104 protein-coding genes, 2 pseudogenes and 2 other annotated features (1 of these 108 cut by a window edge) are annotated in these 115343 nt (G+C 56.2%); of the genes and pseudogenes, 27 read left to right on the forward strand and 79 right to left on the reverse strand.

Annotated features, from left to right (window positions below):
• Window positions 1-552 carry the 3' end of a urate hydroxylase PuuD gene (locus RSQ48_RS10555; RefSeq protein WP_240208593.1) on the forward strand. 681 nt of this gene lie to the left of the window's left edge, so the window shows 552 of its 1233 coding nt (coding positions 682-1233); the start codon falls outside the window, past its left edge; the stop codon is at window positions 550-552.
• Window positions 553-677: 125 nt separating this feature from the next.
• Here the strand turns inward: RSQ48_RS10555 and RSQ48_RS10560 are convergent, their stop codons facing one another.
• From RSQ48_RS10560 to RSQ48_RS10595, 8 genes are all read right to left on the reverse strand, one after another.
• A complete protein-coding gene (locus tag RSQ48_RS10560; protein WP_415301772.1) occupies window positions 678-1166 on the reverse strand; it encodes a hypothetical protein in 489 nt (162 codons plus the stop codon).
• A gap of 1235 nt (window positions 1167-2401) precedes the next feature.
• On the reverse strand, window positions 2402-3244 hold the full coding sequence (locus tag RSQ48_RS10565) for a hypothetical protein (RefSeq protein WP_240208592.1): 843 nt from the start codon (window positions 3242-3244) through the stop codon (window positions 2402-2404).
• Window positions 3241-4344: a TcpQ domain-containing protein gene (locus RSQ48_RS10570; RefSeq protein WP_415301773.1), complete on the reverse strand. Its 1104-nt coding sequence runs from the start codon at window positions 4342-4344 to the stop codon at window positions 3241-3243. Before RSQ48_RS10570 ends, RSQ48_RS10565 begins: the two co-directional genes overlap by 4 nt.
• Before the next feature lie 103 nt (window positions 4345-4447).
• Complete coding sequence (locus RSQ48_RS10575; protein ID WP_003799285.1) at window positions 4448-5761, reverse strand: extracellular solute-binding protein; 1314 nt, start codon at window positions 5759-5761, stop codon at window positions 4448-4450.
• 7 nt (window positions 5762-5768) lie between these two features.
• Window positions 5769-7022: a D-amino acid dehydrogenase gene (locus RSQ48_RS10580; protein ID WP_003799284.1), complete on the reverse strand. Its 1254-nt coding sequence runs from the start codon at window positions 7020-7022 to the stop codon at window positions 5769-5771.
• Between the two features lie 37 nt (window positions 7023-7059).
• A complete protein-coding gene (locus RSQ48_RS10585; RefSeq protein WP_131070674.1) occupies window positions 7060-8094 on the reverse strand; it encodes a CDP-6-deoxy-delta-3,4-glucoseen reductase in 1035 nt (344 codons plus the stop codon).
• Between the two features lie 61 nt (window positions 8095-8155).
• Complete coding sequence (parC, locus tag RSQ48_RS10590) at window positions 8156-10465, reverse strand: DNA topoisomerase IV subunit A (RefSeq protein WP_240208590.1); 2310 nt, start codon at window positions 10463-10465, stop codon at window positions 8156-8158.
• A 20-nt stretch (window positions 10466-10485) separates the two neighbouring features.
• Window positions 10486-12453, reverse strand: coding sequence for a DNA topoisomerase IV subunit B (locus tag RSQ48_RS10595; RefSeq protein ID WP_407927748.1), 1968 nt, complete (start codon window positions 12451-12453; stop codon window positions 10486-10488).
• 226 nt (window positions 12454-12679) lie between these two features.
• Between RSQ48_RS10595 and trxA the strand changes: the two genes are divergently transcribed.
• From trxA to gdhA, 3 genes are all read left to right on the forward strand, one after another.
• Entirely contained in the window at window positions 12680-13006 is a 327-nt protein-coding gene (gene trxA, locus RSQ48_RS10600) for a thioredoxin TrxA (protein ID WP_003799275.1), read from the forward strand.
• Window positions 13007-13075: 69 nt separating this feature from the next.
• Window positions 13076-14332, forward strand: a complete 1257-nt coding sequence (rho, locus tag RSQ48_RS10605) for a transcription termination factor Rho (RefSeq protein WP_003799272.1) — start codon at window positions 13076-13078, stop codon at window positions 14330-14332.
• A 141-nt stretch (window positions 14333-14473) separates the two neighbouring features.
• Entirely contained in the window at window positions 14474-15814 is a 1341-nt protein-coding gene (gene gdhA / locus RSQ48_RS10610; RefSeq protein WP_003799268.1) for an NADP-specific glutamate dehydrogenase, read from the forward strand.
• A 189-nt stretch (window positions 15815-16003) separates the two neighbouring features.
• On the opposite strand, the gene RSQ48_RS10615 is transcribed toward gdhA, so the two are convergent.
• The 7 genes from RSQ48_RS10615 to RSQ48_RS10645 form a co-directional block, all read right to left on the reverse strand.
• Complete coding sequence (locus RSQ48_RS10615) at window positions 16004-16618, reverse strand: flavin reductase family protein (protein WP_415301774.1); 615 nt, start codon at window positions 16616-16618, stop codon at window positions 16004-16006.
• A gap of 13 nt (window positions 16619-16631) precedes the next feature.
• Window positions 16632-17237 carry an aromatic-ring-hydroxylating dioxygenase subunit beta gene (locus RSQ48_RS10620; RefSeq protein WP_131070677.1) on the reverse strand — a complete coding sequence of 202 codons (606 nt, stop codon included), beginning with the start codon at window positions 17235-17237 and terminating at the stop codon, window positions 16632-16634.
• Window positions 17234-18547: an aromatic ring-hydroxylating dioxygenase subunit alpha gene (locus RSQ48_RS10625; RefSeq protein ID WP_003799263.1), complete on the reverse strand. Its 1314-nt coding sequence runs from the start codon at window positions 18545-18547 to the stop codon at window positions 17234-17236. Before RSQ48_RS10625 ends, RSQ48_RS10620 begins: the two co-directional genes overlap by 4 nt.
• Before the next feature lie 32 nt (window positions 18548-18579).
• Window positions 18580-20466: a dipeptide ABC transporter ATP-binding protein gene (locus RSQ48_RS10630; protein ID WP_059318841.1), complete on the reverse strand. Its 1887-nt coding sequence runs from the start codon at window positions 20464-20466 to the stop codon at window positions 18580-18582.
• Window positions 20466-21350, reverse strand: a complete 885-nt coding sequence (locus tag RSQ48_RS10635) for an ABC transporter permease (protein ID WP_003799258.1) — start codon at window positions 21348-21350, stop codon at window positions 20466-20468. The genes RSQ48_RS10630 and RSQ48_RS10635 overlap by 1 nt, the downstream gene beginning before the upstream one ends.
• Window positions 21347-22360 (reverse strand): ABC transporter permease, encoded by a 1014-nt coding sequence (locus tag RSQ48_RS10640; RefSeq protein ID WP_003799256.1) that lies wholly within the window; start codon window positions 22358-22360, stop codon window positions 21347-21349. The genes RSQ48_RS10635 and RSQ48_RS10640 overlap by 4 nt, the downstream gene beginning before the upstream one ends.
• An 83-nt stretch (window positions 22361-22443) precedes the next feature.
• Window positions 22444-23967, reverse strand: coding sequence for an ABC transporter substrate-binding protein (locus RSQ48_RS10645; RefSeq protein ID WP_415301775.1), 1524 nt, complete (start codon window positions 23965-23967; stop codon window positions 22444-22446).
• 158 nt (window positions 23968-24125) lie between these two features.
• Here RSQ48_RS10645 and RSQ48_RS10650 point away from each other — a divergent pair, with 158 nt between their 5' ends.
• Entirely contained in the window at window positions 24126-24635 is a 510-nt protein-coding gene (locus RSQ48_RS10650; RefSeq protein WP_240208577.1) for a 4-vinyl reductase, read from the forward strand.
• Window positions 24628-25308, forward strand: coding sequence for a GntR family transcriptional regulator (locus RSQ48_RS10655; protein WP_003799251.1), 681 nt, complete (start codon window positions 24628-24630; stop codon window positions 25306-25308). The genes RSQ48_RS10650 and RSQ48_RS10655 overlap by 8 nt, the downstream gene beginning before the upstream one ends.
• Window positions 25309-25337: 29 nt before the next feature.
• On the opposite strand, the gene bla is transcribed toward RSQ48_RS10655, so the two are convergent.
• Entirely contained in the window at window positions 25338-26108 is a 771-nt protein-coding gene (gene bla / locus RSQ48_RS10660) for a class A beta-lactamase (RefSeq protein WP_240208576.1), read from the reverse strand.
• A 210-nt stretch (window positions 26109-26318) separates the two neighbouring features.
• Complete coding sequence (locus tag RSQ48_RS10665) at window positions 26319-29924, reverse strand: YhdP family protein (RefSeq protein WP_415301776.1); 3606 nt, start codon at window positions 29922-29924, stop codon at window positions 26319-26321.
• Window positions 29925-30024: 100 nt separating this feature from the next.
• Between RSQ48_RS10665 and glnE the strand changes: the two genes are divergently transcribed.
• Together glnE and RSQ48_RS10675 are read left to right on the forward strand one after the other, a co-directional pair.
• Window positions 30025-32778 (forward strand): bifunctional [glutamate--ammonia ligase]-adenylyl-L-tyrosine phosphorylase/[glutamate--ammonia-ligase] adenylyltransferase, encoded by a 2754-nt coding sequence (gene glnE, locus RSQ48_RS10670; protein WP_415301777.1) that lies wholly within the window; start codon window positions 30025-30027, stop codon window positions 32776-32778.
• Window positions 32779-32880: 102 nt separating this feature from the next.
• Window positions 32881-33579 (forward strand): epoxyqueuosine reductase QueH, encoded by a 699-nt coding sequence (locus RSQ48_RS10675; RefSeq protein WP_003799242.1) that lies wholly within the window; start codon window positions 32881-32883, stop codon window positions 33577-33579.
• A gap of 291 nt (window positions 33580-33870) precedes the next feature.
• Here RSQ48_RS10675 and clpB read toward each other — a convergent pair whose 3' ends face one another.
• On the reverse strand, window positions 33871-36462 hold the full coding sequence (gene clpB, locus RSQ48_RS10680; protein ID WP_003799240.1) for an ATP-dependent chaperone ClpB: 2592 nt from the start codon (window positions 36460-36462) through the stop codon (window positions 33871-33873).
• A gap of 324 nt (window positions 36463-36786) precedes the next feature.
• Here clpB and RSQ48_RS10685 point away from each other — a divergent pair, with 324 nt between their 5' ends.
• Window positions 36787-37515: a helix-turn-helix domain-containing protein gene (locus RSQ48_RS10685; protein WP_003799238.1), complete on the forward strand. Its 729-nt coding sequence runs from the start codon at window positions 36787-36789 to the stop codon at window positions 37513-37515.
• A 139-nt stretch (window positions 37516-37654) separates the two neighbouring features.
• On the opposite strand, the gene RSQ48_RS10690 is transcribed toward RSQ48_RS10685, so the two are convergent.
• The 10 genes from RSQ48_RS10690 to aceA form a co-directional block, all read right to left on the reverse strand.
• Window positions 37655-37909, reverse strand: coding sequence for a hypothetical protein (locus RSQ48_RS10690; RefSeq protein WP_003799236.1), 255 nt, complete (start codon window positions 37907-37909; stop codon window positions 37655-37657).
• Window positions 37910-37975: 66 nt separating this feature from the next.
• Window positions 37976-38179 (reverse strand): FixH family protein, encoded by a 204-nt coding sequence (locus tag RSQ48_RS10695; RefSeq protein ID WP_003799234.1) that lies wholly within the window; start codon window positions 38177-38179, stop codon window positions 37976-37978.
• Between the two features lie 18 nt (window positions 38180-38197).
• A complete protein-coding gene (gene ccoG, locus RSQ48_RS10700) occupies window positions 38198-39697 on the reverse strand; it encodes a cytochrome c oxidase accessory protein CcoG (RefSeq protein WP_003799232.1) in 1500 nt (499 codons plus the stop codon).
• A gap of 37 nt (window positions 39698-39734) precedes the next feature.
• Window positions 39735-40652 carry a cytochrome-c oxidase, cbb3-type subunit III gene (gene ccoP / locus RSQ48_RS10705; RefSeq protein ID WP_059318834.1) on the reverse strand — a complete coding sequence of 306 codons (918 nt, stop codon included), beginning with the start codon at window positions 40650-40652 and terminating at the stop codon, window positions 39735-39737.
• Window positions 40649-40822, reverse strand: coding sequence for a CcoQ/FixQ family Cbb3-type cytochrome c oxidase assembly chaperone (locus RSQ48_RS10710; RefSeq protein WP_003799228.1), 174 nt, complete (start codon window positions 40820-40822; stop codon window positions 40649-40651). The genes ccoP and RSQ48_RS10710 overlap by 4 nt, the downstream gene beginning before the upstream one ends.
• On the reverse strand, window positions 40823-41482 hold the full coding sequence (gene ccoO / locus RSQ48_RS10715) for a cytochrome-c oxidase, cbb3-type subunit II (protein WP_003799225.1): 660 nt from the start codon (window positions 41480-41482) through the stop codon (window positions 40823-40825).
• A 10-nt stretch (window positions 41483-41492) separates the two neighbouring features.
• On the reverse strand, window positions 41493-42980 hold the full coding sequence (ccoN, locus tag RSQ48_RS10720; protein WP_003799224.1) for a cytochrome-c oxidase, cbb3-type subunit I: 1488 nt from the start codon (window positions 42978-42980) through the stop codon (window positions 41493-41495).
• 174 nt (window positions 42981-43154) lie between these two features.
• Window positions 43155-43340, reverse strand: a complete 186-nt coding sequence (gene ccoS, locus RSQ48_RS10725) for a cbb3-type cytochrome oxidase assembly protein CcoS (protein WP_003799221.1) — start codon at window positions 43338-43340, stop codon at window positions 43155-43157.
• 1 nt (window position 43341) lies between these two features.
• Window positions 43342-44310, reverse strand: coding sequence for a hypothetical protein (locus RSQ48_RS10730; protein WP_051010383.1), 969 nt, complete (start codon window positions 44308-44310; stop codon window positions 43342-43344).
• 572 nt (window positions 44311-44882) lie between these two features.
• Complete coding sequence (aceA, locus tag RSQ48_RS10735; RefSeq protein ID WP_003799217.1) at window positions 44883-46190, reverse strand: isocitrate lyase; 1308 nt, start codon at window positions 46188-46190, stop codon at window positions 44883-44885.
• A 318-nt stretch (window positions 46191-46508) separates the two neighbouring features.
• Between aceA and queF the strand changes: the two genes are divergently transcribed.
• Window positions 46509-47336, forward strand: a complete 828-nt coding sequence (gene queF / locus RSQ48_RS10740) for an NADPH-dependent 7-cyano-7-deazaguanine reductase QueF (protein WP_003799215.1) — start codon at window positions 46509-46511, stop codon at window positions 47334-47336.
• Window positions 47337-47483: 147 nt separating this feature from the next.
• Here the strand turns inward: queF and RSQ48_RS10745 are convergent, their stop codons facing one another.
• The 15 genes from RSQ48_RS10745 to orn all read right to left on the reverse strand — a co-directional run bounded on the left by RSQ48_RS10745 (window position 47484) and on the right by orn (window position 61742).
• Window positions 47484-48740: an MFS transporter gene (locus RSQ48_RS10745; RefSeq protein WP_131070680.1), complete on the reverse strand. Its 1257-nt coding sequence runs from the start codon at window positions 48738-48740 to the stop codon at window positions 47484-47486.
• 5 nt (window positions 48741-48745) lie between these two features.
• Entirely contained in the window at window positions 48746-49318 is a 573-nt protein-coding gene (gene pgsA, locus RSQ48_RS10750; protein ID WP_003799212.1) for a CDP-diacylglycerol--glycerol-3-phosphate 3-phosphatidyltransferase, read from the reverse strand.
• Between the two features lie 42 nt (window positions 49319-49360).
• Window positions 49361-51184 (reverse strand): excinuclease ABC subunit UvrC, encoded by a 1824-nt coding sequence (gene uvrC, locus RSQ48_RS10755; protein WP_003799209.1) that lies wholly within the window; start codon window positions 51182-51184, stop codon window positions 49361-49363.
• A complete protein-coding gene (gene nagZ / locus RSQ48_RS10760) occupies window positions 51147-52202 on the reverse strand; it encodes a beta-N-acetylhexosaminidase (protein ID WP_301605855.1) in 1056 nt (351 codons plus the stop codon). The genes uvrC and nagZ overlap by 38 nt, the downstream gene beginning before the upstream one ends.
• Window positions 52199-52657, reverse strand: coding sequence for a holo-ACP synthase (acpS, locus tag RSQ48_RS10765; protein ID WP_415301778.1), 459 nt, complete (start codon window positions 52655-52657; stop codon window positions 52199-52201). The genes nagZ and acpS overlap by 4 nt, the downstream gene beginning before the upstream one ends.
• Window positions 52658-52787: 130 nt before the next feature.
• The gene (gene paaK, locus RSQ48_RS10770; protein WP_003799203.1) at window positions 52788-54101 is read right to left on the reverse strand and encodes a phenylacetate--CoA ligase PaaK; all 1314 of its coding nucleotides are present in this window, start codon (window positions 54099-54101) and stop codon (window positions 52788-52790) included.
• 73 nt (window positions 54102-54174) lie between these two features.
• The gene (paaI, locus tag RSQ48_RS10775) at window positions 54175-54636 is read right to left on the reverse strand and encodes a hydroxyphenylacetyl-CoA thioesterase PaaI (RefSeq protein ID WP_003799201.1); all 462 of its coding nucleotides are present in this window, start codon (window positions 54634-54636) and stop codon (window positions 54175-54177) included.
• The gene (gene paaG / locus RSQ48_RS10780; protein WP_003799200.1) at window positions 54636-55427 is read right to left on the reverse strand and encodes a 2-(1,2-epoxy-1,2-dihydrophenyl)acetyl-CoA isomerase PaaG; all 792 of its coding nucleotides are present in this window, start codon (window positions 55425-55427) and stop codon (window positions 54636-54638) included. Before paaG ends, paaI begins: the two co-directional genes overlap by 1 nt.
• A 14-nt stretch (window positions 55428-55441) precedes the next feature.
• Window positions 55442-57106 carry a phenylacetic acid degradation protein PaaN gene (paaN, locus tag RSQ48_RS10785; RefSeq protein ID WP_415301779.1) on the reverse strand — a complete coding sequence of 555 codons (1665 nt, stop codon included), beginning with the start codon at window positions 57104-57106 and terminating at the stop codon, window positions 55442-55444.
• A gap of 82 nt (window positions 57107-57188) precedes the next feature.
• The gene (paaE, locus tag RSQ48_RS10790; protein ID WP_131070683.1) at window positions 57189-58271 is read right to left on the reverse strand and encodes a 1,2-phenylacetyl-CoA epoxidase subunit PaaE; all 1083 of its coding nucleotides are present in this window, start codon (window positions 58269-58271) and stop codon (window positions 57189-57191) included.
• 4 nt (window positions 58272-58275) lie between these two features.
• Window positions 58276-58776, reverse strand: coding sequence for a 1,2-phenylacetyl-CoA epoxidase subunit PaaD (gene paaD, locus RSQ48_RS10795; RefSeq protein WP_003799195.1), 501 nt, complete (start codon window positions 58774-58776; stop codon window positions 58276-58278).
• A gap of 5 nt (window positions 58777-58781) precedes the next feature.
• Entirely contained in the window at window positions 58782-59546 is a 765-nt protein-coding gene (paaC, locus tag RSQ48_RS10800; RefSeq protein WP_003799193.1) for a 1,2-phenylacetyl-CoA epoxidase subunit PaaC, read from the reverse strand.
• Window positions 59547-59554: 8 nt separating this feature from the next.
• Window positions 59555-59839, reverse strand: a complete 285-nt coding sequence (gene paaB, locus RSQ48_RS10805) for a 1,2-phenylacetyl-CoA epoxidase subunit PaaB (RefSeq protein WP_003799192.1) — start codon at window positions 59837-59839, stop codon at window positions 59555-59557.
• Window positions 59840-59933: 94 nt separating this feature from the next.
• A complete protein-coding gene (gene paaA, locus RSQ48_RS10810; protein ID WP_003799190.1) occupies window positions 59934-60926 on the reverse strand; it encodes a 1,2-phenylacetyl-CoA epoxidase subunit PaaA in 993 nt (330 codons plus the stop codon).
• A 270-nt stretch (window positions 60927-61196) separates the two neighbouring features.
• Window positions 61197-61742: an oligoribonuclease gene (gene orn / locus RSQ48_RS10815; RefSeq protein WP_003799188.1), complete on the reverse strand. Its 546-nt coding sequence runs from the start codon at window positions 61740-61742 to the stop codon at window positions 61197-61199.
• Window positions 61743-61785: 43 nt separating this feature from the next.
• On the opposite strand from orn, the gene RSQ48_RS10820 reads away from it, so the two are divergent.
• Both RSQ48_RS10820 and rsgA read left to right on the forward strand, forming a co-directional pair.
• Entirely contained in the window at window positions 61786-63033 is a 1248-nt protein-coding gene (locus tag RSQ48_RS10820) for a M48 family metallopeptidase (protein ID WP_415301780.1), read from the forward strand.
• Window positions 63030-63929: a ribosome small subunit-dependent GTPase A gene (gene rsgA, locus RSQ48_RS10825; protein WP_301605858.1), complete on the forward strand. Its 900-nt coding sequence runs from the start codon at window positions 63030-63032 to the stop codon at window positions 63927-63929. The genes RSQ48_RS10820 and rsgA overlap by 4 nt, the downstream gene beginning before the upstream one ends.
• Before the next feature lie 79 nt (window positions 63930-64008).
• Here rsgA and RSQ48_RS10830 read toward each other — a convergent pair whose 3' ends face one another.
• A complete protein-coding gene (locus RSQ48_RS10830; protein ID WP_003799183.1) occupies window positions 64009-64680 on the reverse strand; it encodes an NUDIX hydrolase in 672 nt (223 codons plus the stop codon).
• A gap of 153 nt (window positions 64681-64833) precedes the next feature.
• Window positions 64834-65208 (reverse strand): 50S ribosomal protein L19, encoded by a 375-nt coding sequence (gene rplS / locus RSQ48_RS10835; RefSeq protein ID WP_003799181.1) that lies wholly within the window; start codon window positions 65206-65208, stop codon window positions 64834-64836.
• A gap of 274 nt (window positions 65209-65482) precedes the next feature.
• Between rplS and RSQ48_RS10840 the strand changes: the two genes are divergently transcribed.
• Complete coding sequence (locus tag RSQ48_RS10840) at window positions 65483-65758, forward strand: lipoate protein ligase C-terminal domain-containing protein (protein WP_003799175.1); 276 nt, start codon at window positions 65483-65485, stop codon at window positions 65756-65758.
• Window positions 65755-66525 carry a biotin/lipoate A/B protein ligase family protein gene (locus tag RSQ48_RS10845; protein ID WP_131070684.1) on the forward strand — a complete coding sequence of 257 codons (771 nt, stop codon included), beginning with the start codon at window positions 65755-65757 and terminating at the stop codon, window positions 66523-66525. The genes RSQ48_RS10840 and RSQ48_RS10845 overlap by 4 nt, the downstream gene beginning before the upstream one ends.
• A 31-nt stretch (window positions 66526-66556) precedes the next feature.
• Here the strand turns inward: RSQ48_RS10845 and RSQ48_RS10850 are convergent, their stop codons facing one another.
• From RSQ48_RS10850 to RSQ48_RS10875, 6 genes are all read right to left on the reverse strand, one after another.
• Complete coding sequence (locus RSQ48_RS10850; protein ID WP_003799172.1) at window positions 66557-66751, reverse strand: hypothetical protein; 195 nt, start codon at window positions 66749-66751, stop codon at window positions 66557-66559.
• Between the two features lie 305 nt (window positions 66752-67056).
• Window positions 67057-67698 carry a peroxiredoxin gene (locus RSQ48_RS10855; RefSeq protein WP_003799170.1) on the reverse strand — a complete coding sequence of 214 codons (642 nt, stop codon included), beginning with the start codon at window positions 67696-67698 and terminating at the stop codon, window positions 67057-67059.
• Window positions 67699-67882: 184 nt separating this feature from the next.
• Window positions 67883-69700 (reverse strand): acyl-CoA dehydrogenase, encoded by a 1818-nt coding sequence (locus tag RSQ48_RS10860; protein WP_131070685.1) that lies wholly within the window; start codon window positions 69698-69700, stop codon window positions 67883-67885.
• A 108-nt stretch (window positions 69701-69808) separates the two neighbouring features.
• A complete protein-coding gene (locus RSQ48_RS10865) occupies window positions 69809-70738 on the reverse strand; it encodes an electron transfer flavoprotein subunit alpha/FixB family protein (RefSeq protein WP_003799166.1) in 930 nt (309 codons plus the stop codon).
• Entirely contained in the window at window positions 70739-71488 is a 750-nt protein-coding gene (locus RSQ48_RS10870; protein ID WP_003799165.1) for an electron transfer flavoprotein subunit beta/FixA family protein, read from the reverse strand.
• 86 nt (window positions 71489-71574) lie between these two features.
• Entirely contained in the window at window positions 71575-72498 is a 924-nt protein-coding gene (locus RSQ48_RS10875) for a histone deacetylase family protein (protein WP_301605859.1), read from the reverse strand.
• Between the two features lie 11 nt (window positions 72499-72509).
• Here RSQ48_RS10875 and mltB point away from each other — a divergent pair, with 11 nt between their 5' ends.
• Window positions 72510-73703: a lytic murein transglycosylase B gene (mltB, locus tag RSQ48_RS10880; RefSeq protein ID WP_003799159.1), complete on the forward strand. Its 1194-nt coding sequence runs from the start codon at window positions 72510-72512 to the stop codon at window positions 73701-73703.
• Here the strand turns inward: mltB and cysM are convergent.
• The 14 genes from cysM to gyrA all read right to left on the reverse strand — a co-directional run bounded on the left by cysM (window position 73700) and on the right by gyrA (window position 89069).
• On the reverse strand, window positions 73700-74605 hold the full coding sequence (gene cysM / locus RSQ48_RS10885) for a cysteine synthase CysM (RefSeq protein WP_240208564.1): 906 nt from the start codon (window positions 74603-74605) through the stop codon (window positions 73700-73702). The two genes, mltB and cysM, sit on opposite strands and share 4 nt — an antisense overlap.
• Before the next feature lie 99 nt (window positions 74606-74704).
• Window positions 74705-75091 carry a ComEA family DNA-binding protein gene (locus tag RSQ48_RS10890; RefSeq protein ID WP_003799156.1) on the reverse strand — a complete coding sequence of 129 codons (387 nt, stop codon included), beginning with the start codon at window positions 75089-75091 and terminating at the stop codon, window positions 74705-74707.
• A 118-nt stretch (window positions 75092-75209) separates the two neighbouring features.
• Window positions 75210-76208 (reverse strand): ADP-glyceromanno-heptose 6-epimerase, encoded by a 999-nt coding sequence (rfaD, locus tag RSQ48_RS10895; protein ID WP_003799154.1) that lies wholly within the window; start codon window positions 76206-76208, stop codon window positions 75210-75212.
• Complete coding sequence (gene rfaE1 / locus RSQ48_RS10900; RefSeq protein ID WP_100214761.1) at window positions 76205-77134, reverse strand: D-glycero-beta-D-manno-heptose-7-phosphate kinase; 930 nt, start codon at window positions 77132-77134, stop codon at window positions 76205-76207. Before rfaE1 ends, rfaD begins: the two co-directional genes overlap by 4 nt.
• Window positions 77131-78378 carry a lipopolysaccharide assembly protein LapB gene (lapB, locus tag RSQ48_RS10905; protein WP_003799150.1) on the reverse strand — a complete coding sequence of 416 codons (1248 nt, stop codon included), beginning with the start codon at window positions 78376-78378 and terminating at the stop codon, window positions 77131-77133. Before lapB ends, rfaE1 begins: the two co-directional genes overlap by 4 nt.
• 16 nt (window positions 78379-78394) lie before the next feature.
• A complete protein-coding gene (locus RSQ48_RS10910) occupies window positions 78395-78730 on the reverse strand; it encodes a lipopolysaccharide assembly LapA domain-containing protein (RefSeq protein WP_003799149.1) in 336 nt (111 codons plus the stop codon).
• 114 nt (window positions 78731-78844) lie between these two features.
• A complete protein-coding gene (locus RSQ48_RS10915) occupies window positions 78845-79204 on the reverse strand; it encodes an integration host factor subunit beta (protein ID WP_003799146.1) in 360 nt (119 codons plus the stop codon).
• Between the two features lie 5 nt (window positions 79205-79209).
• Window positions 79210-80928, reverse strand: coding sequence for a 30S ribosomal protein S1 (rpsA, locus tag RSQ48_RS10920; protein ID WP_003799144.1), 1719 nt, complete (start codon window positions 80926-80928; stop codon window positions 79210-79212).
• Between the two features lie 86 nt (window positions 80929-81014).
• Entirely contained in the window at window positions 81015-81692 is a 678-nt protein-coding gene (cmk, locus tag RSQ48_RS10925; RefSeq protein WP_003799142.1) for a (d)CMP kinase, read from the reverse strand.
• The gene (gene aroA / locus RSQ48_RS10930; protein WP_131070689.1) at window positions 81689-83011 is read right to left on the reverse strand and encodes a 3-phosphoshikimate 1-carboxyvinyltransferase; all 1323 of its coding nucleotides are present in this window, start codon (window positions 83009-83011) and stop codon (window positions 81689-81691) included. Before aroA ends, cmk begins: the two co-directional genes overlap by 4 nt.
• Window positions 83008-83892 carry a prephenate dehydrogenase gene (locus RSQ48_RS10935; protein ID WP_003799138.1) on the reverse strand — a complete coding sequence of 295 codons (885 nt, stop codon included), beginning with the start codon at window positions 83890-83892 and terminating at the stop codon, window positions 83008-83010. Before RSQ48_RS10935 ends, aroA begins: the two co-directional genes overlap by 4 nt.
• Window positions 83893-84182: 290 nt before the next feature.
• Window positions 84183-85274, reverse strand: a complete 1092-nt coding sequence (gene pheA / locus RSQ48_RS10940; protein WP_003799136.1) for a prephenate dehydratase — start codon at window positions 85272-85274, stop codon at window positions 84183-84185.
• Window positions 85267-86376, reverse strand: a complete 1110-nt coding sequence (gene serC / locus RSQ48_RS10945) for a 3-phosphoserine/phosphohydroxythreonine transaminase (RefSeq protein WP_003799135.1) — start codon at window positions 86374-86376, stop codon at window positions 85267-85269. Before serC ends, pheA begins: the two co-directional genes overlap by 8 nt.
• Window positions 86376-89069: a DNA gyrase subunit A gene (gyrA, locus tag RSQ48_RS10950; RefSeq protein ID WP_415301781.1), complete on the reverse strand. Its 2694-nt coding sequence runs from the start codon at window positions 89067-89069 to the stop codon at window positions 86376-86378. Before gyrA ends, serC begins: the two co-directional genes overlap by 1 nt.
• Before the next feature lie 440 nt (window positions 89070-89509).
• Here gyrA and ompA point away from each other — a divergent pair, with 440 nt between their 5' ends.
• The 3 genes from ompA to gph all read left to right on the forward strand — a co-directional run bounded on the left by ompA (window position 89510) and on the right by gph (window position 91617).
• Window positions 89510-90106, forward strand: a complete 597-nt coding sequence (gene ompA / locus RSQ48_RS10955; RefSeq protein WP_003799131.1) for an outer membrane protein OmpA — start codon at window positions 89510-89512, stop codon at window positions 90104-90106.
• Between the two features lie 83 nt (window positions 90107-90189).
• Window positions 90190-90912 (forward strand): bifunctional 2-polyprenyl-6-hydroxyphenol methylase/3-demethylubiquinol 3-O-methyltransferase UbiG, encoded by a 723-nt coding sequence (gene ubiG / locus RSQ48_RS10960; RefSeq protein ID WP_003799127.1) that lies wholly within the window; start codon window positions 90190-90192, stop codon window positions 90910-90912.
• A gap of 6 nt (window positions 90913-90918) precedes the next feature.
• Entirely contained in the window at window positions 90919-91617 is a 699-nt protein-coding gene (gene gph, locus RSQ48_RS10965) for a phosphoglycolate phosphatase (protein WP_219234927.1), read from the forward strand.
• 6 nt (window positions 91618-91623) lie between these two features.
• Here gph and RSQ48_RS10970 read toward each other — a convergent pair whose 3' ends face one another.
• Window positions 91624-92490 (reverse strand): LysR family transcriptional regulator, encoded by an 867-nt coding sequence (locus tag RSQ48_RS10970; RefSeq protein WP_131070693.1) that lies wholly within the window; start codon window positions 92488-92490, stop codon window positions 91624-91626.
• Between the two features lie 84 nt (window positions 92491-92574).
• Here RSQ48_RS10970 and RSQ48_RS10975 point away from each other — a divergent pair, with 84 nt between their 5' ends.
• Window positions 92575-94110, forward strand: coding sequence for an MFS transporter (locus RSQ48_RS10975; RefSeq protein ID WP_131070694.1), 1536 nt, complete (start codon window positions 92575-92577; stop codon window positions 94108-94110).
• Here RSQ48_RS10975 and fdxA read toward each other — a convergent pair.
• From fdxA to RSQ48_RS10990, 3 genes are all read right to left on the reverse strand, one after another.
• Window positions 94107-94439 (reverse strand): ferredoxin FdxA, encoded by a 333-nt coding sequence (gene fdxA / locus RSQ48_RS10980; RefSeq protein WP_219234928.1) that lies wholly within the window; start codon window positions 94437-94439, stop codon window positions 94107-94109. The genes RSQ48_RS10975 and fdxA overlap by 4 nt on opposite strands.
• 137 nt (window positions 94440-94576) lie before the next feature.
• The gene (locus RSQ48_RS10985; RefSeq protein WP_415301782.1) at window positions 94577-95650 is read right to left on the reverse strand and encodes a linear amide C-N hydrolase; all 1074 of its coding nucleotides are present in this window, start codon (window positions 95648-95650) and stop codon (window positions 94577-94579) included.
• Between the two features lie 251 nt (window positions 95651-95901).
• The gene (locus RSQ48_RS10990) at window positions 95902-96231 is read right to left on the reverse strand and encodes a hypothetical protein (protein ID WP_003799117.1); all 330 of its coding nucleotides are present in this window, start codon (window positions 96229-96231) and stop codon (window positions 95902-95904) included.
• A 106-nt stretch (window positions 96232-96337) separates the two neighbouring features.
• Here RSQ48_RS10990 and RSQ48_RS10995 point away from each other — a divergent pair, with 106 nt between their 5' ends.
• Window positions 96338-97141, forward strand: a complete 804-nt coding sequence (locus tag RSQ48_RS10995; protein WP_415301783.1) for a hypothetical protein — start codon at window positions 96338-96340, stop codon at window positions 97139-97141.
• Between the two features lie 45 nt (window positions 97142-97186).
• On the opposite strand, the gene RSQ48_RS11000 is transcribed toward RSQ48_RS10995, so the two are convergent.
• The gene (locus RSQ48_RS11000; RefSeq protein ID WP_003799113.1) at window positions 97187-99262 is read right to left on the reverse strand and encodes a catalase; all 2076 of its coding nucleotides are present in this window, start codon (window positions 99260-99262) and stop codon (window positions 97187-97189) included.
• A 386-nt stretch (window positions 99263-99648) separates the two neighbouring features.
• On the opposite strand from RSQ48_RS11000, the gene RSQ48_RS11005 reads away from it, so the two are divergent.
• Window positions 99649-100773, forward strand: coding sequence for a metallophosphoesterase (locus RSQ48_RS11005; RefSeq protein WP_415301784.1), 1125 nt, complete (start codon window positions 99649-99651; stop codon window positions 100771-100773).
• Window positions 100774-100797: 24 nt separating this feature from the next.
• On the opposite strand, the gene RSQ48_RS11010 is transcribed toward RSQ48_RS11005, so the two are convergent.
• Both RSQ48_RS11010 and RSQ48_RS11015 read right to left on the reverse strand, forming a co-directional pair.
• Window positions 100798-101574, reverse strand: a complete 777-nt coding sequence (locus RSQ48_RS11010) for a DNA alkylation repair protein (protein ID WP_003799110.1) — start codon at window positions 101572-101574, stop codon at window positions 100798-100800.
• The gene (locus RSQ48_RS11015; protein WP_003799107.1) at window positions 101571-102059 is read right to left on the reverse strand and encodes a MarR family winged helix-turn-helix transcriptional regulator; all 489 of its coding nucleotides are present in this window, start codon (window positions 102057-102059) and stop codon (window positions 101571-101573) included. Before RSQ48_RS11015 ends, RSQ48_RS11010 begins: the two co-directional genes overlap by 4 nt.
• Window positions 102060-102476: 417 nt before the next feature.
• Here RSQ48_RS11015 and RSQ48_RS11020 point away from each other — a divergent pair, with 417 nt between their 5' ends.
• The gene (locus tag RSQ48_RS11020; protein ID WP_003799106.1) at window positions 102477-103760 is read left to right on the forward strand and encodes a pyridoxal phosphate-dependent aminotransferase; all 1284 of its coding nucleotides are present in this window, start codon (window positions 102477-102479) and stop codon (window positions 103758-103760) included.
• A gap of 151 nt (window positions 103761-103911) precedes the next feature.
• On the opposite strand, the gene RSQ48_RS11025 is transcribed toward RSQ48_RS11020, so the two are convergent.
• The gene (locus tag RSQ48_RS11025) at window positions 103912-104814 is read right to left on the reverse strand and encodes a LysR family transcriptional regulator (RefSeq protein ID WP_131070698.1); all 903 of its coding nucleotides are present in this window, start codon (window positions 104812-104814) and stop codon (window positions 103912-103914) included.
• Between the two features lie 143 nt (window positions 104815-104957).
• Between RSQ48_RS11025 and RSQ48_RS11030 the strand changes: the two genes are divergently transcribed.
• Window positions 104958-105359: a RidA family protein gene (locus RSQ48_RS11030; RefSeq protein WP_003799101.1), complete on the forward strand. Its 402-nt coding sequence runs from the start codon at window positions 104958-104960 to the stop codon at window positions 105357-105359.
• Window positions 105360-105611: 252 nt separating this feature from the next.
• On the opposite strand, the gene RSQ48_RS11035 is transcribed toward RSQ48_RS11030, so the two are convergent.
• Window positions 105612-106226: a LysE/ArgO family amino acid transporter gene (locus RSQ48_RS11035; RefSeq protein WP_131070699.1), complete on the reverse strand. Its 615-nt coding sequence runs from the start codon at window positions 106224-106226 to the stop codon at window positions 105612-105614.
• Between the two features lie 112 nt (window positions 106227-106338).
• On the opposite strand from RSQ48_RS11035, the gene RSQ48_RS11040 reads away from it, so the two are divergent.
• Window positions 106339-107238 carry a LysR family transcriptional regulator ArgP gene (locus tag RSQ48_RS11040; RefSeq protein WP_003799096.1) on the forward strand — a complete coding sequence of 300 codons (900 nt, stop codon included), beginning with the start codon at window positions 106339-106341 and terminating at the stop codon, window positions 107236-107238.
• An 85-nt stretch (window positions 107239-107323) separates the two neighbouring features.
• On the opposite strand, the gene RSQ48_RS11045 is transcribed toward RSQ48_RS11040, so the two are convergent.
• Window positions 107324-107947 carry a glutathione S-transferase family protein gene (locus tag RSQ48_RS11045; protein WP_059318817.1) on the reverse strand — a complete coding sequence of 208 codons (624 nt, stop codon included), beginning with the start codon at window positions 107945-107947 and terminating at the stop codon, window positions 107324-107326.
• 163 nt (window positions 107948-108110) lie between these two features.
• On the opposite strand from RSQ48_RS11045, the pseudogene RSQ48_RS11050 reads away from it, so the two are divergent.
• A pseudogene (locus tag RSQ48_RS11050) lies at window positions 108111-108473 on the forward strand (IS3 family transposase); the annotation flags it as partial.
• Window positions 108387-108513 (forward strand) — a sequence feature (AL1L pseudoknot). (Overlaps the previous pseudogene by 87 nt.)
• Before the next feature lie 99 nt (window positions 108514-108612).
• Here RSQ48_RS11050 and RSQ48_RS11055 read toward each other — a convergent pair.
• Genes RSQ48_RS11055 through RSQ48_RS11070 form a run of 4 tightly spaced genes read right to left on the reverse strand, consistent with a single transcriptional unit; the run spans window position 108613 to window position 111770 of the window.
• The gene (locus RSQ48_RS11055) at window positions 108613-109350 is read right to left on the reverse strand and encodes an alanyl-tRNA editing protein (RefSeq protein ID WP_415301785.1); all 738 of its coding nucleotides are present in this window, start codon (window positions 109348-109350) and stop codon (window positions 108613-108615) included.
• A 20-nt stretch (window positions 109351-109370) separates the two neighbouring features.
• The gene (locus RSQ48_RS11060; RefSeq protein WP_415301786.1) at window positions 109371-110219 is read right to left on the reverse strand and encodes a DMT family transporter; all 849 of its coding nucleotides are present in this window, start codon (window positions 110217-110219) and stop codon (window positions 109371-109373) included.
• Entirely contained in the window at window positions 110219-110878 is a 660-nt protein-coding gene (locus tag RSQ48_RS11065) for a serine O-acetyltransferase (RefSeq protein ID WP_415301787.1), read from the reverse strand. The genes RSQ48_RS11060 and RSQ48_RS11065 overlap by 1 nt, the downstream gene beginning before the upstream one ends.
• Window positions 110871-111770: a PLP-dependent cysteine synthase family protein gene (locus RSQ48_RS11070; RefSeq protein WP_415301788.1), complete on the reverse strand. Its 900-nt coding sequence runs from the start codon at window positions 111768-111770 to the stop codon at window positions 110871-110873. Before RSQ48_RS11070 ends, RSQ48_RS11065 begins: the two co-directional genes overlap by 8 nt.
• A 233-nt stretch (window positions 111771-112003) precedes the next feature.
• Between RSQ48_RS11070 and RSQ48_RS11075 the strand changes: the two genes are divergently transcribed.
• Complete coding sequence (locus RSQ48_RS11075) at window positions 112004-113467, forward strand: PLP-dependent aminotransferase family protein (RefSeq protein WP_240208550.1); 1464 nt, start codon at window positions 112004-112006, stop codon at window positions 113465-113467.
• Between the two features lie 412 nt (window positions 113468-113879).
• A pseudogene (locus tag RSQ48_RS11080) lies at window positions 113880-114242 on the forward strand (IS3 family transposase); the annotation flags it as partial.
• Window positions 114156-114266, forward strand: a sequence feature (AL1L pseudoknot). (Overlaps the previous pseudogene by 87 nt.)
• Window positions 114267-115343 lie beyond the last annotated feature (1077 nt).

A 115343-nucleotide genomic window follows, 5' to 3' on the forward strand; every position in this document is an offset into this window, starting at 1 on the left:
CGCGGCAAACAGCGTTCGGTACACAATACCTACTTCACGCTGCCTGTCCTGTTGCTGATGCTGAGCAACCACTACTCGTTCACGTATAACAACCCCAATGCGTGGATCATCATGGTGCTGTTCATCTTTGCCGGCGCCCTGATCCGTCAGTACTTTGTGCTGATGCATGCCGGCATCAAAAAGCCAGCCTACCCGGCTGCCGGTGTGGTTCTCCTGCTGATCGTGGGCTACCTGGCTGCCCCTGCCAATCTCAAAGGTGAGGTTGCCAGCGCTCCAGCAGCCGGTGAGGCCGCCGAAACGATCACGGTCGCTCGCGTCCAGGAAATCATGGATGCCCGATGTGTACAGTGTCACGCGGTCAAGCCCAATGCAGACTTTGGCTTTACCGCCGCCCCTGCCGGCATGCTGCTCGATACCATCGACAACACCGTGTTGCACGCAGAACAGGTGAAAACCGTGGTGCACTCCAAGTACATGCCTTTGGGCAATATGACTCAAATGACTGACGAAGAGCGTGCCGCGATTGCCGCCTGGAGCGGTACACGCGACTAGGAGTGCCCCAGGCCAAGCCCTGACAGGGCCATCAGCCCGCTCCCTCCAGCCCCGATGTGACACATGTCACGTCGGGGTTTTTTCTTATGGCGCCACGCACCTGGTAGCGAAGACTGCTGCGGGCTTTACCCACTCCCTGCCGCCAGACATAGCTTGCCAGATCGGAATGACTGCATCGCCTGCCGGGGCTGACTGTGTGTATTGGCTTGCGCATTGCGACAATTTCCAGCTTGATGCCGTAAGGGAGCGTGGCCTGCCCCCCGTGCCTGAGTTTGCTCCTGTGCTTGGGTTTGACCGTGCTCCCGAACCTGGGTTTGGCTCTGGTCTACCGCGTGTGGCTGGGTGTGAGCGTTTGATGGAGTCTGGCCTTGTACCCGGCTTTGGGCCTGTGCTGGAGGAGGGACAGGGGCTGGCGTTGAGGTTGGAGACAAACTCTGTCCTGCTTCAGGCTCGAATTCAAGCTCGATACAACGACTGTCCAGTGACAACAAGCGGATTTGCCGATCACGCTCTCGTCCCACGGGCCATACCTGCCCCTGCTGAAACAACAGCACACGCTGACCGATCTGCACCTCGGCCAGCAAGCGCGTATCGCGACCGTAGATCGCTTTCAAACTTGCCCAGGACTCAGGCCTGAATGATTGAGGCGCGCTTTCTGCGACCCTGGAAGGGCGAGCATGGCCCACTTTCTTTTCTGTTTCCTGTCGCAGACAGGCCCACACACTGTGACACTCCCAGGCATCGAACGACGCACGACGGTCTATGTGCCGCAATTGCCAGCCTCGCCCTTGGTGAGACGTGTCCCTTATCGACAAATTCGCTGCAGACCGCTCCTCGGGTTGGGCCGCCTGCTGAAGAAGGGCGAAGGCACGGCCCGCATCCTGCCCTGAAGTGAGTTCCAAACCTGCAGTCGCACTTTGCCGGGAGGGAGCCCGTAAGGCTGAAGTGGGAGCTGGCAAAGGAGCTGAAACCGTGAGCAAGCCAGGGGAGGTAACGGAAGCCAAGACCCCAGTCGAGGCAGCGGCCGGGTCCGGCTCCTGATCTGACTCTACACTGGAGCTTGAGTCTGAACCTGAGTTTAAATTTGGATTTGGATTTGGATCATCGTCTAAGTCTGGGCCAGAAGCGGACACCAGGCTCTTGGCTGGGTCAAGACGAGGGGTGAACTGAAGGTGGAGACTTGGCTCAATGCTTATCTCAAAACCCGGGCTGTCAGGGGACCCTCCTCTGCTGTTCTGGTCCCGTAAACCCACCGACAGCACGCTAGCCACTCCCATCATCAAGAACAGAGACAGCGTGAACAGGCGGATAAACGTTTTTTTTGTATCTCCGATCCTGGTGATAGATTGACGCAGCATGCGTGTATGGGTACGACTGCCCTGCTCCAGGCATATCCATACATCATCAGGTTGCCGCAATTCACGCAGCCTGGGATACCGTGTCCGCATCGCTTGCCGCAAGGCATGCACTTGCCCGAGCTGAGACAGCACGCAGTCACTGCCCTCCACCACCTTACCTTGTTCCAGCACCAGGAACCACAGCAGTCCAGGGGCTACGGCCCATAACAGGAGCACCGTTTCCTGAGGGTGATGAACCGCCAGGCAGGCGGCCGCAGAGTGGGCTTGGATGCCTCTCAATCCCGAGCGCGTCGGCCCCGTCCGCGCCAGGCGGAGTACCGAGCCACGACGCCGGTGACGCAGTTGTTTGCCCCACACCCAGCCCAGTGCGGGCCGTTCCGCTCCCATACGACATATCCATCGAGAGCGACCCGGCGGGCCACCAAACGGCCTCTGCTCAGTCTCAGTCCATTGCAAGCCAAACCAGTATTCGCGCGGCAAGGTGACGGAGATCATCGCCCCCCCTTGAGCTGTGTTTTACCGGGCAACATTCCATCCCGGTGCCATAACTCGGGCTGTTGCTTCAGGGCCAAGCCCAAGGCACTCAGACGGGCCGGCGTGTCTGTCACCAGCAAGGCATGAGGAGGATGCCCCAGAACTCTGACCTTTCCGGCCCGGGACAAGAACATTTCCGTCATGTCCTGCAGATACGCGGCAGCCGAACGGCCTCTTCCCTCATCCTGACCTCGGTCAAGCACCGTATCACCCAAGCCGCCCCTATCAGCGGCTTGAGCGGAACGGACATGCTGCTCTGTGGCGGCGACAGGCAGATCAAAACGACGGGTTTCTATACGATACAGTTCGATGCGACCGGCATGGAGCCGCCAGCTCAGACTGTAGACTGCGGCGATTTGATCCAGTAAATCAGACAAGCGCAATTGCTCAAAGACCAAACCCCCACGCGGCGCTGGCTCAAGAGCTTCCTCGTTCACGTTCAGGCGCGGTAAAAAGTGTGCCAGGGGCAAACGGGCTTCAGGACTGATCGTGACCGATAGATCAGACAGGGCTGAAAGGCGGCGGGCTAGCTCATCCAGGCTGGGTAAAGGTTCCTCCAAGGAAAAGCTGAAAGTCTGTCCGGGACGCAGGACAGCCGGCATAACAGGCTTTTTTCTCAAGGGAACTGCGTCTCCCAACAGCCAAGGTTTGTCGACAGACTGTGTGACACTTTCCGACCGTTGCTCTGCTGAATCAAGCACAAACGCCTCATCAAACCAGGCCTGCTCAGCCTGGCGTGCGCCTGTTTGCAAGACGCAGCCTGCCATGAGCAACACCAGTGGCAAAACGACGCACTTCATGATTGCCCCTCCCCCCGTCGCTGAGGTTTGCAGGTTTGGGGCCAGCTCAGCACCCGCAAGACCCGATTGGAGTAAAAGCAGGCCTGTAAAGGATGCGCATTCAGCTTAGCCGCATCCAGCAACTGGGCCACCGCCGTCTCAAAACCTCCTTCAAATCGGGCGGCCGTCTTGATAGGAAAATCCACCTCCAAGGCCCAATGCTCAGGCGTAAACACCCATTTGGCCTGCCTGGCCCAACGAATCAGCGCTTGTCGTAGCGTTTTATCGTTCAGGCGCAGCTCAAAAACAGACTGTGTTTTTTCCTCCCATGGCCCCTCCACAGCCTGCTGGTTCTGTCCTTTCACGCGAGGAGTCGCTGCCTGCCCCTCCCCCTCTATCCGCGCCCACTTTCCCCCATCAAGATCAGAGGGCGGGGTTGCCGGGGATGTTTCCCCCTCTGCAGCAGATGCTGCTACAAGACTGTCTGCCGGGCGCTCTGGCGGCATTGGGCGCTTCAGTGGAGCCTCTGGCAGCGTCTCCAGGCGCGCAGATGACTCAGATCGCAAGGACGTCCCAGACCTGCTCTCGGACTGAGCACGTCCATCCATGACGGAAGGAGCCGCTACTCCCAGAGACGTATCACCAGACAGGCCGGGCTTCCCCAGGGCAGCGTTCTGCCGTGACTGCCTGTCCGAAGGGGCCGGCGACGACAAAGCAGCAGCTCCATCATGCTGACGATGCGAGGCGTCGTCTGTTGTCTGCGACGGTCTCAGACTTGCCCTGGCTTGCGCCCGCCCAGCGCGAAACACCAGTTCCGTCCACAATGCATCAATGACGTGAAATTGACCGGACACGTTCAATGTCAGCAAAGTCTCCTGACCGTCATGCCATCCAAACACAGCAGGCAATCTCTGGCCCGGCGCAAAATGCAGCCAGATACGCGTGCCATTATCAAAAACCTGCATGGGGCCGGCTTGCGGGTCGCCTGACAAACGCCAGTCGAAATTGAACACACGCGTAGCCGGGTCGGCCAAGCGGCCATCGCTCCCCCGTCCAGTCTGACAGGCAGACATCCCAAGGCAACATAGCAACAACACGATAAAACGGGCAAAGACGCGCATCACAGACATCCATAGAAAAAACCCCATGTCCCGTCAGGGGCATGGGGTTTATCTTCGGTGATGCTCGCTCAAGCCACCAGATCGGCTTGTACGGACAGATAAATCAGCGTCCTTTCTGAGCCACCAGACGGTTGGCTTCGGTAGCAGCCGTACGCAAGGCCGTCAAGGCCGGCTGATGACCATCCAGCGCGCTATCCAGACTTTGATTGAACACGGCGCGGATCTGGCGGTAATTACGGAAATTGCCTTTGGCCGTACCCGAGGTGCCGCTGCTGTACGCGCCAACCAGGTGCATCCAGTCGCCCTTGTCCTTGTAGTAGTCACTGCCCGTCGCGTTAAACGCTTCGCGGCTCACAGGCAGAAAGCCTGTGTTCTGATACCAGCGTGCCGCATTCTCGGGCTGAGCCAGCCAGTTGATGAAACGGGCCGAGGCCTGATTCTGTTCAGCATTATGACCTTTAACAGCCCACAAGGCCGAGCCCGTTACGAAGGGTTTACCGGGCGTTTGAGTCACTTCGGGGTAGTACGGCAAACCCGTCACGGCATATTTTAGTCCGCGAGTATTGCTGTACTCGCCAATATGACCAGAGTTGGACAGCATGACTGCACATTCGCCTTTTGCAAAACGCTGGGGCGACTCTGGCAGGGTGCCCGGCTTAACCAGCAATTCGGACTTGACCCAGCTGATCATCATGGACAGGTGACGGATATACATCAGATCAAAATCAAAGCCGACCTTGCCTTTGACTTTGGGGCCGGGAGCCAGACCGTAGATCTGATTGTTGACCGCAGCCAGATTCTCAAGATTGATAGACACCGACTGATCCGAGGTCAGCGGGCAACGGCGCGAACCATTATTGGCCAACTGCACCAACTGGCCTTGCAAGTCCAGCCAGACCCGGCTGGGAACCGCGGGCTCGACCTTGGCCTTATCAAAGGCATTGATGTTGTAGTACATGACGGGGATTTCGGCCATGTAAGGGAACCCCTGCAATTGACCACGGCCATTGCGTACAAATGAGTTCGAGGCCAGGAACCAGGACACGTTGTCCATCTTTTCCCGTGCCAGCAAGGTGTGCATGGGCAGGATGTAGGGGCGATCGGCCACCTCATCCAGACCGGACATCTCGCCAAGCTGCACCAGATTGGGCAGATCCTTGCCAGCGCTCATGAGCTGCTCGAGCGCCGCTTCGGTTTCATGCGCCTTGACCGTCACTTTGACGTCTTTCTGGCTGCGATTGAAATCCCGAACCAAACTTTCAAACTCGCCCTGATTGTGCGCGTTCAAAGCGGTCCAGACCTGAATGTCAACGGCTGCCAGGGCATTGGACCCAAACAGCAAAGCGGCTGAGCCACCCGCTGCCATCGCCAAAGCCATAACACCACGTTTCAACAGTAATCCGCGTAGATTTTTCATACATCCTTCATGATAAAAAAGGAAATTCAGGTTCGGGTTTGTGCCCCATGATAAGGTCAGCCAGGGCTCGACCAGAGCCTATGCCCATCGTCCATCCCAAGGTGCCATGCCCCGTATTCAGGTACAGGTTGGGGATGGAGGAGCGGCCTATCAGCGGAACATTTGAGGCTGTGGCAGGACGCAGTCCCGACCAGAAAGAAACATTATCAAAATCCAATGCACTTGGGAACAGATCAGCCACGTGCATTAACAAAGCCTGACAACGTGCCGGGTTCAAGCTGCGCGAATAGCCCGACAGCTCGGCGGTTCCGGCAACTCGCAGGCGGTCACCCAAACGGGAAAATACCAGCTTGTTGTCCTTATCGGTCAGGCTCACGGTGGGCGCTCCCTGCGGAACCAGCACCGGAAAGGTGGCCGAATAGCCTTTGGCCGGGTAGACGGGGCAGGCAATGCCCAAGGGCTGCAAGACCGATGGACTGAAACTGCCCATGGCCACCACAAAGGCATCGGCCTGGATAGACTCATAGCCGCCATCCGTCCCGATGACCTCCACCCCAAGCACTCGCCCTTTGGCGGTCAACAAACGGGTGATCTGGGTGGAAAAGCGAAATTCCACTCCGGCGCGCCCGGCCATGGCGGCCAAACCGCAGGCAAACTGGTTGGCATCGCCGGACTCATCGTCCTTGGTGTAGTCGCCCCCCACAATCTGACCACGGGCCGATGCCAGTGCGGGCTCAAGCTGCACCAGCTCGTCCACGCTCATGATACGGCGATCTACGCCCATATCGCGCATGACATCGGCCATTTGCTGGGAATCGTCCAGACTTTGGGCATCCCGGTAAAACGTGATGATGCCTTTTTCCTGATGGCGATAATCAAAATCCAGATCAGGGCGCAACTGCTTGAGCGTGCTGCGGCTATATTCTGCCATGGCCACCAAGGCGCGCACATTGGGCGCAACCCGTCCGGGCAAGCACTCGCGCAAGAAAGACAGGCACCAGCGCCATTGGCGCAGGTCCAAACGCGGACGGAATAGCAAAGGTGCGTCATCCTGCAGCAACCATTTCAGCAGTTTGAGCGGCATTTTCGGGTTGGCCCACGGCTCGGCGTACGAGACCGAGATCTGCCCGCCATTGGCTCGCGAGGTTTCCTGTGCCGGGCCCGTTCCCCGGTCCACAACCACCACCTCGCAACCGTGCTGGCTGAGCCACCAGGCAGTTGATACCCCAATAATGCCGCTGCCCAGAACTGCTACTTTCATGTGTACTGTCCGCTTGTTGAGCTAGTGTTCAAGACGCTTACTTGACGTCTGCCAAGGATGTAAAGGCATCTGCAAAATAATTATCCGGATTCAGGCGAGCCTGCTCCACGAAGTCCTTGCGGGCCGCTTCAACCATGCCCGGCGCGCCACAGGCGTACACCTGCCAGGCCGACAGATCCGGCAAATCAGCCAATACCGCCTGATGCACAAAGCCCGTGCGGCCTGTCCAGCCATCTTCTGGCTGGGCGTCGGAGATCACCGGAATGAAACGCAAATTGGGCAATTCGCTGGCCCATTTCTCGGCCAATTCGGACTGGTACAGATCCTTGGGCCGACGACCGCCCCAATACAGAGCCACCTCACGCTGGCTCCCGGTTTGAATCAGGCGTTCGATCAACGCCTTGATAGGAGCAAAACCCGTGCCGCTGGCCAGGAAAACCATCGGTGCTGCACTGTCTTCTCGTAGGAAGAAAGAACCCAAAGGTGCTTCCACACGCAGAATCTCGCGCTCTTTCATGGCGGTGGCGCCGGCACCAAAGACGTGATCGGTAAACACGCCACCGGGCATGTGACGGATATGCAGTTCGACCTGATTATCTTCCCGAGGCGGCGTCGCCATCGAGTAACTGCGACGGCTGCCGTCTTTCAGAATGAACTCCAGATACTGGCCCGGATAGTAGCGAAATGGTTCGGAGGACGGCATTTGCAGACGGACGATCATGACATCATCCCGCACTTTTTCCAGGCCCACTACGCGCGAGGGCATCTTCCGGATCTGGATATCGCTCGCCATGCGAATCTCATGAGACTCGATCAACAGGTCACTGCTGGGCTTGGCCTGACAAAACAGAGTATAGCCAGCAGCAAGATCCTCCTGGCTGAGCAATTGCTCGGGCGCCCGACCGGCATCGTACTGCCCGTCAATAACCTTGCCGCGGCAAGATGAACATGTGCCGTTGCGGCAGCTATAGGGCAGGACAATCCCTGCATTCAGCGCGCCATCCAGCACCGACTGGCCAGGCTGTACATCAAAACTGTGCCCGCTGGGCTGAACCGTGACTTTGAAACTCATATCCAACACTCTACAAAGAAATCCATCAGGCGGAGGACCAGCCTCCGGCGGCAATATACACTCAGGCCAGGTCGGGCCGATGCAGCACGGGCTCGTTCAATTTGAGCGACAGGGTCTTGCCCTTGCCGGCGCGCTTGCCCAGATACATGGCCAGCATATCCAGGTCCATCACAACGGTGGACGCACGCTTGCGATGCACTCCACTGACCGCCAGACCGGTTTCCCCAAAGGCTACCCATTGACTCAGCGTGTCTCCCTCGTTCAGCTTGATCAGCACCGTGCCACGCCCCCCCTTGGACAGGACTTTCAGCTCCTTGATGTCCACGACCAGGAAACGTCCCTGTTCGCTAAGCAGCCCCACATAGAGATCGTCGGGGCGCAAGGCCAGGGGTTTGAGCAGTTTTTTACCCTCTTCAAGCGTAACAAACTGCTTGCCCGCCCGCTGTCGGGTGTTCATATCGCCCTGTGAGGCAACAAAGCCGTAGCCATCGCAGGCTGCCAGCACATAGTTCTGCTCCGGCGCGGCCCCCAAAATGTGCTCGATCGGCGCACTGGGGCTCACATCAATCATGGAGGTAATGGGCTGCCCATCGCCTCGAGCCGAAGGCAGGCTGGAAACGGGCACAGTATAGACCCGTCCATCCGTGCCGATGGCAACCAGATCCGTGGTGCTGCGGCATTCCAGTGCATCGCGCAAGCCATCCCCGGTCTTGAAACTGAACTGCGTGGCATCATGGCCGTGTCCCTGACGCGAACGCAACCACCCTTTGCGCGACACGATGACCGTCACCGGTTCATCAACCACTTTGGTCTCAAGCACGGCGCGCTCGGCCGCTTCAATCAAGGTACGACGATCATCGCCGTAGGTTTTGACGTCCGCCTCGATTTCACGAATCATCAAGCGCTTCAAGGCCTTGGGATCATCCAGAAGCTTTTGCAAGGACTGCTGTTCATCCAGACGCTCTTGCAACTCTTTTTCGATCTTGAAGCCTTCCAGACGCGCCAGCTGACGCAAGCGCATTTCCAGAATGTCGTCCGCCTGACGCTCGCTCAGATCAAAGCGCTCCATCAGCGCAACGCGTGGTTCATCAGACTCACGAATGGTTTGAATGACCTCATCGACATTCAGATAGACCACCATGCGCCCTTGCAGGACATGAATCCGGTCAGTGACTTTGTCCAGACGGTAGCGGGTACGACGCTCCATCGTATGACGACGAAACTCCAGCCAGTTAAGCAGGATCTGACGCAAAGAGCGCTGGCCGGGGCGGCCATCCGTATCAATGCAGACCAGATTGATGGAGACGTTGCGCTCCAGGCTGGTTTGCGCCAGCAAGGTGGTCACGAACTCGTCCCGGTCAATGGTGCGGGATTTGGGCTCGAACACAAGACGCACCGCCGCCTGCTTGCCCGACTCGTCGCGCACGGCATCGAGCATGTTCAGCATCAAGGCCTTGGTTTGCTGCTGCTCGGTGCTCAGCGATTTCTTGCCGGCCTTGACCTTGGGGTTGGTGCGCTCCTCAATCTCCTCGAGAATCTGCTGAGAAGAGCTGCCGGGTGGCAATTCCGTGACAACCAGCTGCCATTGCCCCCGAGCCAGTTCCTCAAACACCCAGCGGGCTCGGGCCTTGATCGAGCCACGACCTTGTGCATACACCGCGGCAATATCAGCAGCGGCAGAAATGATCTGACCACCACCGGCAAAGTCCGGGCCGGGGACGATCTCGTGGATTTCCTGATCGCTCAAATTCGGATTGCGCAACAGGCTGACGCAGGCTTGCGCAACTTCACGCAGATTGTGAGACGGAATCTCCGTAGCCATCCCCACGGCAATGCCCGATGCACCGTTAAGCAGCATGATGGGCAAGCGTGCCGGCAAGGTCACCGGCTCTTTCTGACTGCCGTCATAGTTGGGAATGAAGTCCACCGTCCCTTCGTCCAGCTCATCCAGCAGCAGACGGGAAAACGGGGTCAAGCGTGCTTCCGTATAACGCATGGCCGCAGCATTGTCACCGTCGCGCGAGCCAAAGTTGCCTTGCCCATCCACCAGGGGATAACGCAGCACAAAATCCTGCGCCATACGCACCATGGCGTCATAGGCGGCCTGGTCACCGTGCGGGTGATACTTACCCAGCACATCCCCCACCACACGGGCCGATTTCACGGGCTTGGCCGTTGGGCCCAGGCCCATGGCATCCATCGCGTACAGAATGCGGCGTTGTACCGGCTTCTGGCCATCGGTCAGGTCGGGCAACGCACGTCCGCGTACCACTGAAACGGCGTAATCCAGGTAAGCCTGTTCCGCGTAAGTTGCCAGCGTGATGCCATCGTCCGATCCCGCCGGTTCAAAATCCAATTGATTGCTGTCCATAAATAACTCTTAAGTCGGGCTCAGACGTCCAGATCGGCCAAATTGCCTTTTTCTTCCAACCATGCACGGCGGGCAGAGGCCTCGCCCTTGCCCATCAGCATGGTGAACATGGCTTGCGTGCCGCTCAAGCCGTCTTCTCCCCAATGCACGGGCAACAAACGACGGGTATCGGGATTCATGGTGGTATCCCACAATTGCTCCGCGCTCATTTCACCCAGCCCTTTAAAGCGGCTGATGCTCCAGGACTCGTTACGTATGCCCTCGTTACGCAGCTTTTCCAAAACCGCATCCAGCTCGCCCTGATCCAGACAGTAAATCTTGCGGGCCGCACGCTTGCCGGCGGCAGGCACGTCGACGCGAAACAGGGGCGGACGCGCCACATAAACGTGACCAGCCTCGATCAGCTTGGGGAAGTGGCGAAAGAACAAAGTCAGCAAGAGCACCTGAATGTGCGAGCCGTCCACGTCCGCATCAGACAGAATGCAGATGCGACCATAGCGCAAACCGGACAAATCCGGCTCGGACTGGGCATCGTGCGGGTCCACGCCGATGGCCACGGAAATATCGTGAATTTCCTGATTGGCAAACAGCCGGTCCCGGTCCACTTCCCAGGCATTGAGCACTTTGCCGCGCAGCGGCAAAATGGCTTGAAACTCCTTGTCGCGGCCCATTTTGGCGGAACCGCCGGCCGAATCACCCTCGACCAGAAACAGCTCCGAATTGTCCAGATCGTGGGACTCGCAATCCGTCAGCTTGCCCGGCAAGACCGCCACGCCCGAACTTTTGCGTTTTTCCACTTTCTGAGCCGAGCGGGTACGGGCCTGGGCCTGACGCACCGCCACTTCAGCCAATTTGCGACCCTGGTCCACATTCGCATGCAAATGCAGTTCCAGTGCGTTGCGCACATAACCACTGACCAGACGCACGGCGTCACGACTATTGAGCTTTTCCTTGATTTGCCCCTGAAATTGCGGGTCCAGCACCTTGGCCGAGAGCACAAAGCTGGCCCGGGCAAACACGTCCTCGGCCTGCAGCTTGACGCCCTTGGGAATCAGACTGTGCAGTTCGGCAAAACTACGCACCGCCTGGTAGAGGCCATCACGCAAGCCCGATTCGTGCGTGCCTCCCGCCGGGGTGGGGATCAGATTGACATAAGACTCACGCACAATCTGGGACTCCAGCGTCCAGGCCACCACCCAGTGGGCTCCTTCACCCGGGGAGAAATTATCGTCATCCTGCGGCGCATACTGGCGGCCCTCGAACAAGGGCACCAACAGCTCCACGCCCTGCATTTCTTCCTGAAGATAGCCGCGCAATCCGTCCTCGTAGCGCCACTGCTGACGCTGGCCGGTCTTTTGCTGCACCAGCTCTACCGTCACCCCCTCCAGCAACACTGCTTTACTGTGCAGGATATGAGTCAGCTGGGCCAGGGGTATCTGAGCGGAGTCGAAGTATTTGGGATCGGGCCAGACGCGCACCCGGGTTCCGGTCTTGCGCTTGCCCACCGTCCCCGTCTGGGTCAGGGGCTGCTGCAGCTCGCCATCGGCAAACACAATCTCATTGGCTTGACCATCCCGCCAGACGAGCACCTCCAGACGGCGCGACAAGGCGTTGGTCACCGATACGCCCACCCCATGCAATCCCCCGGAGAACGCGTAGGCGCCCCCGTTCAGCTTGTCGAACTTGCCCCCCGCATGCAGCCGGGTAAACACCAGCTCCACCACCGGCGCGTTCTCTTCAGGATGCAGACCAACGGGAATCCCCCGCCCGTCATCCTCGACCTGTATGCCGCCATCCTCCAGCAAGGTAACCGTCAAGGTGCGTGCAAAACCGGCCAGCGCTTCATCGGCCGCGTTATCGATGACCTCCTGCACAATGTGCAGGGGATTGTCCGTGCGGGTATACATGGCCGGGCGCTGGCGGACCGGTTCCAGCCCTTTGAGCACCCGTATAGAAGATTCGTCGTAACGTGTAGTAGACAACTTGATTCCCGGTAGATCGTACAGAAAAACGCTATTTTACGAGTGCTTAGGCGCCAATGGGCAAACGCTTTATTGACGCGCACTGCGCGGCGAATGCACATTATCAGGCAGACGCAGTGGTATCCTGTCAAAAATTGGCAACAAGACCGTGGCAAATGGCCGTAGAATACATTGTGCTCAGGTCACGCCACCCGTATAGTTTTTCGTTATCTCTCTTTTTTTGTATCTAGCCATGAGCGACTCCATCAAACACATTACGGACGCCTCTTTTGAGTCTGACGTCCTCAAAGCCGACCTTCCCGTTCTGGTCGATTACTGGGCTGCATGGTGCGGTCCTTGTAAAATGATTGCTCCTTTGCTCGATGAGGCGGCCGAACTGTACAAAGGTCGTGTTATCATCGCTAAGCTCAACGTCGATGAAAATCCCGACACCCCCGCTCAATACGGTGTTCGCGGTATTCCAACGCTCATGCTGTTTAAAGACGGCAAAGTGGCCGAGACAAAAGTCGGCGCACTTTCCAAGTCCCAACTTAGCGCGTTTCTCGACAGCTCCCTGTAATCTCTGATTAACCGCACGCAGGCCCTATGCTGGCCTGCGGTCTGCTGCTGAAAGCCCTTCCCCACACCCATGCACCTGAACGAATTAAAAGCTCTGCACGTCTCGCAGCTGCTAGAAATGGCTGCCACTCTGGAAATCGACAACGCGAACCGCTTGCGCAAGCAAGAGCTGATGTTTGCCATCATGAAAAAGCACGCCAAAAAAGGCGAGCAGATTTTCGGTGACGGGGTGCTTGAAGTCCTGCCTGATGGTTTCGGTTTCCTGCGTTCGCCCGAGACCTCTTATCTGGCCAGCACAGACGATATCTACATTTCTCCCTCGCAGATTCGCCGTTTCAATCTGCACACGGGTGACTCCATCGAAGGCGAAGTGCGTACCCCCAAAGATGGCGAGCGCTACTTTGCCCTGGTCAAGGTGGACAAAGTCAACGGCATGCAGCCCGAGGCCATCAAACACCGCATCATGTTTGAAAACCTGACGCCGCTGCATCCGGACCAGCCCATGCGGCTGGAGCGCGACATCAAAAGCGAGGAAAACATCACAGGTCGTATCCTGGATATCTTCTCGCCTATCGGCAAAGGCCAGCGCGCCCTGATCGTGGCCAGTCCCAAGTCGGGTAAAACCGTGATGATGCAGCACATCGCTCATGCCATCACCACCAATTACCCCGAGGCCACCATGATTGTCCTGCTGGTGGACGAGCGCCCGGAAGAAGTGACCGAAATGCAGCGCACCGTGCGCGGCGAAGTCGTGGCCTCGACCTTTGATGAGCCGGCCACGCGTCACGTGCAAGTGGCCGAGATGGTCATTGAAAAGGCCAAGCGCCTGGTTGAATTGAAAAAAGACGTGGTGATCCTGCTCGATTCCATTACCCGTCTGGCGCGCGCCTACAACACCGTGGTTCCTGCTTCCGGCAAGGTATTGACCGGTGGTGTGGACGCCAATGCCCTGCAGCGCCCCAAACGCTTTTTTGGCGCTGCCCGTAATCTGGAAGAAGGTGGCTCCCTGACCATTATCGGTACTGCCCTGATCGAGACCGGCAGCCGTATGGACGAAGTCATCTATGAAGAATTTAAAGGTACCGGCAACTCCGAAATCCATCTGGAGCGCCGTCTGGCCGAGAAACGCATTTACCCTGCCATCAACCTGAACAAATCAGGCACACGTCGTGAAGAATTGCTGATCAAGCCCGACCTTCTACAAAAGGTCTGGGTTCTGCGCAAATTCATCCATGGGATGGATGAAATTGAAGCCATGGAGTTTATCCTGGACAAAATCCGGGCTACCAAGACCAACTCCGAATTCTTCGACATGATGAAGAAGTAAATCGAACATCCTGCGCAAGCCTCTCTATACGAGAGGCTTGCTTGCGATGGGCGTATGATCGGGTGCATTCCCGTGCATCCATTCTTTCAATCTGCTGAGTTCCACTCGAAATCTCAGTATTGCAAACAGAGTTCGCTTGCAATGAAATCTATCTCTCTAGAACAGTTCCTAGCCAGAGTACAGTCCCGCGACCCTCATCAGCCTGAATTCATGCAGGCCGTACGGGAAGTGATGACCAGCTTGTGGCCCTTCATCGAGAAAAACCCCCAGTACGCCGATCATGGTCTGCTCGAGCGTCTGGTCGAACCCGAGCGCGCTATCCAGTTCCGTATTTCCTGGGTAGATGATCGTGGCCAGGTTCAGGTCAATCGCGGTTTCCGTATTCAGCACAACAATGCCATCGGTCCTTTCAAGGGCGGCATGCGCTTTCACCCTTCGGTGAACTTGTCCATTCTGAAGTTCCTGGCTTTTGAACAAACATTCAAAAACGCGTTGACCACCTTGCCCATGGGCGGCGGCAAAGGCGGCTCGGACTTCGACCCCAAGGGCAAATCAGACGGCGAAGTGATGCGCTTTTGCCAGGCCCTGATCGTTGAGTTGTACCGTCACCTGGGTCCGGACACCGACGTTCCAGCCGGTGATATCGGTGTAGGCGCGCGTGAAGTGGGTTTTATGGCCGGCATGATGAAAAAACTGTCCAACAGCGCGGCCAGTGTGTTCACCGGCAAGGATTTGTGCTTTGGCGGCAGCTTGATTCGTCCCGAGGCTACCGGTTATGGCACCGTCTACTTCGCACAGGAAATGTTGGCTCGCAAAGGCTTGTCCTTTGACGGCATGACCGTGTCAGTGTCCGGTTCGGGCAATGTGGCTCAGTACGCCATTGAAAAATGTCTGGATCTGGGCGCGAAAGTGGTTACCGTTTCCGACTCGCAAGGCTGCGTGGTGGACATGGACGGCTTTACCCGCGAAAAACTGGCTGCCCTGATGCACGTCAAGAACGTTCAGCGTGGTCGTCTGGTGGATTACGCCAAAGAACATGGCCTGCTTTTTGAAGAAGGCAAACGCCCCTGGCATGTGCCGGTCGACATCGCCCTGCCTTGCGCGACTCAAAACGAGCTCGACGGCAAAGATGCTGAAATCCTGATCAAAAATGGTGTGCGTTGCGTGGCAGAAGGTGCCAATATGCCCAGCACGCTGGATGCGGTCGATGCCTTTATTCACGCCAAGATTCTGTACGCTCCCGGCAAAGCCAGCAATGCCGGCGGGGTTGCCGTCTCTGGTCTGGAAATGAGTCAAAACGCCCAGCGCCTGAACTGGACACGTGAACAAGTTGACGCAAAGCTGCACTCCATCATGCGTGACATCCACGAAAATTGTGTGAACTATGGTCAAGAAAATGACTTCATCAACTACGTTAACGGCGCCAATATTGCCGGCTTTGTCAAAGTCGCCAGTGCCATGCGTCATCAAGGCGTTTATTAAGTTTTGCGCCTTGCTCAGTAGTCAAAAAAACCGCCCACAAGGCGGTTTTTTTTATGGCTATCCCAAAGGGGTAGGGTCCGTCGCACATTTGGTAAAGGCCTCAGCCCCGCAACGTACGCTGCTGTGGACCGGCTCTGGTTGTCCACCAAAAACGAACCGCAGAAGGCTCACAACGGCCCATCATTGAAGTCAAGGCTGAAAAATCCCTCCCCGCTCGCAATAATACGGCCCAGCCCACCGAGCCAAAGGCCGATACACCTCCAGATCCACTTTCCCCTTTTCGTCCATCAAGGATGAATCCACATGGAAAGCCAGCACTTCCAGAATATGCAGCTGGTTCACACCTCGCCCCAAATCCACCACCTGATCCAGCTTGCACTCCATCTGCACGGCTGCCCCATCCAGACGGGGCACACACACATGCTGGCTGGGCACGAGATTCATGCCCAACTCCTTTACCTCGCTCTGACCGGGGGGCAAGGCTGCCGCACTGGCATGAACCGCAGCCAGATCAGACTGGCGGCATAACTGCACCACACATTCCTTATTCGCCTGCAAATTACGGGCCGTATCCTTCAGGCTGCCGTCCTCATTGCGGTTGATATTGATCGCCAGCATCGGCGGGCTGTGCGCCACGTAGTTAAAGGAGCTGAAGGGGGCCAGATTCACACTGCCCGACTCCTCCAAACTACAAACCCAGGCAATCGGGCGCGGCACGATCAGGGACGTCAGCAGGCGGTAAGCCATGCTGTCGTCCATGTCCTCACAAGACAGGCTGCGATAGCCTGGTGATGGGTCATTCATGTGCATAAGCCGCCTAAATGAAGAGCTGAATGGTGGGCAAATAACCATCCACACTCAACAAGTCCACTCGCTTCTCCACGATCTCCCAGTCCTGATCGACGGCGCGCAAACGGTAGGAGGCAGTAGCCGGCAGAATCTCGGTTTTTTGCTTCTGATACTCCGAATAAATCAGATTGGTGCGCACGCAATAGCAGCCATCCTCGTCAGGATGTTCAGATTGAACACGCGGGTTTTGAATCACGCGCAGACCACGCACGCCGGGCTGCAAGGAAAAGGCACGATGATGCGACAGGCGGTCGATACGCAAGCGCATCAACATGCGGTTTTCCAAAGCAATGCACATGCGTCCGTCGGGGCTTTCCTGGCCGGATTCACCCGGAATCCAGTACAAGCCATCTTGCGCAAACAGCTCGTACCATTCATCAAAACGTCCTTCATCCAGCAAGGCGTTCTCTTGCCATACAAAGTTCTGCAGGCTTTGTTGCAGGTTCGTCGTTTGGTCCAGACGCCGACCTTGCTCCTGGCTTTGCTGCGGATGCACTTGTTGCTGTTGCTGACCTTGCTGGGCAGCCTGCACTTGGCCAATCCGTGGGCCCTGCTCATGCGCTATCCCCATCATTCCTGCTCCTGCTGCTTCATGCCTTGTTTCCAGGCACGGTATTGGTTACGTATGACCCATTCGTTATTGGCATCGTCGAAACTGCCCTTGTCCTGCTCGCGTTCCTGCGCATCGTATTGACGCAGCAGATTCACCCACGGATTGCCTTGGGCTTTCAGGCTGGCTTGCTGGCTCTCGAACAAATGCACATCATCGTGCGCCACCACACTCATGGGCGAATAGACCAGACGGCTATAGCTCAGACCACGATCCAGCATTTCACGCGGTGCCCCTTTGGGTTGAAACACCCACACTTCCAGCAAGGTCCGGTCCACTGCTAAAGGCCGCAACACACGGATGATCTGCGGCGACCCCTTGGCCGCCATGCTGGGATAAAACACCACATTCTGCGGATTGAAGCCCAGCACCCGACCTGCTTTTTCCTCGCCCCAGGCCTTTTTCATCATGGCCTCATAGCCCGGAATGCCCGAGTAATCGGTATGAATGCTGAACTTGGTGCCCAGAATGCTGTGCCCATTCGGATACGTTTCCACACCCATACGGGAATAGAAGTCATAGCCCGAGCCAAAGGGCAGCAATTGCTCCAGCGCGGTAGGGTCTTCCTCCTTGAAGACTTCACCCACCTTGGCTGCCGAGCTGGAGGCGGACTCATGGGTAGAGATGGGATGCACCGTGTCGTTGATGTTCTCCATGTACATCTTCCAGTTGCAGTTGATGACGGTTCGAATCGAACCGCCCGCCACCTGCAACTCCCCTTCCGGAGAACGATCCGCCATATTGTCCAAGGCCTGCAGCACATCACCGAAATACTCTTGCAGGCTGAACCCTTCCTTGCTGAGACGGGCAAACACAAAGCCGCGATAGCTTTCCACCGCCCCCGGCGTGGACAGGCCGCCAGCGGCCGGACACTGTGAAAACTCCGTGTTTTCATAGGCATTTTTCAGCGGTACGGCCAGCAACGAGCCATCCAGCTTATAGGTCCAGGCGTGATAGGGACAACGCAGCATCTTGCCCACATTGCCGCTGGATTCGCTGACCAGTCTGGCGCCTTTGTGGGCGCAACGATTCATCACCACCCGCACCGAGCCATCGCTATGACGCAGCATGATGACAGGGCTTTGCGCCAGGGTCACCGAAACATAGTCGCCCGTCTTGGGCACCTGACTTTCATGGCCCACATAGAGCCAGGCACGGCTGAACAGCCGTTCCATTTCAAGTTGAAAAACGTCCTCGTCCAGATAGGCATCCCGATGGACTTGATGATCCTGGGTCAGGCCCGACAAGGCGGCCTCGTTATTGGCATAACTCATAGTGCTTCCTGTAAATACGAGTAAAACGGGATTCAGACCGCCATGGCGGGTACGAGGGCGGGCGCGACCTCACCAGGCATCTGGCGCGGGCCGTCCAGGGGCGCGGGCCAGATCTGGCTGGAGTCGTCTGGCGGCACGCTGCCCAGTAAAACGCGGGTATAGGGGTGCTGCGGATCGGCAAATACCTCTGCGGTATTGCCCTGCTCCACCACTTCGCCGTTTTTCATTACCAGCACCCGTGTACACAGATAGCGGATCACGGACAGATCGTGAGAAATGAACACCACCGCCACGCCCAGTTCTTTATTCAGACGCAACAGAAGATTCAGAATCAAAGCCTGCACCGATACATCGAGTCCCGACACAATCTCATCGGCCACCAGCAAACGCGGCTGCACACACAAGGCGCGGGCGATGTTCACCCGTTGCTTTTGTCCGCCGGACAGCTCCGCGGGGAAACGCAGACCGGCATCCTGGGCAAGGCCGACCTGCTTCATCAACTCGTCCGCTTTCAGGCGGCGCTGCTCCGGTGTCATGCCCGGCTGCAACTCCAGAACCTGCGTAACCAGCTGCTGAACGCTGCGACGTGGATTGAGAGCCGAATCAGGGTCCTGAAACACCATCTGAATCGTCTGCGACAAGGACGCGCCCTGGCCTTTGGCAAACTGCTCCCGGGACTGGCCCTGCACCAGCACTTGCCCACCGCTGGGCTGCAGCAAACCCACCATCAAACGGGCGACGGTACTCTTGCCACTGCCACTTTCGCCCACCACACCGACCATCTCGCCGGGACGTACGCTCAAGGACAGGGGCCGCAAGGCATACATCAGGCTGCGGCGACCATTGCGCGTCACTCGGTAGCTGCGCTCCACATTCTGAAACTCCACCAATGGGGCCAACTCTTCAGACGGCGCTTGCGGCAAGACATGCAACTGGCCTTGCGCCGCCACATCACCCGTCATGCAGGGACCGGCGCAACTTACCCAGTGGCCTGGCTTGACCGCTGCCAACGCGGGCGCACGTTGTTCACAGCTTGCATTTCGAGTAGGACAACGCCGCGCAAAACGACAGCCGGGCAAATCCCGCATGTCTTTCAAACCCGGCATGATGTCAGCCAAAGAAGGCAAGGCATACAAGGGGCCATTCAAGGCCGGCGTCGCATTTTTCAAGGCCCAGGAATACGGATGCAAGGGCATGTCCAGAACATCGGCGGCAGGACCTTGCTCAACCACATCTCCGGCGTACAACACGGCGACCTCGTCACAGACATGGGCGGCCATGCGCAAGTCATGCGTAATCAAAATTACGGCAGTTTGGTGACGCTGCTGAACCTCACGCAAAATCCGGATAATTTGCGCTTGGGTAATCACATCCAGGGCTGTAGTGGGTTCGTCGGCCACAATCAGTTCGGGGTCGCCGGAAAAGGCCATGGCAATCAAGATACGCTGACACTGCCCTCCTGAAAGCTCATGGGCATAGCGTCCCAGCATGGACGGCGGATCAGGCAGCCCCACTTCATGCAGACGCTCCAGGCAGTATTGTTCACGCGATGCACGAGGAATACCCAGTCGAGCCAGGTGCTCGAACATTTGCTGACGTATGGTCAGCACCGGATTTAACGAGGACAAGGGTTCCTGCGGGACAAAGGCCACTTTGCGACCCAGCAGGCGGCGCATTTGTGCGCCCGTCACCACCGAGCCCTGAAAACAGACCTGCCCCGAGGACAAACGCAGATTGCTGGGCAACATGCCCGAGATCACCCGCCCTATCATGCTCTTGCCTGCACCAGACTCCCCGACCAGCCCCAAGGTACGACCTGCCTGCACCGCAAACGACACCTTGCGCAACAGCTCTACCGACTGCCCCTGTACCGGCACCGAGACACTGACTTGCTTGAATTCAATCACCGGCACGCTCATCAGTGTGCTCCCCGTTGCTTGAGCCGAGGATCGAGCGTGGTACGCAAGCCATCACTCAGCAAATTAAAACCCAGCACTGCAAACACAATGCCGATCACAGGCGCCATCAGTCCCCAGCCCGCCTGATAAATCTGGTCACGGCCATCGGCCAGCATCACTCCCCAGGCCACCACATCCGAAGGAACAGAGAGCCCGACAAAGCTCAGAATAGCTTCGACCACAATGGCCACCCCCATCTGCAGACTGAACAGGGTCACGATCAAGGGCGCCACGCTGGGCAGCACTTCGCGCAGCATGATACGCAGGTGCGAAAAACCCAGCAGATGTGCCGCATACACATAGTCACGCTGGCGCACCACCAGAACCTCGGCCCGGACCACGCGATAAAAACGGGTCCAGTCCACCAGCACCACAGCCAGAATCACATTGAACAAACCGGTTCCCAGACCGACCATCAGCATCATGGAAAACACCACGGGCGGAAAAGCCATCCACAACACGACCAGGGAACTGACACCCCGATCGAACCAGCCGCCCAGGTAGCCGGCCAAGATCGCCAGCACCGTACCCAGAATCATCGTGCCCGCTGCTGCCGTCACGGCAACCTGAAAGGCCACGCGACTGCCATAAATCAGCCGGGACAAAATGCAACGCCCCAGGCCATCCGTGCCCAAGGGGTACTGAGCCAACCCGCCTTCCTGCCAGGCCGGGGGCAAGAGTGTGGCCAGCAGATCCTGGGCATTGGGATCATTAGGCGCCAACAGAGGGGCAAACAAGGCCACCAGCGAGAAGATCAGAACCAGGACGCCGCCAATCAGCACCTTGGGATGGGCCAGCACCGGCCGCAGCCGCGCCTGCCAGAAAGAAGGTGAATGCGTGCTCATGCAGACCTCAAACGTGGATTCATAACGCTGTACAAACCATCGACACAGAAGTTGACGACCAGCACCATCAGACAGAACACCAGGGCCACCCCCTGAATCAGGGGAAGGTCATGGTTCTTGATGGCTTGCACCATCAGATTGCCGATGCCGGGGAAAGAGAAAATGACTTCGATCAGCAAGGTGCCGCCAAACAGAAAACCAAACTGCACCCCAATCAAGGTCAAAGTGGGCAGCGCCGCATTCTTGAGCATATGCCCCAGCAACACCCGCCACTCCGGTACACCGCGCAAACGCGCAACGTTCACGTACTGGCTGGTAGCCGTCTCGATCAGGCTGGAGCGCAGCACGCGAATCACAATGGGGCTAAATGCCAGCGCCAACGCCAAGGCCGGCAAGAGCAGATGGGAAAAGGCATCCCACCAGGCTTGCCATTGCCCCCGCAACAGCAGATCAAGCAAAAGAAAACCCGTGCCGCCGTCCACCACGGGCGTGCCTTCCATGCGCCCCATAAAAGGCAGCACCGGAAACAGCACGCCAAACACCACGATCAAAATGATGCCCCACAGAAAAGAGGGGACGGACAAGAGCAAGACCAGCACAAAATCGGCCACGAACTCGATCTTCTTCTTATCCAGCAGATACAACACAATGCCGCCGGGAATCGAGATCAACAAGGCCATCAGCAAGCTGACACCGACCAGCTCCAAAGTGGGTGGCAAAGCCTGGGCCAGCAAGCCAGTCACCGGCTGATGAAAGAAGATGGAGTTACCCAGATTGCCGCGAAACACACCGCTCAACCAAACCTGGTACTGGTGCAAGGCCGAGCCATCCATGCCCAGCTCGACACGCAGCGCCTGCGCATCGGCCTCGGTCGCCGAAGGCGGCAGCATCATGCCCAGCGAATCTGCTGGAATGACGCGCAGCATGAAGAACACAATCATGGACAGCACAAACGCCGTCACCAGCACGAAGGCGAGCTTGCGCGCCATCAGGAAGCAAACGTTTTTCATGAAAAGAACCGCAGGAGAAAATACGTCCGGGGGGAGCCCGGTAGGTCACCCCACCGCCTGAGGCTGCGGGGTGCATGAACGGTTTACTGCCAGGAATACTCTTGCGGCAGAATGTAGCCGGTCTGATAGGTATTGAGCTTCAGGCCCTTCTTGTAGGCAATGGTGGAAATGGACTGCAGGACCGGTAGGCTCCATGCTTGTTGGGCCGCTTCGCGGTTCAAGGCCTGATAGCCCGCTACGCGTTTTTCCTCGTCCATCTGGCGATTCAGCTCATCAAGCGTGCCTGCCAGACGCTCCTCCTTCCAGGTGGAAAACCGCAGACGCGGGTCCAGAATACGGCCGGTAAAAATTTCCGGATCACCGGTGGCATTGGCCCAGCTATAGAGCATCACCCCCGTCAATTTGGACGAATGGCTCAGCTCCAGATACTTGGCCACGGTAATTTCCTCCACGGTGGTCTGCACGCCAATCTGGCTCCACATCTGCGCCACCGCACGGGCAAGGTCATAATCCGAGGGGAAGGTGTTATTGGTGGAATACAAGGTAATGGTCAACGGGTTTTGCGTGCTGTAGCCCGCTTTGGCCAGTTCCTCAACCGCCGCTTTCTTGTCGAAAGGAATGTTCAGATCAGGTACATCTCCGGGCGAGCCCTTGGTGGCCAGAACCGACAAGGGCTGGGCGACATTTTTGTAGAAGGCACGGGACAGGCCGGCCTTGTCGATTGCCATGTTCATGGCACGACGCACATGCACATCCTTGAAGCTGTCTACATAGCTGGGCATTTGCAAAATGTAGATCTCGCTATAGGGGTAGACCTTGGCTTCCAGCTTGGGATTCTTTTCCAGACGGCTGATTTCGCGCACCGGAATCTGAACCGAGACATCTGCCCGACCCGACTCAACCGCTGCGACGCGCGCTGAAGAGTCCGGCACAATTTCAAACACGACCTGCTTCAAGTCGGGCGCGCCTTGCCAGTAGTCCTCAAAGGCTTCCAGCGTGATGCGGGAACCCCGCTGATAATCGCTCAGCTTGTACGGGCCTGCGCCAATCGGACGCTTCAGGAATTGCTCCTCCCCGACCTTTTCGAAATAGGCTTTGGGCAGGATATAGGCCGACAAAAAGGCCAAACCTTTGGGAGCCGTTGGGGTGGGCGAGCTGAAATGGATAATCGCTTCCAGCGGGCCGGTCACCTCCACCGACTTCAAGGTGGGCAGCATGCCATTCAGTGCCAGGGTTTTCTTGTTGATCGCACGATCAAAGGTGAACTTCAAATCTTCGGCCGTCATGTCGCTGCCGTCATGAAATTTCACCTTGTCGCGCAGCTTCACCTTCAAGGCCTGGCCTTGCTCATCCACCCATTCCCAGGACTCAATCAGGCGGGGTGCCACCTGCAAGTCGTCACCCACAAACAGGGGGGAGTCAAACACGGCCTTGTAAATCGACTGACCAGCAGGAAAAGTGACCGAAGTCGGATCCCAGGAGGGAATATCCACGGGGAACGCAATTTTCAACTCGCTTCCCGCTGCCTGGCTGGCCGCTCCCCACCCCATCATCAAGGCCGCTCCCAAGGCCAGGCCCATCACGCTTTTTCGCAACGCTTTCACCATTTGTCCCCTTTTGTTATGACTTCATTCCAGCGTCAATCCGCCTCGCAAAAAGTATATAGTTTATTCTTAAATTAAATGGATAATGGTTTTCCCTATAATTTATTTTCTTTAATATCAATCTATTATCAGAAAACAAAACAATATACTTTTTATGAAAAATGACTAAATTTAGAGACAGATTGAACTGGGATACGGCTCAGGGCCAGATTTTGGATGCCGATCGGCGCTACGTGATGCTGCGTGCCGACGTGTTGATGGGGCTGTTTCGCCGGCTGGATGAGCCCGCTCGCACACAGGCGCTGGACGCCTTGGGACAGGCTGTCAGGGAGCAAGGCGGTTTGTCCGCCAAGGCCTACTGGGAAGCTATCCATCACGACCCGCAGGCTTTGCTCGACAGCATTGCCCACATCTCGGCACAACTGGGCTGGGGAAACTGGGATATTCAAACGCAGCGCGCAGGCGGTTTACAGGTCCGCGTGACAAACAGCCCCTTTGCCAAAGGATTTGGCGCCCATGATCGGCCCCTGTGCCGGCCTATCGTTGGTATGCTTACAGCCGTCGGCCAACTGATTTACGATCAGCACGTCCAGGTGCAGGAGAAACACTGCTGTGCACAGGGACGGCACGTCGACTGCCTGTTCACCGTCTTGCCCAAATCCAATGAGTAAAAACCAGCCTGCCGCCCCCAAACTGAACATACGCCAGCAGGTCTACAAACACCTGCGCAGCCGCATGCGCAGTGGTGACATCCGCTATGACGATCGCCTGGTCGACCACGAAATTGCAGCTGAGCTGCAGGTCTCACGCATGCCTGTGCGCGAAGCCTTGCTGCAACTGACCAACGAAGGGCTGTTGGAAGGCACCTCGCGCGGCTTCATGCTGCGGCGCTTCACCCCGGCTGATATTGCGCAGATTTTTGAAATACGGATGTTGCTGGAGCCTGAAGCGGCTGCCGCCGCCTGCCTGCAAGCCAGTCTGGAAGGACTGGCCCTGATGAACAAGGCCGCCAATGCAGCCGAAAAAGCCCATGCCGCGGCAGACCCCATGCAATACATGATTGCCAACGATGCGTTTCGGGAAGGCTGGATCACCCTGTGCCCCAACCCGCACTTGAGCACCATGATTCTGCGTCTGAGCGATCACGTGGAAGCCGTGCGTCTGGCCACCTTGCGCGATACACGCTATCGGGAGCTATCCATGCAGGCAACCCGTGGCATCCTGCAATCCTTTCTGGACAAGAACCCGGAACAGGCGCGCGAGCATGTACGCACGAACCTGCGCCATGCGTCCATGAGCTATTACGCAACATTGGATGAAATGCTGGAGCGTCAGGCGGGTTAGGCATCCCGCCGCCGGTGCCTGCCCGGTGATCAGGGCTGCGCTTTCTGTTCCACCGCCGCTGCAATAGCCTTGCCAATCGTGGCGATGGCCGCGTTGCGCTCATCCATAGAAGCCTGGGTTTCCGTAATGTAGACGGCAGCCACCAGCGGCGCGCGTTCAGGGGGCCACATCACCGCCACGACACCGCGTGTGCCGTAAGCCGCTGCCCCGGTTCGGTCCGCCACCGCCCAGCGTTCAGGGACGCCAGCCCGCAACAAGGGTCCACCCACTTCGTTACGACGTAGCCAGCCAATCAGCTGATCGCGGTCCGCTGCTTTCAGTGCATCGCCCAGGGCCAGACGATGCAAGGTCTGCACCATGGCATAAGGGCTGGTCGTGTCACGCGGGTCGCCGGGCGCGGCTTCATTCAAGCTGGGCTCATTGCGATCCAGACGCGTCACCGTATCGCCCACGCTACGCAGGAAAGAAGTGACGGCCGCGGGCCCGCCAAGAATCTCCAGGACCCCATTGGCAGCCGTGTTGTCGCTGTTGCGCATCGTGATCGCACATAATTGATCCGCCGATATCTGCTCACCCACCCGATCTTTGGTAGTGGGGGCATAAGACTGGACAGCCTCCTGCCTGACCCGCCAGGCCGCCTTCATGGCGCCTGGCCCTCGGGCCAGCAAAGCCGCACAGATCACCAGCTTGCTGGTGCTGGCCATGGGAAATCGTTCATTGGCCCGGTACTGCCATACATGCCCGTCCGCCGTATCGAGCACCGCCAAACCGACACGAGCGCCTAAGGATTGTTCGAGCATTTGCGCAGTCTGCACGACAGAGTGAGGACTGGCTGCCGCCCCCTTGAAAACCCATCCTGCCAAAAACAGCAAGGCTCCACATTGCTTCAGTCTTCTCACGCGCATCGGCCTGCCCTACAAAAACCAGCTCACACGAGGGAAACGGCCCCAAAAACCATCGCCAGGCTTACCGGGCACCGTGCCGGGCACCTGGAAAGCCGATCGTGGCAATCAAGGCTCAATCCGGGGCTGCTTGTCTTTTCCAGCCGTATTCACAGCCGGGGCGTCCAGCTCTTTGAGCTGGGGATCATCTACCTTGCCGCTCACTGCATAAGTGACGGACAAGTGACTGCTCATCGGCACCTGCATCAACCACTGGGTCAGCATGGCCCCTACCCCCACCATCGGATTGACAGCAAAGTACGCCGCAATTGCTGCCCCGCTCATGTCCAGATTCGGGCTGACCACCGCAATCAGATCCAGGGTTTCATCCTTGATGTCGATCCAGCCTTTCAGCTTGATCTCCCCGGCTGGCCCCTTAATCTGGTAATTGTCCAACTCCAGCTTGCCCTGAGACAGATTCATGCGTCCGGTGAGACTATCAAAAGCAAAACCGTCTTTCACCGCCCCGAACAAATCCAGGTCAAGCCGGCTCAGGCGCGAGATGGACTGCAAGCTGAGCAACTCCAACAGTTTTGCCGAGCGTGAGTTCAAACTGATAAAGCGCCCTTTTTTCAGGTCCACGTTAAACTGGCCGCTGATATTGCGCTTGTCGCGCGACCAGGGGAAATCGCTCCAGAACAAGGCGGCCTGTATGGTCCCGTCCCCATTCTTGATCGACTCGGTCAGCAAGCCACTCACATCCACAAACTCACCCAGATTAGCCACCTGACTATTGGCAATCAGCTCCAGACCGCGCTGGGGCCCGCGCAAGGCCAGGGAACCCGAGCCCTGCAAATGCATGCCCTGAGCGCTAAGCGAAAAAGTCTCCAGCCGCCACGTCGCCCCGGCGCCCGCCGGCTTACCCATGGCTTGCAAGGTGCCAAACCGTATGCCCTGAATCTGCAGGTCATCCACCTTTAGCGAGATAGCCGGCAGGCTCAAATCATCATCCGTCGGCACATCGGCATCGGGCCACGCCCAATCGGGCCGCTGACCATCAATATGCAAATGGGAAAAATGGGCGTTAAACAAACCGGTATAACGACCATCACGATGCTGCGCCTGCACCTGCCCCTGGGCCTGCCGGGCCTTCAAGCGCAGGGACACCCTGCCTGCAGCATCCTCGGTGCTTTGCAGCTCCAGCTGATCCAGCCTCTGTCCCCGTAACCATGCCTGGTCTGCATTCAGCTGCACCCGTTCCAGCAAGGGCAGCAAAGGACGAGCGGAAGGGGCCACGGGACTGCCATCCAGATTCTGGCCAAACTCCTGAACCACCTGTTCCCACGCATCCAGATCCATACGATCGTAGCGACTACGCAGTTCCAGACCACGTCGAGGCCATGTCACCCATTCTGGCGTTCCCATGCTGCCACTGTGGAAGTAGCTGCCCTGGCGCGAGCCTTGAGCGTGGAGCAAATTGAGCAAAAAGGTCTGCCTATCTCTCAGACTGATCTGCAAGCGATCCATTTTGGCGGCAGAATCACTGCTCCAGTCCGCTTTCAATTGGGCTGCCCGTTCAGCCGGCTTCTGAAAAGGTTCGGGCAAATTCAATGCCAGCCCCTTCAGGTCGGACTCTGCCCCCAAGGAAAACGCTCCCTTGGCATCCAGTTTCATCAGCACGTTATAGGCTGTCTGACCCTGCAGACGCTGCAAGCCTTTCAACCCCAGATACTGCTCCAGGCCTTGCGAGGTCAGGGTGCCGCTCAGGCGCAGGCCAGGCCTACCTGGCTCCAGTATTCCCTGGATCTGCGCATCTCCTCCCAGCAGCCTGCCCGTCAAGGTCTGGGCGCTGACCCCCTTCTCATTAAAGGCCAGCTCCCCTTTCAATGCCGTCAAAGGGGGAGCCTCGGGCATGAACTGAAACTTGCCATCCTTCATCTGGATCAGGCCCTGGACCTGCGCATCGTCGGCATTGTCCAAAGGAATCTGCAATGTGATGGGCACCGTCCAGTCTCCCATCACCCGGCTGTCAGCCAGCAACCCATCTAACAGATCATTCAAGGGAGACTGATGCACCAAGGCCAGATAACTGCCGGCCGGCGCCTGCGACACCCCTTCCAGGGTCAAGACACTGTCTTGCTCCAGGGAGCGAATGTGGGTCTGAATATCACGCATGACGATATCCTGCTGCTGGGCAATAGGCATGCGAGCCTGCTGCGCCAGAATATCCAGATTGTCGTTATGCATGCGAATGCTGCCCTGCACGCCTTCCAGCCGAGGCCAGGCCAGACGCTGGGGGCGGGCCGGCTGATAATCCACAATCCCCTTATCCAGCGCACCGGCCACTTCAAACTGACCATCCTCCGGATTCAGACCGTAGGGAAAGGTATCCAGCCCGCCCCGTAGCCGAATCGTGCCCTGGGTGACAGCGCCTTGCACCAGCCCCGCCTGCATCCATTCACGCGCCAGAGGATTCACCGTCAAGGGCAGATAGTTCACTAAAGCGGCCAGATTCAGGTACTGGAATTGCCCTGTCCAATCCGCCACACCGGCCTCAAACTGGCCGTCCTCACGCCAGTTGCCGGTCAGTTGCGCATCCAGATCCGCATTGCGCACATTTACCATCATCGTATTCAGGCCCAGTCTGGCCAGCTCATCGCGATGTGCTGTGCCCTGCGCTTTTAGCTGATCCACACCCACATGCTGAGCAAACAGGTCTGGTATCCGCAAGCCCAAGCCATCCATCGTCACCGCCCACTGCACATCGTCACTGGCTTTGCCCTGGACCAAGGCCTGCATATCGCTCAGGCTGCCTTCCAGCTCCACAACGGCATGCTCCAGCTGGACCCGCTCCTCATGCTCGGTGCGCACGGCAAGATCACGCAGTTGAGCCAACAGTTGCATCTGAATGGACGGGGCCGCGTCGGCTTGGCTGGCTTGGGCATGCAGATCCACCCAAGCCCTGTCCAGAGCCGCAGGGATGTCCAACCAGGGACGCAAGGCCGGCGTATCCACTGCCTTGGCCTGCACCGTCATTTCCCAGGGCAAGCCCATCACGTCCACATGCTCGGGCAAACGACGCTGGCCTTGCACCCGCAAGGCCAGGGCGACGGACTCGCCCAGATTGGTCGGCAAGGCAGTGGCCAGACTGACCTCATGCCAGCCCTGGCGATAGCCGATCTGCAGTTCAATGGACGGCAGATTCAAGGCCGGTGCGCCCCGCAAATCATCCTGCCATTGCAAGGAAGTACCCTGGATACGAACGCCCCGCTGTTGCAGCAGCCAACGAACCGGACCTTGCCAGGCCTGGGGGCTGGTATCGACGCTATCGTCGTTCATATCCAGCCTTTGTCCCATCACCAGAATCTGGCCCTGGGAATCGCGCCGTATGGGTATGGTCAAACCCTGCACATCGAGCTGGCGCAGCTGCAGCGAGCCGCTAAAGAGCGACTTCCAGCTGATGACGGCCTGCAAGCTGGGCAACTGCAACATAGGCGCCTGGCCCGGTTCGGCCACGGACAGCTGGGTTATGGACAGATGCGGGTTCCAGCCCTGCCAGCTGCCTTTTAACTCTTGCATCTGGACGTGCAGGCCGGTTTGCTCGGTGATTTTCTGCTCCAGATACGGACGCAGATTATCCAGTTGGGGAACGAGCAGGTAGCGCACGCCAACCAGGCCCAGCATCAGCGCAAAATAGAGCAATAGCGCCAGTCGCACAAGCCCTCGAACTACCATGCATTCAATTCCCGAGTATAGTTAAATGCGGCCATTTCCGGCCCAGTCAGACAAGTGATCCCACTTGCCGTCTTCCCTTCTCCGAAAAGCCTCTTATCGTATGAGCCAGTCCATTATATTGAAGCCCGTGATGCAATGGTCCGGCCCCTTGCGTCGAAAAGTAAACGCTCAGCCACAATTTGGCACCTGGCTACAAGAGCAGGCCCAGCACCCTGTCACCCCCACTCTCATTGCTCAATGGTATCGGACTTTACTGCCAGAGCCCGACAATGACCGCCTGGCACAAGTGCGCCAGGCCTTGCGTCAACTGCGGGAACGCGTCTTTCTGGTGCTGATGATCCGGGATATCAATGGCCTGGCTCCGCTTGAAGAAGTCATGCTGGCCATGAGCAGCCTGGCCGATCTGGCAGTGGCGCAGGCCTATGAAACCGTGGCAAGGCAACTGGCCGAGATGCATGGCACCCCAAAAAACCCGCACACTGGCCTGCCCCAGGAAATGATTATTCTGGGTATGGGCAAGCTGGGCGGGGGGGAATTAAACGTCTCCTCGGATATTGATCTGATCATGCTCTACGACGAAGACGGCGAAACCGAGGGTCGCCGCCCGCTGAGTCATCATGAGTTCTACGGCAAGGTCACCCAGCGCATGATGCCCGTGCTGTCCGATACCGATGCTTTTGGACAGGTGTTTCGCACCGACCTGCGTCTGCGACCGGATGGCGACTCCGGACCACTGGCCTGGAGTATGCAGGCGCTGGAGAATTATCTGGTCAACCAGGGACGGGAATGGGAACGCTACGCCTGGATCAAAGCACGGCCCATCAAGGCACAGGCGTTTGAAGGCAGCCGCTGTGCGGCCGATATCCATCACTTCGAGGCCTTGCGTACGCCCTTTGTTTACCGCAAATACTTCGATTTTGATGCCTTGTCTGCCCTGCGCGGCTTGCGGGAACGCATTCGCCAAGACTGGACACGCCGGGCCCTGAATCGCAATGGCGTGGAAACCTGGCACAACATCAAGCTGGGCGATGGCGGTATTCGGGAGATCGAATTCGTGGTCCAGCTCAATCAGCTGATACGTGGTGGCCGACAGCCTTCCTTGCAAACACCCAGTCTGCACAAGGCCTTGGAAGGCCAATGCGCGGCTGGCCTGCTCGATCAGGAAGTCTGCGACCAACTGCTGGCGGCCTACACCTTCTTGCGACGGGTCGAACACCGCTTGCAGTATCGGGAGGACGAGCAGACTCATTTGCTGCCGCAGGACGATGCGTTGCGCAGCGAGCTGGCTGCCACGCTGGGGCTGAGCCTGGCCGAGTTTGATGCGCAGCTGGGCCAGCACAGAAAATTTGTCTCGCATACCTTCCGCAACGCTTTTCGCCTGGCAGGCATGGGCGAAGAAGCAAGCGCCGAGCCCGCTGCGGCCGCCCCCCCGGTCGCGGAAATCAGCGCCCAGCAAGATCAGGCCTTGCAGCAGCGCATTGAACAGTTGCGTCAGGCGCTGCTGAACAGCCACCGTCTGCGCAGCCTGCCCAATGCCAGCCTGGACCGCGTGCAGCGTCTGATTCCCTTGGCCGAGGACTACGCCTACCGCTCGGAACACCCGGAAGTGACCGCCACCCGGCTATTTAATCTCATCGAGCTGATTGCCCAGCGCAGTGCCTATCTGGCCCTGCTGGCCGAGTACCCCGACACCCTGGCCCGTGTCGCCCGGATCGTCTCTGCCAGTCCGTGGGCCGCCCAATATCTGGCGCAATACCCCCTGCTGCTCGATAGCCTGATCGAATGGCATTCACTGATGGAAATTCCCGACTTTCCCGCGCTGTCCGAGCAAATGCGTCGGGACCTGGACGCCTGCCGACTGCCCGACGGGCAGGCCGATGTGGAACAGCAAATGAACATGATGCGGGACTGGCAGCATCAGATCACCTTCCAGTTGCTGGCCCAGGATCTGGAGGGCGTGCTGACGGTTGAGGCGCTGGCTGACCAGCTCTCAGCCCTGGCCGATATGATGCTGGCGGAGACATTGGAACGCACCTGGCCCCTGACGCGCCCCCGCAGCCTGGGCCCTGAACACGACACCCCGCCACGTTTCGCGGTTATTGCCTATGGCAAGCTGGGCGGCAAGGAAATCGGCTACGCCTCGGACCTGGATCTGGTGTTTTTGTACGACGACCCCAGCCAGGACAATGTAGAGCGCTACATCAAGCTGGCGCGCCGCATGACCAGTTGGTTGTCAGCGATGACCTCCTCCGGTCGGCTCTATGATATTGACCTGCGATTGCGCCCGGATGGCGATGCTGGTTTGCTGGCCGTCAGCGTGGATGCCTTTGAACAATACCAAACCCGCAGCGCCTGGTCGTGGGAGCATCAAGCCATCACTCGCGCCCGCTTTGTCACGGGCGATACGCAGATCAAACAACGGTTTGACGAAATCCGCCGCTCCATCTTGCTGATGGAGCGCGACCGTCGTAAATTGCGCGCGGACATTCTGGATATGCGTGACAAGATCAGTGCCGGGCACCCTAATCGCAGCGAACTATTTGACCTCAAGCACGACCGTGGTGGCATGGTGGACGTGGAGTTCATCACCCAGTATCTGGTGCTGTGCTATAGCCGTGAACACCCCAGGCTGCTGGAAAATCTGGGCAATATCGCCTTGCTGGGCATAGCTGCGCAAGCTGGTCTGATTGCCGTGGACCACGCCCAGGACGTGGCCGATGCCTATCGCGCGTTGCGCCGCCGCCAGCACGCCCTGCGCCTGGAGGGAGCGGAAAAAGCGCGTGTCCCCCTCACCGAGCTGACTCGGGAGCGACAAGCGGTCACCCGACTCTGGGACGAAGTACTGGGGTACTAAGGCAACAGATTGATTTCACTAAATATTGCCAAGAATCTACAATAGGCACATCGATTTATTGTGCGGCCGACTCGGCACGCCGTTTTTCCCGGATTCAGATTCATGTCCACTCAGCTCAATCGCCCCGTTTTAACCCTGCCGGAAAAACGCGAGAAACTGCTGTTGCATTCTTGCTGTGCCCCCTGTTCAGGCGAGGTCATGGAGGCACTGCACGCCTCAGGGATCGAATACACCGTTTTCTTCTACAACCCCAATATTCACCCCGTGCGCGAGTACGAGTTGCGCAAACAGGAAAATATCCGCTTTGCCCAGCAGCACGGCATCGAGTTCATTGACGCCGACTACGACGTGGACAACTGGTTTGAACGCGTACGTGGCCTGGAACACGCGCCTGAGCGTGGCGAGCGCTGCACGGTCTGCTTTGACATGCGTTTTGAGCGCACGGCCCTGTACGCCCATGAGCATGGCTACGACGTTATTTCCAGCGTCTTGGGCATTTCGCGCTGGAAAGACATGAACCAGATCAACGATTGCGGCGAACGGGCCGCAGCCCGTTACCCGGAGATGAAGTACTGGACTTATAACTGGCGCAAAGGCGGCGGCTCGCAACGCATGCTGGAAATCAGCAAGCGCGAGAACTTCTATCAACAGGAATACTGCGGCTGTGTGTATTCGCTGCGGGACACCAACCGCCACCGTCGATCCCAGGGCCGCCCGCGCATCGAGATCGGCGTGAAGTTCTATGGCAAGGATGAACTGGACCTGACGCCTCCCCCGGCGGCTGCTCCAAAGTCCGCTTGATCGAACAAGTCCCTCCGGACACGCGCACAGTAAAGAAGTTGGCACCCAAACAGCTTCCCCGAGCTTGAACAGCGATTGTGCAAGTGTCCGTTCGTCGGTTCGGCCCCCAGAGCCGATACGAGGATGGCGACCGAACCGCTCTGTCAGGGATCCGCTCAATCTGTTCTCACCAGTGTATCTGCGAACGGGGCACCCAAGGAAAAAGCGCCTTAGTTACCTAAGGCGCTTTTCTTTTGCACTCTGGCTGGCGGTGTTACAACCTGATTCCTACCAGCACAGCCACATGCTGCTTTACTGGATGCTGCGCGTAAATGTGAACTCGCCATCCTTCCAGTCCACAGGCACCACATCTTTAGGACCAAATCGGCCTTCCAGAATCAGGCGTGCCACCGGATTTTCAATGTGCTGTTGAATAGCACGCTTCAACGGACGTGCGCCAAACACGGGGTCAAATCCGGCCTTGGCCAATTGCGCCAAGGCAGCATCACTGACTTCCAGATGCATGTCACGCTGAGCCAAACGCTGATCCAAACGCTCGAGCTGGATGCGCGCAATAGACTCAATGTGCTCTGCCTCCAGACCGTGGAACACGACCACCTCGTCAATGCGGTTCAGGAATTCAGGACGGAAATGCTGTTTCACTTCCTCCCACACCACTTCCTTGATCACATCGTACGGCTCACCCGACAAACGCTGAATATGCTGCGAACCCAGGTTCGAAGTCATGATGATCACCGTGTTGCGGAAGTCCACCGTACGGCCCTGGCCATCGGTCAAACGTCCATCGTCCAGCACCTGCAAGAGCACGTTAAAGACGTCGGGGTGTGCTTTCTCTACCTCGTCCAGCAAAATCACCGAATAAGGTTTGCGACGCACGGCCTCGGTCAGGTAACCGCCCTCCTCATAGCCCACGTAGCCAGGAGGCGCACCGATCAAGCGGGCCACCGAGTGTTTCTCCATGAATTCGCTCATATCGATACGAATCATGTGATCCTCGGAGTCAAAGAGGAAGTTGGCCAATGCCTTGGTCAACTCGGTCTTGCCCACACCAGTTGGCCCCAGGAACAGGAAGGAACCATATGGGCGGGACGGATCAGACAGACCCGCACGCGAGCGACGGATGGCATCCGACACCAACCGTACTGCTTCACCCTGACCGACCACACGCTTATGCAGGTAGTCTTCCATCTGCAAGAGCTTTTCACGCTCGCCCTGCATCATCTTGGACACAGGAATACCGGTTGCACGCGAAACCACTTCCGCGATTTCCTCGGCACCGACCTGCGTACGCAACAGGCGCGGCTTGTCCTGATCGGCCTTGTCCATATTGGCTTCGGCCGCTTTCAAGCGCTCTTCCAGCTCGGGCAGCTTGCCATATTGCAGCTCGGCCAATTTGTCGAACTGACCCTTGCGTTGCAGCTCGGCCATTTCGGCACGCACCTTCTCGATTTCCTCTTTAACGACTTGCGAGCCCTGGACCGCTGCTTTTTCAGCTTTCCAGACCTCCTCGTAGTCGTTGTACTCGCGCTGCAGCTTTTCCATCTCATCGTTGATGGCCTGCAAGCGACGTTGCGACGCCTCGTCTGTATCCTTGATAACTGCTTCGCGTTCGATCTTCAACTGAATGATGCGGCGATCCAGCTTGTCCATGACCTCGGGTTTGGAGTCGATCTCCATACGAATGCGGGCTGCCGCCTCGTCAATCAGGTCGATAGCCTTATCGGGCAGGAAGCGATCCGTAATGTAACGCTGCGACAGCTCGGCCGCCGCCACAATGGCCGGGTCAGTAATCGCCACACCGTGGTGCAGTTCGTAGCGCTCCTGCAAACCGCGCAGGATCGCAATGGTGGACTCCATATCGGGTTCGTTGACCAGCACTTTCTGGAAGCGACGCTCCAGGGCGGCGTCTTTCTCGATGTACTGGCGGTACTCGTTCAAGGTCGTGGCGCCAATGCAATGCAGCTCGCCCCGTGACAGAGCAGGCTTGAGCATATTGCCCGCGTCCATGGCGCCTTCCGCCTTGCCCGCGCCCACCATGGTGTGCAGCTCGTCAATGAAGACAATGGTTTTGCCATCATCCTTGGACAGCTCTTTCAAGACCGCTTTCAGGCGTTCCTCAAACTCACCACGATATTTGGCACCAGCCAGCAAGGCAGCCAGGTCCAGCACCAGAACACGCTTGCCCTTCAAGGTCTCGGGCACTTCATTGTTCACGATACGCTGGGCCAGACCTTCCACAATCGCCGTCTTGCCCACCCCGGGCTCACCAATCAGTACCGGATTGTTCTTGGTACGACGCTGCAGAATCTGGATGGTGCGACGAATTTCGTCGTCACGACCAATCACCGGGTCCAGCTTGCCCAGGCGGGCCCGCTCGGTCAGGTCAGTCGTATACTTTTCCAGCGCTTCCCGGTTGCTGTCCCCTTCAGCGTCATTCACATTGCTGCCACCGCGCACGGCCTCGATGGCCGCTTCAAGCGCACGGCGCTGCAGACCGGCATCGCGCAGGGCGCGACCGGTCTCGCCTTTATCATCGGCCAGGGCCAACAAGAACAGCTCGCTGGCGATATAGGTATCGCCCCGCTGCGCGGCTTCCTTGTCGGTTTTGGCCAAGGCAGCCTGCAAGGCGGAACTGAGCTGCTGCTGCCCCTCCGCCCCTTGCACCTTGGGCAAGTTGGAAATCAGACGATTGAGTTCATTTTCCAGACGGGGAATGGCCACCCCCGCACGGGCCAGCAAGCTGCCCGTGCCCGAGTCCGCATCCGCCAACAAGGCAACCAGCACGTGAGCCGGTTCGAGGTAAGGGTTATCTTCGCGAACAGCCAGGCTCTGCGCATCGGCCAGAGCCTGTTGAAACTTCGTTGTCAATTTATCGATTCGCATAGAATTTTCACTTGAGAAAATATGCGATAAGCTAAAGCAAACAGTTACTCAATACTGTTTGCCCAGATCTCGCAACAAATAACAGGATGAATTGAAGATAAGGACAAAAACCAAGTATTCAAGTGTTTGGATCGCTTTTAAACAACAACCCGGCAAAGGCAGACTGAGTGCGCCATACACGGCGTCCCTAGCGGCTTACTGCGCACCGCGAGCCTTAAGAACTAAACATATTAAGGATTAACGGGAATAACAACCAATAAAAAGCTACAATTACACTTGATTTGACTCAAAGATTTAGCGTTTCGCCATCTGACATTATTCCTTATGCAAAAACGTATCTCGGTTACTGCTGACTCCATACGCTGCTCCAGCTGTATGCTCAATGAGGTATGTCTACCTCTTGGGATGCCTAAGCACGAAATGGAGCGGCTGGACGAACTGGTCAAGGAGCGCATCCGCATCCCGAAAGGCGGCGTGCTGTTCCGGCTGGCCGACTCGGTCGAAGGAATCTATGGGTTGCGCTCTGGCTCAATCAAGATGCAATTGGAAGATTCCACCGGCCACATCCAGATTACGGGCTTTTTGTTACCAGGGGAAATCCTGGGCATGGACAGCCTGGTTGAAAATCGCCATGTGTCCCATGCCATCGCTTTGGAAGACAGCGAAGTCTGCGTCATTCGTCTGGATGATCTGGACCGCCTCTCTGCCCAGTTGCCCATCTTGCAGCAACAATTCCGTCGCCTGATGAGCAAGGAAATCAACCGCGCCCATCAGTTGATGTTGACGCTCGCCGGACTGCGTTCCGAGCAGCGTCTGGCTGCTTTCTTGCTGAACCTGTCCCAGCGCTTGTCGCTGCTTGGCTACTCCCCCTACGAATTCATTTTGCGCATGAGCCGCGAAGAAATTGGCAATTTCCTGGGCTTGACACTGGAAACGGTCAGCCGCCTGTTCTCACGCTTTGCGCGTGAAGGCCTGCTGAAAATTTCCCAACGTGAAGTTCACCTGCTCGATCTGGCTGCCCTGCGCACGCTGGCCGGCACCGAATGCGATTAAGCCGGACGGCTCCACTGCAAAGCAGGTAAGCCGCCCCTGACAGGCTTGCGCGACCTGCACGCGTTCCCAGACAACAAGCCCAAAAAAAAGCACATGCTGTTTAGCATGTGCTTTTTTTATGGCCAGACCAGAGCTTGGGTCAGTCCAGACTATCTGCCGGTTCAGCCAATGCCGCAGGCGAACCGGAGGACATGTACAAACTAAGCGCACAGGCCACTGCGGCAGCCAGCCAGAACAGGAAAAACGCCACCGTATAAAAGGCCAGTCGATCTACTTGCATATGTCCAAGCACAACGATGTCCAACGGGTCCACCAAAGCAAACACGATTGCACTGAGCACCCCGGCAACCAGGAATGAAGGCCACAGTATCCACATCAACGATCGGATGGTCATTCGTACCCCCTTCTTGAACGGAAACATACTTCTCTCAACCCTAGCGTAACGGTGAAACGACTACATTTAGTGCTGCTCGGGGGCAGACTCTACCTTGCTGACAACCAGACCCTGCTTGACCCCGCCATCGGTAATGCCTTGATTACTGAAATTCTGGAAGGCCAGCACAATCGTAATGACGCAGCCCACGATAGCCAGAGCCGGCCCCGCCATCAACAACCAGGGCCACGGCTCACGCCACCAGGGTCCACTGTCCTTTGATTCGTCCATGTTTTGCTCTTTATAAAATTACTGAGGAATGTAAAAACTACTGCGTTCGGTCACGTACGTCTTGCGGCCATCCTCGTGCTCGCCCACCGCCTGAATGGAAATATCATACAGGCCCGGCTTGGCACTACTAATTGGGACTTGCACCACGACAGGCAGCAGTCTATTGCCAGCAGGCGCCACCCGGATATGATCCTGGCCATTCTCGGTCAAGTGAATGCGCGCCCCTTCCAGCCCGGTAACGGATAACTGCAGCTCCATAGCCTCTTCCGAGGTATTGATCACCTGCAGACGGAACACGTTCTCAATCATGCCCCCCGGCACTTCACGGCCCAGGGCACCGCGATCACGAATGACGTCAACCCGCATCGGCGTGCGCGTGGCCAGGGTATAGACAAAGGCGCCACAGATTACGGCCAGAATCAGAATGTACGACACCACACGCGGGCGCAGCATCCGACGGCGTACCTGAGACTGGGTCATGCGCTCTTTGATGGCCCGCTCGGAGGTATAGCGGATCAGGCCCTTCTCGTACCCCATCTTGTCCATCACCTGATCACAGACGTCCACACAGGCACCACAGCCAATGCACATGTATTGCAGCCCGTCCCGGATATCAATGCCGGTCGGACAGACCTGGACACAAAGGCTGCAGTCCACACAGTCACCCATGCCGGCTTCTTTGTGGTCAATCTTGCGAGATCGTCCGCCGCGGGTTTCACCCCGCACGAAGTCGTAGGTCACCACAAAGGTATCGCTGTCCACCATGGCGCTTTGAAAGCGTGCATAGGGGCACATGTACTTGCAGACCGCCTCACGCATGAAACCCGCGTTACCCCAGGTGGCAAAGGCGTAGAACAACAGCCAGAACCACTGCCAGGGTCCCAGAGACAGATTGATCAGCTCGCCACCGAGCTCGCGGATAGGCGCAAAATAGCCGATGAAGGTAAAGCCGGTCCACAAAGCAATCACAATCCACAAAAAGTGCTTGGTTGCTTTGAGACGTAATTTTCTGGCATTCCAGGCTTGCTCATCCAAGCGGATACGTGCCAGGCGATCCCCTTCCACCTTGCGCTCGACCCACATGAAAATTTCAGTGTAGACCGTTTGCGGACAGGCGTAGCCACAGAACAGGCGGCCTGCCATGGCGGTGAAAAGAAACAGGGAAAAGGCCGATATCAGGAGCAGCACCGTCAGGTAGATCACATCCTGAGGCCACAGAATCATGCCAAAAATGTAGAACTTGCGCTCCAGCAGGTCAAACAGCACAGCCTGACGCCCATGCCATTCCAACCAGGGCAGACCATAGAAAATGATCTGCGTGAAATACACCATCCAGATCCGCCAGCGGGCGAAAACGCCCTTGACGGATCGTGGATAGATTTTACTGCGTACATCGACCAGCGCCTTCTCGACTTGCGGAGAGGTTCCACCCGCTCCCTTGGTGTTACGTGGAGGTTGCCACTTGGGCACATTTCCCTGCGCGTTATCAGCGCCGGGTTGGGAAGAATCGCTACTCATTGCAAGTCCTGAAGGCGTCAGATCAATTTAAAACACATTAGTTGGCCTGGGCAGGCTCGGCATTATTGGACAAACCCCAGACCCAACCGGCCAACAAACGAATCTGCTCGGGAGTCAGTGTGCCCTTTTGTGCCGGCATCTGGTTGGTGCGGCCCTGCAAGACTGTCTGCACAATCGTGGCTTCGGAACTGCCATACAGCCAGTAGTCATCAGTCAGGTCAGGGGCGCCCAACAAGGTGTTGCCCTTGCCATCAGCGCCGTGACAGGCAAAACATGCACTGTCATACACGCGTTTGCCAGCGACCAGCCGCAAAGGATCTGCTGCCAGGCCAGACAAGGAGCGCACGTACTGGGCCACATCCGAGGCTTCAGCAGGAGTGAACTGGGCTTGTGGCGGCATCATGCCGGTACGGCCTTCCGTAATGGTGTGCAGAATCTGCTCGGGTTCACCGCCCCACAACCAGGCTTTGTTGGCCAGGTTGGGAAAGCTGGGGGAACCTTGGGCATCCGATCCGTGGCATTGAGCACAGTTGTTCAGAAACAGGCGCTGGCCGATTTCCCGGGCTTCCTGATCGCGAGCGATCTCTTCGATGGGCATGTCACGGTAACGGGCATAAACCGGCTCCAGGCGAGCATTGATCTCGGCCTGTTGCTGTTTGACCTGCTGACCCGCGGTAAAGCCCAGCGTGCCCTTGAAACTGCCCAGGCCGGGATACAGCACCAGATAACCCAGAGCAAACACACACAGACCGATGTACATCACGGTCCACCAGCGAGGCACCGGTGTATTGAGCTCCGTCAGATCACCGTCCCAGACGTGACCGGTCTCTTCTACATCGACTGTTTTGCCCAGAAATGCACGCTGGGTAAACAGCAACCACAAACAAAATATGATGCCAAGCAAGGCAATGCCGGAAATCCAGAGGCTCCAGCCATTATTAAAAAAGTCACTCATTCGGAACCCCCAGGGTTTTTATCGTTGCTTCCCTCGTCGGGCAAGGCGAAAGGCAGAAGCGCGGCTTCTTCGTTGGCCTGGCGGCGTCCCCGAGAGAACGCCCACCAGCAAATTCCAAGGAAGGTCGCCATCGCCAAAACAGTCATGACACCGTTGATGATGGCTACCATTTAGAAGCTCCCCTGCTCCACAGCCTTGGCAGCTGCGTCGCGACTGGCCACGCCCAGGCCCTGCAGATAGGCGACAACCGCGTCTTCTTCGGTCTTGCCTACCAGCTGCTCGGGAGCGGCATCAATTTGTTCTTGCGTGTAGGGCACGCCCAAGGTGCGCAGCACCTTCATGCGGTCCTGGATATTTGCACCTTCCACCGAGTTTTTCTGCAGCCATGGGTAGGCAGGCATATTGGACTCTTTAACTACATTGCGTGGATTGCGCAGGTGGATGCGGTGCCACTCATCGCTGTAGCGCTGACCGACGCGAGCCAGATCAGGACCGGTACGTTTGGAACCCCACAGGAAGGGGTGGTCGTAGACGGACTCCCCTGCCAGCGAATAGGGGCCGTAACGCTGCACTTCGGATTGCAGCATGCGGATTTGCTGCGAGTGACAGCCCACACACCCTTCACGGATGTAGATGTCACGCCCCATCAGTCGCAAAGGCTCGTAGGGCTCAATCCCTTCAGTGGGCTGCGTCGTCGAGTGTTGAAAGAACAAAGGAACGATCTGCACCAGACCCGCGAAGGAAATCACCAAAATACTCAGGATGATCAGCAGCCCGGTATTTCTCTCGATCGTGGCGTGCGAAAAGCGCTTATTAGTGTCATTAGCCATGATTTACTCCTTAGGCCAGCAAGGTGGTTGGGCCCACCAGCGCTGGGTCACGGGCATCCGGATTTTTCAGAGGCACAACGGGATTGATATTTTTCTGACCTGCACGAACGGTCAGGAACACGTTCCAGGACATCAGCAAGATACCAGCCACAAAGAAGGCGCCGCCCAAGGCCCGGATCGCGTAGAAGGGGTAGGTTGCCTTCACCACTTCCACAAAGCTGTAGGTCAAGGTGCCGTCCACCCCGGTTGCACGCCACATCAGGCCCTGCATCACGCCAGCAATCCACATGGCGGCGATATACAGCACCACGCCCAGAGTCGCCAGCCAGAAGTGCAGGTCGATCAAACGAGGACGAGCCATTTCAGTGCGACCGTACAGGCGCGGAATCAGGTAATACAGAGAGCCGAAGGTAATCATGGCAACCCAGCCCAGCGCGCCGGAGTGCACGTGGCCCACGGTCCAGTCGGTGTAATGCGACAGCGCGTTCACCGTACGGATTGCCATCATGGAACCTTCAAACGTGGACATGCCGTAGAAGGACAAAGCCACCACCATGAATTTCAGAATCGCGTCGGTACGCAGCTTGTGCCAGGCGCCCGACAAGGTCATGATGCCGTTGATCATGCCGCCCCAGGAGGGAGCCAGCAAAATCAGGGAAAACGCCATGCCCAGGGACTGTGTCCAATCTGGCAGGGAGGTATACAGCAGGTGGTGAGGACCGGCCCACATGTAGGTAAAGCCCAGCGCCCAGAAGTGAACGATAGACAGACGGTAAGAATAAATGGGACGGTTAGCCTGTTTGGGGATGAAGTAGTACATCATGCCCAGAAAGGACGTGGTCAGGAAAAAGCCCACGGCATTATGGCCGTACCACCACTGAACCATGGCATCCTGCACACCGGCGTAAGCCGAGTAGGACTTCATGAAGCTGACGGGCAACTCCAGGTTGTTGAAAATGTGCAGAACAGCGATCGTGACGATGTAAGAACCGAAAAACCAGTTGGCCACATAAATGTGACGCACCCGGCGCTTGACGATCGTGCCAAAGAACACAATGGCATACGCCACCCAGACCAGCGTGATCAGGATGTCGATGGGCCACTCCAGTTCGGCGTACTCTTTGGAGCTGGTGTACCCCATAGGCAGGGTGATGACCGCTGCCACCAGCACGGCTTGCCAACCCCAGAAGGTAAAGGCAGCCAGCTTGTCGCAAAACAAACGGGCCTGACAGGTACGCTGTACCACATAGTAGGAAGTGGCAAACAAGCCCGTCCCACCAAAGGCGAAAATCACAGCGTTCGTATGCAATGGGCGCAGACGCCCAAAACTAAGCCACGGTGTGTCGAAATTGAGTTCTGGCCAAATCAACTGCAAGGCAATAAAAAGACCTATTGCCATGCCGATGACGCCCCAAAATACGGTCATGATGGCGAATTGCCTGACAATCCCGTAATTGAAGACTTCGGCGTTATTTCCGACTGCATCGGAAGTGCCCATTTGCTTCCCCTAAACAAACATTGTTAATACAAGCGACAACAAGATACATGATCCAGCAAGTCGGTAATCCGCTACTTGATGCTTATCAAAAAACTTCGGAAAGCACGCACTCACACGTGTTTCCGCCCCGCAGACTGTGTGTCGCCGACCATTTGCAGGACTAAAACCGGGAGGTCAGGTATCTGGTGGGCGCTCTGTCCCTGCAGGACTCGCTGTGGAGTCATCATCGAGCAAGATGGAGTCCGCCGCATTGCCGGTATCCTCAAACTGACCGGCAAAAATAGCCCACCAGAATGAAATACCAATGACAACGACCAGAAAGATGGAGATGGGGATCAGGACCAGCAAAGAGCCAAACATATCAGCCCTGCCTTGCCGCCGGGCCTGTCCACTGGGCAGGCACCATGCGGGTGCGGCTGCGGTAGATACGCCAGGAGTTGGCCGCTACGGCCAACGACGATACCAGCATGCTGACAGCCGCCAGCCAGGGAGCCACAATGCCCATGGCAGCCAGCGGTGTCATCAGCAAATGCCAGGCAATGGAACCATAGAGATTTTGACGGGCGATGCGACCGGTTTGCTGGGTCAACTGCACAACTTCAAATTCATTCTGAGCGGGTCGGGCCAGCAAACTGGCATGTGCCGAGGCGACGGCCGACGGCACGGACATGGACATGGCACAGGGACAGCTCATGACCAACATGGCGACCACCACAGGCACAACGTGCGAGGGGTCTATCCAGTACCAGACCAGACCGAATGCAGCAGCCAACACCAGTTGAATACTGACAAACCAGAATGCCAAGGTATTCGCATGCCCTGTCACTGTCTGGCGAAAACGTTCTATCAGATCGTGGGACGCGGACTGGGTCACCGACTGGCGTGCGCAAAGCTCCAGATAGCGGGCCGTCAACAAAAAGGCCACGAACATCGTGACCGAGTCGTAATACACCTCGCCTTGCTGCATCCAGGTGTTGTACACACTGGGCAGGAACGCGCCCACAATCCCCAGCGCCACGGGTACATCCATACCGACGCGACCCTCAGACAGGCTTTTGAACGCGCCTTTTAGAATCGGCCAGGAACAGTACAGCACCACCGGCATGGTCAGACACAGCCCGGCCCAGTTCATGAGCACAATGACCTGCGACAGGGATTCAATATCCTCAGCTCGGGTGCTGAAGGAACGCATGTAGCCCGGAAACGCAAACATCATCACCTGCATGGCTGCCAGCCACGACAGGCCTAGACGGGCCAATGTATGACGCCGATGTGATCGCTGCTCGTCAGTGAGCGGCTTGGGGAGAGAAAAAATCGAATATGCGCGCATGGATGGACTATAAGCCACTGATATTTCTTCATTCTTGATTTAAATCAATACGACTTTGCTTCGATCCTTTATCGTTGTCCCTATGCATCTTGTTCAGGCCGTTACCCCCCCAACGCGGCGCTAACTGTTCAATGCTTTCAAGGCTGCTCATTGGCAGCCTTTTTTTTATGCGCGCCTGGACGCAAAGCTCACTTTTCAGGTCCCTTCATAAATCGCTTGCGCGGCCAAAGTCTACCATGTCTTGCACTAGGAAAACGCCTTGATTATCAAGACTTTCATGACAAAAGTAGCGTACCTTGAGAATACCAATCAATTCACTGACTATTGAGTCTTCAATCTTAAACGGCCAATCGCTCTGCAAGCCTTTTCAGACCGGCTTCCCCGCACAGTCCCTGACAGACAATGAGCCATCCAATCCTCCACTTTCTTAAGCGCACCGCCCACAAATTTTATATTTGAAATATGTAGCTTTTAAGCAAAATGACATGGGCAAAAAAAGCAGCCCACCGACTGGAGCGTGCGGTGGGCTGCCTGCTATCGGAAAAGGGGCTATCTACCCTTTCCCGTCCTGCTTATGCCTCGGAAGCGGCAAACTGTTCGGCTTCGGTAGAGCCGGCCAGAGCCGTAGTCGAGGACTTACCGGCTTCCACTGTCTGAGTGACAGCATCAAAGTAACCCGTCCCCACTTCACGCTGGTGCTTCACAGCGGTAAAGCCCAATGGTGCAGCCGCGAACTCTTTTTCCTGCAGTTGAACGAAAGCGCTCATCTGGTTGCGGGCGTAGCCGTGGGCCAGTTCGAACATGCCGTAGTTCAGTGCGTGGAAACCAGCCAGCGTGATGAACTGGAACTTGTAACCCATGGCACCCAGCTCGCGCTGGAATTTGGCGATCGTGGCATCGTCCAGGTTCTTTTTCCAGTTGAACGATGGCGAGCAGTTGTAGGACAGCAGCTTGCCAGGGAACTGACGGTGGATAGCTTCCGCAAAGCGACGAGCGTATTCCAGATCCGGCGTAGAAGTTTCGCACCAGACCAGGTCTGCGTAAGGAGCGTAAGCCAGACCACGGGCAATAGCTTGATCCAGACCGGCACGAGTACGGTAGAAGCCTTCCACTGTGCGTTCTTCCAGAATGAAGGGGCGATCGTATTCATCCACATCGCTGGTGATCAGGTCTGCTGCGTCCGCATCGGTACGAGCAACCAGAATGGTGGGAACGTCCAGGACGTCTGCCGCCAGACGGGCCGCGACCAGCTTGGACACCGCTTCACGCGTAGGCACCAATACCTTGCCACCCAAGTGGCCGCATTTCTTGGCTGATGCCAGTTGGTCCTCAAAGTGAACACCTGCCGCACCCGCCACAATCATGGCCTTCATCAGCTCAAAGGCATTGAGCACGCCGCCAAAACCCGCTTCAGCGTCGGCCACAATAGGAGCGAAGTAATCGATGTAACCCTCATCGCCCGGGTTCACACCCTCCATCCACTGAATCTGATCGCAACGGGCCAGAGAGTTATTGATGCGACGCACCACCGAGGGCACCGAATTCACGGGGTACAGCGATTGGTCGGGGTACATTTCACCAGCGCTGTTGGCGTCGCCCGCCACCTGCCAGCCCGACAAGTAAATCGCTTTCAAGCCGGCCTTGACCTGTTGCATGGCCTGGTTACCCGTCAGTGCACCCAATGCGTTCACAAAGGGTTCCTGATTAATGGACTGCCACAGACGCTCTGCGCCACGCCGTGCCAAAGTGTGCTCCTCAACCAGAGAGCCACGCAAACGAATCACTTCCTCAGCGGTGTAACCACGCTTGATACCTTGCCAGCGCGGGTCTTCAGCCCAGCGTTTTTGCAAATTACGGATCTCAGTTTCTCGTGCATTCATGGTGAACTCCTAAGATGGATTTAACAGTGAACTAGATTGAACAGGATGACTACAGTCTACCCAAATGTTGCACCGCAACCATGTTTTCTGTCTTATATAAGAGTAATTATTTTTTTGTTTTAAATCATATACATAAATAATTAATTTCGAGATATGAAATGCATTATCTGCTTATGAAATAAAAAACTGTGCACCGCGACAGTCGTTTTTTGCATACTGAGACAAGGATTTCACAATGTGGGATAATCGCCTGTATGCCTTCCGGTGAATGCGTGTTCGCTGCACCGGTTTCCTGTTTTATTTCTGCAGCACCTGCCCATGAGCAACACCTCCCCACTTAAAGATTCGCCGCTCGGACACGATGTGGTTTATCCCACACGTTACGATCCCAACGTCCTGTTTGGTATCGAGCGCTCGCTTAATCGTCAGGCCCTTGAGCTACCTGAACAATGGTATGGCGCTGATATCTGGAACGGTTACGAGGTCTCCTGGCTCAACCCCAAGGGCAAACCCGTGGTCGCCCTGGCCCGCTTTGTCATCCCCTGGAACAGCCCGCGCATTATCGAGTCCAAATCCTTCAAGCTCTATCTGAACTCATTTAATGATGAAGTCGTGCAGGACAGCGACAGTCTCGCTGGACGCATGGAGCAGGATCTGAGCGCCATAGCCGGCGCCCCTGTCCAGGTGACACTATGGCCCTTGAGCGCTCTGAGCGGTCAGACCATCGCCCAACTGGAAGGTCGGAGCATTGATGAGCTCGATATCAGCATCCAGGACTACACGCCACAAAGCGGTTTATTGGCCTGCTTGCCTGACGCCCCGCTCGTGACCGAGTCGCTGGTTTCGGATTTACTCAAATCCAACTGTCCCGTTACGGGCCAGCCGGACTGGGGCAGCGTCCAAGTGCGTTATACGGGCCCTCAAATCGACCCCGCCTCTCTTTTACGCTATATCGTTTCGCTACGCCGCCACACGGAATTTCATGAGCATTGTGTGGAGCGTCTTTACAGCGATATCTGGCAAAGCTGCCAACCCGAACGTTTGCTGGTGTATGCCCGTTACACGCGGCGTGGGGGGCTCGACATCAATCCCTGGCGCAGCAGCCATGCAGATAGCGTGCAAGAGCCACGGCTGGCACGTCAGTAAGGTTGCAACTGGCAGGCGCACCTCCCGCTGACCTGTGCACCTTCCAGGGGGCGCCCCCTGCTTTCTGACAAAAAAGAAACCCCAAAATGCGATACGCTTTTGGGGTTTGTTATCAAGCGGTCTCGAGCCAAGCGGCAAAGGATACCGTCAGGCTTTCGCTTTAGTCGATCGGGTGACGGTGGACGCCACATAGACGGCCAGGCCCGCCGCAGTCCAGTATCCGATGGCCGCCCCATACCAAGGGGCCTGCGTCAGACCCACATCCAGCATCAATCCAAAACCCACCGGCGCCAAGGACGAGCCCACGTCCATGCCCGAATACACCAGGCCGTATACAGCCCCAGTCGCCCCCTTGGGCGTAACGCGCCGTATCAGCATATCGCGCGAAGGCGAAGCAATACCCGAGCAAAACCCGGCTGCCCCCACAAAAAACAGAGCCATCGATGGCATCACCCAGCCTGCGCCCAGCACCAAAAGCAGCCCACCCGACACGCACAGGGACACAAATACAATCAGCTCAGAGCGTGGCGTGGTAGAAGCAATAAAACCGCCCACAAACATGCCTGCGGCAGACGCCAGCATAAAACCGGACAAGGCCGTACCCGCCACGACCTTATCGATACCGTAGGTGGTGTGCAGCATGGGGATGGTGTAATTCTGCACGACTGCCATGGCCGCCGTGGCAAAGGCAAAGAACAGGAACGCGCCCCATAAAGAGGAACGGGACAACAACGTAGACAGCGTGGTCCAGACCGACTCCTTGCTTGGTGGACGCGCCGGCATCGACCCGGAGGCGGTGCGTCCAGCCAGTGCATCCCGGTTTACCAGAACAAGCACCAAAACAGCCGCGATCAGAGCGGCCGCCGACAGCACGGCAACACGCCAGTTGAAGTAAATGGTCAGCGTGGTGATAAAGACCGGCGTCAAGGCCCAGCCCAGGTTACCTGTCAAACCGTGAGCACTGAAGGCATGGCCCAAACGCGCCGGGCTGACACGGTGATTGAGAATGGAGTAATCCACCGGGTGAAAGACCGCATTGCCCACCCCGCCAATCAGGGCAGCCGCCAACAGCATGCCATAGCCATTGGCCGTTCCGATCAACAAGGCGGCCGCTACAAAGCAGGACAGGCCTACTTTCAGCACCGGCAAGGCCCCGATCCGGTCAACCAGAAAACCCGAAGAGGCCTGCCCAAAGCAGGACACCAGATAAAAAGCGGTGACCAAACCTCCCAACTTCAGAAAGTCATAACCGAACTCTTGCCCCAGGGAAATGTACAGCGTGGGCAAGATAAGTTGAAAAAAGTGCGAACTGGCGTGCGCGATACCGATCACGCCAATGACCTGCCAGTCCTGCGACCCGTCCGGTCCCGCCCCGGCCAGCGTCCTTGTCGATGAGTTAGTCATTTGTCTCAAAGCTGCTTTTTCTTGATCTCAGGCCAGGCTTTTTGCAGGTAGTAGCACATGGACCAGACCGTCAGGACCGCTGCAACGATAATAAGAGCTTGCCCGATGATCCGTGTAGGCAGCCCCATGACAGGCGACCAGTACAACAGGCAGGGAATGGCAACCATTTGCGCGGCGGTTTTGAATTTACCCAAGCGATGAACCGCTACACTGCCGCTGGCGCCAATCTTGGCCATCCACTCCCGCAAGGCAGAAATGGTAATTTCACGACCGATAATAATCAGCGCGATAAAGGCGTCCACTCGCCCCAGATCCAGTAACACCAGCAAGGCGGCGCTGACCATCAGTTTGTCGGCAACCGGGTCCAGAAAGGCGCCAAACGAGGACGTCTGGTTCCAGCGTCGCGCCAGCCAGCCGTCGAACCAGTCGGTCGCAGCGGCAACGACAAAGACAGCCGCTGCCCACAGATCGCGCGTTTCGATGCTCAGCCAGTGTTCCGGCAAATAAAACAGGGCAACGATCAGGGGAATCAGGACGATACGAAGCCACGTCAGGGCAATGGGCAGATTTAAAGGCATAGCTTGGGTACCAACCTAATTTAAAACAACAAAGGCTCTCGCCTATCGTAAAGCATGATAAATACGTTCGGCCAGCTCCGTGGATATTCCATCAACCGCACTAAGCTCATCGATACTGGCATCGGCAACGCCACTAAAGCCCCCAAAGCGAGCCAGCAGACGCTGGCGACGCTTGGCGCCAATCCCATCAATATCCTCCAGACGCGACACGTTGCGCGTTTTGGCACGCTGAGCGCGCATGCCCGTAATCGCAAAGCGGTGGGCCTCGTCACGCACCTGGGCAACCAGCATCAAGGCAGCTGACTCCACGCCTAGGGCCACAGGCGGTCGATCATCGGCAAACACCAGGGTCTCCAGACCTACTTTACGCTTTTCTCCCTTGGCCACACCAACCAGAACATGAATATCCAGGCCCAATTCGACAAAGACCTGCCGAGCGATTTCTACCTGCCCTTTGCCACCGTCGATCAGGACAATGTCGGGCAAAGGCGCCAGACCTTCGGCAACCCGCGAGAACCGTCGGTTCAGTACTTGGCGCATGGCTGCGTAATCATCACCGGGGGTGATGCCGGCAATGTTGTAGCGACGATAAAGGGAGTTCTGCATTTCGTGGTGCTTATAAACCACACACGAGGCCTGCGTGGCCTCCCCAGCCGTATGGCTGATGTCAAAGCATTCGATGTGCAACGCATCGAGCTGGGCCTCATCCAGGTCCAGTTGCAATACTTCAGCCAGAGCCCGGGTACGATCCGCACGGGCCGTCGATTCGCTCAAGACCCGGGCAAGCGCCAGGCCGGCATTCTTCGTTGCCTGTTCCAGCCAGATCTTGCGCACGCCTTGAGGGCGCACCACAATGCGCGCCTTCACACCGGTTTGCTCCGCCAGCAAAGGCATCAGATCAGGATCAGGCAGGGCGTGCGAGCAAACCAGCACGGGTGGCATGCGACGTTCCAGGTAGTGCTGGGCGATAAAGGCCGCAAGCACCTCGCTTGGGGTGTCATCGTTGATCTGGGTAGGGAAAAAGGCACGATCTCCCAGATGACGGCCCCCGCGCACCATGGCCAGGTTCACACAGAACTTGCCCCCGGCATTGAGGACCACAATAACGTCGACATCTTCCTTGCCCACCTGCTCCATGCTTTGCTGCTGCAACACGGCTGACAAGGCTTTCATCTGGTCGCGCAAAATCGCGGCCTGCTCAAAATCCAGCGAGTCCGAGGCCTGCATCATGCGCTCTTGCAACTCACTCAGGATTTGCGTGGTGTGACCATCCAGAAAGCTGATGGCGCGCTGCACATCCCGCTGATACTGCTCAGGCGAGATCAGATTGACGCACGGCGCCGAACAGCGCCCGATCTGATGCAGCAGACAGGGGCGACTGCGATTGGCGTAGACGCTGTCCTCACAGGTGCGCAACCGAAACACCTTTTGCAGGATCTGAATGGTTTCACGCACCGCCCAGGAGTTGGGATAAGGGCCAAAGAAATGGCCCTTCCCGCTGGTACTGCCCCGGTAATAGGCAATACGAGGCGCCTGGTGCGCGCTGATCATCAGGTAGGGGTAGGACTTGTCATCCCGGAAAAGAATGTTGTAGCGTGGCCGCAGACGCTTGATGAGGTTGTTTTCCAGCAGCAAGGCCTCGGCCTCGCTGCGGGTAACAGTCACCTCGATGCGCGCGACACGCGCCACCATATGGGCAATGCGGGGACTGCTCAGCGTTTTTTGAAAGTACGAGCTGACACGACGCTTGAGATCCCGCGCCTTGCCCACATACAGTACCTCGCCCTGTTCATCGAGATGCCGGTATACGCCCGGCAAATTCGGTAAATCAGACAGATAGGATTTTAGATTGAAGTCCGCGGGCATATTGATAGTGTTCATCCGCTTGCAAGGCGTCCCAATCCAAAGCGGGCGTGCTAGGCATGAGACGACGAATGCGGTTTTGCGATTCCTCGGAAATCGTGAAATCCAGGCGCGAGAGCAAGTCGTCGGCCAGATCAGGACGATTGCAGACCAGCACCATGTCGCAGCCCGCCCCCAAGGCCGCTTGAGCGCGTGCCAGGATGTCGCCCACAACGGTGGCGCCTTCCATGGTCAGGTCGTCGGAAAAAATGACGCCGTCATAGGCCAGGGCCTTGCGCAGCACACGCTGAATCCAGTATGGCGAGAAGCCGGCTGGCAGCGGGTCTACTTTGGAATAGATCACGTGTGCAGGCATTACGGAGGGCAACTGCAAGGTGCCAAGCCAACCGTAAGGGGCAGCATCCTCGTCCAGAATCTCTTCCAGTGTACGGTCGTCCACGGGAATCTCGTGGTGCGAATCCGCCTCTACGCCGCCATGACCGGGAAAGTGCTTGCCGCAGGCAGCCATACCGGCCTTGTTCAAACCACGGATCAAGCCAGCGGCCAACATGGATACTGCCCGCGGATTGCGATGGAAAGACCGATCGCCAATAACCTTGCTGACTCCCCAGTCCAGATCCAGCACCGGCGTAAAGCTCATATCCACACCACAGGCGCGCAGCTCGGCAGCCAGCACATAGCCCGTATCGGCAGCAACTGCCGCCGCCTTGACGGCATCACGCGTCCAGAGCTGGCCCAACTGGCTCATGGCGGGCAGCGTGGTAAAGCCATCCTCGCGGAAACGCTGCACCCGCCCCCCCTCGTGATCCACCGCAATCAGCAAGGGCTCGTTACGCGCCTCGTGAATCGACTGGCACAGGGCGGTCAGTTGCGCACGGTTTTCAAAGTTGCGGCTAAACAGAATCACGCCACCGACCAGCGGATGGCGCAGGCGTTCGCGCTCGTGGTCCGTCAGAACCGTGCCCTGCACATCGACCATGACCGGGCCCGGTGGCAGTACTGCTTGTGGGGAAGAACTCATTTAGTATAAGACTCAGCTAAGGATAAGGAAGAAATGGCCGGCGCTTTGACTTCCAGCACCACAAAGGCCATGGCCATATCGGATTCATCAGTCAGGGAAATATGAACCGCCCCGAAACGGGCGTCAAACCAGCTTTGCAGGTCCGCAGACAAGCGCACCATCGGACGCCCACCGGGCGCATTCAGGGTTTGCATGCGCGACCACGCCATGGGCATGCGCATGCCCAACCCGACCGCTTTGGAAAAAGCTTCTTTAGCCGCAAAGCGGGTTGCCAGATAGCGCAGTCCCCTTACCGGGTCGCGCGCCTGACGGCGGGCATAGACCTGCTGCTCCTGCTCGCCCAGGATGCGTTTTACAAAACGATCGCCGTGACGAGCCAGGGCGCGCTCGATCCGTTCCACACGAATCAGGTCGGTGCCAATGCCGGCAATCAAACCTGGCTGTATTGGGGGCATGATGTGATCAGAAAAAAAATACGAAAACGGCGTGAGTCGCCTACTAGCTTGCAATGATACCGTGAGAGCGCCGAATACAAAAACGGCCCTGCCAGAGCAGAGCCGTTGTGGAGTCCGGACGCAATCGTGCCTAAAACGCGCGCTTGTCGATCACGCGCTTGGCTTTACCCGTTACCGTACGCTCGACCATACCCGAGGACTGCACGCGAATACGTGCACTCACACCAATAAAGGTCTTGATGGAGTGGCTCAGGCGGCGGGCCATTTGCTCACGCTCGGCATCATTTAAGTGATTGAACTCCGGGCGAACCTCCACCAGAATTTCCAGCTCGTCCATATTGCCATTACGACTCAAGACCAGTTGGTACTGGGCAGCCAGCTCGGGCATCTTCAGAACCAGCTCCTCGACCTGCGTCGGGAACAGGTTCACACCACGCACAATCACCATATCGTCGCTGCGGCCCGTGATCTTGCCGATCCGGCGCATGCTGCGCGAGGTAGGTGGCAGCAACTGGGTCAGGTCACGAGTACGGTAGCGAATGACCGGCATGGCTTCCTTGCTCAGCGAAGTAAAGACCAGTTCTCCGCTCTCACCCTCGGCCACGGGCTCGCCGGTTTCAGGGTTGATGATTTCCGGGTAGAAATGGTCTTCCCAGACCACTGGGCCGTCCTTGCTTTCCACACATTCCATGGCCACGCCAGGCCCCATTACCTCGGACAGACCATAAATATCCACAGCATCGATACCGGCACGCTGCTCAATATCCAGACGCATCTGCCCTGTCCAGGGTTCAGCGCCAAAAATACCGATGCGCAAGGAAGTATCGCGTGGGTCCATGCCCTGACGCTCGATCTCTTCCACGATATTGCAGAAGTAGGAAGGCGTGACCAGAATCACGTCGGGACGGAAGTCCTGAATCAGTTGAACCTGCTTTTCAGTCTGACCACCGGACATGGGAACCACCGTGCATCCCAGACGCTCAGCACCGTAGTGGGCACCCAGGCCGCCTGTGAACAGACCATAGCCGTAGGCCACATGGGCAATGTCGCCAGGACGGGCGCCAGCTGCCCACATGGAACGGGCAAACAGGTCTGCCCAGGTGGAGATGTCCTTGGCCGTGTAGCCAACCACGGTGGGCTTGCCCGTTGTGCCACTGGACGCGTGCACGCGTGCTACCTGTTCGCGAGGAACCGCAAACATTTTGAAGGGGTAGTTGTCACGCAGATCCTGCTTGGTCGTGAAGGGAAACTTGGAAATATCCGACAACTGCTTCAAATCGTCGGGGTGCACGCCCGCTTCATCAAATTTCTGCCGATAGTGCGGCACATTCTCGTAAGCATGCCGCAACGTCCACTTCAGACGTTCCAGCTGCAAGTTGCGGATCTCGTCAACACTTGCATGCTCGATGGCATCGCGGCCAACCTGTTCTTTAATTGCTGTCATGGTGTACTCCTGCCCTGCCGCTGGTGTGGTACTTCCGACCCCCCCGGGTCCACAGGGTATGTATCGTCAAAGATTATTTTTTTTCAATTCCGCCCAATACCGTGCCATTGAGCCGGTACGAGCGTCCACGGAACAAGGCAATGCGCTTGTTGTTCTGGTTGACCACCTCGATGTCATACACACCGGTGCGGCCTGCCAGGGAAGCCTCAACCGCACGAGCAGTCAGGACATCCCCTTCAAAGGCAGGCGCCAGGTAATCGATGGTGCAACCCGACGCAACGGTCGGTGCATTGCGGGAATTGCAGGCAAACGCAAAGGTGCTGTCGGCCAACGCAAAAATGAAACCACCGTGACAGGTCTTGTGGCCGTTGAGCATGTCGGCACGTACCGTCATGCTCATGTCCGCCCTGCCCGGTGCGACGCTATCCAGGCTCAGGCCCAAAGCCTGAGATGCCTGGTCATTGCCAAACATATGGTCACTGACCTGCTGAGCCAGTGCCTGGGGGTCTTCAACAGCCATTGCGTTGCTTTGCATTACTTTCCTTTAAATTGGGGGGCACGTTTGCCCAGGAATGCATTAACACCCTCACGATAATCTTCGGAGGCACCCAGTTCACGCATCAAATCGCGTTCCAGATCCAACTGTTGATCAAGCGAATGGGCATCACTGGCATAAATCGCTTTCTTGGCGTAAGCCAGACCTTTGGTCGGCGCCTGGGCAAAATGAGCGGCCAGCTCGTTCAGACGAGCCTGGAAAGCCTCATCGTCCACGCATTCCCAGATCAGCCCCCACTGTGCAGCCTGTTCGGCCGAGAGCTTGTCGCCCAGCAAAGACAGACCCATGGCGCGGGCGGTGCCCACCAGACGCGGCAAGAAGAATGTACCGCCGGTGTCCGGCAACAAGCCAAGACGGCAGAAAGGCTGGATGAAGCTGGCCGAACGGGCGGCAATCACAATATCGCCCGCCAGAGCCAGGTTCGCTCCAGCACCCGCAGCCACGCCGTTGACCCCCACTACCACCGGCGCAGCCAATGCGCGCAGACGACGCACCAGCGGTGCGTAGAATTTCTCAATGGTTGCACCCAGATCGACGGGGGCATCGCCAGCACTCATCTGACGCTCGGACAGGTCCTGGCCGGCGCAAAAGCCGCGTCCATTACCGGTCAGAATCAGCACACGCAAATCGGCGCACTGTTCCACCTTGTCCAGAGCCTGAGCCAGCTCACCGTGCATGTCGGCCGTGAAGCTGTTGAGCTTGTCGGGACGATTCAAGGTAATGCGTGCTACGCCGTTTTCCAGTTGAAATTGAATACTTTGGTCAGTCACCTGGCCATCCTCCTTTAGAAATGCCAGCGGGTCTGAACGACACGGAAACGGTTAGCCACATAGGCCGAGTCCGACAGAGAGGCGTTAGCAGCCGGGTTGGCGCCCGTACCATGGAAGTCGCTGTAGGCTGCGGTCTGATTAATGAACACGGCGCCGGTCAGGTTCAGGGACAGGGACACACCGGAACGCTCGGCCATGCGCTGGATCTGGGCAGTCACGGCATCATCGGTGCTGTACGCCGACAAGGTCAGTGCGCCGTGCTCGATCACGTTGCGTCCTGCCACTTCAATGCTTTGCTCGGTCGAATCGGTTTGCACCACAAATACGATGGGGCCAAACCATTCTTGCTGAATCTCGGGCTGGTCCACACGGGCCTGCAAGATCAGAGGTGTGCGTACGCGGGCACCGGGAAATGCAGGGTGCTCCAGTGTCTGGCTGTCAGCCAGGATAGGCATGCCCAGCTGGCGCGCCTGATCGATACGCTGTGCGCAGGCTTCGTTTTGCACGGCACCGGTAATTTCAACGGCGCGGGCCGGATCGGACACCAGTTTTTGTACGGCCTGGGCCAGACCTTGAGCCACTTCGTCAAAACTCATCACACCATCAGCCGTGCGGATACCGTCACGAGGCACGTAGATGTTTTGAGGAGCAGTACACATCTGGCCGGAATACAGGGCAAAGGAGAAAGCCAGATTGCGGGCAACCGCCTTGAAATCGTCAACCGAATCAATAATGACCTGATTCACACCGGCTTTTTCGGTGTAGACCAACGCGTGGCGCGCATTTGCTTCCAGCCAGTTGCCGTTTTGGCTACTGCCGGTAAAGTCGATCAGCTTGACGGCCTTGTTCATGGCCAATTGCTGTGCCGTATCTTCCGAAGGCTCGTGAGCCGCCAGCAAGACCACGTTGGGATTGAAACCGGCCTCGGCCAGCACTTCGCGCGCGACAGCCACGGTAATGGCCAGAGGCAGGATCGCGCCAGGATGCGGCTTCACAATCACGGTGTTGCCGGTGGCCAAGGAAGCAAACAGGCCAGGGTAACCATTCCAGGTCGGGAAGGTGGAGCAACCAATGACCAGACCAATGCCACGGGGCACAACTTTGAACTGTTTCTTCATCTGGATGGGATCATGCTTGCCCTGGGGCTTGATCCAGTCAACCAGACCGGGGATGCGGGACATTTCCTGCCAGGCGTAGGCCACGGCTTCCAGCGCACGTTCCTGAGCGTGAGGGCCACCGGCCTGGAAGGCCATCATGAAACCCTGGCCCGTTGTGTGCTGCACGGCATGAGCAATCTCGAAGCTGCGCTGGTTCAAGCGATGCAGAATTTCCAGACAAATGCCCACCCAGGCCTGCGGGCCCGCATCGCGCCAGCTGTCCAGCGCCAGTTGCGACTGGGCCACCAACTGATCCACGGGGACTTTGGGGTAACGGATGCCCAGATCAGAACCAAAAGGCGAGCGCTCATTACCCACTTCTCCTTGGGCGCCTTCCAGCGTCAAGGGAAAGGCTTTGTCGCGGTAGGCTTCAAATGCAGCCTGACCTTCCTGAGCCGCGGTTTCACCGTAAGCGCGCGGGCTGGGATTTTCAGGATAAGCGCTCCAGAAATTGCGCGCTAGGATGCTGCTCAAAGCCTGATCCAGCGTCGCCTGATGCGTTTTGAAAAAATCTGCTGCCATACAATGTGCTCCTGAAACTAGTAGGACGCCAAGCTGGGAAGCTGGCGTCCAGATTCTTGGAAAACCGCTATTTTTGGCGGTCTTAGGTTTCCTGATCGAAGTCAATCACTACCCGGTCGGTTACCGGAAAGCTTTGGCAACTGAGCACGAAACCGCGGGCTACTTCGTAATCTTCCAGCGCAAAGTTGGCATCCATGTCCACTTCGCCCTCTACCACCTTGCAACGGCAGGTGGAGCAAACACCACCTTTACAGGAATACGGCAATTCCAGACCTTGCTCGAGCGCTGCATCCAAAATGCTGCTGTTGCTCTTGCTGATGGTCAGGTTGCGTGTGATGCCATCCTGAATCACGGTCAGCTCGCACTCTTCCTTGCCGGGTGCCTTGCGCGACTCCTCACCCGTACGCAGCGCACGTGGCCCTTTAGGGGCGCCAAACAGCTCGAACTTGATCTGGGATTTTTGCAGACCGTTTTCCTGCAAGGCGGCCACCACCTGCTCGCTCATGTCCTGGGGACCGCACACAAAGGCCACATCCACACTGGCCGGATCGAACCATTGCTGCATCAGCTGGCGGACTTTCTCACCGTCCAGGCGACCGTTGAACAGATCAATATCCTGCGTTTCCCGGCTCATGATATACACGATGGAGAAACGTTCCATATAGGTGTTTTTCAGGTCCTCGATCTCTTCGCGAAACATGATGGCCGAAGAAGCGCGGTTACCGAAAAACAGCGTGAAGGTGGAATTGGGCTCGGTATCCAACGCGGTCTTGACCAGCGACAGAATGGGGGTGATACCGCTCCCCACCGCAAAGGCAACATAACGGTGCGCGTTGCTGGGGTCAAAATCTACGGTGAAGTTGCCATCAGGAGGCATGACCTCCAGCGAAGCACCTGCCTGCAGATGGCTGTTGGCCCAGGTAGAGAAAGCACCATCATTGACGCGCTTGATCGCCACCCGCAGCAAGCGGTCGTGCGGAGCGGCACAGATCGAGTAGGAGCGGCGCAGTTCCTGGCCGTCCAGATGGGTGCGCAGGGTCAGATACTGACCGGGGCGAAACTGAAACACATCCTGCAAATTGTCGGGCACATCAAAAGCTACCACCACAGCATCGCGGGTGCTGCGCGAGACCGATGCCACAGGAAGAGAATAAAACTGACTCATAGGACTAATGCGCCTTAAAGTAATCGAATGGTTCGCCACAGCTGATGCAGCGGTACAGCGCCTTGCACGGCGTCGAGCCAAACTGGCTGATGACCCGTGTATGCGTGGAGCCACACTGAGGACAGGCCACCACGGGCGCCTCGGGCTGGCGCAGCAAACCAGAAATATCAACTGCACTTTGGGCCGGGGGAGCGATACCGTAATCACGCAAGGCCAGCTTGCCTTGCTCACTCATCCAATCGGTCGTCCAGGCCGGCGACAACTTCGTATCGACTCGAACCTGCTCGATGCCGGCCTGCTGCAAGGCTTGCTCAATCGAGTGGCTCATCTCGTACATCGCCGGACAACCAGAGTACGTCGGTGTGATGGTGACCACGCACACGCCCTCCTCCCAGTTCACGTCACGCACAATGCCCAGGTCCAGCAAGGAGATCACGGGGATCTCCGGATCTGGAACCGTGGCCAGTATCTGCATGACTTGCTCGGTGCTCCAGGTCTGTGTCATGACGATCACCAGGTGGCGTCGGGGTACATACGTGGCAGATGCTGCATTTCCGCCAGCAGATACCCTAATGCTTCCGTATGACGGCCTTGCGGACCGCCACGGTATGCCTTGTGCTGGGCATCCTGTTCGGCTGGACAACGCAAGGTAGCGCGCTCCAGGGCGGTCCGGATGTACTCCAGGCAGGGCTGCCACAGGCTGGCCATCAAGGGCACGGCCTGACGCTGAGCCAGCTCCTGGGTGACCTCATCATCCAGGAACAGTTCACCCAGATAGAACCAGGCATCGTCTATCGCTTTTTGCATGCGCTTGTGGCTCTCGGCAGTACCATCACCCAGACGCACGATCAGATCGGTCGAGCGGCGCAAGTGGTACAGCACTTCCTTGTGCGCTTTCTGGGCGATGGCCCGAATCTGCTCATCGGTGGATTGCAGCAACTGCTCCAGCAAGAAACAGTGCCAGGCATCAAAGAGAAACTGACGCGCCAAGGTATCGCCATAGTGACCGTTCTCACGTTCGACCAACAGATAGTTGGTGTACTCGTGAGCGTCACGATGATAGGCCAGACGATCTTCGTCGCGGCCTTGGCCTTCGGTCTCGCCGGCCAGCGTCAGCCACATGCGGGCCTGACCCAACAGGTCCAGGGCGGTATTGGCACAGGCCAGCTCTTCTTCCAGAGCCGGGCCATGTCCAGTCCACTCACCCAGACGCTGAGCCAGCACCAGGGTGGAATCGCCCATGCGTAGGGCGTAGGAAAACAGGGCTTTGTCCATACCGATTCCTACATATTGATGCCGTCAGGCATGGGGAAAAAGGTAGGGTGACGGTAGACCTTGGTGTTGGAGGGCTCAAACAGCGGCCCTTTGTCACCCGGACTGGAGGCCGCGATATCGGCAGCACGCACCACCCAGATGCTCACGCCTTCATTACGGCGGGTATAGACATCACGCGCATTGTTAATGGCCATTTCGGCATCCGGCGCGTGCAGGCTGCCTACATGCTTGTGAGCCAAACCATGCTGGCTGCGAATGAAAACTTCCCACAGGGGCCAATCGTTCTTGCTCATAACTGAAAATTCCTTGCTGTGCAGCCGCGCTCTTACTGCGCGGACTGCGAATCGGATCGGATCAGAAACCGTCACGGTTTCCTGGCCTTAGGGATCAGGCCACCTTGCGGATGGCTTCCTGCTTCTGGGCATGGGCATCCAGTGCCTCACGGAACCACGCGCCGTTTTCGTGGGCGTCCACCCGGGCCTGGAGTCGTTCACGATTACAGGGGCCATTGCCCTTGATCACCGCCCAGAACTCATCCCAGTCAATCTCGCCAAAGTCATAGTGGCCGCGCTCTTCGTTCCAGCGCAGATCAGGATCAGGAATGGTCAGGCCCAGATACTCGGCCTGCGGCACGGTCTGATCCACCATTTTCTGGCGCAACTCATCATTCGAGAACAGCTTGATCTTCCACTGCATGGACTGGGCGCTGTTGGTGGAGTCTGCATCGGAGGGGCCGAACATCATTAGCGCGGGCCACCACCAACGGTTGATGGAGTCCTGCGCCATGGCCTTCTGTTCCGGGGTGCCATGCAGGCACATCTGGATCAAAAGATCGTAACCCTGGCGCTGATGGAAAGACTCTTCCTTGCATACCCGCACCATGGCACGGGCGTAAGGACCGTAAGAGCAGCGGCACAAGGGAATCTGGTTAATGATGGCCGAGCCGTCAACCAGCCAGCCGATCATGCCGATGTCGGCCCAATTCAGGGTGGGGTAATTAAAAATGCTGGAGTACTTGGCTTTGCCCGACAACAGATCATCGACCAGTTTGTCACGGCTGACACCCAGTGTTTCGGCAGCGCTATACAGATACAGACCGTGACCGGCCTCGTCCTGCACCTTGGCCATCAAGATCGCTTTACGCTTGAGCGAAGGAGCGCGGGTAATCCAGTTGCCTTCGGGCAGCATCCCGACAACCTCGGAGTGCGCGTGCTGAGAAATCTGGCGCACCAGGGTTTTGCGATAGGCTTCGGGCATCCAGTCCCTGGCTTCGATGCGGACACCCTCATCGATGCGCTCTTGAAACCGACGCTCTTCGTCGGACATCTGCTCGATATCCCGGACCTGCTTGACGCCTGTCTCTACAAGTTGTGCATACATGACCATCCCCGGTAAGAGTACTGAAAGCGTTCAACAAAATTTTGTTTTGACGCAAACCATATACACTTCATTATTTAATACGAAAAATGTGATGTCAATCGCAAAACCGTATCATATGACCCGGAAACGGATACTTTAAGGGTAAATACTTAGACGTAAAAAAACCGAGGTGCGATAAATCGCTGCCCTCGGTTTTGGTCCCGCCCGCATGCCCTTGCCTGCCCTGGCAGACGCGCTTAACGCGCTTGCGCCTTGACTGGCGCGCTGTGTTTACAGGCGGATGAAATGCTCGCGGTAGTGTTTAAGTTCGTCGATGGACTCATAAATGTCGGCCAAGGCTTCGTGGCGGCTTTGCTTGACGAAACTTTTAACGACGTCGGGTTTCCAACGCAGAGCCAGCTCTTTCAAGGTGCTGACATCCAGATTGCGATAATGGAAGAAGGCCTCCAGGCGGGGCATGTAGCGGTACATGAAACGACGGTCCTGGCTGATGGTGTTGCCACACAGGGGCGACTTGCCCGCTGGTACATGCTCTTTCAGAAACTCCAGCAACTGATCCTCGGCCTGCGCTTCAGTCAGGGTCGACGCTTTGACCTTGTCGATCAGGCCACTGCGGCCATGTGTCCCCTTGTTCCAGGCGTCCATGCCATCGAGCAATGTGTTGCTTTGATGAACCACCAGAACCGGGCCTTCGGCTACCAGGGTCAAGTCTGCTTCTGTTACCACGACCGCAACTTCGATAATGCGCTCTTTGTCCGGGTCCAGTCCTGTCATCTCCATATCGAGCCAGACCAGACGCTGTGTGTGAACCGCCATATAATCATTCCTCAAAACGCCCATTTTACATATAGCCGCCTCCATGCTGACTTTGTTGTTCATTATCTTTCTGCTGGCAGACGTTTTGCTGCGCTTTTATCTCGGTCTGCGGCAGATCCGGCACGTTTATCGACATCAGAACGAGGTGCCTGCCGAGTTTTCCGAACGCATCGGCCTGCATAGTCATCAGCGCGCGGCGCGTTACACCATTGCACGCACACGGCTGGGCTTGAGCGAACGCTTGGTGGAAGCCCTGGTGTTGCTGGGCTTTACCTTGCTGGGTGGCTTGCAATGGCTGGATATCACCCTGGGCCACTGGATCAGCCACGAACTGCTGCGGCAGCTTGCCCTGATTGGCGCCGTGCTGGCGATTATGGGTCTGGTCGGCCTGCCCTTTGCCTGGTATCGCAAGTTCGTACTGGAGGCGCGCTTTGGCTTTAACCGCATGACACCTGCCTTGTTTTTTGCGGATACCGCCAAAACACTGCTCATCATCTTGGTGCTGGGCACACCCCTGTGCGCCGCCCTGCTCAGCCTGATGGATTGGGCCGGACCCTCCTGGCCGTGGTATGGCTGGGGCTTGTGGCTGGCCTTCAATCTACTGGTGCTATGGTTGTACCCGCGTGTTATCGCCCCGCTCTTCAACACGTTTAAACCACTGGAAGATGCCGGCCTGCGGGATCGCATCAACGCTTTGGCGCAACGTTGTGGCTTCCAGACCAGTGGCTTGTACGTAATGGATGGCTCGCGCCGCTCCGCCCACGGCAATGCGTACTTCACCGGGCTAGGGCGCCAAAAACGTATCGTGTTTTTTGACACCTTGCTCAACAAACTCCAGCCCGAAGAAGTCGAGGCCGTGCTGGCGCATGAACTGGGCCACTTCAAGCATCGGCATATACAACGCCGCCTCTTGATCAGTGTGCTGACATCGCTGGTCTTTTTCCTGCTGGCAGGCTGGGCCTGGGGCAAAGTGGGCTTTTACACCGGCCTGGGTGTCATCCCTCAACTAGGCCGCCCCAATGATGCGCTGGCTCTGATCCTGTTCTTTATGGTGGTGCCCACCTTTACCTTCTGGATGGGTCCTTTGAGCGCCCTGCTCTCACGCCGTGACGAATATCAGGCCGACCATTTTGCGGCCCAGCACAGTGGTGCCAAGGACTTGATCAGCGCCTTGCTCAAGCTCTATAACGACAATGCTGCAACGCTGACACCTGATCCGCTACACTCTGCCTTCTACGACAGCCACCCCAACGCGATTGATCGCATTCGACACCTGAAAAGCCTGGCATGACATCCACAACCATTAGCGGTCTGGTGACCGCCGCCCACGGTCGCCACTACTTTGTCGAGCTGCCCGATGGCCAAACCATCAAATGTTTCCCGCGTGGAAAAAAAGCGGGGATTGCGGTGGGCGACCAGGTCGATATCATGATGCAGGCCAAAGGCGAAGGCTCCATTGAGCAGGTACAGGAGCGGCGCAATTTGCTGTATCGCTCTGACGACTTCCGCACCAAGCAATTTGCCGCCAATATCGATCAGCTCCTGATCGTGGTGGCGCCCGAACCCGCCTATTCCGAAGACCTGCTGGGGCGAGCGCTGGTTGCCGCCTGGAGCGTGGATATTGATCCGGTCATTATCTTGAACAAGGCGGACCTGGGCACGCATCTGGAGCGCGCCCGACGCAAACTGGCTCCGATTGCCGCGCTGGGGGTGCCTATTTTAGAAATGGTGGCCTTGGAACCCGAACAGACCCGGGAAGCACTGGCTCCCTGGCTGGCGAACAAACGCACGCTACTGCTCGGTCAGAGTGGCATGGGCAAATCCACATTGCTCAATGCCCTGGTTCCGGATGCAGGCGCACTGACCCAGGAATACTCGCAAGCCTTGGGGGCAGGTCGGCACACGACCACCAGCACCCGTCTCTATCACCTGCCCAATAGCGGCGACCTGATCGACAGCCCCGGCTTCCAGGCCTTTGGCCTGTCGCATATGACGCAAGAAGATATTGCTCACGGCTTCCCCGACTTTCGCAAAGCTGTGGAATCCTGCCGCTTTTATAACTGCACCCACAGGCATGAGCCAGGCTGTGGCGTGCTGGCGGCCATCGAGGCGGGCAGCATTCACCCTGAGCGTCACGCGCTGTACCAGCGCTTGCTGGCCGAACACGAAAACAAACCCCGCTACTAAGAGAACAAGGGGGAGAGGCAAAACGCGCTGTTTTGTGAAAGCGGGATTCGGCGTCGGAGCGATCGACCGTCCAGCCTGACTACAGACCTGTGGCGCGCGTATCCCCGCCGGCAGACAATTGCACCCAGGCGGCGGACAGATGGTGGTAGAGATTGCGAATCAAGACCGCGGTGGCGCCCCAAATAAAATAAGGCCCCCACGGAATCGAAAAGTAATAGCGACCCGCCCCGTCGGGCAAATCCGCATGATGCAATTGATGACGCTGCGGGTCCAGCAGGACTGACAGGGGCACCTCAAAGACTTCGGCGACCTCGGAACTGTCAGGCAGCACCTGAAAGCCCTCTTGCAGCTCACCAATAACAGGACGCATCGCAAACTGGGTGCTGGTGACAAAAATGGGATGCTGGCCTAGATAACGCACAAAGCGCGGCTCAATACCGATCTCTTCCTGGGTTTCACGCAAGGCGGCTTCCACCGGCCCCAGGTCCGAGGCCTCAATACGCCCCCCAGGAAAACTGATCTGCCCGGCATGGTTGTGCAGGTGCATGGCCCGGCGCGTAAAAATGACGGTAGGCCCCTCGGGTCGCTGCATCACGCCAATACAGACGGCGGAGCGCACATTCATGGAACCGGGCAAAAACTCGGGATAAAACGAACTGCGAAATAAAGGCTCGACCTGCCACTGTATGGGCTGGGAAAAAGCGCTACGCAGAAAATCCAATTGCTGGGCTTGCGCAGGCAAATCAGGCAAAGGGTCTAATGCAACCAGGGGTTGGCTGCGAGGGTCGAATCCAGGAACGATAACGGGCCTGATACGAGGCTTATCCATAAGAACTGGTATGTGATCCCACATAAAAACAAAGGCACCCGCCTGGGTGCCTTTGCATCGCTGTTCGCTGGGAAATTAATTGCCCGAACGACGAACGAGTTTTTCTTTGATGCGAGCGGCTTTACCCGAGCGATCGCGCAGATAGTACAGTTTAGCACGACGAACAGCGCCACGACGCTTGACTTCGATGCTGGCGATCTGAGGGGAATACAGCTGGAATGTACGCTCAACGGCTTCGCCAGAAGAAATCTTGCGAACGATGAAGGAAGAATTCAGACCACGGTTGCGACGGCCAATAACCACGCCTTCGTAAGCCTGGACACGCTTGCGTGTACCTTCAACCACGTTTACGTTCACCACAACGGTGTCACCAGGACCAAACTCGGGAGGCAGTTTGCCACCGGTCAGGCGCTGGATTTCTTCTTGCTCAAGAATAGCGATCAAATCCACGATTGACTCCAAAACCATCGTATCAGCCGCACACATTATAAGAATCGCGCTGACAGAGGATGAAAAATGATTAGCCCACGATTCTACCAGTAAATATTGTGAATGACCAAATTTTTTGACAGCGTGCCCATGCGTCCCTGCGCGTTTAACTACGCTAAAATACGACACTTTGGGCATCCTGCCCCTGTATTAAACGCAGCACGAGCGATTGCTTACTCGCTTAGCCCTCCCTTTTGCCCAAAAGGGTCCGCGCCTATCAAAGGACACACCGTCTATGCATGCTGAATACAAAGTTCCTGGCGGCAAGCTGGTCGTGGTCGATCTGGATGTCAAAGACAATATGATCGAACAAGCACGACTGAGCGGCGACTTTTTTCTGGAACCCCCCGAAGCATTGGGTCTGATCAATCAGGCCTTGCAAGGCCTGTCCGTCAACAGCAGTGCCGAAGAAATTGCCGCTTACGTCAGCCGCGCTCTGCCTGCCGAGGTTGAAATGTTCGGTCTGGACCCACAGGCTATTGGCGTAGTCGTGCGGAGGGCCCTGGCATGACAGGTTGGAACGAATTGCCCTGGGAACTGATCCATATGGAGCCGCAGCCTGCTGCTCTGCACATGGCACTGGATGAAATCATTACCCAGGAAGTCAGCGAGGGCACCCGCGCCCCTACCCTGCGCATCTGGGAGTGGCAAGAAGCTGCGGTTGTCATCGGACGATTCCAGTCCCTGCGCAATGAAATTGAGGCTGAGGCTGCAACCCGTCATGGCATTCGAGTCGTACGGCGTATCAGCGGAGGGGGCGCCATGTTCATCGAACCGGGCAACACCATTACCTACTCTTTAAGCGTGCCCAAGCAGTTTGTTGCCGGCATGACGTTTCAAGAATCCTACGAGTTTCTGGATTCCTGGGTGATTGAGGCCCTGCGCGACATTGGCATTGATGCCTGGTACCAGCCCCTAAACGATATCACCAGCGCAGGCGGAAAAATCGGTGGCGCAGCCCAGGCACGCCGTGGCAATGCGGTTTTGCACCATGTGACCATGGCCTACGACATTGATGCCGACAAAATGCTGGAAGTCCTGCGCATCGGCAAGGAAAAACTGTCTGACAAAGGCACCACCAGTGCCAAAAAACGGGTGGACCCTATCCGCAGTCAAACGGGCATGAGCCGTGAAGCGGTGATTGAGGCCATGCTGGATGCTTTTCGTAAAAAAACGGCCCTCAAAACCAGCACACTGGATACATCGACACTGGAACAGGCCGAAAAACTGGCCCGCGACCGCTTCCTGTCAAACGACTGGACACAGCTGGTGCCCTGATCGCCCCTTGGAGCAGCACACGGGCGTGGCCTTAAAACCCACCCATGCTGCCCAACCACAGCAAGCCGGGAATACTGGCACCCCACACGGCAACCAAACACACATCCATCACCTTGGCCTTGAACGACAAAGGCTGGGTGAACGGGCTGGACGAAGCCGCGGAGCGTACTGGGCCCCGGAAACGAGGAGTGGCTTGAGGACGGTAATGACGGCTTGGACGGGACATGGCTAACTCCGTTTACTGTTTTCTTATACAGCACTGTACTTAAAACCAGCATTTAGTGCAATCAGCGCTTGCAGTGATGTTGCGCCTGCCCCACTGAGCAGCTGAAACCTGTGACTGGCGCCAGTCACAGCCCATTCACTACCAATCCTGCCATACCTCTCCCACGAGTTCTCGGGGCTCGCAAGCCACGCTAACCCAGCACTTTACACAGTCGCTCTGTGCGGCAACTCTTCCTGCAAGACCCACAAAAAAGCCCTCGTGCCGCAATGGCACGAGGGCTTTTTGTCAGGACCTAAACGCAATATTTACTTGTTGGGCTGAGGCGTCACACGCAGGTAAGGACGGATCTCGGTGTAGCCCTTGGGGAACTTCTGCTTTAACACTTCGGGGTCTTTCAGGCTTGGAACGATAATGACGTCGTCGCCATCTTCCCAGTTAACCGGAGTGGCCACGCTGTGGCTGTCAGTCAATTGCAGAGAGTCAATTACGCGCAGGATTTCGTTGAAGTTACGGCCCGTGCTGGCAGGGTAAGTAATGATCAGACGGACTTTCTTGGCCGGGTCAATGATGAACACCGAACGAACCGTCACCGTGGTGCTGGCGTTGGGGTGAATCATGTCGTATAGATCCGATACCTTACGGTCAGCATCGGCCAGGATGGGGAAGTTCACCGTGGTGTGTTGAGTCTCGTTGATGTCGTCAATCCACTTGCCGTGGGAATCCACATCATCCACGGAGACAGCAATCACCTTCACGTTGCGCTTGGCAAATTCGTCGGCCAGCTTGGCGGTGTAGCCCAATTCGGTCGTGCAAACCGGCGTGAAGTCAGCTGGGTGGGAGAACAAGACGCCCCAGCTATCACCCAGGAACTCGTGAAACTTGATGGTGCCAACGGAGGATTTTTGTTCAAAATCAGGGGCCAGGTCGCCCAGACGAAGTGTAGCCATTATGTTCCTCTTTCTAAATGCAGTGGCGATCAAGGGATCACCGACTTGAATAATCAGGACTAGTCAGATGATTTTGTCAGTATAAAGACAGCGCTTCAAATAATTAAAAGTCATATCAATATACCTAAAAAAGGCCCGATAGCCAAAGCGACTAAACGGGCCTTGCACTGCACGCCTTGAGAGCTTACAGCAGCTCGGGCGACAGGTAGGGGGTCAACTGCGCCCCATCCGCCACGGAATGCGCCAGAGCCGTCGCGCGCGGCAGCAAGTGGCTGGCAAAAAACACGCTGGTAGACAGCTTGCGGCGCAGGAATGGGTCCTGATTGCCCTCACTCAATGCCTTCTCGGCCGCTAACGCGGCACGGGCCATCTGCCAGCCAGTCAACACATAACCGGACAGCATCAGGAAGGGCACACTGCCCAGGAAAACGGCAGCCAGATCTTTTTGCGCATTCATCAAGGTAAAGGTGGCAGCCTGCTCCACACTTTTCACCCCGGCTTCCAGCCGATCTGCGATCAGTGTCAACGCCGCTTTGTGTTCGCCATCCTGGGCGGCGCGCTCACGCAGCTTGGCCACGGTGGCACCCAGTTCAGGGGCCAGGCCCTGAATAACCGCACCCGCATCACGCAACACCTTGCGACCGATAAAGTCGTTGGCCTGAATGGCGGTCGTCCCCTCGTAGATGGGCAAAATGCGGGAGTCACGGTAATGCTGAGCTGCGCCGGTTTCCTCGATGAAGCCCATACCACCATGCACCTGTACTCCCAGGGAGGTCACCTCAAGAGACATCTCGGTGCTAAACCCCTTGACCACGGGTACCAGGAACTCATAGAGGGCCTGATACCGCTTGCGAGCGTTTTCGTCCGCGCTATGGCGCGCCTTGTCATTGACGCCAGCGGCAAAATAAGCCAACGCGCGCGATCCCTCGGTCAGCGCACGCATTTGCATCAACATGCGCTGGACATCCGGGTGATGGGCAATTGAAACCGCCTTGCCACCGCTCAAGGGGGCACCCTGGACACGATCATTGGCATACCCGATAGCCTGCTGCAGGGCGCGCTCGGCCACGGCAATACCCTGTACACCTACCGCATAACGGGCGGCATTCATCATGATGAACATGTACTTCAGGCCTTCGTTTTCCTTGCCCACCAGGTAGCCGACCGCGCCCTCGCCCACCTCGCCTTTACCGGACCCATACAGCAGCACGGCAGTCGGACTGCCATGGATACCCAGCTTGTGCTCCAGCGAGGCACACCAGACGTCGTTGCGGGCACCCAAAGACCCATCTTCGTTCACCAGGAACTTGGGCACGATAAATAGCGAAATCCCCTTCACACCGGCCGGTGCATCCGGGGTACGAGCCAACACCAGATGAATGATGTTTTCGGCCATATCATGTTCACCGTAGGTGATGAAAATCTTTTGGCCGCTGATGCGGTAGCTACCATCATCCTGAGGAACCGCACGGCTGGCCACCTGGGCCAGATCGGAACCGGCCTGGGGCTCAGTCAAGTTCATGGTCCCGGTCCAGCGGCCTTCAAGCAAGGCGGGCAGGAAGCGGGTTTTTTGCTCGTCCGAGCCCACCATGGACACGGCCTCAATCACCCCATCGGTCAGCAAAGGGCACAAAGAAAAGGCCAGGTTGGCAGCGTTGATATTTTCACACGCCACAGCACCGATCAGCTTGGGCAGACCTTGCCCGCCCAGCTCGGCTTCGTGCTGCAGTCCTTGCCAACCGGCTTTTGCAAATTCCTCAAAGGCTTTCTTAAACCCGGGTGTCGTCGTGACCACACCGTCATTCCACTTGGCGCCATTCTGATCTCCGGCGCGGTTCAACGGCGCTACTTCCTGCTCAACGAAACGGGCGTTCTCATCAATAATGGCATCGATCAACTCGGCCGAGAAATCCTCAAAGCCAGGCAATTCCAGCACACCAGGCAGATCAGCCAGCTCTGTCAGAGCAAAGCGGATGTCTTGGGTGGGTACACGATACGTCATGAACACTCCTACACAGAAACGAAAAGGACCGACACGGCAAGCAGTCCCCTGGGAATATACGCACTGAAAAAAGCCTGCTGGAAAAAAATCCAGCAGGCCGATAGGCGCTTAGAGCGCTTTTTCCAACTCAGGCACCGCTTCGAACAGGTCTGCAACCAGACCGTAGTCGGCCACACCGAAAATCGGCGCCTCAGGGTCTTTATTGATCGCCACAATGACCTTGGAGTCCTTCATGCCAGCCAGGTGCTGGATGGCGCCCGAAATACCGACTGCCACATAAAGCTGAGGGGCGACGATCTTGCCCGTCTGTCCCACTTGCCAGTCATTAGGGGCATAGCCGGCGTCGACGGCGGCACGAGATGCCCCCAATGCCGCACCCAGCTTGTCTGCAAGACCGTCCAGCAATTTGAAGTTCTCGGCACTACCCAAACCGCGGCCACCCGACACCACCACACTGGCACCGGCCAGTTCAGGGCGATCGCTCTTGGCAACTTCACGGCTGACAAATGCAGAACGTCCCGAGTCAGCCACCGCCGTCAATTCCTCGACAGCAGCACTGCCACCTTCAGCGGCCACTGCATCAAAGGCCGTGGTACGCACCGTAATGACTTTGACAGCGTCGCCGGACTGAACGGTTGCCACCGCATTGCCTGCGTAAATGGGGCGGGTGAAGGTATCAGCGGACTCAACGGACAAAATATCCGACAGTTGGCCCACATCCAGCTTGGCCGCCACACGAGGGGCGATATTCTTGCCCGAGGCCGTTGCCGGGAACAGAATATGGCTGTAGTTGGAGGCGATGCCCAACACCTGGGCAGCCACGTTTTCTGCCAGGCCTTCAGCCAGCGCTGGGCCATCGGCCAACAGCACTTTGCTGACCCCCTGGGCTTGGGCAGCCGCCTGAGCAACACCGGCGGCCTGATGACCGGCAACCAGAACATGAATATCGCCACCGATCTTCTGAGCGGCAGCCAGGGCATTGAGTGTTGCAGCCTTGAGCTGCTGATTGTCGTGCTCGGCAATAACAAGGATAGCCATTTAAATCACCTTCGCTTCGTTCTTCAGTTTCTCGACCAGCGTAGCCACATCGGGCACCATGATGCCAGCGGCCCGCGCTGGGGGCTCGGTCACTTTCAGAGTCTTGATCCGGGGCGTCACATCAATACCCAGCTCTTCGGGTGTCAGGGTCTCCAAAGGCTTTTTCTTGGCCTTCATGATGTTGGGAAGTGTCACGTAACGAGGCTCGTTCAAGCGCAGGTCCGTCGTGATCACGGCAGGCAGACTGAGCTTTAGCGTTTCCAGACCACCGTCCACTTCACGCGTGACCAAAACGCTATCGCCCGCCACCTCCACTTTGCTGGCAAAGGTGGCTTGAGGCCAGTCCAGCAAGGCGGCCAGCATCTGGCCGGTCTGGTTGGCATCGTCGTCAATGGCCTGTTTACCCAGGATCACAAGCTGAGGCTGCTCCTTGTCCACGACGGCTTTGATCAACTTGGCCACAGCCAGGGGCTGCAGTTCTGCATCGGTTTGCACCAGAGTGGCCCGATCAGCACCGATAGCCAGGGCCGTACGCAAGGTTTCCTGGCTTTGCGCCACACCGCAAGAGACGGCGATAACCTCAGTGGCAGCACCGCTTTCTTTGAGGCGGGTGGCCTCTTCGACGGCGATTTCATCAAAAGGGTTCATGGACATTTTCACATTGGCAATGTCCACCCCGGTTTGGTCGGATTTCACGCGCACCTTGACGTTATAGTCAACTACGCGTTTCACGGGTACTAACACCTTCATGTAATGTTCTCCAGTGCAGTCTTAATTAAAAAATTGTTCTGTTGAAATAGGGCTTGGGAAGAATCCCAAAGCCCGAGGCCGCTCGCCTAAAGCCCGGCGAGTGCCTTGATATGAGCCACCACGCTGCGTCCCAGGGACGAGGGATCGTACCCCCCTTCCAGCATGCTGACCAGACGATGGCCGGCACTAGGCGCACAAGCCCGGACAACCATCGCGGTCAATTCCGCATAATCGGCCTCAACCAAACTGAGCTGCCCCATCTCATCTTCACGGTGAGCGTCAAAGCCTGCCGAAAAAAAGACGATCTCAGGGGCAAATGCCTCGATGCGGGGCAAGCAAACTTGTTTGAACAGATCGATAATCTGAGCAGACTTGGTGTAGGCCTCAACCGGTATATTTACCATGTTTTGCGCTGCCGGGTCCTGAAAGGAATCAGGAAAAAATGGCGACTGAAAGAAACTGCACATCAGAACGCGCTCATCACCGGCAAAAATCTGCTCGGTGCCATTGCCGTGGTGTACGTCGAAATCCACAATCAACACACGCTTGAGATCATACTTCTCCATCGCATACGCCGCGGCAACAGCGATATTGTTGAAAAAGCAAAACCCCATGGCCCGCGCCCGCTCGGCATGGTGCCCGGGAGGGCGAACGGCACAAAATGCCCCAGTCGCGTCCTCGGTCATGACCCCGTCGACGGCGTCCAGGCCCGCACCAGCGGCTGCATAGGCCGCTTCCAGGGTATGAGGATTCATCAAGGTATCGGGGTCTATATTGAAATAGCCCTGACGCGGCACCTGTTCTTTGAGTTTTTGCAAATAGGCACGGTCATGGACTCGCAAGATATCCTCATCCGTCGCCAGCCGGGCTTGTCGCTGGGCCAGATAAGATGCCAGACCGCTCGAGAGCAGTTGATCGTTTATGGCATCGAGTCGCTGCGGACTTTCCGGATGCCATCTCCCCATCTCATGCAAATGGCATGATGGATGGATAAAATATAGTGTCTCCATGAGGATGGATTATGTTCAGACCCACTCGAATTTTGCAAGCAGTACTGATCGCGCTGAGCACTGCCGGCTGCGCCACCCCCACTTCCCAGCCCCCGTCTTCGGACACCAAACCCAGCAACAACGCGACCTTTCAAGCCCCATCCCCAGCCACAGCTGCCATCACCATTAAGGCTCTGCCCGAACCGAGGTCAATTCAGGCCGGCCAGTCCCGTTCCGGGCGGACGCAGTTTTTTCAATTAAACGGTCAATTAAACGATGATATCGCCGCCTATGCGCAAGAGGTAGCATTCGCACGCAACATCCCCCAGGATTTGGTTATCGATCTGCTGCAGCAGGCTCAATATAACGAAACCGCGGCTAAATTAATGCGCCCCACCAAAGGGCGCATCAAGCGCAGCTGGGTCACCTACCGGCAGCGCAATGTCGATCCGGCACGCATTCAAGGGGGGGTTCAGTTCTGGCAGAAGCATCGTCTGACACTGGACAGAATCGCCCAGGACTACGGTGTACCGCCTTCCATTATTGTCGCTATTTTGGGCGTGGAAACCGTCTACGGAAAAATCATGGGGGACTTCAAGGTACTGGACGCCCTGTTTACACTAGGCTTCGCTTATCCGGACAACAGTCGGCCCGAGCGCGGCCAACTGTTTCGGGATCAACTGGCGGATCTGATCGAACTGCATCATCAAGGTGAACTGGATGCACGGATTGCCCAGGGCTCGTTTGCCGGCGCGATGGGAATGTCCCAATTCATGCCTGGCAGCCTGATACGTTACGCCGTGGACGGAGACGGCGATGGCCGTATAGATTTGCGCAACAATCCGGCCGACGCCATGGCCTCGATCGCCAATTTCCTGCGTGCCCATGGCTGGGAGCCAGGACTGCCAGTTTTTGCCCCGGTGGCGCTGAGCACGGCCAATAAAGAGATGGTCGATGGCGGCATTTACCCCAAGCTGAACTGGGCGCAACTGCACCATGCCGGGGCTAGTGTCAAAGGCCAAGCCCAGAACACGGGCCTGTGGCAGCAGGCCAAACTAGGGGTGGTCAACCTGGTGGACGAGCCCCGCAATACCACTGAATACCGTCTGGGCACGCCCAACTTCTTTGCCATTACCCATTACAACCGCAGCTATTTTTATGCCAGCTCGGTTGCCGACCTGGCGTCCGAACTGGCCTGGCAGATGGGTTACGGCAACCCTAATTAATTGAAGATACCAGTGGACAAATAGCGGTCGCCACGATCGCACACTATAAAAACGATGGTGGCGTTTTGCACGCGCTGGGCCACGCGCATGGCCGCCACCAGCGCGCCGCCAGACGAAATACCGGCACAGATCCCCTCTTCGGCCGCCATACGGCGTGTCATGACTTCGGCCTCCTGCTGGCCGATTTCCTCGAACATATCCACCTTGGAGGGGTCGTAGATCTTGGGCAGATACTGCTCCGGCCACTTACGAATGCCCGCAATTTGCGCTCCCGGCGCAGGCTGCGCCCCCACCACGACAATGCCGCTATTTTGGCTGCGCAAATAATTGCCGACTCCCATGATGGTGCCTGTGGTCCCCATGGCACTAACAAAGTGCGTAACCTGGCCATCTGTCTGCTGCCAGATCTCCGGGCCAGTACTGTGTATGTGCGCGTCCGGATTATCCTTATTGGCAAACTGATCCAGCACCTTGCCCTGCCCCTGGGCCTGCATCTTCAAAGCCAGATCACGAGCGTATTCCATACCGCCTTGATCGGCGGGTGTCAGAATCAGCTGGGCCCCGTAAGCCGTCATGGAGGCACGACGCTCCAGCGACAGATTATCGGGCATGATCAAAATCATCTTGTAGCCACGAACGGCCGCAATCATGGCAAGGGCAATCCCGGTGTTGCCGCTGGTGGCCTCGATCAAGGTGTCCCCCGGCTTGATATCACCGCGGCGCTCGGCCTGCTGAATCATGGAGCGGGCAGCGCGATCTTTCACCGAACCTGCCGGGTTATTGCCCTCCAGCTTGGCCAACAAGACGTTACCGCGCGCCTGTCCGAACTCACCTGGTATGCGTTGCAACCGTACCAGAGGGGTCTGACCGACGGTATCTTCAATGGTGGGATAGTTTTTCATCAATAAATCTCTTACCTTGCGCAAAACAGCAGCCAGCTCACACTGGCTGCCCCTGCAGACTAAACAAACTACTAGCTTAAAACGAGTCTACGCCCAGAGCTACGGCTTTCTTCGTATATCCGCATCGGTCTTATTGGCAAGCGCCTTGCCCGCGGCTTTGCCGGTCTCCACTTTCAGACCTGACTGCTCCATCGTGATAATTTTTTTTGCGCCTATTCCCTTGACCCGATCGGCCAAGTCCTGCAAGGAGTCAAAAGGCCCACCGCGCTGGCGCTCCTCCAGGATCAGTTCAGCCGTGCGGGGACCTATGCCTTTGATTTGTTGCAGCTCCTGGGCATTGGCCGTATTGAGATCCAGCGCGACCGCCAGGCCCCAGGGACCCAACATCCACAGCGCAACTAACACACGCAGCACGCTACTGCGCCAACTGGGCTGCTGGCGCGTACGACCATGGAACACGGGAAATACATTGAGCGGAATACACATAATAAAGGCTCCTTGGAAAGAAGCCTTTATGGTGCTGCCAATGGAAAGGAAAAATCGGCCCGCAAACCGCTTTTAGCCATGCGTGGCAGTCCGCATGGACACCGTCATCCTGGCCTGCTTAGCGCAGCGCACCCGATTGCAATAAACGACGCACGTATTCGGCCACGCCAGTCTGCACATCATGGAAAGGTTTGTCATAGCCAGCCGCGCGCAACTGGGTCAAGTCTGCCTGAGTATGGCTTTGATAGCGCCCCTTCAAATCATCCGGGAAGGGTATGTACTGCAGAAACTGCTGCGATACCAGATCCTCCAGCTCAAGCGCTGGCAAGCCGTCGTGCTCGCGCAAGGTGTTGACGACCGTTTGTGCCACATCATTGAAAGGTTGGGCGCGACCCGAACCACAATTGAAGACACCCGACTGCTTGTCCTGCCCGAGAAAATGCAGATTCACCGACACGACATCGTCAATAAAAACGAAGTCGCGCTGCTGGCCGCCATTCACATACCCGTCCCAGCCGCCAAACAAGAGGACATGACCGTCGCGGCGGTACTGAAGCATATTATGGTAGGCCACCGAGGCCATCCGGCCTTTATGCTGCTCTTGCGGACCATAGACATTAAAGTAACGCAATCCCACCACAGGTGCGCGCAGGCTGTCCAGATGGCGGCGCAACACCTGGTCGAACAGGAACTTGGAGTATCCGTAGACATTCAACGGCGCTTCGTTGCTCAGGTCTTCGGCATACAGCGGACCGGCACCATAAACCGCCGCTGAGGAGGCATATAACAACGGGATGCGCTTGGCCTGACAGTATTCAAAGATCTCCAGGGTTACCCGGTAGTTATTGTCCATCATGAACTGGCCATTGCGCTCGGTAGTGTCCGAGCAGGCTCCCTGATGCAGCACGGCTTCGATATTGGAGAACTCGTCACGCGCCAAGCGGGCACGAAAATCATCCTTATCCATGTAGTCGGCAATCTGACCCTGAACCAGATTGACGAACTTGTCGCCATCGCTCAGGTCATCCACGACCAGAATGTCGCTTATCCCCTGCTGGTTAAGGCCTTTCACCAAATTGCTGCCAATAAAACCAGCGCCACCGGTCACTACAATCATGCCAATTCCTTTGCCGTCACAATCGACGTACCCAATTTTCCGACCACGATACCTCCCGCGCGATTCGCCCAACGCATGGCTTGCAACCAGTCCAGGCCAGCGGCACGCATCACTGCCAAGGTTGCCAATACCGTGTCCCCAGCACCCGAGACATCAAACACCTCTTGGGCCTGTGCCTCTACGTGCTCACGTCCTTGTTCGGTGAACAAGGTCATGCCTTGTTCGGAGCGCGTAATCAGCAAACACTCCAGATTCAGTTTGCGACGCAGGTCCTGAGCGCGTCGCATCAAATCATCCTCATCTTTCCAGGCACCTACCGCTTCTTGCATTTCCGAACGGTTTGGCGTCAGGATTGTGGCCCCTTGATAGCGTTCGTACGTTTTGCCCTTGGGATCAACCAGAACGGGGATATTCTTCGATCGCGCCAGGGCGATCAAGCTTTCCACCTGCGCCAACGCGCCTTTTGCGTAGTCCGACAAGACCAACACCTGATGCTGGTCCAGCAAATCACTCATGGTTTGCTGCAACTGATCCAGCGCAGAGAGGGCGGGACTTTCTTCAAAATCCACCCGCAGCAATTGCTGCTGCCGACCCAGAACGCGTAACTTCAAGGAAGTGGGCATGACCGGGTCCTGCACCCAATGAGCCTGCACGTGGTCCGCTTTGGCCAGTTCCTGCACCGTCCTGCCAGCCTCGTCCTGTCCGATTACACCCAGCAAGCTGGCCTGTGCCCCCAAAGCCGCAATATTGCGGGCAACGTTGGCCGCGCCGCCAAGGCGATCCTCGACCCGTCCCATCTTGACCACAGGAACTGGCGCTTCGGGAGAAATACGGTCCACGTCACCAAACCAATAGCGGTCCAGCATGACATCCCCCACCACCAGCACACGGCTGGCGGCAACAGCTTGCGCTGGGAAGCTCATCATTTCAGCTCCTCAAGACGTCGAGGAGCATAGGTCTCCCAGGAATTACAACCGGGACATTGCCAGTAGAAATGGCGCGCCTCAAAGCCGCAAGAACTGCATGAATAACGGTCCAGGCGCTGAGTATGCCGATGGATCAAAGAGCGCAACAGGCTTAAATCGGCCCCCGCAATGATCTGGTCCACACCAACTGCTTGCCCCCCGTCGCCTCCTTCTTTGTCCTGACCTTGATCCTGAAGCTCGACTTCCAGCATCTTGTCCAGTCCCAGCAAGGATGGATGGGCTCGCAGCGCATCCCGGGCAAAGGCCCATGCCTGCAAGTGGCCTTCCTGCTCACGCAAAACACGGAACAACACATTGAAAATATCCAGGCTGGGATGCTGCTGATAGTGGCTGCGCAGCATGGCAACCCCCTCTTCGGCCCGTCCCAGTTTACGGTAACTGTCCAGTAACTCGGTCGCATACAAGCCCACATACTCCGGGGCGCTGCTCAAAATGGACACCAGATAAGCCCGCTCCTGCTCGTTTTGCCCTTGCATGCGAGCCAGACGCGCACGCAAACCCGCAACCCGCGCCTGGGAAGCATACATGCCTTGCCCCGTTCCCAATTTTCGGATGGCGTTTTCCGCCTCATCCAAGGCTTTTGCAGCCCGGTCAAAGTCCGGCTGCTTGCCCTGCAAAGCGCCTTCAGCCTGCTCACACTGGTAATGCACCAGTTGGGGGACCGGCTCGTCGACCAGCGCCCGCAAACGACGCACGGCCTCAATCGCCCGCGGCCAATCGTGCTCGGACTCGTAAATGCGAATCAGGGCGCGCATGGCAGGAATAGCAAAGCGCGTCTCACGTACTGCCTCAAACGCCGCTTCGGCCCGATCCAGCATACCGGCCTTCAAGAAATCCTGGGCGATCTGAAATTGTGCGTTTTCACGGTCGGCCACCGGCAAGTCAGCGCGCGACAGCAGACTTTGATGCACACGGATGGCGCGCTCCATCTCGCCGCGGCGACGAAACAGACTGCCCAACGCAAAGTGAAGTTCGGTGGTTTCAGGGTCCAGCTTGGCCACTTCCACAAACGCATCAATGGCACGATCCGGCTCTTCATTGAGCAGAAAGTTCAAGCCCTTGAAGTACGAGTCGGGCAAGCTGCGGGTTTCGGACATCATTTGCCGAAAATCCACCCGCGCCGCGACCCAGCCCAAGCCAAAAAGAAGGGGTACAAAAACCAACCACCAGGTTTCAAAATCCACTGTTTACTCCAAGGGCTTACAAAGGCGCCAGAGGGGCGACGGTCTCAGGCGCAACAGCGGCCGCCGTGTTCCCAGGCGAAGGCTGTGCCTGTTCCAGCCTGTCTTGCAGACGATCCATTTCGCGTCGCAGGCGGTTGACCTCGCGACGGCGACGCATCACGGCTCCGACCATCAGCAGCAGCCCCAACACCAAGCCTAAAATAAACGCGGCCAGCATCACGACGATCAAGGGAACGTCTTGAATAATATGCTCGGCAAAAAAGCTGACTTGCACCGGTTCGGTGTTTTTTAGTGCGAACAGCAGCACGATCACAAAAACGAGCAGACGCAATACCCAGACTAGATAGCGCATTTTTAGGGCTCCAACAGTGTTTTTATAATGTCTGATTGTACGTGCAAGCGGAATTTAGCGCACACGCAAAACAGGCCCTGTAAAGGGCCTGTGTCATCAGTGTGCAAGTAGGTCTTAACCGTGACGGACTCTCGCATTGAGCTGCTCGAAGGCAGAGGACTGGTCATCTGCCTCGATGTGCTCTTGCTCAAGAAAGACAGAATCGACTCGCTCACGCAATTCCTTGCCGGCCTTAAAGTGTGGCACCTGTTTACCAGGCACCATCACTTTTTCACCGGATTTGGGATTGCGCCCTACCCGCGGCGAGCGGGTAGAAAGCGAAAAGCTGCCAAACCCTCGGATTTCGATCCGCTGACCACTGGCCAGAGCCTGGGTCATCGAATCCAAAACCGTTTTCACGGCGAAATCCATATCGCGCAGAGCCAGCTGCGGATAGCGGCTGGCCAACAACGCGATCAGCTCAGACTTTGTCACGCTGATTAACCGTCGTCACGTTGCTGCTGGTCCAGCTTGGCACGCAGCAGAGCACCCAGGTTGGTCGTACCGGACGAAGCGCTGGCTTCGGTCAGACGGGCCATGGATTGAGCGGTTTCGGCGGTATCACGTGCCTTGATGGACAACTGAATCGAACGGGTCTTGCGATCCACGCTCAAGATCATGGTTTCGATTTCCTGACCTTCTTTCAGTGCGGTGGTGGCATCTTCCACACGGCCCGAGGAGATCTCGGAGGCACGCAGGTAGCCCTCAACGTCCAGCGACAGCGTTACAACAGCACCCTTAGGCTCGACCGATTTGACAACACCGCTCACCACGGCGCCCTTGTCGTAGGTAGCCACGAAGTTGTTGAACGGATCGCCTTCCAGCTGTTTGATACCCAGGGAGATGCGCTCTTTGTCGGTGTCGATGCCCAGAACCACGGCGTCAACTTCGTCACCCTTCTTGAAGTTGCGAACGGCTTCTTCGCCCGTCTCGGACCAGGACAGGTCGGACAGGTGAACCAGACCATCGATGCCGCCTGGCAAACCAACAAACACGCCGAAATCGGTGATGGACTTGATGCCACCGCGAACCTTGTCGCCGCGCTTGAAGTTGATGGCGAAATCTTCCCATGGGTTGGCACGGCACTGCTTCATGCCCAAGGAGATGCGACGACGATCTTCGTCGATTTCCAGAACCATGACTTCGACTTCTTCACCCAAGGTCACAACCTTGCGTGGGTCAACGTTCTTGTTGGTCCAATCCATTTCGGATACGTGAACCAGACCTTCGATACCGTCTTCCACTTCAACAAATGCACCGTAATCGGTCAGGTTGGTCACCTTGCCGAACAGACGGGTGTTTTGTGGGTAGCGACGTGCCAGACCGATCCAGGGATCTTCGCCCAGTTGCTTGACGCCCAGGGAGACGCGGCTCTTTTCCTGATCGAACTTGAGAACCTTGGCTTCGATTTCCTGACCCACCTGCAGAACTTCGGATGGGTGACGGACACGGCGCCAGGCCATGTCGGTGATGTGCAGCAGACCGTCGATGCCGCCCAGATCCACGAACGCACCGTAATCGGTGATGTTCTTGACGATACCTTTGACGATAGCGCCTTCGGACAGGGTTTCCAGCAGTTTCTGACGCTCTTCGCCCATGGAGGCTTCCAGCACGGCGCGACGCGACAACACAACGTTGTTACGCTTGCGATCGAGCTTGATGACCTTGAATTCCAGGGTCTTGCCTTCGTATGGCGTGGTGTCTTTGACAGGGCGCAGATCAACCAGCGAACCGGGCAAGAATGCACGGATGCCGTTGGTCATGACCGTCAGGCCACCCTTGACCTTACCGGTGATGGTACCGTTGACCAGTTCGCCGGACTCAAGCGCTTGCTCGAGGGACAACCAGGCCGACAGACGCTTGGCGCGGTCGCGGGACAGAATGGTGTCGCCGTAGCCGTTTTCAAAGGCATCGATAGCCACGGAAACGAAGTCACCTGCCTGAACTTCCAGTTCGCCCTGATCGTTCAGGAACTCTTCCAGAGGAATCAGTGCCTCGGACTTCAGGCCAGCATTGACCAGCACGTAGTTGTGGTCAATACGCAGAACCTCGGCGGAGATAACTTCGCCGCTTTTGAGGTCTTGGTTTTTAATGCTTTCTGCAAACAAATCGGCAAAGCTTTCGCCGCCCGTTGCGTCTGTGTGAAGGTTAGTGGACATTAAATCAATCCGTCAGCCAAAATGGCCGTTAAAAAAACACACCAGGCAGAACCCGGTGGAGTGAACAAAGCCCGATCAGCACGGGATTAGGCTGTCGGGACCGCGATGCCCGACCAGAGGTCGAGCACTTTATCTACAACTTCCTGAATGCTGAGCTGGGAAGAATCCACGATGTGGGCACCCGGCGCAGGCACAAGCGGCGCATGAGTTCGGGAACGATCTCGCTCGTCGCGCTCACGCAAGTCCGCCAAAAGACTCGTAAGATTAGCAGAAATACCCTTTTCGCTCAACTGTTTACAGCGTCTTTGGGCACGCACCTGCGCGTCTGCCAGCAAAAATATCTTTAAGGGTGCGTCCGGAAACACCACGGTGCCCATATCGCGTCCATCGCCCACCAGTCCAGGAGCGACGCGAAAATCCCGCTGACGTTGCAAAAGCGCCTCACGCACCAGCGGCAGGGCCGCCACCCGGGAAGCCAGATTACCCACCTCTTCCTGGCGAATGGCGTCCGTGACATCCTCACCGTCCATGTAAATCTGGGGGTAGTCAAAACGGACATTCAGATTCTGGGCGGCCTGCTGGACCTGCGCCTGATCCTGCACATCTACGCCGCGACGCAGGCAAGACAGCGCTGTCAAGCGATACAAGGCACCACTGTCAAGCGTGTGCCAGCCCAAGCGCTGCGCGACCAGGGAAGCAATCGTCCCCTTCCCTGAGGCGGTCGGGCCATCAATGGTAATGACGGGAATGCTCTGCGCTGTCATGCCTGCACCAAGTGTTCAAAAACAGAAAAATAATCGGGAAATGTCTTGCTGACGCAGGCGGGGTCCAGAATGGTGACCGCCACCGGGCCGAAGCTGGCCAGTGAAAAACACATGGCAATGCGGTGATCATCATACGTCGCGATGCGGGCCGAACGCCATTGATCTGCCGCAATGGGATGCACGGTCAACCAGTCTGGGCCTGACTCTACTCGGGCACCGAGCTTGCGCAGCTCGGCCTGCATCGCGTCAATACGGTCCGTTTCCTTCACGCGCCAGCTGGCAATATTGCGCAAGGTACAAGGACCATCCGCAAACATGGCCATGGCCGCGGCCGTCATGGCCGCGTCCGGTATGTGATTGAAATCCAGATCGAACGCCTTGAGCTTGTCGCCGCGCGCCACACACAGACCGGAGACAATCAACTCATTGGCATGACGCTCAATACGGGCGCCCATCGCCTCTGCCACATCGGCAAACTGAATATCGCCTTGAAGACTGTCGCTGCCCGCCCCCTGAATACGTAGCGGGCCACCGCCGATTGTCCCCAGCGCGATGAAGTACGACGCAGATGACGCGTCTCCTTCCACCGAGTACGTGCCGGGGCTGAGATAGGCAGCATCGGCTGGCACAGTAAAGCTGCTCCAGCCCTCCCGCTCGACCTGCACACCAAAACGCGCCATCATGGCCAGCGTTATGTGGATATAAGGCTGGGATATCAGCTCCCCTTCGACCTCGATGCGCAAGGGCTGAGCAGTACGAGCCGTCAACAAAGGCGCAGCCATCAGCAGTGCGGTCAGGAACTGACTGGACACCGAGCCTTTCACCGACACGCGCTGTTGATCCACCTGGGCCAATTCCCCGATTGCCAGGGGTGGATAACCCTCCGCTCCCAGATACTGCACATCTGCACCCAGACTGCGCAGCGCATCGACCAGATCCCCGATAGGACGCTCATGCATACGGGCAATGCCGCTCAGATTGAAGCGCCCTCCCATCAGGCCCAAGGCCGCGGTCAAGGAGCGGAACGCCGTACCGGCATTACCCAAAAACAGATCGGCGTCGCGATGCGCAAACGGCGCTCCGCCGTCGATCACCACCACGCCCTGGCCCAGGTCCTGTACGGTCACGCCCATTTGCTGCAACGCGGCCATCATGACGCGGGTGTCGTCCGAATGCAGCAAGCCTTCCAGTCGCGTTTGCCCCTGAGCCAACGCGGCCAACAACAGGGCCCGATTGGAAATGCTCTTGGACCCCGGCAATTGCAGCTCGCCACACGCACGGCTGACGGGATTCAAAACAAGACTGTCGCTCTGGCTCATTGCAAACCACTCCTACTTGCCCAAAAACGGCGCGCCAAGGCAGCACGCTCTAAAAATTCGTATAAAGCCTGGCCGTCCTGATCCTGCAAAGCCTGTTCAGCCTGATCCAGGGCCTGACGTACTTCTTGCAGTTGGCCCAGAACGGCCTGGCGATTGCTCAGAAAAATATCGCGCCACACTTCGGCCGAGCCCGCAGCGATACGGGTGAAGTCGCGAAAACCCGTCCCGGCCAAGGCAAAGCGTTGGTCCGAGTTGGCGCTGGAGGCAACCTGCCACATAAAAACCGAGGACAGAAAGTGCGGCACATGGCTGACCGAGGCCAGCACCTCATCATGCGTAGCCGGGTCCATCAGCATGACCCGCGCTCCGCAGGCTTCCCAGACAGCGATCAAACGCTCGCGCGCACTGGCTGGGTTCTCTTCCAGAGGTGTCAGAATAACGTTGCGACCATCGTACAGATCGGCACGGGCTGCCTCGGGGCCTACCGTTTCCGCACCGGCAATCGGATGACCAGGAACAAATTGTCCAATACGATCGCCCAGCGCGTCACGCGCCACGCGAACCACATCCGCTTTGGTGCTGCCCGCATCGCTAATCAAGGTGCTGTCACGCAAATGGGGGCGCAGCGTTTTCAACACCGAAGCCATTGCACCGATAGGCGTGGCCAACATGATCAAATCCGCTTGTTGAGCGGCCTGCTCCAGCGTGGCGACCTCATCGATCAAGCCCAGTTCCTGGGCTCGCCGCAGGCTTTTGAGCTGTCGACCGACGCCCAGCACTTTGCCTACCGCTCCGTAGCGTTTGAGTGCCAATGCCAGGGAGCCGCCGATCAAACCGACCCCAACAACTGCCAGCACCGGAACCAAAGGCGCAGACGCCATAGTTTCTGATGACGCTATCATGATTAATTACGTTCCCTCCCAGACCGTCCATGCTTGGCGTATTACGTGCAATGCCGCTGGAAAACCGGGTGTCAATGCAGATACTGCCAGACTATTGCGCGACCATCGACGAAAGAGCGAGGCGACCTGCAAGCTCGGTATTTTGTATCGTTATGCCCTAATGACACAGCCGGTCCCATGCCTTGTTAAAACAAGCCGCCCCCCCTATCAGGGCAAGCTGACCGTGGGCGGGAACGCTTCCCCGCCCAGACCCGTCGTGTCTTGGATGCTTAAAAGTCGTTTACAGGGTATGAGCCCAGAATTTTGAAAAAAGCGACTTGTTTCTTCAGCTCTGCCAGCGCAGCAGCCATGGCAGGCTCGTCGCGATGACCAATGAGATCTACGTAAAAATAATATTCCCACTGGCCTGTCCGGGCAGGACGCGACTCCAGGCGGGTCATGGACACCCCATGCACGGCCAGGGGAGAGAGCATGTCGTAAACGGCGCCTGCACGGTTGGGTACGGCCAGAATGATACTGGTCTTGTCATTGCCGCTGGGCAAGGACTCGATGTTGCCAATTGCCAGGAAACGCGTGCGGTTATGCGGATCGTCCTGAATGCCCGCCTCCACGACACCCAGATTCCAGGCAGTGACGGCGGTATTACCGGCAATCGCGGCCACGGTAGGATCGCTGGACGCAATGCGGGCGGCCTCGGCATTGCTGGAGGCTGCCTCGCGCAAAAGCTGCGGATAGTGCTTTTGCAGCCAGTTCTGACACTGGGCCAAAGCCTGGGGGTGCGCCATGACGCGCGTCACACCTTCCATCGTGCCGCTTTTGGTCAGCAAATTGTGGTGGACGCGAATCGAGCGCTCACCCAAAACACGCAGGGGCGAGTTCAGCAACAGATCCAGCGTGCGATTCACGGCGCCTTCGGTGGAGTTCTCAACCGGCACCATGCCTACCTCCGCCTGACCGACCTCCACACTGCGAAACACCTCATCAAAGGAGTCGCATTGCAGGCCGTCCAGAGCATGACCGAAATGCTCATAGGCAGCCTGTTCCGAAAAAGAGCCTTGGGGCCCCAGATAGGCCACGCGCAATACGCTTTCCAGGCCCCGGCAGGCAGAGATGATCTGTCCCCATACGGCCTCGACCGCAGCGGACGTAAAAGGCCCACCGTTTTCAGACTGCAGACGACGCACAATACGGGCTTCGCGCTCGGGCTTGAGGATGACTTCCTCGGTATTGAAGTCCTGCTTGATCTTGCCCACTTCCAAAGCCGCACGAGCACGCTCGTTAAGCAACTCCAGGATCTGGCGATCCAGCTCATCAATACGATTGCGCCAAGGGAGCAGGCGCTCAGTTAAGGTATTAGCCATTCCGTCGTTCAAAATCAGTCATGAATTCGATAAGTGCCAGCACGCCCTCCAGCGGCATGGCGTTATAGATCGAGGCACGCATGCCGCCCACGCTCTTGTGTCCTTTCAGGGACGTCAAACCCGCGGCCGTGGCCTGTTCCAGAAACAGGGAATCCAAAGACTGATCACGCAACAGGAACGGAACATTCATGCGTGAGCGGTACGCAGGATGCACGGTGTTGGTGTAGAACTCGGAGGCATCCAGAAAACCGTACAGGGCTTGAGCCTTGGCTGCATTACGCGCCTGCATGGCAGCTACGCCGCCCTGGCGCTCCAGCCACTTGAACATCAGGCCCGCCATATAGATCGAGTAGGTGGGCGGCGTGTTGAACATGGACTGCTGCTTTTCAATATTGGCGTAGTTGAACGCCGACGGGCACAGATCCATGGCGTGCCCCAGCAAGTCCTTGCGTATCATCATCAGGGCGATGCCCGACATGCCTGCATTTTTTTGCGCGCCGGCATAGGCGACGGACACACGCGAGAAATCAATCGGGCAGGACAAGATATTGGAGGACACGTCAGCAACAACGGGCACATCCAGCTTGGGAATATCGTTGAACTCCACGCCACCAATGGTTTCATTGGTACAGACGTGCAAGTAAGCGGCATCGGGGCGCACATCCCATTGAGAGGGCTCAGGGAACCAGGTCCAGGGAGCCCACTCTTTGCCTTGATCCTGCCAGGCCTGCCCACTGGTGCCGGCAACATGAATGTCGCCATAGCGCTGGGCCTCCTCGCAGGACTTGACTGACCAGCTGCCCGACAGCACGTAGTCAGCCTTGCCACTGCCATTGCGCTGGATCAGGTTCAAGGGCAGAAGGCCATTCTGGCCCTGCGCCCCGCCCTGAACAAACAGCACCGCAAAGTCATCCGGCACGGACAACAGGGCACGCAAATCGGCTTCCGCCTCGTCGCGCACGCCCATATAGTCCTTGCTGCGGTGACTCATCTCCATGATGGACATGCCCGTGCCATGCCAGTCCGTCATTTCAGCGGCGGCTTGCTCCAGCACTTCCAACGGCAGCATCGAGGGGCCCGCCGAAAAATTCCATACACGCATTACTCGTTTTCCTCGCCGGAAGAGTCCGCCTGGTCTTGGGCGGCATCAGATTGATTATCCTGCTCAAGACTGTCTGGAGCCTGCGCCTGCTCAGCCTGATCGGCCAGTTCGGCGTCCACCTCGTCATCGGTCTCCACCACGCGATACACACCAGAGAGTTCGCTGTCGTCATCCACGCTGATCAAGGTGACACCCTGAGTGGCTCGACCCATCTCGCGAATTTCCGCCACACGAGTACGGACCAGCACACCCGCATTGGTAATCAGCATGATTTCGTCGGTTTCACGGACCAGCACGGCACCCACAACCTTGCCGTTACGAGCCGAGGTCTGGATGGCAATCATGCCCTTGGTGCCACGGCCGTGACGGGTGTATTCGCCAATCGGGGTGCGCTTGCCGAAACCGTTCTGGGTGGCAGTCAGCACGGATTGGGTTTCGTCTTCGGCCACCAGCAAGGCGATCACAGACTGGCCCTCTTCCAGCGTCATGCCGCGCACACCGCGAGCCGCACGGCCCATTGGGCGCACATCGCCTTCATCAAAGCGGACCGCCTTGCCTGCATCGGAGAACAACATGACGTCATGAACACCGTCGGTCAGTTGAGCACCGATCAGGTAGTCGCCCTCGTCTAGGCCCACAGCAATGATGCCGGCCTTGCGAGGGTTGGAGAAGTCGGACAGCGGGGTCTTCTTGACCGTGCCGCGCGAGGTCGCCATGAACACGAACTGATCTTCGCTGAATTCCTTGACGGACAGCACCACGTTGATCTTCTCGCCCTCTTCCAGAGGGAACATATTGACGATGGGACGGCCACGCGAGTTGCGCGAACCTTGAGGCACTTCCCAGACCTTGAGCCAGTACACACGGCCCCGATTGGAAAAGCACAGCAGGTAATCGTGCGTGTTGGCGATGAACAGCTTGTCGATCCAGTCGTCCTCTTTCATGGCGGTAGCTTGCTTGCCACGGCCACCACGACGCTGTGCCCGGTATTCGGACAGCGGCTGGCTCTTGATATAGCCGGTATGCGAGAGCGTCACCACCATATCCATAGGGGTAATCAAGTCTTCGGTATCCAGCTCGGTGGCGTTGTGTTCGATTTGCGAACGACGAACGTCCTTGCCGGTGGCCGAGAACTCGTCACGCACCGCGATCAGCTCGTCGCCAATGATGGCGGACACACGGGTGGGGTTGGACAAAATGTCCAGCAGATCAGAAATCTTGTCCATGACCTCACGGTATTCCTGAACAATCTTGTCCTGCTCCAGGCCCGTCAAGCGCTGCAAGCGCATGTTCAGGATTTCCTGAGCTTGCACGTCACTCAGACGATACAGGCCGTCCGAGCTCATGCCGAACTCGTCGCCCAGATCATCAGGACGATAAGCCTGCCGGCCACCCACAATGGCGCTGGTGTCGGCTCGCGCCAGCATCTCGCGCACCAGACCGGAATCCCAGGAGCGAGCCATCAGTTCGACGCGCGCGACCGGAGGAGTCGGGGCGGCCTTGATGATTGCAATGAACTCATCAATATTGGCCAGGGCCACAGCCAGGCCTTCCAGCACATGGCCGCGCTCGCGTGCCTTACGCAACTGAAATACGGTACGACGTGTGACCACCTCACGGCGGTGGCTCAGGAAGTAATCCACCAACTGCTTCAGGTTGAGCAAACGGGGCTGGCCATCGACCAGGGCCACCATGTTCATCCCGAAGGTTTCTTGCAGCTGCGTATTCTTGTAGAGATTGTTCAGCACCACTTCCGGCACTTCGCCACGCTTGAGCTCGATCACCAGGCGCATCCCGTCCTTGTCAGACTCGTCGCGAATATCGGAGATACCCTCGATGCGCTTTTCATTGACCAGTTCGGCAATGCGTTCCTGCAGCGACTTCTTGTTGACCTGATAAGGAATGGCGTCGACCACGATGGCCTGACGGTTGCCCTTTTCCATGTCTTCAAAGTGCGTGCTGGCGCGCATGATGACGCGGCCACGGCCCGTACGGTAGCCTTCGCGCACGCCGGACATGCCGTAGATGATGGCGCCGGTCGGAAAGTCAGGAGCCGGTATGTATTCAATCAGTTCATCTACTGTGCACTCGGGATGACTCAGGCAGTACAGACAGCCGTTGACCACTTCGGCCAGGTTATGCGGCGGAATATTGGTCGCCATGCCCACGGCAATGCCGGAGCTGCCGTTAACCAGCAGATTGGGCAGGCGGGAAGGCAACAGGGCCGGCTCTTTTTCGCTGCCATCGTAGTTGGGCACGAAATCCACGGTTTCCTGGTCAATATCAGCCAGCAACTCGTGAGCAATCTTGGCCAGGCGGATTTCGGTGTAACGCATGGCCGCGGCGTTATCGCCGTCGATGGAACCGAAGTTGCCCTGCCCATCGACCAGGGTGTAGCGCATGGAAAAGTCCTGCGCCAGACGCACGATAGTGTCATAGACGGCAACGTCACCATGCGGGTGGTACTTACCGATCACGTCACCGACGATACGAGCCGACTTCTTATAGGCACGATTCCAGTCGTTATTGAGTTCATGCATGGCGAACAGAACACGTCGATGCACGGGCTTCAAACCATCTCGCACGTCGGGAAGAGCACGGCCCACAATCACGCTCATGGCGTAATCGAGGTAGCTGCGGCGCATCTCCTCTTCAAGCGAAACGGGAAGCGTCTCCTTGGCAAAGGAATCCATAGGTCAATTCTTTATAGATATGGGTTAAGCAGTAAGCCAGCCGTAAACGGACAAGAGGAAATTCTAGCACTTTCACATAGGGGGACGCAGCGTGGCGCGGCGACAGGCCCGGCGATCAGCGATTGAAAGCGGTGAATCATCAAAAAACCGTCATTCATGAATCGTATCGGCCACCGATCCGCTCATCCGGCCAGCCCTTATCCTGTTGCCTAAAACCAACAATAACAGGAAAGAACAAGCCTAATTCCACGCAAGTTCGCGAATCGTTCCCCGTCCCCCTCACGCATGTGGCCGAAATGTCTTAAGATTCGACCTAACACGCATGAAACCCAGCGCAAGCAAGTCTTTGTTCCGTGCAAAGGATTGCTATACTGGTTCCGTTAATCAGCGGCAGGGGTTCGCTGCGGTCACTTAACAGCATCAGCTCAACGAGGAGAAATATGAACAAACCCTCCAAAATCGCACTTGTACTCGCCATTGCCGCCGCATCGGCTACCGGTGCAGTTTCCGCACAAGAGTCCGGCGAAGTTAACAACTGGCGCAACCCGTTTGGCGACGTTTGGAAAAACGGCACCAACGAACTGTGCTGGCGCAACAACTTCTGGACCCCTGCTACGGGTATTCCAGGTTGTGACGGTGTGCCCGTTGCCCAAGCCCCCGAAGCTCCTGTCGTCGCTCCTACCGTCACTAAAGTGACTCTGAACGCTGACACTTTCTTCGACTTTGATAAATCCACCATCAAGCCAGAAGGTCGCCAGGTTCTGGATCAAGTGGCTGACACTGTTCAGTCCATCGATCTGGAAACCCTGATTGCTACCGGTTACACTGACTCGATCGGCACCGAAGCTTACAACCTGAAGTTGTCCGAGCGTCGTGCCAATGCTGTTAAAGCATACCTGGTCAACAAGGGCGTTCCTGCTGACCGTATCTACACCGAAGGCAAGGGCGAAGCTAACCCCGTGGCGTCCAACAAGACCCGCGAAGGCCGCGCTCAAAACCGTCGCGTAGAAATCGAAATCGTGGGCAACCGCAAGTAATTCTTGCTGCACCACGTATTTCTGTAGCTAAGGCTACAATTAAGGCTCCGCTTTTGCGGGGCCTTAATTTTTTTGGATGAGCCATGACCGCTTCCACCGTCACTAACGTCAATGTCGATCCGGCAGAGATCGATAAATTCAGTGCACTGGCATCTCGCTGGTGGGACCCTGACAGCGAATTCAAACCGCTGCACGCCATCAACCCTTTGCGTCTGGACTGGATTCTGTCCTACACCGGCTCCCTGGCTGGCAAACAGGTATTGGATGTCGGTTGTGGAGGCGGGATTCTGTCCGAAAGCCTGGCCCAGTCGGGCGCCGAAGTCACCGGCATTGATCTGGCTGAGCGTTCCTTGAAAATTGCCCGTCTGCACAGCCTGGAGTCGGGTGTGCCGGTCAAGTACGAGATGATCAGCGCTGAAGACATGGCCGACCAGCATCCTGGCCGCTTTGACGTTGTCACCTGCATGGAAATGCTGGAACACGTCCCAGACCCCGGCTCCATCATTGCGGCCTGCGCCAAGCTGGTCAAACCCGGTGGCTGGGTGTTTTTCTCGACCCTTAACCGCAATCCCAAATCTTTTCTGTTTGCCATCGTGGGGGCCGAATACCTGCTGCGCCTGATCCCCAAAGGCACGCACAGCTACGAAGGTTTCATCAAGCCCAGCGAACTGATTTCCTCGGCCCGTCGCAGCGGCCTGGACGCACTGGCCCTGAAAGGCCTGGAATACAACCCGATTACCGAGCACTATCGTCTGTCGGACGACACCTCCGTCAATTACCTGCTGGCCAGCCGCCGCCAACGCTAAGCCCTTATGAATAAACTGGTTCTATTCGATTTTGACGGCACCCTGGCCGACTCTGCTCCCGATCTGGCGGCTACCGCCAATCGCATGCGCAAGGAACGAGGCCTGCCTGAACTGCCGTACGATGCCCTGCGACCCTACGCCTCGCACGGCGCCCGTGGTCTGCTCAAGGTAGCACTGGATATCAACACCGATCATCCGGACTATGCGCAACTGAGGGCACAGTTTTTGCAGGATTACCACGATCACATGACGGAGCTGACCTATTTGTTCGACGGTGTGGCTCCCATGCTCAGCCAGCTAGAACAAGCTGGCTATACCTGGGGTATTGTCACCAACAAGCTCGAATACCTGGCTCTGCCCCTGATTCGTCATCTGGGCTTGGAAGAGACTTGCGCAGTCACAGTAGGTGGCGACACCACGCAACACACCAAGCCGCACCCGGAGCCCTTGCTGCATGCCGCCAGCAAGGCCGGCTTCGCACCTGCAGACTGTCTGTATGTAGGCGATGATCTACGTGACATTCAGGCAGGCCGGGCTGCCGGCATGGCAACCATGATTGCTGCCTACGGCTATTGCGCAGGTGACGACAGCATCGGTACCTGGCAGGCGGATCTGACCGTTCATCATGCCAACGATATCTGGGACGGCGTACAACGCTGGGCCACGGGTCAACTTTCCCACCCCAGCCACTCGGCCACCTGCTAGGCAAAACTACGGCAGCAGCTCCGACAGGCGCTGCTGCATCCACAGGGCCGCAGGCGGCAAAGATTGCCCTTGCCGCCACAACATTCGCACTGGCAAGGGGGGCAGCATCATCTCCTGGCAATGCAATTGCGCCAGTTTGTTGCGCAGGTTTTCATACTCGGCAATATTAAGCGGCAATATCGCCCAGCCCAGACCATCCGCCACCATATCGGCAATCACGTAAAAGCTGTCTGAACGCCAGACGCTGGGACTGACGACCGTCTGCTCCATGCCTTCAATGTGAATCAGCAACTGTCTGTGCGCAGTCAGCTCTTTGCGGCTGACCTGGTCCTGACCCGCCAAGAGATGAGTTCGCGACACGCAGATTGCCTGAGGGACAGCCCCAATATACCGTTGCGCAAAGGATGTCACGTCAGCGCCGCGATCAAATTGAAGCGCTACATCCGAGCGCCCCTCATTCATGTAGTCGATCACTTCAGAGGCGGTGCCATTCCAGATCGTCAACTCCAAGCCCGGCCAACGTTCTGCCAGCTCCTTGAGCAATAGGCGCAGGGGCTCCTGGGGCAAGGCCTCATCCAGGCTGATCTCCAGCCGGGCAGATTGCCCCTGCGACAAATCCAGCGCACGCCGGTTCAGCACGTCGGCCTGACGCAGCAGCGCTTTGGCCTCCAACAGCATGATTTCACCCGGAACGGTCAGGCTCAAGGTTCTGCGCGAACGGTCAAACAGGGCCAGATTCAGGTCTGCCTCCAGTAAGGCGATAGAGGTGCTGACCGCTGATTGCACCTTGCCCAGGTCTTTGGCCGCCTGCGTCATGGAGCCCGTCTCTGCTACGGCCACAAAGTGTCGAATACGTTCCAGTGTCCAGTCCATGTATCTATTCAATCGATGCTAATCAACTTTGTCGGTTGATAATATTGATGGATCATACGGGTTTTGCCACTCCTTTGCGTTGTTATGCTGCACAGTCCGACTCACCGTCACCTCTCACCCGTTCCCTTGTCCCCCGGCCGTCGCTGGCTGATTCTGGCCATTGTATCGGCGGCACTCTTGTTGATTGTGGTGGACATGACGGTGCTCTACACCGCCCTTCCCCGGCTGACCCATGACCTGCAGGCGTCGGCCTCCGACAAGCTCTGGATCATTAACAGTTACGCGCTGGTCGTCTCTGGCCTGCTGCTTGGCATGGGCACGCTGGGAGATCGTCTCGGCCATAAGCGCCTGTTTCTGTCTGGTCTGGCCATGTTTGGAGTGGCCTCGGTAGCAGCGGCCTATTCCCCCAACCCGGCCTTTCTGATCGCGGCACGGGCATTTCTGGGCGTGGCTGCCGCCATGATGATGCCCGCCACGTTGTCATTGATTCGCATCACTTTTCACGATGAGCGTGAACGCGCAGTGGCCTTTGGTGTGTGGTCCTCCATCGCCTCGGGCGGCGCGGCCTTTGGACCGGTCCTGGGGGGCTTTCTGCTGGAGCACTTCTGGTGGGGCTCGGTCTTTCTGATCAACGTCCCTATCGTACTGATCGCCCTGCCCATGGGCTGGCTGCTGGTGCCGCGTTCCACGCCGGACAGTTCCCGACCCTGGGATATCAAAGGTTCCGTGCTGATTATGGTGGGGCTGGTTGCCAGTACCTTGGCGATCAAGGAAATGGGCAAGCTCTATACCGATTGGGGACTGACAGCGGGAGCCCTGGTGGTCGGCGTCCTCTTTCTGGGCTGGTTTGTCCGGCAGCAAAATCGCAGTCCCTTTCCTTTGCTGGATTTTGCCCTGTTCAAAAATGCCACGCTCAGTACGGCTGTTCTGTCCGCCCTGAGCGCTTCGGCCGCCCTGATTGGCATGGAGCTCGTTTTTAGCCAACGCCTCCAACTGGTACTGGGCTTCTCGCCGCTGCAGGCGGGTCTGGCCATTATTCCCTTGCCATTGGCCGCCTTCCTGGCCGGTCCCCTGGCAGGTCGTTTGCTGATGGTTATTGGCAGCAAGCGTCTGCTGATCGGCTCCCTAAGCCTGGCAGCGGCAGGCATGGCGGCTTACCTGCTCTGGCACAACAGTGCCCAGTTTTTGCAGGTAATCAGCCTGGTCATGCTGGGTCTGGGTATAGGCGCGGCCATGACTGCCGCCTCCAGCACCATCATGCAAAGTGTGCCCCCCTCACGTGCCGGGATGGTGGCCTCTGTCGAAGAAATGTCGTATGAACTGGGCGGCGCCTTGGGCGTGACCCTCATGGGCAGCCTGCTGTCGTTCGTTTATAGCGCCAGCCTGATCTTGCCCGAGACATTGAGCGCTCATCCCCTGGCCTACGACAGCCTGGATCAGGCCCTGTTGATAACGGAGAACCTGCCACAAGAGCAGGCCTTCGGATTGGCGGAGTTGGCTCGCGATGCCTTCGACCGAGGCTATGTCGCCGTGCTGGCCAGTTGTACTGTGCTACTGGCAATGGCTGCGCTGGCGGTCTGGTACTTTCAGCGCTCCCCCGGGCGTTCGCACGCCGATTAGTCTTTTTTCAATAGCGCCAACTTGTCGGGCTGGCTTGCCCAATACTCATGGTCTGGCAACGGCGCTTTTTGTTCAGTGATGCGCCTCCAGGCTGGATGTGCGCTCAAGCTGCGGTTCAGTTCCACATACACCTGCTGCTCGGGCGTGACATCCTGATCACTGACAATCGCCCCCACTGGGCACTCTGCCACACAGATGGAGCAATCAATGCACTCATCAGGGTGAATAACAAGAAAATTGGGGCCTTCAAAAAAACAGTCCATGGGGCACACCGTCACACAATCGGTGTACTTGCACTGAATACAGGCTTGCGTTACTACGTAGGTCATTCAACAACAGCTTTAACAAATCAAGACGGGGCATAGCATAACAGCTGAACATGACTCGTTTTCATGTCCTACATGCCCTACCCCTTTTTTCTAGTGCCGCCTACTCAGCTGGACACAGAAGTCTGTGTCCAACCGTCTTAAATAGCAGGTGCTTTCACGGACAGAAAACGGAAAGGCTGGGAAGGCTTGAAATGCTCCAGCACTTCACCCATGTAAACCGTGCTTTGCTCAGGCCCCAGATCCAGCTTCATCACCTTGCCAGTTTCGGCAGAGAAATCCACCTTCTTCATATCCAGCCAGAAAGCGCCAGGCGACAGAACCGAGTCAAAATAATACAAGCTGCGTTGGTGGTCGAACACCGTGCGCCAGCGGGTCGATGAGTTATTCGGCTGATCGGGAACCGTCATACCGTAAGGCGTCGAGGCATTGCGAATCACGCTCAAGACACTGGCAACCGCTTTGTCATCGCTCAGATTGCGCGGCACTGCATTGATGTAAAACGACGCGCGTGCAAAGCGATCGGCCGCCCGACTCGTTCCGGGCAACAAATTAAGCCCTCCCACGTCCTGCCAGTAATCCCGGATCGCCAATTGCTTGTCAAAGGTGGGCGAGTTGGTCATGACCTGATATTGGCGACTGTGATGAATGCGCTGCTTGCCATCGATATATTCGATAATTGCGCTGTCACCAGAGGCATCCGACATCGACAGATGCAAGGTCGCCAGACGATCCTCGTCGGGCAGGGAGTCGGTCAGCACAACAAAGGGGTTTTTCTCCAGCGCAGCGACTGCCTCTGCCACCGTTGCGAAATTATCCAGCACATACTGCCCCCACAAAGACAAGCTCAAGGTCTTGTCGCCCTTTGCCGGGGTGGGAAACTGCGACTCCGGCAACCACAAGAGATTGACGTTCAGGCCCTTTTCATTGGCGCCGTCGGTCGATGCAATATCGTAGCCAGAGGCAATCACACTGCCATACTTTGATGTCCATTCAATGGAAGCCGGCCCAGCCTCTCCAGTACGCTTGGCACCACGCGGAAAGATCCAGAGGTTGGTCCCGACGTCCCTTTTCCAGTCCATGGAACGGCCCGTAATCACCTGCCCGTTGTCACCCAGAAAAACAGCGCGAGTACAGGCCTGGGAAACTGCCGGCGCCAAAGCCAGACCAAGCGCACACGCCACCAAGGTACGACGACATTTGTTTAACAACATCTTTTTCTCCAGAGACGGCGAGCCGCCCAATCAATGAAACAAAGAACCGACTGCTTCCACAGTCGACACATTGGACATGGACGTAACAAAAACAGGATTAAGGCGCCACGTCAAGCAACATGGGTGCTTGTGGTACGGGTCCGACAAAAACAGGGCCGCAAACGGAGCCACGCAGGCTGACAGCGTCAACACGGTCATAAAGAGCCCCCCCAAAAAAATGGCCCTTCAAAGGGCCATTTTTGCGCATCGGACTAAAACTCCAGACAGTTAAAAAAACCAGGCAAGCGTGCATAGTTATCCATTAACTGAGCCAGGACATAGGTGCTGTCAAACGTCTCCAAGGCCAGCAGATTTTCCCGATAATCCTCATCAGCCAGGCCAACCGCACTGCGGCCTGGGTCCACCAACGCGCCGGCCAAGAGTTCGGACAATTTGGGGTCAGGCAGCTTTTCCAGCGCTGAACGCAAGGCCAACTCCTCATTCGTGAAGCCGACTTGTCCACCACGATCAGCTTGTAACGCCGCTTGCACCAAGGGCAACAACTTATCAATATCTTGCTTGCTAAGGTAAAACACATGCATGACACGCTCTCCACAAATTGGTGATCGACTTGTCCAGCATACCGAAAGAAACACGGCAGGCGCCAGTGCGCCGTCACTGCTTACCGCTAAAAAGGGCCTCAGAACAATGACACGGACACTCACGCATTTGCGCTATGAACACTTGGCTGCCTTGCTCCTGGCCGCCCTGCTTCATACCCAGGTGAACGCCCAGCAACCAGAACCTCTGCACGATAACCCCCCCTCATCCCGCTACGCCGTGCAGATCACCCCTTACGCCTGGATCACCGGCCTGTCTGGAGAGAGCTCTCCCTTCAAACGCGCCCCTTCACTGGATATTGAAAAGTCGTTCTCGGATGTATGGCACAGTCTGCGCGCAGCTGCTTTTCTCAATACCTGGATGCGTCGCGACCGCTATGTGCTCAACAGCGACCTGCTTTATGTGAACACCCGTGAAAGTGAAGTGGTGGGCGGGCTGCCCTTGGTGGGTGCGGCAGAAGGAACGATGGACACGCGTCTCTTTATGGGAACCCTGCAAGGCGGCTATCGCTTCTATGATTCCGAGCAAGCCAGCCTGGACGCACTGGCCGGCTTTTCCTTCTGGGACATCCGCAGCCGTGCCCACCTGCGCATCGCGGGCCGAAACCGTCACCATCAGGAAAGCTTCAACTGGGTAGACCCCATGGTGGGACTGCGCGCGTTTTATCGTTTCAACCCGGAGCTCTCCACGCAGGCGCAAATTCACGTGGGCGGATTTAACGTGGGCTCACGTCTGAGCTATCAGGCCACCCTGACCCTGAACTACGATCTGTCAGAGAACTTTTCATTGACGGCCGGATACAAGATGCTGGATGTGAACTACCGCCGATCCGGCCAAATCTTTGATGCACACCTGTCCGGTCCGGTGCTGGGTCTGAGCTGGCGTTACTAGGAAAATAGGAAAAGGGGCGCTCGAAAGCGCCCCTTTTCCCCGCTATCAGGCCATTCCATCGACCTGATGACGGCGCTCCCAGAAACGCGTGGCTACCTTGCCAAGCAGGTCTTCTCCCGTCTTGATCACGAATACCCCCTTGTCTGCCGACACGCCTGCCCGATCCAGCAAAGGCTGCGCCCCCCCATCGTGACCGATGGCTTTGAGGTGACCATAAGCATCAGCCACGAAATCAACCGCCGCCTTGTTGGTACACAGTTTCAAGGCCTGTCCCTGTCCCAGCAACAAGGCCACCGCATCAAACAGGACCGACGGTGCCCCAGCAATCTTCTCATCGGCAGCCAGCGCCGTCCCGTCTGACAGCGTCACGCCTCCTACCTGAGGCGCAATCAGCTTGACCGCCACTCCCGCCTCCTGCGCACCGGTCAGCAGCATCTGCAGCAATTCCTTGTCAGCTCCATCCGTCAGCAAAATGCCCAGCATCCGGCCTGCGACGGGTGGCTTTTGAGCCAGTATCGACAAAGCCTTGGACGGTGGCATGTCTACTGGCGGGCGGGCTGGTTTGGCCGCTGCCGGCAGCGTCAGGCCCAAGCCCTGGGCAGCCCGCTTGGCCAGATCCTCATCAATGATCCGCATATGCGAGAGCACGCGCAGGCGAACATGATTGAGCTGGACCTTGGACAGCTCAAAGACCAGGCCCGCAATCAGATGCTCCTGCTCCACCTCCGTCTGGGAACGGTAAAACAGGCGTGCCTGGCTGTAATGATCAGCGAACGACTCTGCCCGGACACGCAGTTTCGCCCCGTCCTCCACGGTACTGGGAAAGCTGCGAAACCCCTGAGCCTGGGCACGAGGTCCACCCGGCTCACCGACCTCATCCAGACTGTTGGGCTCATAGGTCGCACGGCCTTTGGGAACCTGCATTTGCATCATGCCGTCGCGCTGCATATTGCTAAAGGGGCAACGTGGCGCATTAATCGGGATCTGATGGAAGTTGACTGTTCCCAGTCGAGATTTCTGGGTATCCAGGTAAGAAAACAGTCGGCCCTGCAACAAAGGATCGTCGGTAAAGTCGATGCCGGGAATCACGTTGGAAGGCAGGAAAGCAACCTGTTCGGTTTCTGCAAAGAAATTGTCGGGGTAGCGATCGAGCACCATACGGCCCACAATCTTGACGGGTACACTCTCCTCGGGGATCAGCTTGGTGGCGTCCAGCACATCGTAATCCTGCCGGTCCGCCCACTCTTGATCAAACACCTGCACGCCCAGCTCCCACTCCGGAAAAGCGCCGCTTTGAATGGCTTCGTATAAATCACGTCGCAGGTAGTCCGAATCCGCACCTGAAATCTTGACGGCCTCATCCCACAAGGTCGACTGCAATCCCTGCTTGGGTTTCCAGTGAAACTTCACAAAATGCGACTTGCCCTGCGCATTCACGAAACGGAAGGTGTGTACGCCAAAACCCTGCATCATGCGAAAGGAACGAGGCAAGGCGCGATCCGACATCAGCCACATCACCGTATGTAACGATTCAGGCATCAGCGAGACAAAGTCCCAGAACGTGTCATGGGCAGAGGCCGCCTGGGGAAAACCGCGGTCAGCCTCGGGCTTGACGGCATGAATCAGGTCCGGAAACTTGATGGCATCCTGAATAAAGAACACGGGCATATTGTTGCCGACCAGATCCCAGTTGCCCTGTTCGGTATAGAACTTGACCGCAAAACCACGCACGTCACGCGGCGTGTCCTTGGACCCCTTGGAACCCGCTACGGTTGAAAAGCGGCAAAACACCGGCACCCGATGCCCTTCCTTTTGAAACACACAGGCCTGGGTCAGCTCCGGAATCGCCTGCGTACACTCAAAATAGCCATGCGCCCCCGTGCCACGAGCATGCACGATGCGCTCTGGAATGCGTTCGTGATCGAAATGAAATATTTTCTCTCGCAGGACAAAATCTTCCAGCAAAGTAGGACCGCGAGCCCCCAGGCGCAGGGAGTTCTGATTATCCGAAATCGGCATGCCATGATTGCTGGTCAAGGCGGTATGGCCCGCCTGATGCAACTCCCCTCCCTGACCCAGGGAGTCCTGATTGTTCGTCGCTGCTGATTTTTTCGTCACCATATGTCCTCCAATCGAATCACACAACAAACCTCTTCCTTCAGAAGCGGCCTTAGCCGGTCTGCATGGCATGACCATTACTACGCCCACGCGTTCGCATAACTGGCCAGAGGCTGGCAAACGATCTTTGCTCCTGACGGAACAAGGCACTTGTCACTCGGGACCGCTACCCTGACCAAGCGGGCAGTCTTAAAAGAGCCTAGAGGCTTTGCACAAGGCATGTGCGAATCGATTTCTCGAAACGTAATCAAGCATGTCCACATTTTTTTATGCGAGCATTCGGCCCGGAAAGGCTGAGCTCTGGCATCATGCACGTGCTGTCGCTCTGTACGGCCCCTCTTTACAGCCGCGCGGTCTGCGCGGCCTCGGTTTCTTTTTGGAATAACCTTGTGTTTCAAGTCGCTGCTCTCTGTCTTGCCCTGTACGTCGCCTGGCGATTGATCAAACCTCTGAAACTTCGGCCCTGGATCAAATATCTGCTCAGCACGTTGGCGCTGGCCGCCACCCTGCATCACTATACGGTTGCTCTGTTCTGGGGCACGCGCGCCTCGCCGGAGATCCCTGCCGCCCTTATCATGGTCCTGGGCTGGGCATTTGGCAGTGTCCTGCTGGCCGCCAGCCTGACCCTGTTCACGGATCTGACCGGCCTGCTGATGCGTGTTCTTTACAAGCCACTTGGCCTGGTAATGCTGCGCTCGCCAACACTGCGCGCCGCTCTGGGTATCACGGCGCTGAGTTTGTCCGCACTAGCAGTGTGGCAAGCCGTGCAAGTACCCGAGGTGAAAACGGTCGAGGTGACCATTAAGGACTTGCCACCCGATCTGGATGGTTTCCGGATCGTTCAACTAACGGATCTGCACGCCAGCCGCCTGCTGCAAGGTCCTTGGATTGAGGCGATCGTGGAAAAGACACAGGCCTTGAATCCAGATCTGATTGCCATTACCGGGGATCTGGTCGATGGCACTGTCGATGCGCGTCGGGACGATGTGGCTCCCTTGCACGCTTTGTCAGCCCCTCAGGGAGTCTGGGTCATTGCCGGTAACCACGAGTACTACACTCAGTACCAGCCCTGGATAGCGCATTTCAAGAGTCTGGGGCTACGTTTGCTGTTGAACGAGCACAGCATTATTCAGCGAAATGGCGCAGCCTTTGCCTTGGCGGGGATTACCGACAAGTCGGCTGCGGTGCACGGGCAGCCCATGCCGGATGTCGGTGCTGCCGTGGCCGGTATTCCGGCTGGCATGCCCATCATTATGCTGGGCCATCGACCAGACACCGCCAAAACAAGTGCTGCGGCAGGCGTGGCCTTGCAACTGTCCGGCCATACGCACGGCGGTCATATTCTGGGCATGCACAAGATCGTGCAGATGGCCAATGACGGCTATGTAGGTGGACTGTATCAAGTCGGTAACATGCAACTGTATGTCAGTTACGGAGCGGGACTATGGGCCGGCTTTCCGCTACGCCTGGGACGCGCATCAGAAATCACCTTGATTACCCTGCGCGCCCCTTAAGACCGACCGCAACCCTTTCCCTTTTCAGGACACGCTGCGCAGCGCCCGTTTGCACACGCGCTGCACAGCCTTATCCTGCGGCGACTGCGTCTGCCATTGAGCGCATAACGACCTTACCCACTGCGGCTGGTCCTTGGCCGCATCGTTCAGGTAGTTGGCGACCGAGTCTTGCACATAGACGCTATCATCCCGGTGCAACACCTGCAGGATGGGCAACATACGCTCTGGCTCCTTTTTCAGAACGGCGATATGTGCGCACCACACCCCTCGGGGGCGCAGGGCTTCACAGGCAAAACGGCGTAAATACGCTGAGTCCTCGTGCGCCCACCGTTGCAAGGTTTGGATCGATAGGTCCAGCTCGGCTACCAAGTGGGGACGCACCGCCATCCAGGCCCATTCGCGTACTCCAAAGTGTGGATCGTCCGCCAAGGGACGCAACGCCTCCAGACGTTCCGGCACGCTTAGCGATTCACGCGCGCCCACCATAAAACAGGCCCAACCTCGCACCACATCGGCGCGATGACCCAGGCAGCGCTTCCAGGCCCATTCGCCGTAGCGTTGCCACAGATACTCGCCCAGGCCTTTCATGCGTTTGAGTATGCCCAGCTGGGCCAGCGACTGAATATGCCGGACCGCGTGCTCATCGAGTTCAGGAAACACCACGGCCGCCAACACCCGCTGATCAATAGCCAAGGACTCGGTGAGGGTAGCGGCCGACATTTCTCCTGTTGATAAAGCCTGGAGAACCTCAGCCGGTATATCCGCCACTTTGGCATAGCCAATGCGATTTTCTGTGTTCATGATGCCTGCTCTCCACCCGCTGCCTTGCTCAACAGGGCCCCAAGCTGGACGCACTCCGCCGCCGACAAATGGCTGAACAACTGACCAATCCAGCGGGCGTGGGTTGCCACCAGCTGTTTCGCCAGCTCAGCACCTTGGGGACTGAGTTTCACCATGACAGAACGTCGATCCGCTTGGGCTGCAAAACGCTGCACCAAACCCGCTTTCAGCAAGCCATCCACCAGGGTTGTCACCGTTGCCCGCGTAATTCCGGCCCGCTCGGCCAATCGGTGGGAGGCCATGCCCTCGGGGGCGTTTTCCAATAAAAACAGCAGCACGAAACGCGCTTCGCTCAAACCGTGAGGGGCCAGCAAGGCCGCACAATCCCGATCAATCCGGGCCGATAAAGACAAGAGCTGAAAACAGAGCTCCATACCCTGAATGTTGATGCCCTTTTGCTGCCGGGCATGAGAGAGCAGAGCTTGGTATTTGGCGTCCAGTTTCATAATTCGATATCAAATAGTTTGATATCGAATCTTAATGTTTGACTCCATCAAAAACAAGCCCAATAACAAAGACGATTCCACGGTGCCAGCGTCAGGCCCCCTCTTTTTCCTTGGCACGGCCGCCCCGGCTCGCCAAGCTCGGCATTGCCCCCCCCAACAGGAAACTTTTTGCCTCCAGAGTGTCGCCAAAACTCGACAATGCCAAATTTTAAGGATGATGCGCACAAGACAGGCCCACGCATGCGGTAAGGTATAAGGCTGGCCGGACTATGACACGCCATCTTGCAGACATAGCCCCGCACCCGCCCCACCGCCCCCGGCGGAACAGGCAAGGCATTGAACCGGCATCGGGATAAGGATCTGCTCCGGGCAGCCACCGATCATCAGCAGCACACATGGAATCCGTTTACTAGCATCATGAACAGCATCAAGAAATCGAGCAAATTGGCGAATGTTTTGTACGATATTCGCGGCCCCATCATGGACCGGGCCAAGCAAATGGAAGACGAGGGCCAGCAACTGATCAAACTGAATATCGGCAATCTGGCGGTGTTCGGTTTTGATGCCCCGGAAGAGATCCAGCTCGATATGATTCGTAACCTGCCCAACTCGGCGGGTTACTCGGACAGCAAAGGTATTTTTGCCGCGCGCAAAGCCGTCATGCACTACACCCAGCAACAGGGCATCAAGGGCGTGACGCTGGAAGATATTTACCTGGGCAATGGCGCTTCGGAGTTGATCGCCATGGCGACCAACGCGCTGCTGGACGATGGGGACGAGCTGCTTCTGCCCATGCCCGACTATCCCTTATGGACGGCTGTCACCAGCCTGTCAGGCGGCACACCCGTTCATTATCTGTGCGACGAATCCAATGGCTGGATTCCGGACCTGAACGACATCCGCGCCAAAATCACGCCGCGGACCAAAGGCCTGGTGGTCATCAACCCCAACAACCCCACTGGCGTGCTCTACCCTGATTCGGTCTTGCAAGCCCTGGTGGACATTGCACGCGAGTTCAATCTGGTGCTGCTGGCGGACGAAGTCTACGACAAGGTCCTGTTCGACGACATGAAGCACACCGCCATGGCCAGCCTGTCCTCCGACGTACTGACACTGACCTTCAACTCCCTGTCCAAGAGTTACCGCGCCTGTGGTTACCGCGCCGGCTGGCTGGTGATCTCCGGGGACAAGAAAGCCGGTGCCGACTACATCGAAGGCCTGAGCATGCTGGCCAATATGAAGCTGTGTGCCAACGTTCCCGGCCAATGGGCTATCCAGACTGCGCTGGGCGGCTACCAGAGCATTAATGACCTGGTTTGCGAAGGCGGCCGTCTGCGTCGTCAGCGCGATCTGGCCTATGAGCTGATTACGGCCATTCCGGGAGTCAGCTGCGTCATGCCTCACGCTGCCTTGTATATGTTCCCCCGTCTGGACCCCGAAATTTATCCCATCAAGGATGATCGTCAATTTTTCCTGCAACTGCTCGAAGCCACTCGCGTCATGCTGGTTCAGGGTACCGGCTTTAACTGGCCCCACCCCGACCACTTTCGCATGGTCTTTTTGCCGCACGAGCCCGACTTGCGCGAGGCAATCAACCGCATCGCCAAGTTCCTGAAAGAGTATCGGATCAAGCACGGCACGGAACGCCCCGAGTTTTCTCAAACCCCGCTGGCCGCTGTAGACAGTACCGACGCCTCCTAAGCGAGAACTCGCCCAAAAACCAAGGATGACCCATCCTTGGTTTTTTTATAAGCCACTTCAATTCAGGAAAAACGCATCAGCAACCGCACTCGATTCGGGCGCAACCCCAGGAGCGACAGCGCCCCTGCCTGGATATGCGCCGCTGCGGCTTTCAAGAGAGCGGCGCGAGCAGTTCCCCAACCCACTCAATAAACGCCCGCAAGCGCACATTCGTATGCTTGTTACGGTGAAACGCCACATGCAAAGGCATGGGGTCCATGCTCCAGTCAGCAAACAAGGCTACCAAGCGGTTTTCCTGCACAGCTGCATTAGCCAGATAGTCGGGCAGACAAACCAGTCCCAGACCAGCCTCACCCGCTGCCAGATAGGCATTGCCATCGTTGACAGCCAACCCGCTACATCCCCGCACAACTACGCTTTCCTTGTGACGACGCAAGGCATACGGAAACGGTTTGTTCTGATGCTCCCAAAGATAGCCCACCACCGAATGCTGCGAGCTATCCAGTTCGGTAGGATGGACTGGCGTCCCACACCGCTTCAGGTACGCCGGGGCGGCATATATCGCCAGACGCAAGCTCCCCACTCGCCTGGCTACTAAAGCCTGATCCTGAATCGGGCCACCTCGAACCACGCAATCCACACTCTCATCGAGTAGATCCACAGCTTTATCACCCACCCCCATATCCAGTTGAATATCAGGGTAACGCTGATAAAAAGACGGTAAGGCAGGCACCAGCACGCGACTGGCCAACGAGCTGGGCACATCGACTCGCAAACGCCCGGCAGGCAAGGCCAAGACGTGCGCCAGATCCCGTTCTGTATTGTCCAGGTCAGTCAGCAGTTGCTGCACGCGCTCCACGTACAAGGCGCCTGCGCTGGTCAGACTGACCTTGCGCGTCGTGCGATTGAGCAGACTCACCCGCAAGTGGGCCTCCAGTTGCTGCACCAGATGCGTGGCCCGTGTCCGGCTGATATGCAAGGCCTGAGCCGCTTTGGTAAAGCTGCCGGTTTCCACCACCTTGGCGAAGGTGCGCATCGCTTCAAAACGGTCCACGCATTATCTCCAAAGCGTAGTGGTCATTGTTTTGATTATAGAAACAGTGTGGTTCGTCATCCAGGGTTTATCCGCCCACGCCCAACGCCTACAGTAAATGACTTGATCAACTTCACCCACTCAAGCCGGTAGAGGAACCCCGAATGACTCCCTTACGCCAAGCCGTATTTCCTTCTGAGCGCCACGCCTTGTATGAACGTGCTCATTATTCGCCTGCGGTGCGCTGCAATGGCTTTTTGTTTGTATCAGGGCAGGTGGGCAGCCATCCAGATGGCACGCCCGAACCCGATCTGGAACAACAGATGCGTCTGGCCTTCGAGAACCTGCGTGCCGTATTGGCGGCCGCTGGCTGCACCTTCGCGCATGTGCTGGACGTGACCCTCTTTCTGGTCGACCCCGAGAAGAATCTGGACACCTTGTGGAAAGTCTTGCCAGATTACTGGGGTGATGCGCCCTACCCGGCCCTGACCGGCCTCGGCGTGCCCTGGCTATCGGGTTTTCAGTTCGAGATCAAGGTGGTAGCCCAGCTTCCCCAGGGTGAATAGAGGCCGGGCAATGCAGGGCAGCAAACCCCATCCCGACCTCTCGGCGCGAACGGTAGACACCTCGGCCATCTCCCCCCTCTCGACCATCTCAGGGTGGGAGGCAAGGTGTCTGCATCAGGACTCGTCCGCACGTCTGTTTGACGGGGGACACCATTTGCCAGGGCCGATCGAATCTCAGAAAGCTGTCCCACGATGCAGCCCCACTCTTGGATTCCACAAAAAGATCGGGCCTGGGCAGAACCTGGCTCACTCTCACAACGGCCGCAACAGCAATAAAGCGCACAAGGCCCACATAAAAAACGCAATACAGGCGTCCAGTACTCGCCAAGCAAAGGACTGACGAAAAACCGGCTGCAGCAAACGTGCCCCATAGCCCAGGGCCAGGAACCAGCACAGGCTGGCGGCACAGGCGCCCAAGGCAAACGCCCATTGCAAATGACCCGGATAGGGCATGGACAAGCTACCCAACAGCACCATCGTATCCAGATAAACGTGGGGATTCAAAAAAGTAAACGCCAGACACATTAGCACTATACGGCGGCGATTGCGCTCGCTTCCCTGACCGGCTAGCAAACTGCCCGTGCCCGCCCAGGCCCGCTGGACGGCCCTCCATCCATACCAGGCCAGAAAGACTGCGGCCCCCCAACGCAGAACTTGCAACAGACCTGGCCACTCATGCACCAAGGTACCAATACCAGCAACGCCTCCCAGAATCAGGACAATATCAGCCAGCGCACAAATACCGACCACCAGCCCCACATGGCGACGCTCCAGACCTTGCCGCAACACGAAGGCATTTTGAGAGCCAATAGCGATAATCAGGCCAGCTCCGCTCAAAAAACCCGTCGCTGCAACAGAGAAAAACATACCGCTCCCCTCTCGGAACTTGAAAACCGCCTTATAGTGCTATCCTTTAGCTATTAAGAAAAGCTAATTACTCTTTACATAGTTAAGCAAAACTAATCACTCCGGACTTGTCATGGATTTACTGCACCCACAGCTAAGAGCCTTTACAGCAGTCCTGGAGGAAGGCAGTTTCGAGGCAGCTGGACGTAGGCTGCACATCACGAGCTCTGCCGTCTCACAACGGATCAAGGCACTGGAAGACAGGCTGGGGCAGGTTCTGGTCCTGCGCCAACCGCCTTGTCGCCCCACACCGGCAGGCGAACTGCTGCTGCGTCGTGTCCGTCCCATGCAGGCTCTGGAAGCAGAGGCCCTCGCCGATTTCCTGCCCGAGAAAAATGGAACGAACCGCCCCATCGCTATTGCGGTCAACAGCGATTCACTGGACACCTGGTTCCTTCAAGCTCTGGCCCAGCTCAGTCAGGCACACGGCTACTTGTTTGATGTACGGGTTGATGACCAGGACCATACGCTGGAGCTGATACGAAATGGCTCTGTGCTGGCCGCGGTCACTGCCGAGCCCACACCCTTGCAAGGCTGTGAGGTTCAGGCTTTGGGCATCATGCGTTATCAGGCCATTGCCTCGACGGCCTTTGTCAGCCGACACTTTAGTCAAGGGGCACAGGCAGACTCACTGGCTCAAGCCCCCATGATTGTCTTTAATCGCAAAGACGAGTTGCAATGGCGTTTTATACGTCAGATCACCGATGTGACGCTTGCCCCCCCCATCCACTATCTGCCCACCTCGACCGGCTTTGTGAAGGCAGCAGCCTTGGGGCTGGGCTGGTGCCTGGCCCCGGACTCCATGGTTTGCGACGCTCTGGCAGCCCGGGAACTGGCCTTGGTCGCCCCGGGCCTTTGGCTGGATGTCCCCCTGTACTGGCAGCATGCCGCGATCCGGTCTGACACCTTGCGTAATATAGGTGCCGCGCTGCAAAACGCCGCCAGCAGCTCTTTAGGCCCTGTACAGGACTGATCAAGGACGGATCGGATCCATCCCGATCTGATCTGATCGGCCCCAGTCTGGTCGTGCGCGGCACGCTCGATCCAGCACGACGCCTTCAGGCCGCCGCCTCGGCCACGGCTCTGCGCACCGCCTCACGCTCGCCAACCCGCTGAAGATAGGCTACCAGCCTGGGGAATCTGCTCATCTCCACCTCATCGCCTTCAAGCCAGCTCCCCACGGTGTAAAGATAGCCATCGGAAACGGTAAATTGCTCGCCCATCACCCAAGGTCCAACAATAAGGGACTCCAGAAAGGCAGCACACGCCGTCATATTTTGTGGAACCTTAAGGCGCATGGCCTCGTGGGCCGCGGGATCATCGGCCCAGCGGGCACCCCGGCGCTTGTGTGCATGGGCGACATGCACCGTCGATGCCAGATAACTGTTGAGCTCCTGCAAACGAGCAAAAGCAAAAGGGTCGTCCAGAGGCGCCAACTGTGCCTGCGGAAAGCGTTGTGCCACAAAGGCCAGCAAAGCCGGAGTTTCAGTCAATGTCCCCTGTTCAGTCACCAGCGCCGGGACACGCCCCTTGGGGTTGATACGCAAAAACTCCGGGCTTTGCTGCTGATTAGCCGCGAAATCCAGCTTGACCACCTCGACATCCGCACCTGCCTCATACAAGGCAATGTGTGTTGCCAGCGCACAGGTACCTGTTGCGGAATAAAACACCCAACGTGCCATCTTGTGCTCCTCTTTTATTGTCGTTAAAGAGGCCATTATGACGCTGTGAATCCCGGGTTCGGGAAAAATGATGCGAGGCTTGGACCACGGAGCATCACAAACAGGCTCTCATTCGCCCTGTTGAATCGCCCCAGGTTTTAAGGAGGCTCCAAGCTTCGAGGGAATGAGGCACGAACAAGCTACCCCTGAAGTCCGTGAGCGTGTCGTGCGCTTGGTACAGGAGCACACCGTGGTGAGTACCCGTCGCTGTGGGCGGGTGTTGAGTCTATTGCGCCGAAAATCGGTTGCGTACCGGCCGCTTTGCTCGATTAGGTCAAGCGCAGCGAGATCGACAGCGGCAGGCGTGATGGCATGACCAGCAGCGAACGCGAACGCATGAAGGCATGGAGCGCGAAAACAGGGAGCTACGCCGGACCAACAAGTTATTGGAGTCGGCCAGCGCTTTTATTGACCAGGCGGCACTCGACCGCGAGCTCAAGAAGTAAATGCCTATATAGACCGACACCGGGGCGTCTACGGGGTCGAGCGGAGCCATCGTCAAGCGCGCTGAAGAAACTCTATCACCGTACCCACTCTAGCGCGCTGTGCCGGTGAAGGCCGTATTTTAACCAAACAGCTCCTCGACTCCTGGAGTGATTCATATGAAACCAGAGAAGAAAACTCATTTAAGAAGATTGGCTTATAGGCTCTAAAATCAATCTTTCTTTACCTTTACCAATATTCTTCCTCTGCACTTTCAGCAGAGGCAGCTCGTTAGTATTTTTTACATGCGTCCCGCCACACGGTATTACATATCCATTACATTCCCAATAACGGGCATCCGGATAGTCCTCTCGTGAACTCATCGTTATCGAACATCCCCCTCTGATTAAGTCATTAGCAAGCTCTTCAATCTTATTTATTTCCTCTTGATTGAAACGGTCTTCAACCAAAAAATCTAATCTGGCACCATCAGTTTTAATGTGGCAACCAATCGTATTTCCAACTACCCCAGGACGACATAGATCAATAGCCCAGTACAAAATATGCGCTGCGCTATGGTTTAAAGACATTTTTCTTCTACGATCACGATCAATTCTCAACAAAACCTCATCACCAACGTTAAAATTAATTAACCCATCCCTATTTTCAACTTTATGCAATATTATTCCACCAGTTTTAATACCTGAAAACCCATCAATAAAAATAGGTATAGCATCACAAATTTGAGTATCATTAAATTCGATAGCTATATTAGGGTTCTCAATCAATCGAATCTTGCCATGATCACCTTCTTGCCCCCCACCCTCCGGGTACGCTATAGTTTGATCAAGCTCAATTGCTAAATCATAGATACCCACTATTCTAGCCTTACATTCTAATTCTTCTGGCTTTTCATAATAACGCTTGATTGTTGTACGCATTATTTACCTTTCAATATCTTTTAACCTTCTTTTTTTACTAAAAAAATACCTGTCAATACAATAAAAATTCCAAACATTTCTTGTGCAGTTAATGTTTCATAAAAAATAAAATAAGATAAAATCGCTGAAATTACAGGCTGCATCAGAACGAGAACAGCAGCTAAGTTGACAGATATACCACCTAAAACATAGCTAAGACCGCCTTGCCCTAATATCTGAGAAAATATGGCCAAACCCAACAATGGCCACAAAGCTTCAAAATCATTAGGATAGGAAACTCCTTCCATGAGAAGGCTACTTATAAGAAGTACCACTATAGATCCGTATGCACTGTAATACATTACCTGAATAGCACTTGCCTTTTCTCTGACCTTATAAACAATAAGCAAAAAAATAGCATAGAAAATAGATGTAGCGAACGCTAACATATCACCATATAAGCTACCGTTCGATAAATCCCCCTTCCCTTCTATCAAAACCACTAACCCAATTAATGTAACCATCAAACTAATTAAAAAATTACGAGAAATTTTTTCTTTATAAATAAAATAAGCAGCCGGAACAATAGTAAATGGAACTAAGTTAGCCAATAAGTTTGCGTTAGCTACCGTTGTATAATGAAAAGAAATATTCCATAAAATTAAATCTCCTGCCAGGAACATACCAGCAACAAATATCAACGACTTATCTCTTATAGATAAATGATTTCCTTTTTCAAACTTAAGCAATGGATACAATATTGGAATGCTAAATAGAACCCTATAAAACCCAGTTGCAACAGGCCCCAAATCACTTAATTTTACAAATATCCCTCCGGTCGCCAGACATGAAACAAAAAAAATAGTTAAAAAAAACGAACGACTTTTCATTAATTTCTCAAAATTATTTTCTGCTCATTACTTTCCATTACTACTGAACAGTTATCAGGAATATCAGATCTAATTATAGAGTGAGGTGAAATTTTGACATTATTGCCAATACGGACCTTACCAAAAATTCGAGCAAACCCTCCAATTTCAACATTATTCCCAACAATAGGGTGGCGGCTTTTTTTTTCGTTAAATGCAATATGAGAAGAGCCTAAAATAACTTGCTGTAAAAAATAACAATTATCTCCAATAACGCAAGTTTCTCCAATTACCGTACCAACCCCGTGATCAATCACGAAACTATGACCTATACTGGCTGCTGGATGTATCTCAATCCCTGTTCTAACCTTAAAATATTCCGATATTTTTTTTGCTTCGATAACCTTTCCGTAATTAAATAAAATATAATTTGATATCCGGTATCCAATCACCGCATCAAATGACGAATAAGACAGCAAAAGAAATCTATAATCATTATTTGCAGATGGATCTTTCTCAAGAAACGCGTTCATATCCATAATTAACATTGAACATAAATCAAGAATTTCACTCCTTTTCAAATAATAAATACTATATCTACTTAACACCCCAACCACTTTTGAAAGAATTATCTCCTCATCTGAAATAGCAAGCATAGGCATATTTTTACATTTACTCATAGCCTATATAGCTCCTACCACTATCAGGGGCAACAGTAACAATAATCTTTCCTTTTTTATACTTTTTAGCCTCTTTAAGAGAAGCAAGAATATTTGCTCCTGATGACACACCTACAAAAATACCTTTATTTTTACTTAACCAACTCCTCAATTCCATTACCTCATTGAAATCAACATTTATCATATGATCAATAAGATTAAAATTTACTATTGGAGGAATAAAACCCACCGCTATAGCTTCAATCTTATGTGGAATAAAAATATTATTTTTAAAATCACATCCGCTGGGTTGAACACCTATTACCTTTGTGTCCGAACTAATCCCTTTTAAATACCTACCCACTCCCATTAAAGTTCCGCCAGTTCCAATTCCAGCGACAAAAGCATCCACTTTACGAACTTTCAATTGATTTATAATTTCTGGCCCGGTAGTCAAATAATGCGACAAAGGATTAGCTGGATTAGAGAACTGATCTAGAGAAATATAATTATTATCAGAATTCAATATTTCTCTCGCCAGCCTAACATGCGACCCTGGCCCAGTATTGTGATCAGACAATATAATTTTGGCCCCATAACTTTCTAAATTTTTTATTTTCTCTTTACTGAAGTTATCAGGAATTACTAAATTAACTTTATACCCCAAAGCTATAGCGGCAATAGTAATTCCCAAACCAGTATTACCACCTGTCGGCTCCAGAATTATTTTGTCTTTCGTTAATAATTTTTTTTCTTGTGCATCTAATACCATATGCACTCCAGGTCTAGATTTAATACTCCCACCAGGATTGAACTCTTCTAACTTTACATAAACACCAGCTCTATCTGGATTAAATATATTTTCTATTTTTATAATTGGAGTATTTCCCACATAGTTTAGCAACTCAGTCATAGCCAGCCCTTAATACTTTTCTACCCAATCATTATTTAGATAAACATAATAAAAATGAATTTTTCCTAAACAGTTTTGTTTATATCCATCCACCTAAGATTAATCTAAATTTTTTAGTTGATATAGCAGCAGTGCTAGGCTATTGTTATGGTTACAGTTGACTATAGATAGACCGGAAGTCAAAAAAATGGCCGAGCGTGCCTATACAACCCTATATTTACAGGAAGTATTCTATGGATGAATCACTGTATTTGACGTTGAGTAATAAGCTAAACCAGGCGATTAGCTCAGGAACTTTTAAAGCCGGCTCAAGACTTCCGTCGGTAAGGCAAACCGCAAAAACTTACTCAGTTAGTGCCAACACTGTTGTTGCCGCATACCGCCATTTAGAAGACCAAGGACTGATACAGGCACGGCCACAATCAGGTTTTTATGTACGTGAACAAGTCCCTCGCCTTAAACAAACGTTTCCTATAGAAAGTGCCAGCGCACCTCCTACTCAAGGCGTATTGCAGCTAATTGAAACGACTTTTGCCACTCAACAAAATCCAGCTTTCACAAATATTTCTCTAGCCTGCCCAAAGCATGACTCTGAGTTTTATCCAAGTGAAAAGCTGAGTAGAATCATGAGTCAGATCGTCCGGCGCCAACACAATATGATTTGTGAGTACGCATTGCCACCTGGTAGCTTAAATTTACGACACCAGATAGCCAGACGGATGCTCGATGTTGGTGCTATTACTGATATCACCGAAATCACTATTACACACGGTTGTATAGATGCATTGCATTTGGCGCTCTTGGCAACCACCAAATCTGGTGATTGCGTTGCCCTAGAGTCCCCTACTTATTTTTATTTAATACCTTTATTAGCCACATTAGGATTGAATGTAATTGAAGTTCCCACGGATTCTGAGACCGGCTTAGACCTTACAGCTTTAGAGTTATTAATGAAGGACCATAAAATTCAGGCCATTGTCTGCATGCCTAATTTGCACAATCCTCTTGGTTGCAGCATGCCTCTCAAATCCAAGCAACAGTTGGCCAAATTAGTGAACAAATATCAGGTTCCTCTTATTGAAGATGGGCTGTATTGTGAACTTCATTTTGATCAGACCTTACCAGCGGTTAAGGCATTTGATTCCGATGGCTGGATTATTTTTTGCTCAAGTTTCACTAAAACCCTAGCCCCAGACTTCCGAATTGGTTGGATCTGCGCTGGACGCTTCAATCAAGAAGTACAGCGTCTTAAAAACCAGCTTTCAATGACCGAGTCTAGGTTACTGTGCGAGACCATCGCCTTATTTTTAGAATCTGGTGGCTACGATCATCATTTGCGAAAACTACGTAAACGCTACCAACAAAATATGGCTCAAGCACAATCGCTAATAGCGAACTATTTCCCTGCAGGAACCCGCACCACAAAACCACAAGGTGGATTTGTTTTCTGGGTAGAAATACCTGGAAATATAGATACCGTTGAGCTACATATCGAGATGCTTAAAGAAAATATTTGCCTTACTCCAGGCGCATTATATTCACCTAACTCTCGATATAACAACGCATTACGAATATCATGCTGCTATCCGTTTAATGAAAAATATCGTTTTGCTATTGAACGTGTCGGCGCTAAGGCATGTGCACTGACTGGCATATCTTCAAATCGAAATCATGAATCCATTCAACATAAGCCGTAGAAAGAGTTTTTATTCAAAACGTTATTCTTTGAATTTTAGCCACCTCTGGGCCGCTTCGTCTGAACAATAACTTTCTATCCGCAATTTTTTTCCTCGTCCACCTACTTAATGTCCGTTTATATCCCTGTGAGAACATAACTTCGCCCCATAATTGCTACGTTATAACATAATGTTTATATAATGATGTGTACTTGGGATACAACCTACCATCAATCAGCAACGAGTCGTTATGACATTGGAGCAGTCAGACGCACTCTTAATCGCTGATGCCCTCCTAGACAAACTGCGGGAACATGTCCAAACGGCCCCAACGCAGGTTTATCGAGCGCTTAAGCCTTTGGAAACTTACGGGCTTTTCCATCGCATGAAATGAATCGCCCCAGGTTTAGAGTAGGCTCCAAGCGTCGAGGGAATGGGGCACGAACAAGCTCCCCCTGAAGTCCGTGAGCGTGTCGTGCGCTTGGTACAGGAGCACACCGTGGTGAGTACCCGTCGCTGTGGGCGGGTGTTGAGTCTATTGCGCCGAAAATCGGTTGCGTACCGGCCGCTTTGCTCGATTAGGTCAAGCGCAGCGAGATCGACAGCGGCAGGCGTGATGGCATGACCAGCAGCGAACGCGAACGCAGGAAGGCATGGAGCGCGAAAACAGGGCGCTACGCCGGACCAACAAGTTATTGGAGTCGGCCAGCGCTTTTATTGACCAGGCGGCACTCGACCGCGAGCTCAAGAAGTAAATGCCTATATAGACCGACACCGGGGCGTCTACGGGGTCGAGCGCACTGAAAAACCAGGGCTGCCGTAGAATTGGCCACGCTGGACTGGCGACCAGCAGTTTCGGAAAGTGTGGGTATCAATTCTGAAAAAAGCAGATGGGCGTTACAGGTGCCCTTACCAAACCCGCCACACCTATGCTTCCATGATGCTGTCGGCGGGTGAGCACCCGTTGTGGGTGCTCAGTCAGATGGGCAGCAGTGACTGAACAATGATCGCCAGAATTTATGGAAGATGGATGCCGGACGCGGACATTGGGACAGAGTCCAGGGCCGAACAAGCATTCAGTCCCGCCATTGCTGGATCTGCTATTAAAAAGGTCATCTGATGATCGTGCCCAGCCCATGCTAAAACAGCCCCAAAAAGAAAAAACCAATGACCGCTAATGTGGAGTTACGAAAACACTGGCAGAAAATAAAGCATAAGCTGACAGTATTTTCGTCGTTTCAGGCCAAATCCCGTCCATCTTGTAAAGCATAAGATGGCACTTCACGACAAAATAAAGCGTATACCGGCAGTATCGCTAATGCCATGAAATTCCGAAGGGTTTTCCTCCACCCTTGAACTTTAAAGCAAAAAACTCACGAACGAACTGCCAGTTTATGAGTATAAATACATCATATAAGGCGTAAATGACGAATAAGCCTTATAAAAAGCATTACTAACCTATTGATAAGCACTCTATTTTCCATCTGCGCAAACGCAATTATGATGACTCAAAAAGTGTTTATCTTTCTGCGTAAGCATCTGGAGGTTTTATGAAAGCCATCCCAAAAAGTAACGATAGCGAATAGTTTTCAGTCGCACCCGATGAAATCATCAAAGAGCATTAATTGAAAGAAGGCGTCCCTACTCACCTGTTACCCTACCACCAACTAGATACTGCAGTAGGTAGTGATAAGCCAACTCGTAAATACCACCTCGAAGAGTTGATAGCTCAAATACTTAAGGAGGCACCACTTATTAAGGGCTGGGACACAATGCCCTTGGTTGGGCAAGAACGCTTGTCATCCGCCGACTTACCGCTAAGAAACTAAATGCTGTAAAAATAACAAGTAAATTCAGCAAAAACCCAATGCCAGAAATTTTAAGAGAGATACGTAAC

This window comes from Alcaligenes sp. SJTW-7, from assembly GCF_047716895.1.
GTDB classification, from domain to species: Bacteria; Pseudomonadota; Gammaproteobacteria; order Burkholderiales; family Burkholderiaceae_B; genus Alcaligenes; species Alcaligenes ammonioxydans.

Excerpts from the sequence above, each read along its gene's own strand:
- RSQ48_RS10565 (WP_240208592.1), bottom strand. The coding sequence starts at position 3,244 with ATGAAGTGCGTCGTTTTGCCACTGGTGTTGCTCATGGCAGGCTGCGTC.
- RSQ48_RS10570 (WP_415301773.1), bottom strand. The coding sequence starts at position 4,344 with ATGCGCGTCTTTGCCCGTTTTATCGTGTTGTTGCTATGTTGCCTTGGG.
- RSQ48_RS10575 (WP_003799285.1), bottom strand. The coding sequence starts at position 5,761 with ATGAAAAATCTACGCGGATTACTGTTGAAACGTGGTGTTATGGCTTTG.
- RSQ48_RS10580 (WP_003799284.1), bottom strand. The coding sequence starts at position 7,022 with ATGAAAGTAGCAGTTCTGGGCAGCGGCATTATTGGGGTATCAACTGCC.
- RSQ48_RS10585 (WP_131070674.1), bottom strand. The coding sequence starts at position 8,094 with ATGAGTTTCAAAGTCACGGTTCAGCCCAGCGGGCACAGTTTTGATGTA.
- parC (WP_240208590.1), bottom strand. The coding sequence starts at position 10,465 with ATGGACAGCAATCAATTGGATTTTGAACCGGCGGGATCGGACGATGGC.
- trxA (WP_003799275.1), top strand. The coding sequence starts at position 12,680 with ATGAGCGACTCCATCAAACACATTACGGACGCCTCTTTTGAGTCTGAC.
- rho (WP_003799272.1), top strand. The coding sequence starts at position 13,076 with ATGCACCTGAACGAATTAAAAGCTCTGCACGTCTCGCAGCTGCTAGAA.
- gdhA (WP_003799268.1), top strand. The coding sequence starts at position 14,474 with ATGAAATCTATCTCTCTAGAACAGTTCCTAGCCAGAGTACAGTCCCGC.
- RSQ48_RS10615 (WP_415301774.1), bottom strand. The coding sequence starts at position 16,618 with ATGAATGACCCATCACCAGGCTATCGCAGCCTGTCTTGTGAGGACATG.
- RSQ48_RS10620 (WP_131070677.1), bottom strand. The coding sequence starts at position 17,237 with ATGATGGGGATAGCGCATGAGCAGGGCCCACGGATTGGCCAAGTGCAG.
- RSQ48_RS10625 (WP_003799263.1), bottom strand. The coding sequence starts at position 18,547 with ATGAGTTATGCCAATAACGAGGCCGCCTTGTCGGGCCTGACCCAGGAT.
- RSQ48_RS10630 (WP_059318841.1), bottom strand. The coding sequence starts at position 20,466 with ATGAGCGTGCCGGTGATTGAATTCAAGCAAGTCAGTGTCTCGGTGCCG.
- RSQ48_RS10635 (WP_003799258.1), bottom strand. The coding sequence starts at position 21,350 with ATGAGCACGCATTCACCTTCTTTCTGGCAGGCGCGGCTGCGGCCGGTG.
- RSQ48_RS10640 (WP_003799256.1), bottom strand. The coding sequence starts at position 22,360 with ATGAAAAACGTTTGCTTCCTGATGGCGCGCAAGCTCGCCTTCGTGCTG.
- RSQ48_RS10645 (WP_415301775.1), bottom strand. The coding sequence starts at position 23,967 with ATGGTGAAAGCGTTGCGAAAAAGCGTGATGGGCCTGGCCTTGGGAGCG.
- RSQ48_RS10650 (WP_240208577.1), top strand. The coding sequence starts at position 24,126 with ATGACTAAATTTAGAGACAGATTGAACTGGGATACGGCTCAGGGCCAG.
- RSQ48_RS10655 (WP_003799251.1), top strand. The coding sequence starts at position 24,628 with ATGAGTAAAAACCAGCCTGCCGCCCCCAAACTGAACATACGCCAGCAG.
- bla (WP_240208576.1), bottom strand. The coding sequence starts at position 26,108 with ATGCTCGAACAATCCTTAGGCGCTCGTGTCGGTTTGGCGGTGCTCGAT.
- RSQ48_RS10665 (WP_415301776.1), bottom strand. The coding sequence starts at position 29,924 with ATGGTAGTTCGAGGGCTTGTGCGACTGGCGCTATTGCTCTATTTTGCG.
- glnE (WP_415301777.1), top strand. The coding sequence starts at position 30,025 with ATGAGCCAGTCCATTATATTGAAGCCCGTGATGCAATGGTCCGGCCCC.
- RSQ48_RS10675 (WP_003799242.1), top strand. The coding sequence starts at position 32,881 with ATGTCCACTCAGCTCAATCGCCCCGTTTTAACCCTGCCGGAAAAACGC.
- clpB (WP_003799240.1), bottom strand. The coding sequence starts at position 36,462 with ATGCGAATCGATAAATTGACAACGAAGTTTCAACAGGCTCTGGCCGAT.
- RSQ48_RS10685 (WP_003799238.1), top strand. The coding sequence starts at position 36,787 with ATGCAAAAACGTATCTCGGTTACTGCTGACTCCATACGCTGCTCCAGC.
- RSQ48_RS10690 (WP_003799236.1), bottom strand. The coding sequence starts at position 37,909 with ATGACCATCCGATCGTTGATGTGGATACTGTGGCCTTCATTCCTGGTT.
- RSQ48_RS10695 (WP_003799234.1), bottom strand. The coding sequence starts at position 38,179 with ATGGACGAATCAAAGGACAGTGGACCCTGGTGGCGTGAGCCGTGGCCC.
- ccoG (WP_003799232.1), bottom strand. The coding sequence starts at position 39,697 with ATGAGTAGCGATTCTTCCCAACCCGGCGCTGATAACGCGCAGGGAAAT.
- ccoP (WP_059318834.1), bottom strand. The coding sequence starts at position 40,652 with ATGAGTGACTTTTTTAATAATGGCTGGAGCCTCTGGATTTCCGGCATT.
- RSQ48_RS10710 (WP_003799228.1), bottom strand. The coding sequence starts at position 40,822 with ATGGTAGCCATCATCAACGGTGTCATGACTGTTTTGGCGATGGCGACC.
- ccoO (WP_003799225.1), bottom strand. The coding sequence starts at position 41,482 with ATGGCTAATGACACTAATAAGCGCTTTTCGCACGCCACGATCGAGAGA.
- ccoN (WP_003799224.1), bottom strand. The coding sequence starts at position 42,980 with ATGGGCACTTCCGATGCAGTCGGAAATAACGCCGAAGTCTTCAATTAC.
- ccoS (WP_003799221.1), bottom strand. The coding sequence starts at position 43,340 with ATGTTTGGCTCTTTGCTGGTCCTGATCCCCATCTCCATCTTTCTGGTC.
- RSQ48_RS10730 (WP_051010383.1), bottom strand. The coding sequence starts at position 44,310 with ATGCGCGCATATTCGATTTTTTCTCTCCCCAAGCCGCTCACTGACGAG.
- aceA (WP_003799217.1), bottom strand. The coding sequence starts at position 46,190 with ATGAATGCACGAGAAACTGAGATCCGTAATTTGCAAAAACGCTGGGCT.
- queF (WP_003799215.1), top strand. The coding sequence starts at position 46,509 with ATGAGCAACACCTCCCCACTTAAAGATTCGCCGCTCGGACACGATGTG.
- RSQ48_RS10745 (WP_131070680.1), bottom strand. The coding sequence starts at position 48,740 with ATGACTAACTCATCGACAAGGACGCTGGCCGGGGCGGGACCGGACGGG.
- pgsA (WP_003799212.1), bottom strand. The coding sequence starts at position 49,318 with ATGCCTTTAAATCTGCCCATTGCCCTGACGTGGCTTCGTATCGTCCTG.
- uvrC (WP_003799209.1), bottom strand. The coding sequence starts at position 51,184 with ATGCCCGCGGACTTCAATCTAAAATCCTATCTGTCTGATTTACCGAAT.
- nagZ (WP_301605855.1), bottom strand. The coding sequence starts at position 52,202 with ATGAGTTCTTCCCCACAAGCAGTACTGCCACCGGGCCCGGTCATGGTC.
- acpS (WP_415301778.1), bottom strand. The coding sequence starts at position 52,657 with ATGCCCCCAATACAGCCAGGTTTGATTGCCGGCATTGGCACCGACCTG.
- paaK (WP_003799203.1), bottom strand. The coding sequence starts at position 54,101 with ATGACAGCAATTAAAGAACAGGTTGGCCGCGATGCCATCGAGCATGCA.
- paaI (WP_003799201.1), bottom strand. The coding sequence starts at position 54,636 with ATGCAAAGCAACGCAATGGCTGTTGAAGACCCCCAGGCACTGGCTCAG.
- paaN (WP_415301779.1), bottom strand. The coding sequence starts at position 57,106 with ATGGCAGCAGATTTTTTCAAAACGCATCAGGCGACGCTGGATCAGGCT.
- paaE (WP_131070683.1), bottom strand. The coding sequence starts at position 58,271 with ATGAGTCAGTTTTATTCTCTTCCTGTGGCATCGGTCTCGCGCAGCACC.
- paaD (WP_003799195.1), bottom strand. The coding sequence starts at position 58,776 with ATGACACAGACCTGGAGCACCGAGCAAGTCATGCAGATACTGGCCACG.
- paaC (WP_003799193.1), bottom strand. The coding sequence starts at position 59,546 with ATGGACAAAGCCCTGTTTTCCTACGCCCTACGCATGGGCGATTCCACC.
- paaB (WP_003799192.1), bottom strand. The coding sequence starts at position 59,839 with ATGAGCAAGAACGATTGGCCCCTGTGGGAAGTTTTCATTCGCAGCCAG.
- paaA (WP_003799190.1), bottom strand. The coding sequence starts at position 60,926 with ATGTATGCACAACTTGTAGAGACAGGCGTCAAGCAGGTCCGGGATATC.
- orn (WP_003799188.1), bottom strand. The coding sequence starts at position 61,742 with ATGGCGGTTCACACACAGCGTCTGGTCTGGCTCGATATGGAGATGACA.
- RSQ48_RS10820 (WP_415301780.1), top strand. The coding sequence starts at position 61,786 with ATGCTGACTTTGTTGTTCATTATCTTTCTGCTGGCAGACGTTTTGCTG.
- rsgA (WP_301605858.1), top strand. The coding sequence starts at position 63,030 with ATGACATCCACAACCATTAGCGGTCTGGTGACCGCCGCCCACGGTCGC.
- RSQ48_RS10840 (WP_003799175.1), top strand. The coding sequence starts at position 65,483 with ATGCATGCTGAATACAAAGTTCCTGGCGGCAAGCTGGTCGTGGTCGAT.
- RSQ48_RS10845 (WP_131070684.1), top strand. The coding sequence starts at position 65,755 with ATGACAGGTTGGAACGAATTGCCCTGGGAACTGATCCATATGGAGCCG.
- RSQ48_RS10850 (WP_003799172.1), bottom strand. The coding sequence starts at position 66,751 with ATGTCCCGTCCAAGCCGTCATTACCGTCCTCAAGCCACTCCTCGTTTC.
- RSQ48_RS10855 (WP_003799170.1), bottom strand. The coding sequence starts at position 67,698 with ATGGCTACACTTCGTCTGGGCGACCTGGCCCCTGATTTTGAACAAAAA.
- RSQ48_RS10860 (WP_131070685.1), bottom strand. The coding sequence starts at position 69,700 with ATGACGTATCGTGTACCCACCCAAGACATCCGCTTTGCTCTGACAGAG.
- RSQ48_RS10865 (WP_003799166.1), bottom strand. The coding sequence starts at position 70,738 with ATGGCTATCCTTGTTATTGCCGAGCACGACAATCAGCAGCTCAAGGCT.
- RSQ48_RS10870 (WP_003799165.1), bottom strand. The coding sequence starts at position 71,488 with ATGAAGGTGTTAGTACCCGTGAAACGCGTAGTTGACTATAACGTCAAG.
- RSQ48_RS10875 (WP_301605859.1), bottom strand. The coding sequence starts at position 72,498 with ATGGAGACACTATATTTTATCCATCCATCATGCCATTTGCATGAGATG.
- mltB (WP_003799159.1), top strand. The coding sequence starts at position 72,510 with ATGTTCAGACCCACTCGAATTTTGCAAGCAGTACTGATCGCGCTGAGC.
- cysM (WP_240208564.1), bottom strand. The coding sequence starts at position 74,605 with ATGAAAAACTATCCCACCATTGAAGATACCGTCGGTCAGACCCCTCTG.
- RSQ48_RS10890 (WP_003799156.1), bottom strand. The coding sequence starts at position 75,091 with ATGTGTATTCCGCTCAATGTATTTCCCGTGTTCCATGGTCGTACGCGC.
- rfaD (WP_003799154.1), bottom strand. The coding sequence starts at position 76,208 with ATGATTGTAGTGACCGGTGGCGCTGGTTTTATTGGCAGCAATTTGGTG.
- rfaE1 (WP_100214761.1), bottom strand. The coding sequence starts at position 77,134 with ATGATGAGCTTCCCAGCGCAAGCTGTTGCCGCCAGCCGTGTGCTGGTG.
- RSQ48_RS10910 (WP_003799149.1), bottom strand. The coding sequence starts at position 78,730 with ATGCGCTATCTAGTCTGGGTATTGCGTCTGCTCGTTTTTGTGATCGTG.
- rpsA (WP_003799144.1), bottom strand. The coding sequence starts at position 80,928 with ATGTCCACTAACCTTCACACAGACGCAACGGGCGGCGAAAGCTTTGCC.
- cmk (WP_003799142.1), bottom strand. The coding sequence starts at position 81,692 with ATGACAGCGCAGAGCATTCCCGTCATTACCATTGATGGCCCGACCGCC.
- aroA (WP_131070689.1), bottom strand. The coding sequence starts at position 83,011 with ATGAGCCAGAGCGACAGTCTTGTTTTGAATCCCGTCAGCCGTGCGTGT.
- RSQ48_RS10935 (WP_003799138.1), bottom strand. The coding sequence starts at position 83,892 with ATGGCGTCTGCGCCTTTGGTTCCGGTGCTGGCAGTTGTTGGGGTCGGT.
- pheA (WP_003799136.1), bottom strand. The coding sequence starts at position 85,274 with ATGGCTAATACCTTAACTGAGCGCCTGCTCCCTTGGCGCAATCGTATT.
- serC (WP_003799135.1), bottom strand. The coding sequence starts at position 86,376 with ATGCGTGTATGGAATTTTTCGGCGGGCCCCTCGATGCTGCCGTTGGAA.
- gyrA (WP_415301781.1), bottom strand. The coding sequence starts at position 89,069 with ATGGATTCCTTTGCCAAGGAGACGCTTCCCGTTTCGCTTGAAGAGGAG.
- ompA (WP_003799131.1), top strand. The coding sequence starts at position 89,510 with ATGAACAAACCCTCCAAAATCGCACTTGTACTCGCCATTGCCGCCGCA.
- ubiG (WP_003799127.1), top strand. The coding sequence starts at position 90,190 with ATGACCGCTTCCACCGTCACTAACGTCAATGTCGATCCGGCAGAGATC.
- gph (WP_219234927.1), top strand. The coding sequence starts at position 90,919 with ATGAATAAACTGGTTCTATTCGATTTTGACGGCACCCTGGCCGACTCT.
- RSQ48_RS10970 (WP_131070693.1), bottom strand. The coding sequence starts at position 92,490 with ATGGACTGGACACTGGAACGTATTCGACACTTTGTGGCCGTAGCAGAG.
- RSQ48_RS10975 (WP_131070694.1), top strand. The coding sequence starts at position 92,575 with ATGCTGCACAGTCCGACTCACCGTCACCTCTCACCCGTTCCCTTGTCC.
- fdxA (WP_219234928.1), bottom strand. The coding sequence starts at position 94,439 with ATGACCTACGTAGTAACGCAAGCCTGTATTCAGTGCAAGTACACCGAT.
- RSQ48_RS10985 (WP_415301782.1), bottom strand. The coding sequence starts at position 95,650 with ATGTTGTTAAACAAATGTCGTCGTACCTTGGTGGCGTGTGCGCTTGGT.
- RSQ48_RS10990 (WP_003799117.1), bottom strand. The coding sequence starts at position 96,231 with ATGCATGTGTTTTACCTTAGCAAGCAAGATATTGATAAGTTGTTGCCC.
- RSQ48_RS10995 (WP_415301783.1), top strand. The coding sequence starts at position 96,338 with ATGACACGGACACTCACGCATTTGCGCTATGAACACTTGGCTGCCTTG.
- RSQ48_RS11000 (WP_003799113.1), bottom strand. The coding sequence starts at position 99,262 with ATGGTGACGAAAAAATCAGCAGCGACGAACAATCAGGACTCCCTGGGT.
- RSQ48_RS11010 (WP_003799110.1), bottom strand. The coding sequence starts at position 101,574 with ATGAACACAGAAAATCGCATTGGCTATGCCAAAGTGGCGGATATACCG.
- RSQ48_RS11015 (WP_003799107.1), bottom strand. The coding sequence starts at position 102,059 with ATGAAACTGGACGCCAAATACCAAGCTCTGCTCTCTCATGCCCGGCAG.
- RSQ48_RS11020 (WP_003799106.1), top strand. The coding sequence starts at position 102,477 with ATGAACAGCATCAAGAAATCGAGCAAATTGGCGAATGTTTTGTACGAT.
- RSQ48_RS11030 (WP_003799101.1), top strand. The coding sequence starts at position 104,958 with ATGACTCCCTTACGCCAAGCCGTATTTCCTTCTGAGCGCCACGCCTTG.
- RSQ48_RS11035 (WP_131070699.1), bottom strand. The coding sequence starts at position 106,226 with ATGTTTTTCTCTGTTGCAGCGACGGGTTTTTTGAGCGGAGCTGGCCTG.
- RSQ48_RS11040 (WP_003799096.1), top strand. The coding sequence starts at position 106,339 with ATGGATTTACTGCACCCACAGCTAAGAGCCTTTACAGCAGTCCTGGAG.
- RSQ48_RS11045 (WP_059318817.1), bottom strand. The coding sequence starts at position 107,947 with ATGGCACGTTGGGTGTTTTATTCCGCAACAGGTACCTGTGCGCTGGCA.
- RSQ48_RS11055 (WP_415301785.1), bottom strand. The coding sequence starts at position 109,350 with ATGCGTACAACAATCAAGCGTTATTATGAAAAGCCAGAAGAATTAGAA.
- RSQ48_RS11060 (WP_415301786.1), bottom strand. The coding sequence starts at position 110,219 with ATGAAAAGTCGTTCGTTTTTTTTAACTATTTTTTTTGTTTCATGTCTG.
- RSQ48_RS11065 (WP_415301787.1), bottom strand. The coding sequence starts at position 110,878 with ATGAGTAAATGTAAAAATATGCCTATGCTTGCTATTTCAGATGAGGAG.
- RSQ48_RS11070 (WP_415301788.1), bottom strand. The coding sequence starts at position 111,770 with ATGACTGAGTTGCTAAACTATGTGGGAAATACTCCAATTATAAAAATA.
- RSQ48_RS11075 (WP_240208550.1), top strand. The coding sequence starts at position 112,004 with ATGGATGAATCACTGTATTTGACGTTGAGTAATAAGCTAAACCAGGCG.